Here is a 113,348-nt window from a genome sequence, read left to right on the forward strand (position 1 = left end):
CCAGGACGACCGTCGACCTGTCGGTGTCGTGATGGACCGCCAGCTCGTCGGCGCCGTACAGGAGCATCGCGTCGCGGTAGCCGCGGTACAGGTCGGCGACCGCGCGCCGGCCCTCGACCCGGCTCGGACAGCCGGGGACACAGACCACGTACTCGACCACGACGTCCTCGGCCAGGAGGTCGAAGAAGTGCTCCGCCTCGACCAGGCCGGTCAGGCCCTCCTGGATGATCCGGAAGAACGGCTCCAGGGCCGCGAAGTCCTGATGGTTCCGGGCGGAGTTGTCGTCGGACACGGTCACATCGCCGCCGTCGCGGTCCAGGCGTGGGCATGGCGCCGTGCGAACTCGTGGAAGGTGGTCGCCTTGCGTCCGGTGACCTTCTCGATGTCGTCGTTGGGCGTGGCCGTGGCCCGTGCGGATGGTCCAGGTCGGCCAGCGGAGCATCACCGCGTAGTCGGCGGGCGCCCCGGCGGCGACGGCGCCGCCGATCCACGCCTCAGCTGGGCCGGCCGCTGCGCACCACCGAGGGCCGCCTGAGACTGCGCTTCGCCCTGACCACCCGGCGCCTGGCAAGCGGCTGAGGCGACCGGCGCCGAGGGGTGCGGCGAGAACCGGGTGCACCTCGGGAGCAGGCCGGTGTGCCGAGCGAAGTCGCAGGATCCGCCGGTCCCGCGGTCAGGCGTGGCGGGCGTACGACGTGAGGCGATCGGCGAGTGCGAGGACGAGGTCGCGCAGTTCGGCGGGGCGCTCGATGACGAACGGCCGGTCGAGTGCGGCGAGTACCGGAGGCAGCCAGTCGAGCCGCTCGGCCCGCAGCTCCACGCGCAGCCACCGCTCGGCCGCCGGGTCCTGCCCGGCCTCGGGCTCGTGCTCGTGCAGGCTCGCGACGCTTGCGGGAAGACGGGCGCGGATCTGTTCGACCGTCCCGTGGATCCGCAAGGTCACCTCGTGCCGGTACTCGGCCGTGGCGAACCCTGACATCACGCGTTCTGCCGGAGCCGGACCCTCGGGCGCCTCGAACGAGCCGGGCAGGGTCCTCGCGTCCGCGATGCGGTCGAGCCGGAAGGTCCGGTCCTCGCCGACCTGGGCGTCCTTGCCCGTGACATACCAACGGCCCGCGTGGGCGACGATCCCGTACGCGTGCAGCGTGCGTTCACTGCGCCGTCCGCCACGGTCGGTGTAGCGGATCGAGACCGGCCTGCGGTGGCGCACGGCATCGGCGAGGGTGAGCAGGAGCCCGGCGTCCGGGTGCGCCGACTCGCCGGGCTGATCCGTGAAGGCGAGGGCCTCCAGGAGGGAGTCGAGGCGGTGGGCGAGGTGCCGGGGGAGCACGCGCCGGATCTTCGCCGACGCCGTCTCGTTCGCCGTGCGCTCCGTCGTCGTCAGCCCTGCCCGGCGGCCGGTGACCAGGCCGAGCAGCACGGCCAGCGCCTCGTCGTCGCTGAGCATGAGCGGCGGCAGGCGGTACCCGGGAGCCAGCCGGTACCCGCCGTAGCGGCCGCGCACCGACTCCACGGGAACGTCCAGGTCGACCAGCTGCTCCACGTACCGCCGCACGGTGCGTCCTTCGACACCGAGACGGTCGGCGAGCTCGGCCATGGTCCGGGTGCCGCCCGACTGCAGGAGCTCCAGGAGGGTCAGCACGCGGCCGGTGGGGCGAGGCATGTTCGCAGCCTAACGCCGATACAGGACCGATTCTGTCCAGTATCTCTCCTAGCCTGCGACGAGCACGCCCGCACGCCCTTCAGCACAGCCAAGGAGATCTCCCATGGACATGGACTTCGTCTCGATCCGCATCATCACCGGCGACGTCGCACGCCTCGTCGACTTCTACGAGCGAGCCACGGGCGTGCGGGCGGCGTGGGCCACCGAGGACTTCGCCGAACTCAGGACCGCGGGCGCGACCCTCGCGATCGCCGGCACCCGCACCGTCCCGCTGTTCGCCCCGGGCTCCGCCCGCCCCGCGGACAACCACAGCGTGATCACCGAGTTCCGCGTCGACGACGTGGACCGCGTCCACCAGAACCTGACCGGCCTCGTCACCGACTTCGTCGCCGGGCCCACCACGATGCCCTGGGGCAACCGTTCGCTGCTGTTCCGCGACCCCGACGGCAACCTCGTCAACTTCTTCACGCCCGTGACGGCGGCCGCCGTGGAGAAGTTCGCCCGCTGACGCGCATCAGTGAGGAACAGGCCACCATGGCCGCCGCCGTCGCACCCGGACGCCCGCGAAGGGGTGGGCGGAATCCGGGTGCTCGGTCGGAAGCCACCGCGGGCCACCGACCGGGCGGTCCTCGCCGAACAGGCGCCTACTTCTCCGCCGCCCGCAGCCGCTGGGCCGCCGTGTCGCCGCGTCGGCCGACCGGTACGACACCCGTCGCGGCGCCGAGGCCGTAGGCGGGCATGTCGACGTACACCGATTCGTAGGAGCCCGCCGGCACGATGAACGTCTCGTGCCAGATGCCCACATGGCCCTTTCCGGCCCGTGCTCGTCGGTTGAACGCCGACCAAGCCGGCCGGTGCTCCTTGTTCTGCTCGTGGGCGTAGGCGAGGAGCCGTTCCTTGTCGGTCCAGTACTCGACGACGTAGAAGTCCCGCAGGCCGCCGTAGAGCACCTTGTAGCCGAGCAGCCCGCTGCCCTTCTCCTGTGACAGCTCGCGCAGCATGCGGGGCATCGACATGAAGGCCGGGACCCAACTGGAGAACGCCCACAGTCGGTTGATCCGAAGCCCGATGTGGAAGACGACGACATCGCCCTCGGCCGCGGCGGTATTTCGACCCGGTACTACTTTCTCGGGCATGTTCCTCCTCTGCTCCCCGTGGTGTCGGGTGCGCGTCATGGCCGGACGAGCGAGCGGTGCTTCGAGCGAATCGCCCAGGCGTGGATCGCGAGCCCGATCCCCCAGCCGACAATCGACCACACGGGCCAGAAGAAGTGGTCGGGTGTGAGAATCGCCCACAGCACCACCTGGGCCGCATTGGCGACGACGTACCAGAGAAGGTGGATACGCAGGCCCCACCTCATGGCCTTTTCGGTCTTGTGCATGTTCCCTCCCACGGGTCAGCGGATCGGTGCGCCTACGGTGTCCGGCGGGGCTACTGGGGGAGCGTCCGCTCCTGTACGGCGGTCTCGACGAGGGCCACCGTCGCGCCCGGCCGGGAGACGAACACCATGTGCGAGGCGCCCTCGACCACCTGGGTCTTCGCGCCGGAGCGCTGGGCCATGAACTCCTGCGTCGCCGGCGGGATGATCCGGTCGGCGCCGCTGATCAGGTTGTAGCTCGGGATCGTGTGCCAGGCCTGCGGGCCGGCGGCGGGTTCGCCCAGGGCGGCGCCGGTGGCGGGGCGTTGGGTGATCGAGTAGAGGGCGGCCTCCTCCGCCGACACGTCGGCCGCGAAATGCGGATGAAAGACCTTCGGGTCGATGTACAGGTCCACCTGACCGTCGGGCAGCGGCACCGGTTTCAGGGACTCGCCCACGGTGCTGCCCGGGAACTTCTCCACCAGCGCTTGTGCGCTCTCGCCCGTCTCGGGCACGAACGCCGCCAGATAGACCAGTGCCTTGACGTTCGTGTTCCCCTGGGCGGCAGTCGAGATGACCGCACCGCCGTACGAGTGCCCGACCAACACGATCGGTCCCTCGATGCTCTCCAGCAATGCCCTGACCTGAGCCGCGTCAAAAGCGAGCCCGCGCAGTGGATTCGGCGCGGCGACCACTGAATGGCCGTCGGTGACAAGCCGCTTGGCGACGGCGTTGAAGCCGCTGCTGTCGGCAAAGGCTCCGTGTACGAGCACGATCGTCGGTTTCCCGCTCACCATGGACCAGCCTCTCCTTCGGATGACGACGTCTTCGCGATCGACGCAAAGCTATGGCGCCGTACTGGACAGGAATGGAACGAGACCGGGACGTCGATCCGGGTGGCCTTCCCTGGTCATTCAGTCGCCGTCAAGTCGGCCCGGCCAGGGTGAGCGCCTCGAAGGACAGCAGACCGGGCAATTACTGGTAATCGCTTTCCCTGTCACAGGACTTGAGCCACCATGGACGCCGGATGGCGGCGAAGGCCGGCCAGGGCTGGGAATGGGAAAAGGAATGGCTTCCTCCGCCGCGTCTCTGCGTCTGCAGGTTCTCGGTCCGATGCGGATCTGGCGGGACGGCGTCGAACTGGACCCCGGCCCTCGGCAGCAGTCGTACCTGCTCGCGCTCCTGCTCGCCCGCGCGGGCAAGCCGATCACCACGAGCGAACTGGTCGACCTGATCTGGGCCGAGGACGTCCCGGCGTCGGCTCTCAACATCCTCCAGAAGTACGTCGGCGCGTTGCGACGGCTGCTGGAGCCTTCGCTGCCCGTCCGTGAAGCCGGCTCGTTCCTCCATCGGCGCGGCAATTCCTACCTCTTCGTCGCGGGCTCCGCCGTTCTGGACCTCGTCGCCTTCCGGGAACTCGTCGAAGCCGCCAGGGCCGCGCTGGCCCGGCACGAGCACGAGACGGCTCTCGATCACTACGTCGAGGCCCTCGGGCTCTGGCACGGCTCGGCGGGTGACGGCATCGCCGACGGGACGCTCGCCGCGACGGTCTTCACCGCACTCGACAACGAGTTCTACGACGCGTGCACCGGGGCGGCGGCTCTTGCCGTGCCGACGGGCCACCCGGAGCGGGTGCTCGCGGCGCTGCAACTGGCCGCGTCGATGGCGCCGTTCAACGAGCCCGTGCTGGCCGCCCTCGTCGGCGTTCTCGGCGCCTGCGGCCGCCAGGCGGAGGCGCTGTCGGTGTTCCGCCAGGCCCGCGACAGGCTCGCCGAGGAGCTCGGCATCGACCCGGGTCAGGGGCTGGTGGACGCACAGCAGCGCATCCTCGCGCAGCCCACGGCGGCGCCGGCGGTGCGGGATCCGGACAGGGAGGTGGAGGCCGGACGGGCCACCTTGATCGGCCGGACGGAGGAACTCGCCACGCTGCGGCGCCTGGTGGAGCGCGCGCTCGCCGGCGACAGCGCGATCGGCGTCGTCGAGGGCGAACCGGGTGCGGGCAAGACGCGGCTGTTGGAGGAGGCCGCCGCCGTGGCGGGCCGGCTGGGTGCGCTCACCGTCTGGGGCTCCTGCCTGGAGGGCGAGGGGACCCCGGCGATGTGGCCGTGGGAGCAGGCACTCGGCCAGGTCGTGCACAGTCTGCCCACCGCGGCGAGCGAACAGTGGCTCACGGGCGGGCTGGGCGGCCTCCTCGGGGCGCGGGAGGACGCCGGCCGGGAACTCCCCGACGGCAACGCCCAGTTCCGGCTGTTCGAACAGGTCGTCGCCCTCGTCGGACAGGCCTCGGCGCGGCGGCCGACCCTCCTGATCCTCGACGACCTCCAATGGGCCGACGTCACCTCCCTCCAACTGTTGCAGCATCTGGCGGGGCGGCTGCCCCAGGGCACGGCGCTCATCGGCGCGTTGCGCGACCGCGCGCCCACCCTCAGCCCTGACCTCTCCCGGGTGCTGGCCGCCGCGAGCCGACGGCCCGGCCACCGCAGGTTCCGGCTCGGGCCGCTCGGTCCGGCCGACGTGGCCGAACTCATCCGCAACGAGGCGGGCCAGGATCCCGGCGACGCCGTCGCCCGCGCCATCCACGCCCGTACCTCCGGCAACCCGTTCTTCGTCCGCGAACTGTCCCGGCTCCTCGACGGGGTCGGCGCGCTCGGCGTCGGCGACGCGTCCGCGGCGGCCGGGGTCCCCTCCACCGTCCATGACGTCGTCCGCGACCGGATGGCCGGGCTCGACGACCGCGCCCGCGGCCTGCTGCGGGTGGCCGCGCTCATCGGCCGCGACGTCGACCTCAGGCTGCTGTCCCGCGCCACTGGTGTGGAGGTCGCGGACTGCCTCGTTCGCCTGGAACCGCTGCACACGCTCGGGCTGCTCGAACCCGGACCGCGGGACCCGTCCTCGCTCCGCTTCGCGCACGACCTGGTGCGCGAGTCGGTCTCCGAGACCGCGACGACACAGCAGGTCACCCAGTTGCATCTGCGTGTCGCGGACGCCCTCGAACAGATCCACGCCGACGACGAGGACGTCGCCGAACGCCTCGCCTACCACCTGTGGGCCGCCGGCCCCCTCGCCGACCCCGGCCGCACCGCGGAGGCACTGATCCGCGCCGGCCGCCGCGCGGCGGCCAGGCTCGCCTTCGAGTCCGCCAACCGGCAGCTGCGCTCCGCCGTCCAGGTCACCCGCGCCTCCGGATTGATGGAGCTGGAGTTCTCCGCCCTCACGCTGCTCGCCATCGTCGTCCGACGGCAGTCGGGCTACGACGCCTCGACCTTCGATCTGCTGGGACGGGCCGAGTACCTGGCCCGCACGCTCGGCCGGGAGGCGGAGGCCGCCGACTTCCTCTTCATCCGCCTGATGGGCGCCTACACCGCCATGGAGAAGGGCCGCGGGCAGCTGGCCCGCCGCATGCACGAGCTCGGTCAGGCGTCCTCCTCTCCCGCCGTCCGACGCTACGGCCGGCAGGCATGGGGCCTGCACCAGTGGGACATCGGCAACATCGGCGAGGCATACCGGTGCTTCAGCAAGGAGGAGGTCGCAATCGGCGGCACCGCCGCCCCGGACGAGGAGACACCGCTGCGGCGGGACGGCAGCATTCCCGGGGAAGGACCCGGCTGGCGGGCCGTCATGACCGCGCTGCACGGTGATGTCGACACGGCGTTGGCCTTCGTCGACACCTGGGACACCCCAAGGGACCCGTACGCGGCCTCGGTCTGGGTCTACTACACGACCATGATCGCTTCCATGGCCGGGGACGCGGAAACGGCACGGCGCGCCGGCGAGCGGTGGGTCGCCGCAGGCCTCGCCCGCCTCAGCGCCCATATCGACCACTACATCCGGCAGTTCTGGTGCTGGGCGCGCGCCCTCACCGGCGATGACCCGGCCGGCGCCGCGGCCGAGGCCGAGGAACTCCTGGCCGCCCACCTGCTCGATCCGCCGCAATGGGGCATCGCCTACCACTACGCGCTGATCGCCGAGATGTGGCTGGCCGCCGGATCGCCCGACCGGGCCGACGCCGCGCTCGGCCGAGCCGACCAGGCCATGTGGGACTACGGCCAGCGGTACGCCGAAGGGCTGCTCCTGCTGCTGAAGGCGCGCCTGCTTCAGGCCCGCGGCGCACCCTCTACCGCGGTCCGGGCCGCCGCCGAACACGCCCACACGCAATCCACCGCATACGAGGCACACTTGTTCGCTCGCCGCGCCGAACACCTCCTCTCCGCACCTGGAGGGGGCGCATGACCACGGGTCCGGAGGAACACAACGGGCTGACTGTCCTGGCCCGGGGGCTCTCCGCGCCGAAAGGCTTCGTCGACGCCAGCCTGGCCGCCCCCGCCCCGGCACGATCCGACTGCTGGGGGGCATCCCCGCCCCCGCGGCGCTGCCGGTCGAGGCGATCGGCCAGGCGTCCGCGCAGGTGTGGCAGGACCCCGACGCCGCCATCGCGAGCCTGCAGTACGGGCCGCCGCGCGGATCCGACGCGCTGTGCGCCTGGATCGCGCGACGGGAGGGCGTCGACCCGAGCCGGATCGTGGTGACCAACGGCGGCATGCACGGCCTCGCACTGACGGTGCTGACCGTCGTCGAACGCGACGCCACCGTCGCCGTGGACGATCCGGTCTTCCCGGGATTCCTGTGGGCCCTGGAGGTGTCGACGACCCGAACCCTTCCGGTACCGGTCGTGGCGGGCGGCTTCGACGTCGAACACCTCGCCCGGCGGCTCGCCAACGGCACCCGGATCGCCGCCGCCTACACCGTGCCCGACTTCCACAACCCCGCCCAGGTCAGTCTCTCGGCACCGAAACGCCGGGCACTGATCGAGCTCGCCGAACGGTACGGCTTCTATGTGATCGTCGACGATCCGTACCGCGAACTGCGCTTCCGCGGACAGGACCAGGGGGTCGCCGTCTTCCACGAGTCGGATCGGGCGATCCACGTCAACACCTTCACCAAGACCCTCGGCCCCGGCTGGCGTGTGGGCTGGCTGGTGCTGCCGGACCACCTCGTGGACCCGGTGACCCGGCTGCGCAACCGGCTCGACGTCCACACGTCCTCGGTGACCCAGGCGACGATCGAACGGCTGCTCACCGACGACGCCACCCGCTTCGACCGGATCGTGCACGGCGCCACCACCCTGTACCGAGAGCGCGCCGACGCGCTGATCGACGCTCTGCGGGAGCAACTACCGGGCGCCTTCCGCATCGTGGCCCCCGAAGGCGGCCTGTTCCTCTGGCCGCGACTCACCGACGACGCCGTGGATCCCACCGAGCTGTTCCGGCGGGCGGCCGCCCACGGCGTGCTCTACCAGCCGGGGGAGTACTTCGCGGCGGACCCCGGGCAGCGCTCCTCGGCCCGGCATCTGCGGTTGTCCTACAGCGACCGCACGCCGGAAGAACTGCGGGAGGCCGTACGCCGGCTGGCCCTGGCCTTCTGACGACGCAGACATTCCCATCGGGGATCTCCTGGAGGCGGTACATGACAGACGTTCGGCTTCCCCTGCGCGCACTCGTCCCGTTCGCCGCCGGTTCGGTCGGCATGGGCATCTGGGTCACCGTGCCGGGCATCTTCCTGCTGTACTTCCTGACCGACGTCCTGGGCGTGCCGCCGTACGCGGCCGGTCTCGCGCTGCTGCTGCCGAACGTCGCCGACATCGTGACGCACCCGTGGGTGGGCCGGCTCTCCGACACCGACCTGGCCGCCACCGGCCACCGGCGGCGACTGATGCTGGTCGGCTGCGTCGTGGTGCTCGCCTTCGTGGCCCTGTTCGCGGTGCCCTCGGGGCTGCACGGGACGGCCGCCGCGATATGGGTCGCGGCGGCACTGGTCGCCGGCAACCTGCTCTACTCGCTCTACCAGGTCTCCTACCTCGCCACCCCGGCCGACCTGCGCATCGGCTACCACGAGCGGACCCGTCTCATGGGCTACCGCAACGTGGTGATCACCGTGAGCGTCCTGCTCGCCGGCGTAGCCGCGCCGGTGGTCGCCGGTGACGATCCGGGCGTCGGCGACTACACGAGGATGGCCCTGTTGCTCGGCGCGGTCATGCTCGTGGCGATGCTGGTCGGCATCGCCGGCGTCGCCCGCCTCAACCGGGCGGCCCCGGGCATCCCGGCCGGGCCGGGAAGCAGAGGTGGGCTGCTGGTGGCGCTGCGCGACCGCCAGTTCCGTGCGCTGGCCGCGTCCTATCTGACCGTCGCGATCACGATGAACCTGGTACTGGCCGCCATGCCGTACTTCGCCGAGTACGAGTTGGGCCGCTCCTCGCTCACGACCGTGCTCATCGCGGCGTTCATGGCACCGGCGGTCCTGACCACGCCCCTGTGGGTCCTGGTGGCCCGGCGTCTCGGCAAGCAGCGCAGCCTGCTCTTCGCCCAGGCGGCGTTCGTGGCCGGCTCGCTGGTGCTGGCCCTGGGCGCGGGGGCCGGCCTGCCCCTGCTGATCGCCGCCGTGTCCGTGCTGGGCGTCGCGTTCGCCGCGATGCAGCTGATGCCGCTGTCGATGGTGCCCGACGTCATCGCCGCCGCCGGGCCGGCCGGCGCCGCAAGCGCGGGCAGCTACACCGGCGTGTGGACCGCCGCCGAGGCCACCGGTGGCGCGCTGGGACCGTACGTGTACTCGGCCTGCCTGGCTGTGGGCGGTTTCGTGGCCTCCAGTGCGGGCGAGCACGTCACGCAGTCTTCCGGTGCGCTGGCGGCCGTTCGCTACGGCTTCACCCTGGTCCCGGCCGTGCTCATGACGATCGCCGTCGTGCTGCAACGCCACTACACCTTGGACGAGCACGCCCACTGTCAGGCGCCCAGTGACGTCGTGGGAAGGCGCGCTTGACAACAACGGAATCGGCGCCCGGAATCCTGTTCAGTTCTCGTCAAGTAGCCGCTTCTACGCTGACCCGCGATCACCACTGAGAACAGCGGAAATCAAAGGGGACACAGCGATGACGACAACTCGCCGACGGCTGTTGGCCGGATCCGCCGCGGTCGTGATGGGCGCCGCACTCGACGCGCCCGCCGCGCACGCGCACACCGCGAGCGGCGGCGGCCGGAAGCCCACCGTGGTACTCGTGCACGGAGCGTTCGCCGACGCCTCCGGCTGGAACGGGGTCGCCTCCCGGCTCATCCGCGACGGCTATCCGGTCATCGCGCCGTCCAACCCCCTGCGTGGCGTGGCCGCCGACTCCGCCTATCTCGCAAGCGTCCTCGCGACCCTCAGCGGCCCGCTCGTCCTGGTCGCGCACTCCTACGGCGGGATCGTCGTCACGAACGCCGCGACCGGCAACCCGAACGTCAAGGCGCTGGTCTACGTGGCCGCGTTCGCGCCCGACCAGGGCGAGACGTTGCTGGGCCTGCAGACGAAGTACCCGGGAAGCAGGCTCAGCGAGGCGGCACTGGACTTCCGTCCCTACGGTGAGGGCCTCGTCGACGGCTACATCAAGAAGGAGTTCTTCCACGACGTGTTCGCCGGCGACCTGCCGAAGGCGACCACCGCGCTGATGTGGGCCGGCCAGCGGCCGGCCGACGTGCGCACCCTCGGGGAGCCGTCCGGCACCCCGGCCTGGAGGACCGTTCCGTCCTGGTACCTGGTGGGCCGCGACGACCAGGTCCTGCCCCCGGCGGCGCAGCGGTTCATGGCACACCGGGCCGGCGCGCACACCTTCGAGGCCGACACCTCACACGTCGCGATGATCGCGCGGCCCGCGGCGACCGCCGCCCTCATCAGGCGCGCCGCGCGCTGACACCTCCGGGCGGGCGACGACCACCCCCTCGCCCGTCCCCGTCCCATCGACCCTCCTGCCGAGGACGAGACGATGCATCAACGCGCGTACGACCGCCAGTGCACCGCCGAGGAAGGGCGGCACACCTCCGCGACGTCACCCATCAGGAATCCGAGACTGACCTTGTTCGCACTGGCGTTGGGTACCTTCGCCATCGGCGCCGGGGAGTTCGGCAGCAACGGCATCATCCAGCTGTTCGCGGACGACCTCGAGGTGTCCGTTCCGGTCGCGACCTACGCGATCACCGCCTACGCCTTCGGCGTGATGATCGGCTCACCGGCCATCACCCTGCTCGCCGCCCGGGTCAACCGGCGCACTCTGCTGCTCGGCCTGATCGGGCTGTTCGTGATCGGCAACGGTCTGTCCGCCCTGGCGCCGGACATCACGTTGTTCGTCGTCTTCCGGTTCGTCGCGGGCAGCGTGCAGGGCGCGTTCTTCGGCGCCGGGGCCGTCGTCGCCGCGTACGTGTACGGGCCGGGCAAGGGCGGCAAGGCGTTCGCCACCGTGATGGGAGGACTCACCGTCGCCACCATCGCCGGATCACCGCTCGGCACCTTCATCGGCCAGCACGCCGGCTGGCGCGCCCTGTACGGGACCGTCGTCGCCGTCGGACTGCTCGCCGGAGCCGCGCTGATGGCCTGGCTGCCGCGCACCGACGACCTGCGCGGCAGCTCTCTCACGGGCGAGCTGGGTGCCCTGCGGAGCCGGGGCGTCTGGCTGATGGTCACCGTCGCGGCACTCGGTATCTCCAGCATCTTCGCCGTCTACACGTTCATCGGCCCGTTCGTCACCGACGCGGCGCGGCGGGACGCCTCGCTCATCCCGATCGCGCTCGCCGTCTTCGGCCTCGGCATGGCGGTCGGCAACCACATCGGCGGACGGGTCGCCGACCGGTACGAGAACCGGGGCCTGATCCTCGGCTACGGCGGTGCGCTGGCGTTCCTGGTGCTGATCGGCGCGGCAGGCGACAACCTGGTGATTCTGCTGCCCTGTCTGTTCGGCGTCGGCGCGACCATGATGCTCGCCATCCCCACCATCCAGGTGCGGCTGACCGCCTTCGCACCCGACGCCCCGACCCTGATGGGAACGCTCAACCTGGCCGCCCTCAACCTGGCCAACTGCCTCGGCGCGATCGGCGGCGCGGTCGCCCTCGACGCCGGCTGGGGCACCCTGTCCACCGTCTGGTCGGGCTTCGTCCTCACCATCGCGGGTCTGCTCCTGTACGTCATGACCGTGGCCCGGGTGAAGCCGGCACCCGTTCCCGTCCGCGCCTGAGAACCCCGTGCTCCCCCCCCCGGCCCCGCAGGACATCTGAGGCCTGCCATGAGGACGATCGATCGCAGGTCGGCCGATTAGTGTCGAGGCATGACGACATCCCTCGCCGGCAGTGCCTTCGACCTCCTGCGCCTCGACGCCGTGTCCGACCAGGAGGCGCTGCGCCAGGTCTACGAACTCCCCAACGCCGCGGCCGTGCGCAAGCAGATGACCGAACTCACCGATCAGACCAGGCGGTTGATCGGCTGCTCCTCGCTGGTCCTGGTCGCCAGCGTGGACGCCGAGGGCAACTGTGACGTCTCCCCGCGCGGCGGCCCCGCCGGTTTCGTCGCCGTCCTGGACTCCCGGACGGTGGCGATACCGGACGCGACCGGCAACAAGCGTCTGGACACCCTGCAGAACGTCATCGCCACCGGACGGGCCGGGTTGCTGTTCGTCATCCCGGGACGCACGACGACGCTCAGAGTGAACGGTCGGGCCTGCGTCTCCACCCGCCCGGAACTGCTCTCGCAGCTGACCGCCGTGGGCAAGCCGCCCGCCAGCGCGCTGGTGGTCGGGATCGAGGAGGTCTACCCGCACTGCCCCAAGTCCCTGTTGCGCAGCGGGGCTTGGAAGCCGGAGCAGTGGCTGCCGGCCGATGCCCAGCCCACCTCGGCCGAGGTGACACTGGCCCAGCTGCGGATGCCGGAGCTGACGATCGCCGACATCGAGCAGACGGAGGCGGATTCGCTGAAGTACCGATACGAGTAAGGGGCCATCTCGATCGCCGGATCAAGAAGCCGGCCACTCGTCGACCCGGCGGAGTGAGCCCCTGGGTGCTGATGCGACGATGCGGGGATGCGCGAGATCAACGAGCTGATCGACGTCGACGATCCGGCCTGGCCGGTCCTTCTCGAGGAGTTGTCCGGCACCGACGTACCGGTCGAGGTGCTGCCCGGCGACGCCGAGTCGGGCCGCGCCTCGCTGCTGCAACTCCAGATCTCCGCCCGCTCGCATCTGGGCGGCCTGGTGCTGAACTGCGGTGGTCTCCTGGTGGACGGCGGATGGTTGCGGATCTTCGGAAGCCCGGGCGGTGCCGACGCCGCAGGGCTGCCCGGCCTGGCCGAGGTCAACGCGATGCCCACGACGTTCGATCCCGCATGGCCGTCGGGCGCGGGACTCGTGATCGCGCACGATGTGCTGGGCGGGGTCTTCACGCTCAACGGGGGCAGCCCGCGTGAGACCGGGCGCCCCGGCGAACCGGGCGAGATGCTCTATTTCGCCCCGGACGCCCTGCGCTGGGAGCCGCTGGGCGCCGGCCACTCGGCCTGGCTGTCCTGGATTGTCTCCGGAGGCCTCCATGAGTTCTACGAGAGCCTGCGATGGGACGGCTGGCGTGACGAGGTCGCCGCGCTGAACGGCCGTCAGGGGCTGTCGTTCTTCCCGCCGTTGTGGTCGGCCGAGGCCCGCCAGGACCTCTCGGCGACCAGCCGCCGAGCGGTGCCCATGGCCGAACTCCTGGGCCTGAGCCGCGACGCGTGCCGTCAGTTCGACGGCGCCGATCCGGGGTTTCTCGGAGCCGGTTGAGAAACCTCTGTCCCCTCGGTTCGCTACGCCGGGTACGCGTGCGTCTGAGCCGCCTTCACCGTCGCCCAGACCACGGCACCCGCGTGGAGGTCGAGTTCGGCCGCGGCGACCGTGGTGAGGTCGGCGGCCAGCGGGAGTTCGCCGCCGAGGGCGACGCGGATCTGGTCGCCGTGCGTCTCCAGACCTGCCACCTCGCAGCGCCAGAAGTTGCGGGCGCTGGACCCGGTCGGCCGGTCGCGGTGCAGGGTGACCGCGCTGGGCGGGAAGGCGACGAAGACCGGGCCGGTGAGGTGCTCCGTAGTGGTGACCGTGGAGCCGCTCTCCACGTGGACCGTGTGCCCGTCTGCCTGTCCCCGGTAGAGGTTGAGACCGACCAGGTGGGCGATGTAGTCGGTCCGCGGATGACGGGCGATGTCGGCCGGCGTGCCCTGCTGGACGACCCGGCCCTCTTCCACCACGACGAGATGGTCCGCCAGCACCATCGCGTCCAGCGGATCGTGAGTGACGAGGACGGCGACCGCCTCGAAGTCGGCCAGATGGCGGCGGAGTTGGGCCCGTACGTCGAGCCGGGTGCGCGCATCGAGTGCGGCGAGCGGCTCGTCGAGCAGGAGCAGGCGCGGGTGGGTGGCCAGGGCGCGGGCGAGCGCGACACGCTGCGCCTGGCCCCCGGAAAGCCGCCGGGGTTTCGCGGACGCGTGCGTTGTCAGGCCCATGCGGTCCAGCCATACGGCGGCCTGGGCGCGGGCCTCCGACTTGGAGGCGCCGTGACAGCGGGGTCCGAAGGCCACGTTGTCGAGCGCGGTGAGGTGCGGGAAGAGCAGGTAGTCCTGGAAGACGACCCCGACCGGGCGGGACTCGGGCGGCGTACGGTCCAACTCCGTGCCGTCCAGCCGCAGATGGCCGTCGGTGAGCGGGACGAGACCGGCGAGGGCACGCAGGGCGGTGGTCTTGCCGGCGCCGTTGGGGCCGAGGAGGGCGACGACGTCGCCGGGCTTCGCCGAGAGCGCCACATCGAGGCGGAAGGAGCCGCGCTCGACCACGAGACGGGCGTCGAGTCCGTCAGCGGACGGTGCCTGGACGTCGTAGCTGATCGTCTTCTTCTCGACGTCGCTCATGAGGCGGTCATCCATCGGTCGCGCAGGCCCGCGAGGACCGCGATCGACACGGCGAGCAGCACCAGGCTGAGGGCGATGGCCGCCTCCGGGTCGTTCTGCAGGGCGAGGTACACGGCGAGCGGCATGGTCTGGGTGCGGCCGGGGAAGTTGCCGGCGAACGTGATCGTCGCCCCGAACTCCCCGAGCGCCCGCGCCCAGGCCAGAACGGCGCCCGCCGCCACTCCGGGCGCGATGAGCGGCAGCGTGACCCGGCGGAAGGCGGTGAACCGGGAGGCGCCGAGCGTCTGGGCGGCCTCCTCGTAGCGCGGGTCGGCGGCACGCAGGGTGCCCTCGACGCTGATGACGAGGAACGGCATCGCGACGAACGCCTCCGCGATCACGACCCCGGTGGTGGTGAAGGGGAGGGTGATGCCGAACCACGCGTCGAGCCACTTACCGACGACGCCGTTGCGGCCGAGCGCCATCAGCAGTGCCACACCACCGACGACCGGCGGCAGGACGAGGGGGAGAGTGACCAGCGCCCGTACGAGACCGCGTCCCGGGAACTCCACCCGGGCCAGCAGCCAGGCCAGCGGCACCCCGATCACCAGGCTCACGGCCGTCGCCGCCGTCGCACAGACCAGGGACAGCTGGAGCGCCTGCCACACCTCGGTGCTGGTGAGCAGGTCGGGCATGCTGCTCCAGGGGGCCCGGATCAGCAGGGCGACGAGCGGCAGGACGAGGAACGCCAGGCCGATCAGCGCGGGCACGAGCAGGGGCAGCGGAGCGCCCCGGTACGCGTGGCGGCGCCGCGGGCCACCGGTGAGGGTGTCCGCGGCGCCGGCCTTGGTGGGAGACGTCACGGCTGGAGGAACCCTGCCGCGGTCAGCACCTTCTGGCCCTCGGCGGACTGCACCAGCGCGATGAACGCCTTCGCGGTGTCGGTGTTCCTCGACTCCTTGAGCAGGGTGATCGGGTAGTCGTTCATGGCGTCGGCGGACTCGGGGAACTCCACGCCCTCCACCTTGTCACCCGCGGCCTTCACATCGGTCTTGTAGACGACAGCGGCGTCGGCCTCCTTGAGGACGACCTTGTTGAGGGCGGACTTCACGTCCTCCTCGTAGGAGACCGGGGTGAGCTTCAGCTTGCTCGCCGTCAGGGCCTTCTCCGCGGCCGCACCGCACGGCACCGTCTTGTCGCACAGCACGACCTTCAGGTCCTTGTTCGTCAGGTCCTTGAGGGAGGCGACCTTGTCGGGGTTGCCCGGAAGGGTGGCGATCTCCAGCTGGTTGCGGACGAAGGTGGCCGGATCGGTGGCGTTGTCGCCCGCGTCCGTCACGATCTTCATCGTCTTGGGGCTGGCGGAGGCGAACACGTCCGCCGGGGCGCCGCCCGTGATGCTCGCGGCCAGCGCGTCACTGCCGCCGAAGCTGAAGGTGATCTTCGTGCCGGGATGGGCCTGCTCGAACTCCTTGCCCAGCGTCTCGAAGCTCTCCTTCAGCGAGGCCGCGGCGAACACGGTCACCTCGCCGGACAGCTTCGGCGAGGAGGACGCCGAGGCGTCGGAGCCCGACCCCTTGGAGGAGTCGTCGTCGGAGGACGAGCAGGCGCTCAGAGCCAGCAGAGCGGCGGCGCCGACGCCGGTCACCTGCATCATCCGACGGGTCCGACGCACGGAACGGGTCATCACGGGTGCAACTCCTTCTGGTCCTCACGGACACCACCGCACCGGCCCCTGACGGACCGGCCACGGGCTCTCGACCTTGCCTGCGCTGATGATAATGCCGCAAGTGCGAGGCGAAAGTCTCTTGTCACATCGCATGAGCTGGATCTTCCATCCGAACACATCGCATGTGCGTTTGTACGGGACCGGTCCTCGGGGTCTTCGTCCCCGCCCGCCGCAGGGACCGCCTCCGCTTCCTGCTCGCCGTCACCCGCGACCGCCGTGGTCAGACGCGGTCGATATGTACGTTCGTCGACTTCACTCGGGCGGTGGCCTCCATGCCGACCTCCAGGCCGAGTTCCTCCACCGCTTCCCGGGTGAGCAGGGAGACCAGTCGGTGCGGACCGGCCTGGATCTCCACCTGTGCCGCCACGTCACCGAGTTTGATCGCGGTGACGATGCCGGGGAACGCGTTGCGGACCGACGTGGTGGAGACCTCCTCCTCACCGGTGCCGCCCTTGGCGAGCTCCACGGAGAACGCGGCCAGGTCCGCGCCGTCGATGAGCCGCTTCCCGCCCTCGTCGCGGTGGGTGGCGACCCGGCCCGCGTCCGCCCATCTGCGCGCGGTGTCCGGACTCACGCCGAGGAGACGGGCTGCCTGGCCGATTGTGTATGACTGCATGGGCGCCAAGATAGGTCAGGGGCCGCGGTGCGCCGTCGTAGGGCTCGATGGTGAGCGGGAAACCTTCCGCCGGCCCTCGCGCTCTCCCGGCATCCTCATGAATCGGTCGGCCAGGCCGCTGCGGCTGCCGCGAGAGCCTCCGCCGTCGCCGCGTCGGCCGGCAGGAACGCCTCCAGTTTGAGCTCGGCAAGGGTCACGTCGACGGCGGTGGCGAACGTGGTCACTGTCGTCATCAGACGCAACTCGCCGTAGGAGGACCGCAGATGGAGCGGCACCGCGAAACCGAGCGGCCCCGCGGTCGGCTCAGGCTCGGGAACGTAACCGGTGAGCTCGGCGTGCAACTCCTCCAAGTGGCCGAGGCGCACCAGGATGTGGCGCGCCCACTCGGCGAGGTTGAGGATCCGGGGGGCCAGGCCGTCGGGATGCAGCGCGAGGCGGTACATGTTTCTGCCCGGGCCCACCAGCTCGGGGGCGGCGCCTTCGGTGATCAGATCGAAGGCGGAGTTCGCGGCGATCAGGCGTCCGCCGCGGTCCAGGACCAGCGCAGGGTACGGCAGATGCCCGCGGAGGATGTGGTCGATCGCCGTGCGTACGGGGGCCAGCGCCGGATCGTCCAGTGAGCTCTCCGGGTAGGCGGGCGCGTACCCGGCGGCCAGCAGCAGCTCGTTGCGCTCCCGCAGCGGCAGCTCCAGCGACTCGGCCAGGCGCACCACCATGTTCCGGCCCGGAACGGACCTGCCGGACTCGATGAAGCTGAGGTGGCGCTGGGTGGTGCCCGCGCGCAGGGCCAGGTCGAGCTGGCTGACATGACGGCGGGTACGGCGTTCACGAAGCGCACGAGGGAAGTCCACCAGCAAGTTGTAACGGTGCCGAAGGTGAACAGGCCATTCCCCGCAGGGAATTGTCGGCACTCCCACCGGTCGCGAGTCTTGCCGGCATGGACATCGGTGTACTGCTTCCGACCGCAACCGCCCAGTGGGGCGCCGACGACGACGCCCGTGAGCTGATCGCTTTCGGCCGGCATGCCGAACGCGCGGGCTTCTCCTCGCTGTTCGTCAACGATTCCCTCATCAGCCCGCGCATCGAGGCGCTCACGATGCTGGCCGCACTCGCCCCGGCCACCGACACCGTCACACTGGGCACCGCCGCCCTGATGCCGTTCCTGCGCCGGCCGGTCCAGGCCGCGCAGTCACTCGCGTCGATCGACCTGCTGTCCGGCGGCAGGCTCACCGTGACCGTCGGCGCCGGTTTCCCGGGCAGATTCGGGCGGCCCCTCTACACGCTGTCCGAGCTGCCCTGGGAAAGGCGCTTCGCCCGCCTGGACGAGACGGTCGCGCTGTGGCGGGCCCTGTGGGACGGCGCCGACGCCTTCCATGGGGAGATCCTCCGGTTCACTGACATCCCGACCACGACCAGGCCGTTCCGAGCCGGCGGCCCACCTCTGTGGCTCGGCGGCGCGACACCCGCGGCACTGGCCCGCGCCGGCCGGCTGTACGACGGATGGCTGCCCTACCCGCCCGACCCCGCCGACTACGCATCCGGCCTCCACACCATCCACAAGGCAGCGGCCGACGCCGGACGGACGACCGAGGCCATCACCCCCGCACTGTTCGTCTCGGTACGGATCGACGACGACGTCGACTCCGGCCGCCAGGCACTGGACGACTACGCACAAGCCACCTACGGCATGCCACTGCGCGAACTGGAGAAGATCCAGGCCGTCGTCACCGGCTCCGAGGACCAGGTGCTGGAGCACCTGGCAGCGTACGTCGCCGCCGGCGCCCGGCACCTCGTCGTCCGCCTCGGCTGTCTGGACCTGCACGCCCAGCGCGACCAACTCGAAAGGCTCGCCGCCCTCATTCCCGCCGTACGCAAGTCCCGTCAAACCGCGTCCACTTCGGGGGGCTTGGGTACTGTGACGTCGCATGACTGACACCGACACCGTCGCCCACACCGAGATCACCGCAGATCTGGTACGTGCCCTGCTGAAGGAGCAACATCCTGACCTCGCGGGGTTGCCCCTGCGTGAGGTGGCGGGCGGCTGGGGCAACCAAATGTGGCGCCTCGGCGACGAGTTGGCCGTACGCATGCAACGTATGGATCCCACCCCGGAGCTCCAGCTCAAGGAACGCCGGTGGCTCCCCGTGCTGGCTCCGCGCCTGCCGCTCCCGGTGCCGACGCCGGTGCGGTTCGGCGAACCGTCCGAGCGCTTCCCCAAGCACTGGACCGTGATGACGTGGGTTCCCGGCGAGCCACTGGACCACGGCTCGATCACCCGCGGCGCCCACGCGGCCGACACACTGGCGCACTTCCTCCGGGCGCTCCATGTGCCGGCGCCCGCCGAGGCGCCGACCGGCAGAGACCGCGGCGCCCATCCCAAGCACTGCACGGACGGCTTCGAGCACTTCCTCCGGTCCGTCGCCGTCGACGACATCGCCGCCGAGGTCCGGGCCGTCTGGGACGACGCGGTCGCGGCCCCCGAGTGGGAAGGCCCGCCGGTATGGGTGCACGGCGACCTCCACCCCGCGAACGTGGTCGTCTCCGAGGGAACCCTCTCGGGCATCGTCGACTTCGGCGACATGTTCGCCGGCGACCCGGCGTGGGACCTCGCCGCGGCGTGGGTGCTGCTCCCCGCGGGCACGGCCGCACGGTTCTTCGACACGTATGCGCATGCGGACGACGCGGCGATCCGGCGGGCCCGCGGCCTGGCCGCGACGAAGTGCCTCTTTTTGATCCTCATGGGGCATAACGGCGACCGGGGCCTTCCCGGCGGCAAGCCGCACTGGGGACCGGTGGGCCGGGCGGCGCTGGAACGTGTTCTGCGGGGCATTTGACGAGCGCCCCTTCGAACCCGTTCGAGTCCGTTACGATCCGGCTGTGTCAGGACGTTCGCGAACCACGGAAGCCGAAGGCCCCGTGAACCGTCCGACGGGCTTCTTCGAACAGCCCGTCTGGACCGCTCTCGGGCTCCTGTTCGTGTGCGCCGGTCCCTTGATCCTGTTGGCCGGTCTCAACGGGTACGTCCCCGACGACGACAGGCGCGGTGTCGTCGTGACCGGCCTCATCTGGACCCCGCTGACCGTGGCCGTCCTGCTCCTGGCCGTCGTCGGCACCCTGCGGGACCAGCGTGTGTGGCACGACCTGGACACGGCCGGCGTGCGCGCCATGGGCAAGGTCACGTCCGCCGAGCACGTGTGGTGCAGTGAGGACGACCGCTGCACCAGGATCCGGATGCTGGTCACCGTGCCAGGCAGACCACCGCTCACGACAAGCCACCTCATCGCCGGGGAGCAGACCATCGAAGTCGGGACGACCATCCCGGTCGACGTCCATCCGACGCGCGATGTCTTCCGCCTGGTCACCGACCCGGCCGTGGGTGAAGCGAGCCCAGACCCTGAGGGGGGTCACCGACGGTCGACGGCCACGCGCAGTCCGCGAAGCACATAGCCGCCTATCTCGTCCTGGAACGTGACGCGGGGCGGGGTGAGCATGCGGATGCCGTCGAGGGCGAAGAGGTGGCCGAGGAAGACGTTGGTTTCCATCAGCGCGATGTCGCCACCGGGGCAGCGGTGCGGTCCGTCGCCGAAGGACAGGGCGGCCGCGTAACGGCCGGTTGTCGCCGACCTGCCGGGGCAGGCGGTCGTGGGGTCGTCGCCCATGGCGTCCGGGTCGGTGTTCGCCTCGTCCACGAAGATCTCGACGAGCGCGTCGCCGGGCACGGTGACCGGCCCGTCGGCACCCGGTATCTCCACCGCACCGGTGGTCCGCCGCTTCAGGCGGGCGACCGCGGGCTCCAGGCGCAGGAGTTCGTGCACCACCGCCAGGCGTTCGCTCTCGCTCCCGGCCAGATAGCGCTCGCGCAGCGCCTCGTCGGTGAACAGATGCCATGCGGCGACGCTGATGAACTCACGCGTGGTGACCATGCCCGCGGCGGCGTAGGTGAGGCATTCACCGAGGATCTCGGCACGGGAACACCCCTCGGCGATCAGATGGGAGATCAGGTTGTCCGCGGGCTGTTCACGGTGCGCCCGGACGGCCGGGCGGACGTCGGCGAGATAGATCCGCAGCCACTGGCTGTTCTGCCGCAGCAGCCAGTAGATCCCGTGCCAACTGGTCAGCCCGGGCCTGCCGAACTTCTCGGGGAAGAAGCGCTCCAGACGGCGCTGGATCCCGGGCCTGCTGTGCGTCAGACCGATCACCTCGCACGCCACGTCGATCGAGACGCCGAAGGTGAGGTCCTCCAGCCATGCCTCGCCCTCACTCCGCAGGGTGTCCAGGTGCCGGCGGGCGACGCGGTCGGCCAGGCCCCGGTAGTGCTCGTCCACGCGGCGCGGCGTGAAGTAGCGGGCGGTCTGTCGCCGGTGCTCCCGGTGCTGGGGCCCGTCGCGGTACAGCACCGGCCGCCGGATCCGGGCCGGCAGCTTCTCCACGGTCTCGATCCCGAGGCCCGCCTGCACGGTCTCAGTGCTGCGCAGAACGGCCCGTGCCGCCTCATAGCCGCGTATCCGCCAAGTACCGTCCTCCCCGCGGGCGATCGGGCAGACGGGGGTGGCGTGATCCCTGCGAATCTTGCGTACGTCCTCGGCCCGATCCATCGACAACTGCCTCCGTCGTCATGCGGGCGCCCCGCTGGGAGGAGCCCACTGCCCGGCACATGCGGCCAGAATCCAGGAGGGCAGGGCCCGCCGCCAGTAGTACTTCCAGAACTTCGTCGGCGGCCGGTGACCTCGCCTAGCGAGGAGCGGTGGGCTGCTGCGGCGAGCGCAGGACGAGCAGGGTGATCTCGCTGGGGGCGAAGACGCGGAACGGCGGGCCCCAGAAGCCGGTGCCGCGGCTGGTGTAGAGGAGGGTGCGGGCGCCGTGGTGGGTGAGGCCGGCGAGGGCGGGCTGATCGATCCGGACCAGGTGGTGGAAGGGCCAGATCTGGCCGCCGTGCGTGTGGCCGGAGAGCTGGAGGTCGATGCCCGCGGCGGCGGCCCGGTCGATGAACTTGGGCTGATGGGCCAGGAGCAGAACGGGGAGATCGGGGTCGGCGCCGTCCAGGGCACCGGCGAGGTGGGCGCGGTGGCCGACGAGTCCGGAGGATTCGGCGGTGACGTCGTCCACGCCCGCGACCACGAGGGTGTCGCCGCCGCGTTCGAGCAGCAGATGGCGGTTGCGCAGCGGCTCCCAGCCCAGCTCGTCCATCAGGTCGACCCAGCCCTGGGCCTCGCTGTAGTACTCGTGGTTGCCGGTGACGTAGACCCGGGCCCGGCCGGCCTTCACGGTGCCGAGCGGGGCGGCCTGCGCGCGGCGGCGTTCCGCCGTGCCGTCCGCGATGTCGCCGGTGTGGCAGACCAGGTCCGCCTCCAGGGTGTTGACCACCTCGCAGACCCGCGCCGACCAGCGGGCGCGGTCGAGGGGTCCGTAGTGCGTGTCGGTGATGAGAGCGACGCGGGTGCCGTCGAGCCCCGCCCCCAAGCGCGGGAGCGTCACGTCCAGTTGACGTACCCGGGGCACGCGGCGGGCCTCGTAGTACCCCCAGCCGAGCAGCACGGCGCTCACGCCGAGGACGGTCCAGGCCACGATGCGGGCCCGATCCTGTCCGTCGCCGACACCGGCCACCGCGAGGGCCGGCCGGAGCAGGACGCCGAGCAGCACGGACCAGGTGAACAGGACCCAGCTGCCGCCCAGCAGGGAGTCGCCCAGGATCGCCGCCCGGTCCTGCTGGCGCCGGCCGTGGCCGCGCACCATCGCGAGCGGCATGGCGACCAGACCGACGCCGAACACGGCGGTGCCGGCGGTCAGGACCGGCAGCGGCCAGTCCTGACCGCCGTACAGCAGCACCCAGCAGGGCACGGCCCACAGCAGGACGGGGGCGATCAGGGGGAGGTAGCGCATCAGGCGGAGCAGCGGGCTCGGTCGAGCCGCTCGCGCGGAACCGTCTGCGGGTCGGGTGTCGCTGGTGTCGGTCACGCTGCTCCTCCTGCTGTCCTGTCCGCCACATGATGCCTCTTGCGGTGTCGCAGGTGGACGGCGGAGTGGGTCAGCGCCTCGCGCGGCGGCGGGAGGCGGTGATGAGTTCGCCGACGGTCGCGAGTTTGGTACGAGGCCTGCCGTCGCCGTCACCGAGGGCGCGTTCCGCCCGGTCGATGGCCGCCATGCCGCGGGCGTCCACGACATGCGGGGCCCGACGCCGGGCCAGACGCGCGAACGCCTTGGCCGGAGGCGTCGGCCGGGGCAGGGCGCCCTCGATCGCGTCGGCGATCAGTGTGCCCACCGTCTCGGCGGCGCAGGTGCGGTTGGCGCCGATGCCGCCCGACGAACCACGCTTGATCCACCCCACGACGTAGGTTCCGGGCAGGCCGGTCACCCGGCCCCCGTCGTGTGGGACGGTCCCGGTCGCTTCGTCGAACGGCAGCCCCGGCACCGGTGTTCCCCGGTAGCCGATGGCGCGCAGGACCGTCGAGGCGGGGAGTAGGACCTCGCCGCCGGTACCGCTGACCCGGACAGCGCTCACGGCCGAGGCGGGGCCCTCACCCTCGGCTCCGACGATCTCCCGCGGTTCGGAGTGGAAGCGCAGCACAATGCGCCTGCCCTCGCCGGGCGTTTTGGACCAGTCGACCTTCTCGCGCGGCACCTCCCGCAGCAGGGCCGCGAGTTCGCCCGGCGCGGCCGAGTCGATCGCCGCGCCCACGCGAGGATCGTGGTCGTCGACGACCAGTCGTACGCCCGGGAGTTGGGCGAGCGCGAGGAGTTCGGGCCGGGTGCAGGCCGCGTCCTCGGGTCCGCGGCGGCCCAGGAGCACGACCTCGCGGACGGCGGAGTCGCGCAGGGCACGCAGGGCGTGGTCGGCGATGTCGGTGGCGGCGAGCCGCTCGGGGTCGCCGGTGAGGATGCGGGCGACGTCGAGGGCGACGTTGCCGTTGCCGACCACGACGACACGCTCGGCGGACAGGTCGATCGCGTCGGGCGCCACGTCGGGATGGGCGTTGTACCAGGCGACGAAAGTCGTCGCGGACACACTGCCGGCGCGGTCCTCGCCGGGGATGCCGAGGCGCCGGTCGGTGGCGGCGCCGACCGCGTAGACCACCGCGTCGTGGTGGGCGGACAGCTCCTCGGCGGTCACCTGCTCCCCGACCCCGAGGCCCAGCAGCATCCGCACCCGGGGGTGGTCGTGGAAGCGGGCGAAGGTGTCGCCGATCTTCCTGGTCGTCGGATGGTCGGGAGCGACGCCGTACCGCACCAGTCCGCCGGCCACCGGCAGCCGGTCGATCAGCGTGACCTCCGCGTTGGTGTGCAGCAGCAGATCCTGGGCGGTGTACATACCGGCCGGTCCCGTGCCGACGACCGCCACCCGCAGCGGTCGGAAGTCGGCGGGCAGGGCGCGCTCGAACGAAGGTCGGTCCCACACATGGAAGTTGGGACTGCCCGCCGCCGGCGCGGGCGCCGGGGTGCCGTCGAAGTACGCGGCGTTGATCTCGGCGTACGCCTTCTGCGGACCGGTCAGCCGGTCCACGGGGAAGATCGCGTCCACCGGACAGGCGTCCGCGCAGGCACCGCAGTCGATACAGGCCCTGGGGTCCACATGGAGCATCTCGGTGCTGCCGAACTCCCGCTCCTGTGGCGTGGGGTGGATGCAGTTGACCGGGCAGACGGCGACGCAGGTCGCGTCGGCGCAGCAGGTCTGGGTGATCGCGTAGGTCATGGTGTCCGCTCTGCTCGGCAACGCTGCCGGGGGTCGGTCAGATCAGGTGAGCACGCTTGTAGAAGGCCAGGGCGGGCCTGGTCAGCAGGCCGGCCGAGGCGAGGAACTCCATCAGCCCGGCGCAGCTGGAACGCAGCATCGCCTTGTGGTGCTCGTTGCCGCGGGCCTCGGCGATGGCTCGCTTCGCGTCCAGTCCCGCGTTGGCGTACACGGCCTTGTTCACCATGCTCGTGACGATGACGTACGCCGCCACCGCGATCACGAACGCGTGGATCCGCCGACGCACGCGGCCCGCCTTCGCCAGATGGCGACGGGTCTCCTCACGCGCGAACTTCATGTGGCGGGACTCCTCGACCACATGGATGTTGTTGATGGTGCGAACGAACGGCACGACCCGCTCGTCCCGCATCCAGTCGCGCTGCATGACGTCCAGGACCTCCTCGGCGACGAGGATCGCGGCGTAGGCGGCCTCGCCGAACGCCAGGGTCTTGAACGCCCTGCCCAGTTCGACCGCCACCCGGTGCGGCCGGTAGGCCGGGGCCCGGAGCTTCTTGGCACCGCGGGCGAACATGATCGAGTGCCGGCACTCGTCCGCGATCTCGGTGAGGGCCCACTGGACCGTCTCGTCCGTCGGGTCCTTGGCGTAGACGTCCCGCAGGATGAGCTGCTGGAGGATCATCTCGAACCAGATGCCGGTGCTGGCGACCGAGGCGGCCTCCTGCCTGGTCAGCTCCTTGCGCTGCGCCTCGGTGAGCTCGGCCCAGTACGACGTCCCGTACAGGGTGCTCCACTCGGGGCTCGCGCCGTGGAAGTCCTCGTCCAGCGGCGTGTCCCAGTCCACCTCGCTCAAGGGGTCGTAGGACAACTGCTGGGCCGAGTCGAGCAGTCGGCCGGCGACTTCAGCGGCCTGGACATCTCGCTCGGCTCCCGACCGGACCGTGCTGCTTGCCATGCTCCCAACTCCTCGGTGTCGAGTGGCGTAAGGGCTCCGTCGTACGGGCGCGGGTGTCGCCGGCCCTTGTTAGACGGAACGTATAACAAGCACTCGCGCTGAGCCTACCCCCGGGTAAGTAAGAACCGTCGGGAGGTTCCGTGAGAGGGGTGTTGTCGGTGGCGCGTGCGACGCCGGGCTGCGCGGAACGGACGGATCGGACGGATCGGGCACAGGTCAGGCGCGGGCGGGACTGCGGCGCCGGCCGCGACGACGCCCGGCCCCGCGTGGACCAGGTCTACGGCGCACTGGTCGCGGACCCGGCGGAAAGGCGGCGCCTGGCCATCACCTGCGGACCCGAGCGTGAGCTGCGGGCGGTCGTGGAGCCGTGCACGGGGATACGGGCCACGGGCGAGACGGCCGGGTGCCGTATGCGAACTGGCGGGGGTCACTCCCCTGAGCGGGGTGGCGGGGGAGGTCGCGTGGAGTGCGGCCCGTACACCTTGGTGCGGGCCGCCGCGGTGGGCGCGGGGTGCAGGGAGCGGGTGCGGCTGCGCTCAGGCGCCCTTGGACTCCAGTTCACGCTTGAGGTTGCGCAGCGTCGTCTCGATGTTGCGGGCCTGGAACGCGGCGAACGTCCGGCCCGAAGTGGCCACCCGGTCGAAGGCGTTCGCCACGAACGTCGGCCACCAGCGCCGGTCGTCGGTCCAGATCTCCGTCACCCGGGTGCCCGCGTCGGCCGGCTCGAAGCGGTACTCCCAGGTGGCGATCGGCCCGCGCAGCCAGGGGGTGCGGACGCCGATCGCGTGGACGCGGAAGGCGAACCGGCGGGCGGGCTCGGCCGCGGTGACGGTGCAGCGGGTCACCCACCTGAACCGGCCGCGCTTGTTGCGTCCCGTGAAGACGCCGCCCACGGCTGCCGGGCCGCCTGCCGACGCCGCGGTCGTCCCCAGGTTCTCCGGGCTCCAACGGCCCATGTCCTCGGGGCGGCTCACCGCCTCGTAGGCGACCTCGGGGGTGACGTCGATGACCATGCTGCTGCTGACGGTGAACACTCGGGCCACTGCGCTGCCTCCCGCGGGGGATGAGGAAACCTGCACGGGCAGCCGCCCCACACGGAAGCTACCGTCCGGTAGTAAGCATGTCATGAACGCGCGGGAGGGTGCCTGGCCCACCCGATCGAGGGGACGGTCAACGGGCCATGCTCTTCACGACGGACAGCTCCTCTCCGGTCAACTCCGCGACACGGTGCGCCGGTACGCCCGCCGCCAGGGCCCGGGTGAGCAGCGCGTCGCGGCCGTCGACCCGGGAGCGGTAGGCGAGCAGTTCCTCCTCCAGCCGAGCGAGGTTCTCGGGTGCGAGGTGGTGGCGGACCCGGATCAGCTCCTCCTCGCCGAGGGGTACGGGGATCCGCTCGGCGTCCTCGGGGATGGCCGCCGTCTCCTCCGGCGGCACCAGGCGCAGATCCGGCGACGTCGCGGAAACACCCTGGGCCTGCAGCCACGCCCGTACGGCCGGGGTCTCCATACAGGCCGATTCACCGGCGGCCGCGGGCGGTACGCCGAGGTCGGGGGCCGTGTCGGTGATCAGGACGAGGTAGGCGTCGTCGGTCATCCTCGGGTTCCTCACGCGTGAAGGGGTGATGTTGACGGCGGCACAGATACCCGCGCACGGGCGTCTTACGTCTGCTCCGGCGGCGATGCTCGACGCCACGCGGGCCTTGGCCCGACCAGGGCTGGCCTGACCGGGGCTGGCCGGACCGGGGTCGGCCGGACCGGGACTGGCGCCCGGGGCTGGCCTGGCCAGAGCCGGGCCGATCAGAGCCGGGCTGGTGCTGGCGCAGGCCCGATCGGCGTCGGCCTGCTTGGCGCCGGCCCTGCCCCGGCCGGTCGGTGCCGGTCTGTAGGGCACCTGCCTGTCGCCGGCTCGGTCGGTGCCAGTTCGTCGGGACTACGTGCCCCCGACCCGTCCGGTGCCGGTCCGAGGGTGCCGTTCGTCTCCGTCCCGGCCCGCCAGGCGTTGGCGCGGCCCACCTCGGTCCGCTTGGCGTCGTCCCCGGCCCTCTACGCACCGGTGCGCCGACGAGTGACCGGCCGCCCCCCGCCCTGCACCACGCCTCCTCCACCCCGCAGCGCCCGCGCTCCACCCCACCCCACGCCCCACCGCGTCTCCACCCCGTCCGACGCCCCAATTGGCCACCCCGTCAGCCCTCCCGACGCCGAGGCTCATGCTTGCGCGCCGCGTGGGTAGGCGCCGTCGACGACATTCCGTAGCCGAGGAACGGAGACACCGTGCCGACGACACCCTCACCCGCCGGCCCAGCCCCGCACGCCGACCCCCAGCTCGCCGCAGGCTGGACGCACTGGTTCGGTGACCACACCGCCGCGCTGATCGAGATACCCCTGCGCATCGGGCTGATCATCGTGGTGCTGGCCGTGGTCCGCTGGGTGGCCGGGCGGGCCATCGCCCGGATCGTGCGCCATGTGCTGGAGCCCTCGTCGGGGGAGGACGAGCCCAGGACGCCGAGGCGCCGCGGGCGCGGGCTCGCCGTGCTGCATCGGGACCGCTCCCGGGCCCGGCAGCGCCGCGAGCAGCGGGCGCGCACCATCGGCACGGTCCTCGGCAGCGGCGTGACCATCATGCTGTCGCTGGTCGGCGTGGCCATGGTGCTCGACCAGGTCGGCATCGCGCTGGGACCGCTGCTGGCCAGCGCGGGCGTGGTCGGTCTGGCGATCGGCTTCGGCGCTCAGAGCCTGGTCGCCGACTACCTCTCCGGGCTGCTGATCATGATCGAGGACCAGTACGGCGTCGGCGACTCCGTGGACCTCGGTGAGGCCGTGGGTGAGGTCGAGCACGTAGGTCTGCGGCTGACGCATGTGCGCGACCTCGACGGCGGTCTGTGGCACATCCGCAACGGGGAGATCCTGCGGGTCCGCAACGACAGCCAGGACTGGGCACGGGCCGTCCTGGACATCCCCGTCTCCCACACGGCCGACCTGGACACGGTGCAGCGCGTGCTGGAGGAGACCGGCCAGGAACTGCGCCAGGACCCGGCGTTCACGGACCTGCTGCTGGAGGACCCGTCCGTGTGGGGGGTGCAGTCCCTGGACGCGGACGGCGTCGTCGTACGTCTCGCCGTCAAGACGGTTCCCCAGCAGCAGTGGGGCGTCACGCGGGAGTTGCGCCGCCGGGTCAAGGGCGCGCTCGACGAGGCCGGTATCGACATCCCGTTCCCGCAGCACACCGTCTGGCTGCGTACGGAGGACCGGGCCCGGGTCCCGGCGAACTGAACGCTTGGAGGCCCGGCCCGCTGGAGCACGGAGCGCGAAGGGGAAACAGGGCAACGATCCGGGCGGTTCGGTGGTCGTAGGAGGCGACAGGGACCCGTTCTTCCGTGCTTGCCGCCAACTGCCGTCGATCGAGCAGTGGTTGAGGGCACGGCGTATCTCCGTGGAGGACCGATGAGCCGATACGTCACGCCGAGAGGCGACAGACAGACCGGCGGGCAGATCTCCTCGCCCGCCCGCAGCACGGCAAGGCGTGGTGCGGTGGTGGGAGCTGTCGCCGTCGTGCTGGTGGGGGTGGGGGCTTCAGCCGATGCCGCGTCGGACACCTCGACCAGCGAGCCGGTGGTCAGCGGTGCGGTGGTCAACTCCGGGCATGACGTCATCGTGGGCATCACGCGCGACGTGACGTTCCCGGTCATGGTGACCGGCTCGGACGACTCCGGGTTGTCCTTCGTCGACGTGGACCTGAAGGGGCCTCACGGAGGCTTCTACACCACCGACGCGTACTGCGAGACTCCGACGGCCTGCACGACGGCGTTCACCGTCAACGCCCATCTGGCTCCCGGCAGCGACGATCCGGTGGACCTGGCCAACGCCAACGCGGGGACCTGGTCGGTGGACGCGTTGGCCGACGCGGTCGACGGCGGTTCCGTCTTCGCGCCCGGCGCAGGGTCGTTCGCCCTCAAGCGCGCCGCGCGGCTCACCGTCGACGCGGCCCCGGAACCGGTGGCGAAGGGCGCCCGTATCACCGTCACCGGCAAACTGGTGCGGGCCAACTGGGACACCTACCGGTACGCGGGGTACGCGGGCCGGGCGGTGAAGCTCCAGTTCCGCCCCAAGAACAGCAGCACCTACACCACGGTCGCGACGGTGAACACCAGCAGCACGGGCACGCTGCGCACCACGGTCAAGGCGGTCAAGGACGGCTACTGGCGTTGGAACTTCACCGGCTCCGCCACCACCGGTCCGGCCAAGGCCGCCGGCGACTTCGTAGACGTACGCTCCTGAACCGGCGTACGTCACGCACCACCCGTCATCCCTGCCCTCGTTTCGGCCGGCTCGCGTGACTAGCGATCATCGGTGGGCCGGGGGTGCCTCGGGGCAGCCTCGACCGTGTCGCGGATCCGGCCGAGCAGGGTGCGCAGGGTGGTGCGGTCCTCGGCGGTGAGGGCGCCGGTGGCCGTGCTGAGGGCCTCGCGGTCCAGGTCCTCCGCCTCCTGGTGGCGGGAGCGGCCCGCGTCGGTGAGGGCGAGGAGGTGGGCGCGGCGGTCGGTGGGGTGGGGCAGCCGTGCCACCAGACCGTCCCGCTCCAGGGCGTCGACCAGGCTGGTCGCGGTGCGGGCGGCGATGCCCAGCATGTCGCTGAGGTCGCGCATCCGCATCGGCTCGGCGGTGTGGGCGAGGAAGCGCAGGGCGCGCAGCCGTGCCACGGAGGTGCCCTTCTCGGCCAGCCGTCCGTCGACGTAGATGCGCAGCCGCTGGGTGGTGGCGAACATCTCGTCGATCAGTGGATCGCTGCTGCCCGGTACGTCCCTCACCGTGGCTCCTGTCCTCGTCGGCATGTCTTCACGGGCCACAACTGCTGTGCGCCGCGTGTCCGTTCCTATCGCATGCGGGCGGCGGACCGTCGGGCGACCGGCCGTCGCCGGTGCGGCGGGAGGCTCCAGAACCACTGCACGGAACACCGCAGGAAACACCGCAGGAAACACTGAGGTTACTCATACTGAGTATGCTCAGCATGTGTCCGTACGTCTCAACCAGCGCATCGTCGTCCCCATCGTCTGTGTGGTCACCGCGTTCATGTCCATCGTGGACGGAGCCGGGACCACTGTCGCCCTGCCCTCGATCGGACGGGACTTCGGGCTCGCCACCGCGGGCCTGGACGCCGTCGTCGTGGTCTACCCCGTCTGTGTCGGCCTGGCCGTCCCCGTCTCGGCGTGGCTCGGTGACCGCTTCGGCGGCCGGAGCACGGTACTCGTCTCGTTCGCCGTCTTCACCCTCGCCTCCGGGCTCTGTGGCGCGGCCGGCTCGCTCGGCGAACTCGTCGCCTGGCGCGCCCTCCAGGGCCTGGCGGCCGGCATTCTGCTGCCGGTCACCGCCGCCCTGCTCTACCGCACCTTCAGCCTGTCCGAGCAGGTCAAGGTCTCCCGCTACATGATCATCCCGCAGCAGGTGGCACCCGCCCTGGCTCCGATGGGGGCCGGCTGGCTCGTCGACCACCTGTCCTGGCGCTGGGTGTTCTACGCCAACCTCCCGATCGGCGCCGCGGTCCTGGTCTTCGGGCTGCTCTTCCTCGACCGGCACCGGGACCACGCCCCCGGGCGCCTCGACGTGCCGGGGCTGGTGCTCACCGCGTTCGGCACCGCGGGGCTGATGTTCGGTGTCAGCGAGGGCGCCGAGATGGGCTGGGGGAGTCCGCTGGTGCTGTCCGCGCTGATCGGCGGCGCGGTTCTGCTGGCGGCGGCCGTGGCGGTCGAGCTGCGGGTGTCCGAACCCGCCCTGCGGGTCCGCCTCTTCGCCGACCGGCTGTTCCGCGACACCAACATCACGGCCTTCATCGGCTTCATCGGGTTTATGGGGGCGATGTTCCTCGGCCCGCTCTTCCTCCAGGAGGGCCTGGGGCTGAGCGCCTGGGAGTCCGGTTCCGCCACCTTCGCCGAGGCCCTCGGCGTGCTGCTCACCGTCCAGCTCGTCGGCCCGCTCTACGCCAGGGTCGGCCCGCGCCGCATCGCCGGCTGCGGACTGCTCGGGGTGGCGCTGGTGCTGGTCGCCTTCTCCCGGCTGGACGCGGAGTCCTCGCTGTGGGCGTTCCGGGGGCTGATGTTCCTGCTCGGCGCGGCCATGGGAGGGGTGTTCATGCCCACCACCGTCGCCTCGTTCACCGCCATAGCGAAGGCCGACGTCTCGCACGCCTCGACCCTCAACACCGTCGTACGGCAGGCCGCCAATGCCGCCGCCCCCGCGGTGGTCACCGTCGTGCTGGCCTCGGCCACCGCGGTCGGCACGGGCGCCGAAGCCCATCCGCCCGTCTCCGCCTTCCAGCACGCCTATCTCGTGCTCGCGGCCGTTTCCGCCGTCGCCGCGCTGTTCGCCTTCACCATGCCGGACCGTGCGGCCCGCATCGCCGCGTCGGCCCAGCCGGCCACGCGGCGGGAGGCGGTCGACGCCTGACCGCCTCCGGCGCACCGCGAGCGCGCCCCCTTCTGCGGGGAAGGCGCGACTCGCGGTGCCCGCGGGCGGCTGTCCGAACGGGACGGGACAGCGACTCGTGGTGCCCGCGCGACCGGGACGGGATGCGCGCCGTGGGGCGGGCTAGGTCTCCTTGCCGTCGCCGCGCAGGGAACGCACCATGCCCTGGAGGATCCGGAACGCCTGTGCCTGCTCGGCATCGGTCAGCTCGGCCAGCATCCTGGCCTCGACGGACCGGACGGCCGCGCTCGCCTGCTCAAGGCTTCGTCGGCCGCGAGGTGTGAGCCGCGTGGGAAGTGCCTTCCCAACGGGCGCTTCCGCGGGCCTGCTCACGTAACCGTCGCGTTCCAGGGCCTGGAGCAGCACATTCATGGTCTGCCGTGTGACGAACGCGCCCCGCGCCAGCTCGGAGTTCGACAAGCCCGGCCGCTGCGCGAGCAGTTCGAGGCAGGAGTAGTGCGTCACGTTCATCCCGAGCGGCCGCAGCACGTCCTCCATGGCCGTGCGCAGGGCGCTCGACGCTTCCTTGAGCAGGTAGCCCAGTGACGTCTCCAGGTCGACGCCGACACCTTCTTGACTCATGTCAGTATTCTGACATAGCTTGCGGCGTGTCAGAAAACTGACACGACCGTAAGGAGTCTCATCATGCCCGTCACCGGCCCCGACTTCATCTCGCTCCAAGTACGCGACCTCGACGCGTCGCAGGCGTTCTACGAGCAGTACCTCGGCGTCGTCCGTTCACCGGCCGGCCCGCCGCACGCCGTCGTCTTCGAGACGAAGCCGATCGCGTTCGCGCTGCGCGACATCGTCCCCGGCACCGACCTCGCATCCGTCGCCCAGCCCGGCATCGGTGCCGCGATCTGGCTCCACGCCACCGACGTCCAGGCCATCCACGACGCACTCGCCGCCGACGACCACACCATCGTCGGCGCACCGATCGACGGCCCCTTCGGCCGGACCTTCACCTTCGCCGACCCGGACGGATACCGGATCACCCTTCACGACCGCGCCTGACACTTTCGGTGCCCGCCGGCCTGCTGCCCCTTCCCGTAGCGGTTCGGCACCAGTCCCGCCCGATGGCGTGGGCATACGACGAAACTCAACTCGGGACTATCGGTACCGTGTTGGTATGGCTGAGTCTCCGGTGGTCTTCGTCTCGCACACGGTCCGGGATCACCGGGATCACGATCTCGCGCACCGCCTGGCCGAGGGGCTCGCACAGCGGGGCGTCAGGGCATGGATCGCGCCGGACGATGTGCCGATCGGCGCGGACTGGCAGGAACAGCTGGTCTCGGCCCTGCTCCAGCAGTGCACGCACTTCCTGGTCATCCTCTCCGCGGCGAGCGCTGACGCGGAGTGGGTCCGGGCCGAGATCGACCTGGCCAGACGGCGACGCGAGAGCGATCCCTCTTTCGCAATCCTGCCTCTGGTGGTCGGCGACCAGCGGCACGAGTTCCTCGACCGTTTCCAGCGGATCCCCTATCAGCACGATGTGCCCGAGCAGCTGGCGCTCGTCCTCGACGCCCTGGACCTTCCGGCGGAGCCGCCGGCGAGGGTGGCGGAGCTGACCGAACACTTCGTCGGCCGGGAGAACGTGTTCGCCGCCTTCGACGCGTTCCGGGCCCGCCAGGACCGGGGGCTGTTCACTGTCGTGGGCGACCCGGGGGAGGGCAAGAGCGCGATCTGCGCGGAGTTCAGCCGACGCACTGGCTGTGTTGCCCACTTCAACCTCCGGGCCGAGGGTGATCATCGCGCCCTGGGCTGCGCGGTCAACGTCCGCGCGCAACTGGCCGAGCGGCTCGATGTGACGCTGCCCAGGCCGCCGGCCGGCGTCGCCGAACTCCCCGCGTACTGGACGCGGTTGCTGGAGGCCGCGGCTCGGGCGGGCGAACCGCTCATCATCGCTGTGGACGCGTTGGACGAGGTGGACCTGTCCGACCACCCGGACGGCACGAACGTGCTGTTCCTGCCCGAATCGTTGCCGCGCGGCGTGTACCTCCTGCTGACGCGTCGGCGCACCACGGTGCCGTTGGTCAACCGGGCGCCACAGCAGACCTACGACCTGGGAACGCACCGGGACGAGAGCCGGGCCGACGTCGTGGAGTACCTGCGGCGCGCGGTGACACGGCTGGACCTCACACCATGGATCGACGAGCAGCAGGGTCTCGACGAGGAGGGGTTCGTCGAGACCCTTGCGGACAAGAGCCAGTGCAACTTCATGTACCTGCACTACGTCCTTCCGCAGATCGAAGGCGGCACGTACCGCGCGGTGGACGTCACGGAGTTGCCCGAGGGCCTACAGGGCTACTACCAGGACCACTGGCGGCGGATGGGCATGCAACAGCAGCCTCTGCCCCGCAGGAAGATCCACATCGTGTACGTCATGTCGGAGCTGTCGCGGCCCGTGTCGCGGACGTTCCTCGCCGATCTCCTGCGCGAGGACCCCACGGACGTCCAGGCGGTCATCGAGGAGTGGCAACAGTTCCTGCACGTGGGCCATGCCCACGGTGGGCCCGTCTACAGCATCTATCACGCGAGCTTCCTGGACTTCCTGCACGACAGGGAGATCGTGCGGGCCGCCGGGGAGTCGATCACCCGGATCAACGAGGAGATCGCCGACCGGCTCTACGCCGACCTGTTCGGGGTCGACGATGCGTGAAAACCGGCCACGTCTGGATCTGATGTCCCCGGAGAAACGGGCCTTCATCTGTGCGGAATTGTGCAACTACCTTGCCGCCGCAGGCCGGTTCGAGCGACTGGACTCCCTGCTCACGGATATCGACTTCCTCGCCCAGCGTTGCCGGTACGACGGGGTGGACGGAGTACTGCGCGACCTGGAGAACGCCCGTACGGCCTCGCCGCGACCCTGGCAGGACCACGCGCCACCGGCCCAGTTCACCCGCTTCCTGGCACGCTCGTCGCATTTGCTGCGCCGACAGCCGGCACTCATCTGGCAAGAGGCCCTCAACTGCGCGGAACCCGCGGTGACGGACGCCGCCGAGGCACACCGTGCGCTCATGCCCACCGAACCCAGGCTGCGCCGCAAGAGCCCACCGGTGGCGGACCACCACACCGGGCAGATCGTGTCCCTCGCCTTCTGGGGACCCGACCTCCTCGTGTCCACCACCGGACTGGAAGTCTGGGCATGGGACGTCGCCCACGCACGGGTGCGTGCCCGCTTCGACACCCCACCGGCACCGGCGAAGTCACTCTCGGTCTCACCCGACCGACGCCACCTGGCCGCAGGCTACGGTTCCCCCGACCCCTCGCCGCACCTGTCCGGGGTCCGTGTCTGGACGCGTGACGGCGCGGTACGAGCCACGCACGAACTGCGGGACTGGGTCTACACCGTTCGGTGGCGCTCCGCCCACCTGCTGGTCGCGGGCGGCGGGATGCCACAGGGCTCCGAGGCGAACGGGACCATCTGGCGCATCGACCTCACCCAGCAAAGCAGCGAGCAGGTCGACCACTGGCTCGCGGACCGTCCGGTCGTCCTGACCTGGGACCCCGTACCGGGCGACGCCGGACAGATGATGGCTCTGACCATGGACGGCTTCGTCCTGCACCTGACTCCCGACTACCGCCCCATCACACATCAGGAGGCCGTCGACCTCTCTTTCCGCCTGATGGAGGACGGCGACTACGCCGCCCACGACGAGCGGATGCTGGCCCGCCGACCCGTGGTCCTGCACCTGGCCGCGCCCGTCACCGACACCGCCGGCTTCGTGCGCGCCGCCGATGCCTTCCACCACGCGAACCGGATCTGCCTGCTGGGACACCGACCCGTGCCGCCCGAAATGGCGGCCTGGCACAGTGCCGTGGCCGACGGCGTGTACCTCCTGGACCTGGCCGACGGGGAGCACCTGCACTCCGGGTTCCACCGGCAACTGCTGGACGCCGGGTTCCGCGCCCTGTGCCTCGCGGTGTCGCCGGTGGACGAGCAGTTCGCCTACGGCGCCGGACACGGCCGGGCGTACGTGGGCACGATGAACGAGACGCGCATGATCCACCAGGGAGACGCCCCCGTGACCGCCGTCTGTTTCGACGATGCCGCTCACCTCGTGGCGGTCGGGGACGCGTCGTCGGGCGTCACGGTCTACGACGTCCGGTCCGGCGAGGCCCGGATGCGGACCCGGCGCCCCGCTCACGTGGTCGCCGCCGATGCCGACGTCGACCTGGTGCTCTTCGCGGACCGTGTCGAGGTCGGCGCCACGACGGTGCCCCTGCCCGAGGGGATGACCGGCATCGCCATGGCGTGCCGCGCCCGACTCGCCGTAGTCCTTTGCCATGCCGCAGAAGCACCTGCGGCCGATGCCGACTGGCTCGTGATCGTCGACCTGCGCACCCCGGCCGTGCTGGTGGCCGTTCCGGTAACCGTGCCGCACCGCGACCGGGCAGCCGACGCCACGGCGCCGGGGTTCCGCCAGGTGGAGGTGACCCTCGAGTCCGACGGATGCCGCGTGTACCTCGCTTCGCCCGACGGCGTGACCTCCTGCCTGCTGCTGGCACCCGAGACGCACACGGGCTTCGTCTTGCCCGAGGAGGTACGAGACCGTGAACGGTCCATGACGGCGATCCGCGTGGGACAGCAGGAACCCGACCTCGCCTGCACTCTGCTCGCCGTACTGCCTGAAGGAGTTCTGGCCGCATACGTCGACAACAGGGCATTCCCGATCGTCACCGGGGAGCTGCACCTGTGGACGCCCGAACACAGCGAAGTCATACGGTGCGACAGCGCCGTCACCGCACTGCGGGCGTCGTCGGACTTCATGGTCGTGGGCACAGAACACGGTGAAGCCATCGCGCTGCGCCGCTCCGACCGTACCTGGCACCGACTCTTCACCGTCCGCCATCCGGTCAACGTCACCTCGGTGGCCCTGGCCGAGAACCTGGCCTGCTCGGCATCTCGGGACGGCCTGATCCAGGTCTGGCCAACACGGGACGGCGTGAGCGTTCTCACCACCTCGCTCGATGCCGAACCCCTTTCCATCTGCCTGAACGGTCCGTCGCTGTCCGTCGTGGACACCGTCGGCCGCACCCACCGCTGGGACATCGAGAACCTCACCCTCGCGCAACCCGCACCACCACAGCCGTCGACCGTCGAGGAACTTCATCTCCAAGCGGCCGGCTGCATCGCTCGGGCGGTCGCCATGGCCTCAACGGGCAGGACCCGTAAGGCCGTTCGGCTTCTCGATGACCTGCCGGAGATTCCTCAACGCCCTGCCGTCAAGAAGTACTGGACAAGCCTGCTGCGGCAGAACCGGTTGTGACGCGCCCTCGATTTCAACGGCGTCTGGAAGGGTGTGCTCGTGCATGGTGACGACGAGACGGCGGCAGCGGGCGGGAACGGACCGGAGTGGACGGGGGTGGTCAGTCAGCGTCTCCGTTGCTGCGTCTGTGGTGGGTCGACTGATGGTGCCGAGGACTACGTGCTTGTTGAACTGACGGCGAAGGTCTCTGACGCGCGCCAATGGCTGGGCGCGCATGCGGAGCACCTGAACTCGGTCCTTGCGGAGGGGTTCTCCGTGGAGGTGCACGACACGTAGGGCCGCCGTGGTGGCCGCCGGAACCGGGGTTCCGGCCTCCGGTGTGCGTGACTCAGGCGTCCACGGTCTCGGTCTGCTCCTTCGTCGTCCGCGCGGCTTCCTGCGCCCCGTGCTCGCGGCCGGGCAGGACGGCGATGACGATCAGGGTGCCGACGGCCATGATGATGCCGCCGACGAGACTGGTGTGGGCGATGGCGTGGGCGAAGGACTCGTGCACCGCGCCGAGCAGGGTCTGGGCCTGTTCGGCGCCGCCCTGGGGGTTCTTGGCGACCTGCTCGGCGACCGCGATGCCGCCGCCCACCGAGTCCTTGGCGGTGTCCAGCGCGCCGGCCGGGAGGTGGCCGCCGACCAGGTCGGTCAGCTTGTCCTTGTAGGACGTGGCGAGCAGCGAGCCCAGGATGGCGATGCCGAGGGCACAACCCAGTTCCAGGGCGGTGTCGTTGGCGCCGCCTCCGACACCGAGTTCCGACTCGGGGAAGGAGCCCATGATGGTGTCGGTGGCGGGGGACAGGCTCAGGCCGATGGCGAAGCCGAGCAGCAGCAGGGGAGCCAGGAAGTCGGTGTAGGTGGAGCCCGACTCGATCTGGGTGAGCAGGAAGACGCCGACCGTGCCGATGACCATGCCGGCGCCGACCACCAGCTTCACGCCCAGCTTCGGGGCGATGCGTCCGGTGACCGCGGCACCGACGAACACGGCACCGGCCAGCGGCAGCAGGCGGATGCCGGTCTCCAGGGCGTTGTAGCCGAGGACGAACTGCAGGAACTGGGTGGAGTAGTAGATCGAGCCGAAGGTACCGAAGAAGAAGAACAGCACGGCGAGCATCGAGCCGCTGAAGGGACGCTCGGTGAACTTGCGGACGTTCAGCATCGGGTTCGGGTGCCTCAACTCCCAGGCCACGAAGGCCAGCAGACCCACTCCGGCGACGACGGCCGCGGAGATCGGACCGACGCCCCAGCCGAAGTGCGGGCCCTCGATGGTCGCGTAGACCAGGGAACCCACCGAGACGATCGACAGCAGACCGCCGACGTAGTCGATCCGCCCCATGCCCTCCGCCTTCGACGGCGGCACCAGGAGCAGTGCGCCCACGACGCCGAGGACGGCGAGGGGGACGTTCATCAGGAAGGTGGAGCCCCAGGCGTGGTTCTCCAGCAGCCAGCCGGCGGCCAGCGGGCCGGCGGCGATCGCGAGGCCGGAGGTCGCGGACCAGGCGGTGATGGCCTTGGCGCGCTCGGCCCGCGGGAAGATCGCGACGAGCAGCGAGAGCGTGGCCGGCATGACGACCGCGGCGCCGACGCCCATGATCGCGCGGGCGACGATCACCAGGCTCGTCTCGTCGACCAGGCCGCCCATGACCGAGCCGCCGACGAAGATCAGCAGGCCCAGGACGAGTGCGCCGCGGCGGCTGTACTTGTCGCCGATGGCGCCGAGCATGAGCATCAGCGCGGCGTAGGGGACGGTGTAGCCGTCGATGACCCACTGCAGGTCGCTGCTGCTCAGCCCCAGGTCCCTGGTCATGTCGGGGGCGGCCACGATCAGTGAGGTGTTCGCCATGACGACGATCAGCAGGCTCAGGCAGAGCACCAGCAGCGCCCACCAGCGCCGGGGGTAGGGCTCGGTCATCTTCTCGACGGGTGTCTTCGCAAAGAGCGGCATCGTGGGGCTCCTCGACAGGAGGGGAAGCGGGGCTTCGGGGGTGCGGATCGACGGGATCGGTGCGAGCGCGGCCAAGAGGGGCGCGGCGCCTCGGGCAGTTAATTGCCCACTGATGTGCAGACTAGTTTATTGCTCAGTGATGTGCAACTATCGAGCCGCCCTCCCCGTCGAACCGGAGGTCCGACATGACCCACGCACCCCTTCCAGCCGCTCTGGAACGCGGCCGGACCCTGCTCACCCGGGCCCGCATTCTCGAAGCGGCTCGGCAGGAACTCGGCCGCGACCCGGACAGCAGCCTCGGTGACATCGCCGAGGCGGCAGGCGTGGTGCGCCGCACGGTCTACGGCCACTTCAACGGCCGGGCCGCACTCGTCGAGGGACTGGTGGAGGAGGCCGCGCAGGCGCTGCGGCAGGCAGTCGCCGCTCCGCGGGAGCGGGTGGCGGACGCCGTCACGGAGCTGGCGCTGTTCGTCCTCGCCGTGTGGCCGGTCGGTGACCGCTACCGCATCCTGCTCCGCCTCGCCCCGCAGGACCTGGGGCCCGAGCGGGTCGTCGAAGTCCTCGCCCCCGCGCGCGACATGGCGGAGACGATCATCGCCCAAGGGCAGCGGCAGGGAGCCTTCCAGGCCGGCATTCCACCGGTCGTGCTGGCCCGGGCACTGGAGGGGCACCTGCTGGGGCTCCTGGACTGCGTGAACAGCGGTCTGTGGAGCGACGACGGCACGGGCACCGCGACCGCCGCCCTGATCGCGATGGGCGTGGACGGGCAGCGCGCCGCGACCTGTGTCCACGGGCTCGTCCGCCCCGGAGGCGATGCCGCCTGAGCCGCTCGCCCAGGCGCCACCGAGCACTTCCCAGGCACCCGAAGAGGAGAAGCATGTACCAGTCCCAGCACGACGAGGAGTACGTCGGTGAGCCCTACTACGGCGACGGATCCGTGTACGTCAGCCGCCCGACCCGGACCAGGCGGCGTCTGATCGTCGTCGCCGTGTCCCTGGCGGCCCTGCTCGTCGGCGCCGTCGCGGTCGACCGGGTCGCCGCGGGGCGCGCGGAGAGCCGTACGGCGCAGGCGTTCCAGGACGGAATGGGAACCGCCGATCGGCCATCGGTGCACGTCAGCGGCTTTCCCGTGCTGACACAGCTGGCCCGCGGCAGCCTCGACCACGTCGATCTCACCGCCCTCGACATCCCCGCGAAGGGCACGAGCCGGCCCCTGCCGGTGACGAGGCTGACGGTCGGGATGGACGGGCTGAAGGCTTCGGGGAGTGCCGACGAGGCGCACGCCCGCAGCGTTCGGGCGACCGCCCATCTGTCGTACGCGGACATGTCGAGCGCGCTCGGTGTGGAGGTTTCGCGGGGTGACGGGGCGGGCCGGGTCGACGCGACCGTGAGTCTGCCCCTCGCCGGTGACGTGACCGTGAGCGCGGCCGTCTCGGCGGTGAGCGGCAACCGCATCGCGTTCACCGACCTGCGCGCGGAGCGTGGTGACCTGCTGCCGCCGCTGAAATCACTGCTCGACAAAGCCCTGGACGAGCCCATTCCGCTGCGGAACGTTCCCCAGGGGCTGCGTCTGCGTTCGGTCACCACCACCGAGGACGGGATCGACGCCCGCTTCACCGGCCGCTCGGTCACCTTCCGTCCCGAGTCCGGTTGAGGTCGTTCGAGGTCAGTCCAGGTCGGGCAAGGGACGCCGGGCGACCTCGTGGGCGTCGTCCGCCGGCAGACCCAGCATGCGCAGCACCATTTCGGCGAGGTTCACCGCCGCCTCGTCGCCGTCGACCTCGGGGCGGGCGAACCGCAGCTCCACCAGGGCCAGCAGGGTGCCGCCCAGGGCTGTGAGGGCGACGACCGGGTCGAGGGTGGTGAAGCGGCCGGAGGCGATGCCGACCTCGAGATCGCGCAGGGCGCGTCGGGCGAGCCCGTTGTCCGCGTGGATGTGTCCGAGGCCGCGGCGGCGCAGGACCTGCATCAGCTCCGGATGGGAGTCGGCCATGCGGGCGCTGAGCCGGAAGCCGGCGGCGACCAGCTCCGCCGGGTCGTCGATCCCGGCCAGACGCTCGTCGAAGGCCTGGCCGAACTCCTCCATGGCGTCCACCACGGCCGTCTCGAAGAGCTCCGTCTTGGAGTCGAAGTGGTTGTAGAAGGAGCCGAAGCCGACGTCCGCGCGCTCGGCGATCGCCTGGATGCTCGCGCTGGTGTCCCCGGTCTCGGCGAGTATCTGCCGGGCCGCTCGTACGAGAGCCCCACGGGTCTCCGCGCGACGCCGCTCGAACCGGTTGCTGGGCAGGGCTGACGTAGACATGCGCAGAGTCTAGCCGTCGGGGCGATGGCGATCGCAGTCCTGATGAATTCATCATTTCCTGTCGCGAACACCTTGACGAAGAAACTGTCACAGTTGATGATTTCCTCATTACGGCAATGTTGCTCGGAGGGCACCATGTCTGAAATCCGCGTCAACGGGGCCGATGTCGTCACGGCCCACCAGGACCTCCACAGCGAGCAGGGCGCCCTGCGCGGCGAACGCCCCGGCCGCTCCCGGAACCCCGTCATCAAGGTGGCCGACCTGGCCTGGCTGGAGTTCGAGAAACCCGACCTCGACCGCGCCGAGGTCTTCGCCCGCGACTTCGGGTTCGGCGTCGCGGCGCGCACCGAACGGGAGCTGTGGCTGCGCGGCACCTTCGCCGGCTCGCCCTGCATGGTGATCCGCAAGGGCCGCACCTCCCGCTTCATCGGCCCGGCGTTCAGGGCCGCCGAGCGGGGCGACCTGGACCGGCTGGCCCGGGCCACCGGAGCCTCGGTACGGGAAGCCGACGTTCCCGGCGGTGGGAAGGCGGTCGATCTGCTCGACCCCTCGGGCTTCCCGGTACGGGTCGTGTACTGCGGCGAACAGCTCCCGGCGCTGCCGGAACAGCGGCCGCTGCCCCTGAACTTCGGTACGGATCACCGTCGTACCAACACCACCCAGCGCCCCCCGCGTGAGCCCTCCCGCATCCAGCGGCTCGGCCATGTGGTGCTGGAGACACGCGTGTTCGGCCGGGCCCTGGACTGGTATCTGGACACCCTCGGGATGATCGTCTCCGACTTCCTCTTCCTGGACGGACAGCGCGACCGGGGCCCCACGATGGCGTTCATCCGCTGCGACCTGGGCGTCGTACCGGCCGACCATCACACCCTGGCCATGCATCTGGGGCCGGGCACGGGCTACGTCCACTCCGCCTACCAGGTCACCGACCTGGACTCCATCGCCGCCGGTGGCGAGTACCTCAAGGAACGCGGCTACCGGCGCAGTTGGGGCATCGGACGGCACATCCAGGGCAGCCAGCTCTTCGACTACTGGCGTGACCCCGACCGCTTCATGCTGGAGCACTTCGCCGACGGCGACCTGTTCTCCTGCGACGTGGAACCCGGGTGGGCGCCCATGTCGACCAGCGGCCTGGCCCAGTGGGGCCCACCGGCCACGCGGGACTTTCTCGGCGCCGGCCCCTCCCCGCAGCGGGTCCGCGATGTCATCGAGGCGCTGCGCGGCGACAACGAGATGGACCCCGCCCGGTTCTTCGGCCTGCTCAAGGCCGCCAACTCCTGACCCGCACCTCTGAAGAAGGCACTGACATGAGCACCAATGTCCTGCGCACCACCGACGGCTGGTGGGCCGTCCGCGGCGACCGGGCCGTCCCGGTCGGGACCAAGGCCGTGACAACCGCCGATCTGCTGGCCGACCGCGCCGCCGTCCGCGAGGCCGCCGCCTCCGGCGAGCCGGGCACCCCGCTCGCCGATCTGGTCGCACTGTCGCCGGTCACCACGCCCTGCCGGGTCGTCGCCCAGATGGTCAACTACCGCAGCCACGCCCGCGATTCGGGCTTCAAAGGGGAGATCCCGGCCGCCTTCTTCCGCAAGGCGTCCGGCTCGGTCAGCGGCCCCGCCGAGGCCGTCGTCCGCCCCGCACACGTGACATTCCTCGACTACGAGATAGAACTCGGGCTCGTCATGGGCGCGCCCCTGCCCGTCGGCACCGTGGTCGAGGAGGGGGACCTGCCGTCGTACGTCGCCGGACTGGTCATCACCAACGACATCAGCGCCCGCGAGGTGCAGCTGACCAAGACCCAGTTCTACGAGAGCAAGTCCTACCCCACCTTCACGCCGACCGGCCCGTACCTGTCGCTCCTTGAGCCCGACGACTTCGCTCATCTCCTCGATCTGCGCCTGAAGTTGAGCGTCAACGACGAGCTGCGCCAGGACCGCACCCTGGCCGACATGATCGTCCGCCCGGCGCAGGCGCTCACCCTCCTCGCCCGGTTCCAGACCCTGGCCGCCGGCGACCTGCTGCTCACCGGCACCCCCGGCGGCACCGCGCTCAAGGCCCCGCCCAAGGCCGTCGAGAAGATCGGCGCGCTGCTCCCGCCCGCCGTGAAATGGAAGGCGTTCTTCAAGAGCCAGGCCAAGAACCCCCACTACCTCCGTGCCGGAGACATGATCACGGCGACGATCGCGACCCCGGACGGCCGCATCGACCTCGGCGAGCAGCGCACGCCCGTCGCGGACGCGAACTGACACCCGAGGTGAGCCGCACATGAACGTCGACGAATCCACACGTGTGCCCGTCGTGATCGTCGGAGCCGGGCCGGTGGGGGTGACTGCCGCCCTTCTCCTGGCCCGGCGCGGAGTCCGCAGCGTCGTCCTCGAACGCCACCGGGACGTCTACCCCCTCCCGCGCGCCGTCGCGGCCGACGACGAGATCCACCGGATCCTCCAGGCCGCCGGGGTCGGGGAGGAGTTCACCGCGATCTCCCGTCCGGCGGGCGGGCTGCGGCTGCTGGACGCCGGGCACCGGGTGATGGCCGAGTTCCGGCGCTCCCCGCACGGCCGCCACGGCTATCCGCAGTCCAGCATGTTCGACCAGCCCGAACTGGAGCGCGTGTTCCGCGACGCCCTGGCCCGGCATCCGGAATGCGAGCTGCGGGGCGGGGTCGAGGTCACCGGCGTCGGCCCGGACAGCACGGGCCCCGTACGCGTGACCTACCGCGCCGACGACGGCGAGCACGAGCTGTGGGCCGACGCGGTCCTCGGCTGCGACGGAGCGGGCAGCCTCACCCGCGAGGCGATCGGCGGCGTCTGGGAGGATCTGCGCTTCGAGGAACGCTGGACCGTCATCGACGCCGAGACGACGGGCCCCGTCCGTTGTTGGGAGGGCGTGGACCAGGTCTGCGACCCGCAGCGCCCGGGCACCTTCATGCGGGTCAACGACACCCGCTACCGCTGGGAGTTCAGGATCGGGGAAGGCCGGGAGACGGTCCGCGAACTGATCGCCCCCTGGCTTTCGCCCTCGTACGACGGGGACTTCGAGGTCGTCCGCGAGACGCAGTACACCTTCCGGGCCCGCGTCGCCGACCGCTGGCGCAGCGGACGGGTCTTCCTGCTCGGCGACGCCGCCCACCTCACCCCGCCGTTCATCGGACAGGGTCTGTGCTCGGGGCTGCGGGATGCCTACAACCTCACCTGGAAACTCGCCCGGGTACTCCAACAGGGCGGCGACGAACGGCTGTTGGACACCTATGAGAGCGAACGCAGGCCGCACGCCCGGCATGTGGTCCGCCTCGCGGTCGCCATGGGCTGGGCCATGACCGGCGGCCAGGACGGGGCCGCCGCGCTGCGCCGCCGGGCACTGGCCGCCGCCTGCCGCATACCCGGCCTGACCGAACTCGCCGGCCGCGATCTGAGCCCACCCCTGACCGCCGGACCGCTGGTGCGGCGTGGTGTGCGCCGGGGCCTGGCCGGCACCCACTGCCCCCAGCCGTGGGTGAGTATCGACGGCCGGCGCACCCGGCTCGACGAGGTGCTCGGCGATTCCTTCGCCCTGCTGACCGCCACCGAACCCGGCCCCTCCCTGACCGCGCTCGCCCACGGTCTCGGTGTGGACGCGGTTGCGGTGACCGACCTCGGCGACGACGGCACACTCGCCGCCTGGCTGCGCTCCGGACGCGCCGACGCGGTCCTGCTGCGGCCCGACCGCGTCGTCATGGACGTCATCCCGACAGGCGGCCGGGACTTCACGGCCACCACCGCCTGGGCGTCCCTCCTGCACACCACACGAAGCCCCGTTCCCTCCGAACGGAAGGCCCCGCAGAGCCTCTTGAGGAGCACGACGCGATGAGCACGCCCTTCTTCACCCCCGATCCGGAGACGGCGGCCGGCAGTCGCATCGCGGACTTCGCCCACTACGTCGGCGTGGACGACACCGACTACGCCGCCCTGCACCGCTGGTCCGTCACCCACCTGGAAGGCTTCTGGGGCGCGGTGTGGGACTACTTCGCCGTCGACGCCGACACTCCCTACGAACAGGTCCTGGCCGAGGAACGGATGCCCGGCGCCCGCTGGTTCCCCGGCGCCACCCTCAACTACGCCCACCACGCCCTGCGCAAGGTCAGGGACGACGACGCGGCGATCGTCGCCCTCGACGAAACCGGTTCCGGATACGAGGTGACCGGTGGGCGGCTGCGGGAACTGGTGGCCTCCGTCGCCGCCACCCTGCGCGGCCTCGGCGTCGGCAAGGGCGACCGGGTCGTCGGCTACCTGCCCAACACCCCGCACGCCGTCGTCGCGTTCCTCGCCGCCGCGAGCCTGGGCGCGGTGTGGTCGGTGTGCGGGCAGGACTACGCACCCCAGGCCGCCGCCGACCGCTTCGCCCAGCTCGAACCCACCGTGCTGATCGCCGCCGACGGCTACCTCTTCAACGGCACCACCCACGACCGGCGCGACGCCGTCCTCGAACTGGCCGGTGCGCTGCCGACGTTGAAGGCGACCCTGCTGGTCGATCACGTCGGTCTGCCCTGGCCGACCCGGGCCTACCCGACGCTGGTCGTGCCCTGGGAGGACGCCTCGACCCGCACCGAGCAACTCAGCTGCGTACCGGTGCCGTTCGACCACCCCCTGTGGGTCGTCTTCTCCTCCGGCACCACGGGCCTGCCCAAGGGCATCGTCCACGGCCACGGCGGTGTGCTCCTGGAACACCTCAAAACCCTCGGCCTGCACTCCGACCTGGGCCCGGACGACCGACTCCTCTGGTACACCACCACCCACTGGATGATGTGGAACCTGGTGGTCTCCACCCTCCTGACCGGCGCCACGACCTGCACCTACGACGGCAGCCCGGCACCCTTCGCCCAGCCCGACGTCCTGTGGGAGCTGGCCGCCCGCCACCGCGTCACCGTCTTCGGCACCAGCCCCCAGTACCTGCTGGGCATGTCCAAGTTCGGCATCGACCCCTCGGTGCACGACCTGTCGTCGATCCGTGTGGTCGGCTGCACCGGCTCCGCCCTGCCCGCCTCCGCCTACCCCTGGGTCCGCGACCACGTGGGGGAGAGGGTGCTGCTGGCCTCCATCAGCGGCGGCACCGACATCGTCTCCGGCTTCGCGGGCAGCGCACCCAACACCCCCGTCTGGGCAGGGGAGTTGTCCGCACCGCACCTGGGCGTGGCGCTGGCCGCGTACGACGCCGAGGGCCTGCCGGTCACCGGCCGGGTCGGCGAGCTGGTCGTCACCCGCCCCATGCCCTCCATGCCGCTGTACTTCTGGAACGATCCCGACGGCATCCGTTACCGGGACGCCTACTTCTCCTCGTACCCCGGCATCTGGCGGCACGGCGACTGGATCACCCTCACCGGTCATGGCTCGGTGATCGTGCACGGCCGCTCGGACAGCACGCTCAACCGCAACGGGGTCCGCCTCGGCAGCGCCGACATCCATGACGTCGTCGAGCGCCTCCCCGAGGTCACCGAGGCGCTGGTCATCGGCGCGGAGGAGCCGGACGGCGGCTACTGGATGCCGCTGTTCGTGGTCCCGGCGCCCGGCGTGACACTGGACGACGCCCTGCGCGACAGGATCCGTGACGCCGTCCGTACGGGCGCCTCACCGCGCCACGTCCCCGACGAGGTGATCGAAGTGCCGGGCATCCCGCACACCCGTACCGGCAAGAAGCTGGAGGTCCCGGTCAAGCGGCTGCTCCAGGGTGCGCCGGCCGAGCAGGTCGTCAACCCCGCCACCGTGGACAACCCCGATCTCATCGACCACTACGCGCGACTGGGTGCCGAGCGTCGCGCGGGGAGGACCAGCGCGTGACCACCGTGTCGGCCATCGCCCTGTCCCTGGTCTTCCTGCCGCTCGGCCTGGCCAAGATCGCCGCCGTGCCGGTCATGCGGCAGGCGGCGGCCCATCTCGGCATGTCTACCCGCCTCTACCGTGTCGTCGGCGCGCTGGAGATGGCCGGCGTCGCCGGTCTGCTGGCGGGGCTGTCCTGGACGCCGCTGGGCGGCGCCGCGGCGACCGGCCTCGCCCTGCTGATGGCCGCGGCGGCGGTGGTCCACCTGCGCCACGGCGACCCACCGCTGCGGGCGGCTCCGGCCGCCGTACTGGCCCTCATCGCGGTGACGCACGCGGCGGCGACCGTCAGCTGACGCGTGTCCTGTACGGGCCGGGCACCGGCAGCCCCCTGTGAGGGCGGGGGCTCTGGGCTCGATGGCCCCGGACGTCGGCCCCTGCTCGCGACGTCACGCCTCAGGGGCGACCCGGCCGGGCGCGGTCTGTGGCTGCCTCTGCGTCGCGGCCCAGGTCGCCAGCAGGGTGAGACCGTCCGCGCTGGGCGTTCCGGGAACCGCGGTGTAGGTGGTGATGGAGACGTGCGGGTCGCCGGGCAGGGCGAAGTCGTCGTACGCCAGGTCCATCCTGCCGATGGCCGGGTGGTGCACGACCTTGCGTCCGCGCGAGTGGCGGCGCACGTCGTGCCGGGCCCACCGGGTGCTGAAATCGGTGCTGCGCGTGGAGAGCTCCCCGATGAGTTCGGTCACCTGCCGGTCCAGCGGGTCGCGCCCGGCGGTCGCGCGGAGTATCGCGACCACCTGGTCCTTCGCCTCGTCGAGGTCGGTGTAGTAGGCCTGCGCACGTGGGTCGACGAACACGTATCTGGCGAGGTTCGGTGGCGGCCCGCCCGTGGTGAACAGGTCGGCGTACAGGGCGCGGCCCAGTTCGTTGGCCGCGAGGAGATCGAGACGGCCGTTCTGGATGACGGCGGGCACGCTCATGGAGTCGAGTACCTGCTGCACGGACGCGGTGATGGGGGAGGTGCGCTGAGGGCGCTTGCGGCGTGCGCCCGGTGCGACGTTGCGGGCCAGGTCGTACAGATGGGCGCGCTCGTCGTCGTCCAGTTGCAACGCACCGGCGACCGCGTCGAGGACACTCTCGGACGCGCCACCGATCCGCCCGCGCTCCATACGGGTGTAGTACTCGACGCTGAGGCCCGCGAGCATCGCCACCTCCTCGCGCCGCAGCCCCTGGACGCGGCGGTGGCCTGCGACGTAGGGGAGCCCGGCCTGCTCAGGTGTGATCCTCGCCCGGCGGCTCATGAGAAAGCCTCTGATCTCCTGCTGGAACTCCATGGCTTCCAGGCTAGGACGCCTGTTCCGGGTGTGGGGGGCCCTGACAGTGCCTGGCACGCGTGCGCGATGCGCGGGACGGTGGCTCGGTACCTCAGAAAAGCCGTGCGAAAAGGAACGTCAGCACATGCGTGGAACAGTCATTCATGCCCCGGGCGACATCCGGGTCGAAGAGCGAGAGAATCCCGCGATCGTCGCGCCGACGGACGCGATCGTCCGTGTGTCCGCCAGCTGTGTGTGCGGCTCGGACCTGTGGGACTACCGAGGCATCAACGAGGTGGCCCGGCCGACCCCGATGGGGCACGAATACGTCGGCGTCGTCACCGAGATCGGCGCCGAGGTCAAGGACATCGAGGTGGGCGACTTCGTCATCGGTTCGTTCATGGCCTCGGACAACACCTGCGAGATCTGTGAGGCCGGCTATCAGTCACGGTGTGCGCACGGCGAGTTCGTCGGCGCCGGTGGGGCGCAGGCGGAGTACCTGCGGGTGCCGCTGGCCGACGGCACCCTCGTCGCGACTCCCGCCGTGCCGGACGACGACCTGATCCCCTCGCTGCTGGCCGCCTCCGACGTGCTCGGGACGGGCTGGTTCGGCGCGGTGGCCGCCGAGGCCGGGCCGGGCAGGACCGTGGCCGTGGTCGGCGACGGAGCCGTGGGCCTGCTCGCGGTCCTGGCCGCGAAGCAGCTGGGCGCCGAACGCATCATCGCGATGTCCCGGCACGCGTCGAGGCAGCAGCTCGCCCGTGAGTTCGGCGCGACCGACATCGTGGCGGAGCGCGGCGACGAGGGCGTCGCCCGGATCAAGGAGCTCACCGGCGGATACGGCGCCCACAGCGTGATCGAGGCCGTCGGCACCCAGGAATCGATGATGCAGGCCATCCGCGCCACCCGCCCCGGTGGGCACGTGGGATACGTGGGTGTGGCCCACGGGGTCGAGCTTCCCGGCGAGGAACTGTTCTTCTCCGAGGTGCATCTGCACGGCGGGCCCGCTCCGGTGCGCCGGTTCCTGCCCGAGCTGATCCAGCTCATCTGGGACCGCGAGATCGACCCGGGCAAGGTCTTCGACCTCACGCTCCCGCTCGATCAGGCCGCTGAGGGCTACCGGGCGATGGACGAGCGCCGCGCCATCAAGACCCTGCTCAAGCCCTGACCCCTCACCCCCTCCTACCAGCCGCTCTCGCCCGGCCTCTCGACATCCCCGGGCCGGTCGCGAGACCCGACCTCGAACTCGACGGGAGAACCCCATGAACCCCTTGAGCCCCACGAATCCCACCTACGACTTCTCCGGGCAGGTGGCCCTGGTCACCGGCGCGGCCTCCGGCATGGGCCTGGCGGCCGCCCGCGCCTTCGCCGACTCCGGCGCCGCCGTGGTGCTGGCCGACCGCGACCACGACGCCGCCCACAAGGCCGCCGAGGAGATCACCGGCCGCGGCGGCCGGGCGATCGGCGTGGCCTGCGACGTCACCGACGAACAGCAGGTGGAAGCGGCGGTGCGGCGCGCGGTCACCGAGTACGGCCGTCTGGACATGGCCTTCAACAACGCCGGCGTCCAGGCTCCCCCGACCGACGCCGCCGAAGAGAGCGCCGATGTCTTCGACCGGGTCAACGCCGTCAACCTGCGCGGCGTCTGGGCGGCGATGAAGCACGAACTGCGACAGATGCGGGAGCAGGGCAGCGGCACCATCGTCAACTGCTCCTCCCTGGGCGGACTCGTCGGGCTGCCCGAGCGCGCCGCCTACCACGCCTCCAAGCACGGCGTCATCGGCCTGACCCGCAGCGCGGCCGTCGAGTACGCACCCCGAGGCGTCCGCATCAACGCCGTGTGTCCCGGCGTCATCGACACTCCGATGGTCGCCGACATGCTCGAGAACCAGGCTGACGCCATGGCCGCGATCATGAAGGAACAGCCCATCGGGCGGCTGGGACGGGCCGACGAGGTCGCGGCCGCCGTCCTGTGGCTGTGCAGCCCCGGCGCGAGCTTCGTCACGGGAACCGCTCTCCCGGTCGACGGCGGTTTCACCGTCCACTAGGTGGCCCCACCGGTCAGCGCACCTGGCGCGCCGGGACCAGGCCCTGGTCCGCGAGATCGCCGAGGACCAGCCCGGCGAACGGCGTCGCCCCATGGACCGACGTGTGCGTGTTGTCGCCGTTGATGTCGGTCAGGTAGAGATCCTTGGACGCCTCGACACCCAGGCCCTCGACGAGGTCCTTGCTCAGCTGCGTGAGATCCACCAGCGGGACGCCCAACTCGTGGGCGAGGGAGCGCATTTCGTTCGGCAGGTCCGCTGCCATCACATGCAGGGCCACGGAGTTGAGCATGCCGTCCGAGTTGAAACGCCGGCGGACGATGGGGGTCACGAAGACGGGTTGGCCGCCGTGTGCCCGGACCCGTTCGGCCATGGCCGTCAGGTTGGCGCGGTAGACGTCGGCGGTGGTCGTCTTGTCGTTGTGGGCGAGCTGGACGAGGACCAGGTCACCCGCGCGGATCTCCGTCTCCAGTTGGTCGAACAGGAGCGGGTTCGCCAGGAAGGAGACTGTGCTCTCGCCCGAGTCGGCGTGGTTGGCGACCGAGATGCCACGGCGCAGCAGCCGGGGGATCTCCTGGCCCCAGCCGGTGTACGGCTCCAGAGGCTGGTCGCAGACGGTGGAGTCACCGGCGAGCAGGATCTGACGGGCATGCGGGGCAGGGGTGACGTGGAGGCCCGCGAGCAGCGGGGCGGAGCCTTCGAAGCGCAGGTCGAGGCCGGGGCTGCCGACCTCGCCGGTCGGTTCGCCCTCCACGGCACGGACATCGACCGTGAAGCTGCGGTAGGCCCGGTCGCCGGCCGCGGTGGTGGTCTCGCCGAGTACCGCGCGGCGCTGCTCCGCGCTGATGGAGGTGCTGCCCGCCGTGTCGCCGCCGAGCAGCGCGGAGACGTCGTAGGTGCCCGGCGGGACGTCGAAGTGGCAGACGATGGGCGCGGTGCCCGTGCAGTGGGACGCCAGGGACGATCGGTGGAGTCCGTGGGCGGAGGCGGGCTGGGCCGTGACGGTGGTGAGTGCGGTGAGGGCGGTCAGCAGCGCGAGGCCGCCGGCGGTCTTGCGGGCAGGGCGGAGCGAACCCATGGTGAGTGTCCTTCCGGAGGGGGTGTGGGTCTGGTGCCGTGTCGGGTCAGCGGGCCTCGAAGGCGCCCAGGTCCGGCGCCGCGCCGCGGTAGGGCAGGCCGACGTCGGTGCCCTGGTCGACGAGGGTGCTGGACCCCGAGAGACGGAAGGCGGGCAGGACGGGCAGGCTGCCGTCGGCGTCGCGGGGGGCGTCCCAGCCGGACGTGGACACGCTCTTGAACTGGCTGTCGGACACCGTGACGTTCAGCTCCCAGGTGTTGTGGGAGGAGTCCGTCCCCGCTGTGTTCGCGGTGAGCGTGCCCCCGTAGGCGATGTTGTTGCGCAGGACGCCCAGGCCGGTGCTCGTGCCGTCGGGGGCGACGCCGAGCATGTTGAAGTCGGGGTGATTGGCGTAACTGGTGTTGTTGAAGTAGTCGTTGGCGACGGTGTGGTGGTTGGCGTAGATGCCGGACGCCCGGTTGGCGAAGGCGACCGCGTTGCGGACGGTGTGCTTGGCGCCGCCTTCGACGTAACCGCCGCCGTAGCCACCGGCTTTGAAGCCGACGCCGTTTCCCGCGGCTGTGCTGGTCTCCGGTAGGTAACCGTTGCGCCAGGACCAGGAGTTGTCGATGGTGACGGACGAGAACGCGCGGATCAGGTCGAAGCCGTCGTCGGAGTTCCACCAGGCCCGGCAGCCCCGGAACACGTTGCCGGCGTTGCCCGCCGGGATGTGGGCGCCGAAGCCGTCGGCGTTCTCGCCCGCGCCGCCGGAGCTGTGGGCGTCGTAGTTGTCGTGGGAGTCGGAGTTCAGGACGAGGTTGCCGCCGCCGTTCTGGATGAACAGGCCCGGCCCCATGTTGTCGTACAGATCGAGCAGTTCGAAGGTGTTGTGGCTGCCGGAGATCCAGAGGCCCCAGGACTCGTGGTTGAGTTCGTTGTTCTGTGGGACGCCCTTCACCTCCAGTCCTTTGAGGTGCAGGTGGTCGCCCGTGACGTCGAAGCCCTTGATACGGCAGTCGTCGCGCATGCCGGTGAAGTCGAAGACGGGGGTCTCGCCCGGGTAGGCCCAGTAGCGGATGGGGGCCGCCGCCGTGCCGCTCCTGCTCAGGGTGATCGCGTCGACCCGCGCTGTCCGGCTCGCGCAGGCGCTGTTGGCCCGGGTGTAGGCGTAGGTGCCGCCGCGGAAGTACACCGTGTCGCCCGGCTGCACGACACTCTGTGCGTGGGCCATGCTCGCCCAGGGGGCCGACTTCGACCCGGAGGCGCTGTCACTGCCGGTAGGAGAGACGTAGTAGACCTGAGCCGTCGCGCCGCGCGCCGAGGGTGGGACGACGACGCAGGCGGCAGCGGACACGACGGCGGCGGCTGCGAAGGTGCGGGGCGGGGTGATCCATGTGCTTCTCATGCGCCTGTGTGTCACATCTACTCCTTTGTAGACGGGTGGGGGTGGGGGGAACGGGGCAGGTCAGGGCCGCACGGATTCAGGTGGTCGGGCGGGCGCCGCAGGAGGCTCGGATCACGAGTGACGGCTGGAGATGGACCTGCCGCACGGGTGGCGGGGTGGTCCCGTGCGCGGCGTGTTCCAGACGGTCCAGCAGCAGGCCTGCCGCCTGGCTGCCGACCGCGTGCTTGGGTGGCGCGACCGCGGTGAGGGGTACGTCCGCGAGTGCGGCGATCTCGTCGTCGTAGGCGATCAGGGCGAGGTCGTCCGGAGCGCGCAGACCGCGGGACGCCATACGGCTCAGCAGTTCGATGGCGTCGTGGTCGGAGTGCACCAGCGCGGCCCGGACACCCGTGTCGCGGCAGGCGTCGAGGAAACTGTCGTAGTGCGGCGCCGACTCGGCCGCACCCTGTGCCGGCCGTCCGCTGTCCACCACCGGCACCCCGGGGGTGAGCCCGAGGTGCCGCACCGCGGCGGAGTGTCCCTGGCGCAACAGGGCCGCGGTGGGGCTGCCGTTGGTGAACAGGGCCACCCGGTCGTGGCCCAGCTCGGCGAGGTGCCGGATCGCCGCGTAGACGCCCTGGCGGTGATCGGTGACAGCGAACTCGCAGGGCAGGAACGGGTTGGGCGGTCTGCGTTCGATCAGGGTGAACGGCAGGCCCGTGGCCGCGAGGCGGGCATACGTGTCGGAGGCGAGCCCGTGGCCGTGCGGGGAGGCGATCAGCAGCCCCGAAGCGCCCGAGCGGTGCAGTTCGTCGATGCGCTGGGCGTCGTGTTCGTGGGCGTAGCCGCTGAGGCCGATGACGACCCGGGCGCCGCGTCGGGCGGCCTCCGCCTGCACGCCGTCGATCACCCGGGGGTAGTAGTAGGTGGCCGACGGCACGATCAGGCCGAGGACATGGGTCTGCGCGTGCAGTGTCGCAGGGGGCCGGGACGAGGGGCGCGGGCCGCCGACGGTGGTGTCGGCCGGCAGGGCGCCTCCTCGGACGCGGACGACGAGCCCTTGGCGCTCCAGGTCGATGAGGTCCCGACGCACCGTCGCCCGGGACACGCGCAGCAGCGCGGCGAGATCGGTCACCTTGCGTGCGCCGCACGTCTCGAGCGCGGTGACGAGCTGCTTGCGCCGGGAGGCGACGAGTACGTCGGGCATGGCTCCTCCGTCCGTGGCCGGGACCGTGGGTGCGGGGGTGTGGCTAGCCGATCGCGTCACCCACCAGGGCCAGGCACTGGATCGCCGCCAGGCCGTACTGCGCGCTGGCGTTGGTGGACAGCGGGGCCTCGTCGACGGGGTTGAGCACGTCGGGCCCCTCGTAGTGCTTGGTGGCGAAGGAGAGGCTGTCGGGGTAGCCGGCCGCGCCCTTGCGCAGCTCGGTCACGGCCCGCGCGGCGAGAGCGCTGTCGTCGAGCTGCTTCGCCGCGTAGGCGGTGGCGCGCGAGTAGGCCTGGCCGAGGTTGAGGCTGCCCCAGCTGGAGCCGGTGGTGGCGATCTGGTCGGCCTTGGTGCCGTTGTAGAGGCGGCAGAACTCGACCCACTTGGCCTTGACCTCCGGAAGGTCCACCAGGTCGATCAGTTCGGTCATCACCTCGACGAGGCCGAACACACTGCTCAGCGCGCCGACGGAGACGGACTTCTCGGTGGGTCCTGTGTACGTGCCGTCGGCGAGGTTGTAGCGGATGTCGCCGCCCTGCGCCCAGCCGTTGGGCAGGGCCGCGATGGTGGTGGCGCTGTTGATCAGTTTGGTCTTCGCGATCGGGTCGCCGCCTCGCTCCCACTCCGCGAGCCACGCCATCGCCAGCGCCCCCCAGTCGGTGGTGGTGCTGATGCCCAGCGCCGCCGGGTCGGGTTCGTAGGCTCCCTCGCGGATCTTGCGGCCGGGGTCCAGGACCAGGAAGGTCCGATCGGAGTCGACGAGGTCGTGCAGGATGTCGCCGATGCGTTCGTCGGCGGTGAGGAAGTAGTGGAAGCGCCGATACGCGGCGTTGCTGATGCGGACCTGCTTGGCGCTGTCGCCCCAGTGCATGACGCCGTGCCGGGTGCCGAGTCCGGCGTACTTGCCGAGGTGGTAGACGTCGACCTCGCTGGTGTGCCTACTCATCGCCTCGACGAAGCGGAACGCGGTGGCGTCGCCGGTGCGCAGGTAGTGGTACCACAGCCACGTGTCCGTGGACAGCTCGGAGTTGTCCCAGGCGTAGCCGCCGATGTCGTAGCACCAGGTGTGCCGGGTGCCGTCGTAGGTGTGCATGATGTCGCCGAAGTCCCAGAAGCCGTACCAGGAGCGCTGGTCGACCTGCTCGCGGTGATACGTGTGCATCTGCTGGAGGCGGTCCTCGATGGTCTTCCTGGCGGTCGTCGAGCGGTCGACCGGGCTCCAGGAGCCGAACACGCCCGCGGAGTGGAGGTGTTGGGGGCTGCTGACGATCAGGGGCGGGGTGGCGTTGGCGGCGGCGAGCTCGGAGAACCGCTCCGCGGTGGGTGTGGCGTCCAGGGCCCAGAACGTCAGCTCCGTGGTGCGGGCGACGCCGTAGGGGCTGCCGAAGCCGGGCTCGTAGTCCTCGTAGGTGATCTCCAGGGCGTCCAGCTGCTTGTCGTAGGTGTCCTCGCCCATGCCGTCGTGGTAGAAGCGCAGGTCCATCGCCCCGGCGCGGGGCGACCACATCCAGACCGTGGCGGTGGCGGTGTCGCTCGCCGCGCCGGTGATCTCCAGCTCGGTGGGGTGCAGTTGCCAGAAGTTGCGCATGCCGAAAGCGAGTCCGCCGGTGGGGGAGCCGACGTAGGCCAGGCCCGCGGCGCGCTTGCCGCCGTCGGACCGGATCCAGGAGTGGCCCGCCTTGGTCCGCTTGCGGATCTCGAAGCCGTGCGCGTTGAGCTGGGAGAGGCGGTAGTCGCCCCAGGCGGGGATCCACTGGAGCCGGCTGGTGACCCGGGTGTCCCAGGTCGAGGCGTCCGGGGTTGCCTTGCCCTGGTACTGGGCGGTGCGTACGGCCGCGCCGGGGTCGCGGCGCAGGCCGGTGATGCCCTGGACCGCCTCGGCGAGGACGCCCTTTCCGTCACCGGCGAAGCGGACGTGCCGGTTGTGGAGCTCGCCGCGCATCGGGACGGAGAAGCGCACCGCGAGCCCGTCGATGAAGTCCTTGTGCTCGTTGCCGTCGAAGACGAAGGTGTGCACGACGCGGATGGCGTCCGACCCGGCGTAGAGGTAGAAGCGGACGGTGAACGGCAGCCAGGAGCGCAGGCCCTTGCGATGCTTGCCCTCGACCCGGACGACGGCGCGGACGGGACCCTCCTGCTCGACGTGCACGGCCTTCACGGTGCTGGTGAACGTCTCGGATCTGACGGTGCTGGACTCGCCGGGCGCGCTGTCCTGCCGGGAGGCGATGAGCCGGCCGGAGGTGGCGATCTCGGTGCCTGCGCGCTTGATGGACTTGATCAGGTCGTTGCCGGATTTTCCGAAGGTGACCTGGACGACGCCGGTGTCGACGACGACCGTGCCGCTGTCGCTGGTGACGCGTACCGGCTTCTCGGGGGCCTCGGGGCTGCCCGCCTCCAGCCGGTAGGTCTCCCCGCGGGGCGCCGAGTCGGCGACGGCGTGGGCCGTCCACTTCACCGAACCGTCCGGCCACCAGCCGGTCGGCCATGTCTGCACGGGCACTTGGGTGCCGGAGCCGCTGGTCAGGGAGAAGGGCTGGTCCGTGGCGAAGGCTCCGCGCGGCCAGGGCACGCCCCAGGTGGTGCCGGCGGCGAGCTCCGCGGGGGTGCCGCCCTCCAGCCAGCGCAGGGTCACCGGGTCATGGCCGGTGAGGACGGCGGTCTGGGCCCCGTCGCCGGCCGTCGCGGGTGCGGCGTGTGCCGTTCCCGACTGCGAGGCCAGCAGGACGGTGGCACCGCTCGCCGCGGCCGAGGCGAGGAGGGTGCGTCGACTGAGGTGAACCACGGTGTGCGACTCCTTGAGGGCAGGGGTGAGAGGGCGTGCCAGGACCGTGTCGCTTAAAACGTTTTCAGTGCATACACGCGGGGGTGGCGAAGCTACGAGAGGTAATACGGGGGAAGGCCTTGCGGGCCATGGGTGGAATCGTTTGCGGCTCGATCCGACTCCGGCCGGCTGACGGTGGACATGCTTACACCAGTTGGATCGGATGAACCAGACCTGACGCCGAGGTTCACAGCCGGTGCGCGGCGAACCGGGGCGAACGGCGTACTGGGAGGGGTCGGTTGCAGCAAAGTGAAGCAAGAGGAACGAATGCTGGCCCTTTCCCCATGTCGCCTGTTCAATCTGTGCAGGGCCCGCAGGTTCCGTTTCTCCATGTGCCCTCTCCCCGCAACCTCCTGTCAGGGAAGACCCATGCCATTCGACGTTTCCCCGTCCGCCCGGCTGTTGTTCCAGGGCGACAGCATCACCGCCGCCGGCCGCGATCCCGCCGACGGTCTGAGCCTGGGGCACGGCTATGTCGCCGCCGTGGCACGGCACTTCGCCGCCTCGGGCGCGACGCCGGACATCCTCAACCGCGGCATCAGCGGCCATCGCACCGCGGACCTGCGCATTCGTTGGGAACGCGACGCCGTCGACCTCAAACCGGACGTGCTGTCCGTGATGATCGGCATCAACGACACCTGGCGGCGCTACGACGCCCAGGACCCCACATCGACGGCCGACTACGCCCGTGACTACCGCGAACTGCTGCTCCCGTTCCAGGGAACCGGCACCCGGCTGGTGCTGATGGAGCCGTTCCTGATTCCCGTACAGCGCGAGCAGTGGGCCTGGCGTCAGGATCTCGATCCGCGCATCCACGTGGTCCGGCGCCTCGCCGCCGAGTTCGACGCGGCCCTGCTGGCGGCGGACGGGCTGCTGAACCAGGCGGCGCGGGAGGCCGGGGACCCCACGCTGATCAGCGAGGACGGGGTGCATCTCAACTCGCGCGGGCACGAGGTGCTGGCCGCTGCCTGGACCGGTCTGGTCCGCGTTGGCTAGCGCCGCGCGCCCGCCGGCCGCGACTTCCGGCGCCCCGCGTCCGCGCGCCGCGGTGGTGCTCTCGCGGACTCTGCGGGACGAGGTCTTCGGCCCGGCCGCATGGGCGGAACTGACCGACCTCGTCGACCTGGTGGCCGACTGCTCCCACGGCGCCGACCTGGCCGTACACCCGCGGCGCGGCGATGTCGAAGTCCTCGTCACCTCCTGGGGCGCTCCTCCGCTGACCGCCAAGTTCCTCACCGAACTGCCGGGGCTGCGCACCATGTTGCACGCGGCCGGGTCCGTGCGCCGCATCGTCACTGACGCGGTCTGGGAGCGTGGGATCACCGTGGTGTCGGCGGCCGACGCCAACAACGAGCCGGTCGCCGAGTACGTGTACGCCCAGACCGTCCTCGCGCTGAAGGACGTGCACCGACGTTCCCGGCGGATCGTCGCCGACCGGGCACTGCCCCCGCTGGAGGGCGTGCCCGGCATCCGTGAACAGACCGTCGGGCTGGTCTCGTTCGGCTCCGTGGCCCGCAAGACCGCGCAACGGCTGCACCGGCTCGACGCCCGGATCCTGGCCTGGGACCCGTACCTGGACGACGACACGTTCCGGGCACAGGGCGTGACCAGGGTGGCCGAGCTGTCCGAACTGGCCGCGAGATCACGGGTGTTGAGCGTCCATACGCCGCTCATCGCGGGCCGCACGGAGAACCTCGTCGGGGGAGACCTGCTGCGGCTGCTGCCCCCGTGGGCGACCCTCATCAACACCGCGCGCGGAGCCGTGATCGACGAGGCGGCCCTGCTCCGGGTCCTCGCCGAACGGCCCGACCTGTTCGCCGTGTTGGACGTCACCCGAGACGAGCCCCCGGATTCGGACTCGGCCCTCTACGCCCTGCCGAACGTCCTGCTCACTGGGCATGTCGCCGGGACGGTGGGCACCGAACGACGGGCCATGGGGCGCCTCGTCGTCGACGAACTCCGGCGCCTGGCCGCGGGGTTGGCGCCGCTGCACGCCGTGCCGGCGGCCTCCGCCCATCTGCGGGCCTAGCTTCGGGCGCGGGCCCGGCTTCAGATCGACGCATCTCGTCCCAAGCATTGACCCGTCTCTGAAAACGTTTTAACTTCCCTTCACTCCCTACCTCCCCGAAGGAGGCTCCGTGGCAGCGTTGCTGCGTGAGCGCCCTGCCAAACCGACGGATAAACGCTCATTCCGTCGCCCGGCAGGCGCCAAGACCGAGCGAATACGTTTTCGCGACCGCCGGAACGTGGCACTGTTCTGGCTGATGGTGCCCGGCCTGGCCTACTTCCTGCTCTTCCACTACGGCGCGCTGGTCGGCAACGTCATCGCGTTCAAGGAGTACATCCCCTTCGAGGGGCTGTGGGGCAGCCCCTGGACGGGCGTCGGCAACTTCCAGCGCATGCTGGAGGACAAGGCGTTCTGGGACGCGGTGTTCAACACCGTCTGGATCGCCCTGCTCCAGCTCGTGTTCTACTTCCCCGTGCCGCTGGCCCTGGCGCTGCTGCTGCACAGCCTGACCTGGAGCAGCGTCCGCCGCTTCGTGCAGTCCGTCGCCTATCTGCCCCACTTCATCTCGTGGGTCATCGTCGTCGCCCTGTTCCAGCAGGTCCTCGGCGACACCGGGATGCTCAACAGCTATCTCGGCGCCGCTGGGCTGCACAGCGCGGACATCATCGGCAACCCGGACGCGTTCAAGCCGCTCGTCGTCGCCCAGGTCATCTGGAAGGACGCCGGCTGGGGCACGATCATCTTCCTCGCCGCGCTCTCCCAGGTCGACGAGCAGCAGTACGAGGCCGCCGCGATCGACGGGGCGGGCCCCTGGCGCCGCTTCTGGCACGTCACCCTGCCCGCCATCCGCCCGGTCGTCATCCTGCTGCTGATCATGCGGCTCGGAGACATACTCTCGGTGGGCTTCGAGCAGATGCTGCTGCAACGTGACGCCGTCGGCCCGCAGGCCGCGGAGATCATCGACACCTTCGTCTACTACCAAGGCATCGTCGGCGGCGACTACGGATACGCCGCCGCGGCAGGCCTGTTCAAGGGCGTCATCGGCGCCGTTCTCGTCTACGCGGCGAACAAGGTCGCGCACCGCCTCGGCGAGCAGGGGGTCTACAAGTGAGTGCCACTGTCCGGCCCGGCTGGATGGAGAAGCCGAAGCCGCTGACCCAGGCCGCGAAGGTGCTGGCGCTGCTCACCGTCGTGCTCCTGGTGTGCGTGCCCTTCCTCGTCATCGTCTCCACCTCCCTCGCCTCGCAGAGGGAGGTCGTCGCAGGCGGCGGCTGGGTGCTGTGGCCGACGGAGCCCACCCTGCAGGCCTACCGGGACATCCTCGACGGCGGCATCGTCACCCACGCCCTCGGCGTCAGCGCCGGCGTCACCCTCGTCGGCACCCTGCTCAGCCTCGCCTGCACCGTCACCCTCGCCTACGCGCTCGCCCGCCCCGGCGTGTTCGGCGGCCGGCCCGCGCTGCTGCTGATCCTGTTCACGTTCCTCTTCCCGCCCGGCATGATCCCCAACTTCCTGCTGGTCAAGGAGCTGGGGCTGCTGGACAGTTACGCCTCGCTGATCTTCCCGGTGCTGATCAACGTCTTCAACCTGGTGGTCCTGCGCGGCTTCTTCCAGGGCATCCCCGAGGAGCTGTACGAGGCCGCCCGCCTCGACGGGGCCGGGGACCTGCGGGTGCTGTGGACCGTCGTGCTGCCCCTGTCGAAGGCGGCCCTCGCCGTCGTGGGACTCTTCTACGCGGTGGCGTACTGGAACTCCTGGTTCTACGCCTCCCTGTACCTGGAGAGCGACCACTGGCCCCTCCAGCAGGTGCTGCGCACCTACGTCATCTCCGGCGTCAGCATGACCGACACCACCCTCGGCGACGGGGCGGTCAACGCCCCCCAGACCATCCAGATGGCCGTCCTGGTGATCGCCACCGTACCGATCCTGCTGGTCTACCCCTTCCTCCAGAAGTACTTCACCAAGGGCGTGCTCACGGGCGCCATCAAGAGCTGAGCCCCTTTCACGAGCCGCACAACGAAAGGCACTTCGCCATGTCCCATGTCTCCCGGCGCACCGTCCTGCGCTCCGCCGCCATGGCCGGCGCCGCCCTGTCCGTGCCCGGTCTGCTCACCGCCTGCTCCACCGACTCCGGCGGCGAGGGCGTGTCCAACACCGGCAAGGAGCTCGCCCCGTGGCCCACGTACAAGCCCGCCGCCGCGGCCAAGCCGGACCTCGCCGCCACCGCCGAGGGCGTGCAGCCCGGCTACACCTCCTACCCGGCCTCCCTCACCAGCTCCGTCGCCCGCACCCCCGGCGACGGCTCCACCATCAAGGTCATGTCGGTCAGCTTCGGCACCCCGCCCAAGGCGGAGTCGCAGAACCAGTACTGGAAGGCGGTCGAGAAGGCCCTCGGCGTCAAGATCGAGTACACGGTCGTCCCGCAGACCGACTACCAGAAGAAGATGGCCACCGTGATGGCCGGAGACCCCGACTCACTGCCCGACATCATCAACATGTTCGCCGGCTACACCCTGCCCCGCGAAGCCCAGTTCGTGCAGAAGCTCGGCGAGGACCTCACCGTGCACCTGTCCGGCGACGCGGTCGCCGACTACCCCAACCTCGCCAACCTCCCCACCCACGCCTGGCACGACATGGGCCGCATCGGCGGCCGCATCTACGGCATCCCCCTGGAACGCCCCGTCCCCGGCTCCACCCTGTACCTGAACCGGGCCATGTTCGCCGGCGCCGGCATGAGGGAGGGCTGGACCTCCGAGGACTTCGCCGCCGTGGCGAAGAAGGCCACCTCGGGCAAGAAGTACGCGCTGGGCGCGGCGACCGGCTCCATGTTCGGCAACGCCGTGCACAACGCCGCCCACAACGCCCCCAACGGCTGGTCCGTCGACTCCCAGGGCACCTTCCGTGCCGCGTGCACCGACGAACGCTGGAAGGCGGCCGTCGCCTTCCAGGCCCAGCTGCGCAAGAACGGCTCCTACCACCCCGACGCCACCTCCCTGTCCACCCCCGACCTCCAGACCCTGTTCCTCAACGGCACGGTCGGCTCCCTCCAGAACGGCTTCGGCGCCTACACCACCCTGTTCTCCGACGCCGAAGGTCTGATCACGCCGGCGCTCGCGCTGCCGTACAGCGTCGACGGCACCCCCGGCGGCGTCGTCGGGGCCCGACGCTCCTTCGGCTACACCATCCTCAAGAAGGCCAAGAAGGAACGCGTCCAGCTCCTGCTGCGCGTCCTCGACTACCTCGCGGCCCCCTTCGGCACCAAGGAGTACGAACTCCTCCACTACGGCGTGGAGGGCGTCCACTTCACCCGCGGCAAGGACGGCTCCCCGCAGGCCACCAAGCTGGGCGAGGTGGAGAACATCACCAACCTGCCCTTCCGCTACCTCGCCGAAGGCCCCCAGGTGCTGTTCGTGCCCGGCATGCCCGACGTGGTGCGATCCCTTCACGCCTGGCAGCGGAAGGTCGTGCCGGCCGCCATCCGCAACCCCGCCTTCGGCCTCCAGTCACCGACCAACACCGCCCAGGGCGCCACGCTCGACGCGCTGCTCAACGACACGGTCACGGCGGTCGTCGCCGGCCGCTCCCCGCTGTCCGAACTCGACTCCGTGGTCAAGAACTGGCGCTCGCGCGGAGGCGACAAGATGGCGGAGGAATACGCCGCGGAGTACGCCCAGAACGTCTGACCGGCGCGGGCGCACTGCACCGACGTATCGCTCTCGTGCGAAGAAAGGCGGACCTGATGGGACGCGTCACGATCCGGGAGGTGGCCGAGCGGGCCGGCGTGTCCGTGGCCACGGTCTCGCGGGTGCTCACCGGCAACTACCCGGTACCGCACACCACCCGGGCCAAAGTCCTGCGGGCCGCCCGCGCGCTCGACTACGTCGCCAACCCGCACGCCCGCGCCCTGGTCGGGGCCGGCCGCAAGACGGTCGCCGTCGTCCTGCGGGGAGTGACCAGCCCGTTCTACGCCCATGTCGCCGAGGGCGTCGAGGCGGAGGCGTCGGCCAACGGCTGGCTCTGCATGGTCGGCACCACCGGCGGCGACCCCCAGCGGGAACTGGACTTCGTGCAACTCATGCGGGAGGAGGGCACCCGGGTGGTGATCCTGGTGGGCGGCGTCGTGGAGGACGACGCCTACCGGCAGCGCATCGCCCGCTACGCCCACGCCCTCGACTCGGCCGGGGCCCGCCTCGTACTGTGCGGGCGCCCCTCCCCGGACCCCGAACTCCCGGTGCAGGTCGTGATGTTCGACAACGAGGCCGGAGCCCATGCCATCACCGGCCATCTGCTGTCCGCCGGGCACCGGCGCATCGTCTTCCTCGGCGGCCTGCCCGGCAACACCGCCCTGGACGCCCGGGTCCGCGGCTACCGCGCCGCTCTCGCCGAACACGGACTGCCCCCCGAGGCGGGTCATGTCGTCGACTGCGGACTGGGCCGCGCCGCCGGGCGGCGCGCGATGGCCGAACTCCTCGGACAGCGACGGGACTTCACCGCCGTCTTCGCCGGCGACGACATGGTCGCCGCCGGAGCGCTGCGCGCCGTCGCCGAGGCCGGGCTGCGCGTGCCCAACGACATCTCCGTCGTCGGACACGACGACATCCCCCTCGCCGAGGACTTCAACCCGCCCCTGACCACTGTCCGTACCCCCGCCGAGGAACTCGGGCGCGCCAGCATGCGCCTGGCGCTGCGCGACCCCGAGGACACCGACGGCGCCCCGCTCGTCCTGGGCTCCCACATCGTCGTACGCGACAGCGTGGCCGCACCGCCACGCCATGCCGACGACCGGCCGTCCGTGGGCGCCCGCTGAATCAAGGAACAGCCCTCGCCCGCACCAAGGCGCCGACGTAGGCCACCACCCCACCTCGCCGGGCCCGCACCGGCTTGCTGACGCACCCACCGACCAACGGAGGAAACACCCCCGTATGACCGCGCCTTCGGTCACCACGCCCGGCCCGCTGCCCGCGGACCACCGCCTCTCGCCGCTCACCGGCTACACCCGGGCCCACTGGGAAGCAGCCGCCGACCGACTCCTCGACGCACTTCGTCCCTACGCCACGCCCGGCCTGGCCCAGTACCGGCTGCCCGGCCGCACCGGCTACTCCGGGGAACAGGCCGACGGCCTGGAGGGCTACGCCCGTTCCTTCCTGTTGGCCGCGTTCCGCATCGCCGGAGCGACCCGGCCGGGGGAGCGGGAGAGACTGGCCCCGCTCATCGATCGGTACGCGGCCGGACTCACCGCGGGCACCGACCCGGGCCACCCCGAGCACTGGCCCCCTATCAAGGACCGCTCGCAGCCCATGGTGGAGGCCGCGTCCGTGGCCATCGCCCTGCACGAAACCCGGCCCTGGCTCTGGGACCTGCTCGACGACCAGGTCCGCGGGCGCGTCGTCGACTGGCTCGCGGACTTCGTGGGCGCCACCGCCAACGACTCCAACTGGCGCCTGTTCCAAGTGGTCGTGGAGGAGTTCCTCGCCTCTGTCGGCGCGCCCCACCGCCGCTCCGAGATCGAGGCGGGACTCGCCCGCCTCGACGACTGGTACCGCGGCGACGGCTGGTACACGGACGGCGACGGCCAGAAGTTCGACTACTACAACGCCTGGGCCCTGCACCTGTATCCCGTCCTGTGGGCCCGGATCGCCGGCGAGCGAGCGGACCCGTCCCTGACGGCCGGTCACCGTGAGCGCCTGCGCGCCTTCCTGGAGACACACCAGTACTTCTTCGGCGCCGACGGCGCCCCCCTGCACCAGGGCCGCTCGCTGACCTACCGGTACGGCACTGCCGCCGCCCTGTGGGCCGGGGCGCTGGTCGGGGCGACCCCGCTGCCCCCGGGCCGCACCCGCCGACTGGCCTCGGGTGCGCTGAAGCACTTCACCGACCGAGGGGTTCCCGGTCCCGACGGTCTGCTCAGCCTCGGCTGGTACCACCCCTACCTGCCCGTCACCCAGCCCTATTCGGGTCCGGCCTCGCCGTACTGGGCGGCCAAGGCGTTCCTCGGTCTGCTGCTGCCCGACACGCATCCGGTGTGGACGGCGACCGAGGAGCCGGGACCGGTCGAGACGCGGGACACGGTACTGGCCCTGGCCGGCCCCGGGTGGCTGCTGCACAGCACGGCCGCGGACGGGATCGTGCGCCTGGTCAACCACGGCAGCGACCGCCGGTCGCCCACCCCCGACGAACAGCCCGACAGTCCGCACTACTCCAGGCTCGCCTACTCCACCGCGACCGCGCCGCAGACCCCGCCCGACGGCCACCCCACCACCATCGACCACCACATCGCCGTCCTCGACGCCTCCGCGGTGTCGCGCCGGCGGCGGATACACCGGCTGGGCGCCGCCGACGGTGCTCTCGCCGCCTCCTGGTACACCGACGACGGCACCGCGCCCGGGGCGCCGGCATCGGTCGCCACGGTCAGCGCGGTCCATCGCGCCTGGGAGATCCGCGTCCATCTGGTGCACGCCGGGGCGGGAGCCGCGGTGCGCGAGACGGGGTGGTCGCTCGCCTACGACGACACCCCCTGCACCGTGGAGGCCGGCCCCGGCTGGGTCGTGGCCCGCCGCGCCGACGGCCTGACCTCGGCGCTGGCCGGCCTGCACGGCTGGGACGGCCCGGGCGAGCCGCGCGACGGCCTCGTCGTCCAGACGACGGGACTGAACGCCTACGGACAGCACTCCGCCACACCTGCCCTCGTCCTTCCGCACCACCCCGGCGGCACCCTGCTCCTGGCCACCCTGGTCGTCCTCACCCGGGACCCCCGACTCGCCCATGACCCGCACGCGCTGTGTCACGGCGCCCGTGTGCGGACCACGCAGGACGGCGGCCTGGACCTTCGCTTCCCCGACGGCCACCGGGAGCGACTGGACCCGGCTCTGACGGCGACGGCACGGGAACGCGTGGGCGGTGCGCCCGCGTACTGAGGGAGCCGTTGTGAAGATGACCGTCGCTTCTCGGGGAGCGGCGGTCATCTCGTATGCGTGCGCCCGCCCGGCACGGGGCCGTCCGGTCGAGCAGCGTGTACCCGGCTTCGGCCGCTTCATGGCCGTGGGCGGGCCGAGACCTTTGCCACACCGCTATGCCGCGCCGGAGGGGGTACCCGGTCGTCATGCCAAGACAGAACACCGACCGATACTTGCCATTTGACAACTATGGCCGGGAGGCAACAAAGTAGCGATGACGGACGCGCATGGGGAAGGATCTTGGATGTTCCGGTGGGCGGGGGCTGCTCCGTGCGCTGATCCCCGGGACCTGGCCGCAGTGCCGGGCCGGATCCCGCAGCGGATCGCTCAGGCAGTTCTGCTGTCGGACGCCTCGGCGTCGTCGTGCAGTTGCAGGGCCGCCGCCGCGCAGAAGGCGTCCAGCCCCTCCGTCAACGCGGTTCGCTTCGCTGCGGGCATCTGGTCGAGGACCGCTCGCAAGGCCTGCTCCCGGCGGGCGCGCAGGTCGACGAGGAAGGCACGGCCCCGGCCGCTGAGGTGCAGCCGCACCTCGCGCCGATTGGCCGGACTCACCACACGCTCCACGAACCCCGCAGCCTGCAACCGGTCGCACAGGCGACTGGTGGAGGGCGGAGTGGAGGCGAGATGGTCGGCGAGGGTGCGCAGGTTGATGCCGTCGTGGTGTTCGAGGACGAACAGCACGCGCAGCTGGGACGCGGAAGCGGGGGCGGTCGAGGCGCGGCCCCACAGCACTTCCAGCAGCTCCGCAGCCGTGGAGGTCATACGAGCGACCTCGTCGGGCTCCGGGCGGGGGCGGAAGGCAGTCACGGTCACACTTTCGCAGGCACTGGGGTGCCCGTCAGCGTACTAGGTGCGCGGGCGGGCCAATGAGGCATTGAGCGACGGTCGCGGCCGGGGCGGGCGGGTTCGCCGCCCCGCGGAGCCGGCGGCCTCCGGCAAGAGATAGGTGTGTTGTCCATCGTGAACAGATTCATGGCCGCTGAGCGCGCGATGCGCACAGCGGCGCCCCATGCGTTGCTCGACGCCCTCCGCGCCGCACTGATCGAGCAGTACGGTGCGGAGGACGTCGAGCTGTTCATGGCCGACTACGGTCTGACGGTGCTCCAGCCGGTGTCGGTCCGGCCGCACGTCCTGGAGCCGCTGTCGATCTACAACAGCCCGGCCGGGCGGGCCTTCGGTTCGCAGCGGCCGTACCGGGAGGACTCCCCGGAGGGACGGACGCGGCTGCATCTGCCGGTCAGTGTCCGCGGTGACCGCGTCGGCGTGCTGTCGGTGACGCTCGGCGGGGGCGAGGTCTCGCGGCAGTGCGAGTCCGAACTCCTGGAGATCGCCGATGTGCTGGGGCGTGAGGTGCTCGTGGCCGAACGGGACACCGACCTGTACCTGGAGGCGCGTCGCAAGGACCGGCTGACCCTGGCGGCGGAGATGCAGTGGCAGCTGCTGCCCGGCTGCGGCTGCACCCGCCCGGAGTACGAGCTGGGGGCTCAACTGGAGCCCGCCTACGCCATCTTCGGCGACAACTTCGACTGGGCCGCCACGGCCGACCGGCTGTCGCTGTACGTCACCAACGGCATGGGCGAGGGCATAGAGGCGGCCCTGCTGACCAACCTGGCGATCAACGCCCTGCGCAACGCCCGGCGGGCCGGCCTCCCCATCGCCGACCAGGCCGCCCTCGCGGACCAGGCCGTGTACGCCCACTACCAGGGGCGCTGTTACCTCTCGGTCCTGATGTTCGACTTCGACCTGGCCACCGGGCGGGCCAGCGTCGTGGACGCCGGCTCCCCTCAACTGCTGCGGCTGCGCGGCGGTGCCGTGGAGCGCATCGCCTTCGACGCCCAGCTGCCCCTCGGCATGTTCGAGGAGACCGACTACGTGGTGCAGGACTTCCACGTCGAGCCCGGTGACCGGCTGGTCTTCGTCAGCGACGGCGTGCACGCCGTGGCCTCGCCCAAGGGGGAGGCGTACGGGGAGGCGGCCCTCGCCCGGGCCATCCACTCCACCCGGCTGCTGCCGGCCGCCGAGGTGCCGCGCGCGATTCTGCGGGAGCTGACCGGCCACCGTGGAGAGGCGGCGGCCGACGACGACGCCCTCATCGTGTGCCTGGACTGGCGGGGGAGGCCGTCGGAGCAAGGAGGCGCCGAACTGCCCTTGTGATGATCGCGTGTTGTTCGCCCCGCGCCCCCGCGATAACGTTTGCCATGCGGCAATAATCAGGTGATGGCCTGCCGCACGGTCGGCCGCAGGAGCGCTCGACAGGAAGAAGATGTACGTGGTGGAGCATGACACCGCCCCCGAGGTGACACAGGAACTCGCCGCATTCCTCGAACGGCGCCGCGAGCAGATCGCCCACCGATGGGCGGACGCCGCGCTGTTCCGCGCCGTCTTCACGGTCTCCCGGGACGAGGCGGTCGAGGGGAGCAAGGCGGTGGTGGACGCCCTCGCCGAGGTGGCCCGCGCCGGCCGGCTGGAGGACATCGACGCCCCCGGCTTCGACCCCGTCAGGGACCAACTGGGCCGCATGGCCCTTGCCCGCACCCAGGCCGGGTACAACCCGCCGCAGATCGCCCGGGAGGTGGCCGGACTGCGAGCCCCGGTCACCGCGCTCCTGCGGGCCGAGTTCGAGGATTCCGCCGACGAGATCATGCATGCCTGTCTGCTGGAACTGACGGTCCTGATGGGCACGTTGCGCCTGGTGGTCATGGACACCACGATCAACTCCGGCGAGGAACTGATCGCCCGACAGCGCCAACAGCTGATGGAGGTGGCCACCCCCGTCATCGAGCTGTGGGACGGCGTCGTCGCCGTGCCGCTGATCGGCACCCTGGACAGCTCCCGCAGCCAGATCGTCATGGAGAGCCTGCTGGAGGCGATCGTGGAACGGCGGGCCCGCTACGCCATCCTCGACATCACCGGTGTGCCCACCGTCGACTCGCTCGTGGCCCAGCACCTGATGAAGACGGTCGCCGCGGCCCGGCTGATGGGCGCCGAGTGCATCGTCTCCGGAATCCGTCCCGCCATCGCGCAGACCATCGTCCACCTCGGCATCGATCTCGGATCGATCCTCACCCGGGCCGGGCTCTCCGACGCCCTGGCCTACGCGCTCGCCCAGCAGGGCATCGCCGTCTCCACCCGCCCTGGCGCAGGAGCGGGCCCGCGGTGACCGACCATTCCGCCCTCCACCCGGAGCCGGTGCCGGTCCTGGCACTGGGAGACATCCTGCTGGTCACCCTGCGGGGAGACCTGTACGACGGGGTCGCGGAGCAGCTCCAGCACGACATCACCCACCGCATCGCGAACAGCGCGGTGCCGGTGAACGGTGTCGTGATCGACCTCTCCGGCGTGGAGATCGTCGACTCCTTCCTCGGCCGCATCCTGGCCGAGATCGCCGCGAGCGCGAGCCTGCTGGCGACCCGGACCGTACTGGCCGGCATGCGCCCGGCTGTGGCCATCACCCTGGTCGAGCTGGGCCTGACCCTGCCCGGCCTGGTCACGGCACTGGACGTCGACCGGGCCCTGGCCCTGCTGGGCAGCGCCTTCACGACAACCCGGCCGGAAGCGGGTGCGTGATGCATGCTCCCCTCACCCCGACCACGCGACTGCCCATCGCCGGGGACGCCGATCTGGCGTGGCTGCGCCAGCATGTGCGGCAGTGCGCCGCCGACCTCGGTTTCGGCCTGGTGCAGCAGACGAAGCTGGTGACGGCCGCCAGCGAACTGGCCCGCAACACCCTCGTCCACGGCGGCGGCGGACACGCGGAGATCACGACACTGGGCGACGGGGCACGCCGCGGGCTGCGGCTCTCCTTCGTCGACACCGGCCCCGGCATCCGCGACGTCGACCTGGCCCTGACCGACGGCTACACCACCGGCGGCGGACTGGGCATGGGCCTGAGCGGAGCCAAGCGGCTCGTCCAGGAGTTCGTCCTGGACACCCGGCCCGGCCTCGGCACCACCGTCACCATCACCGAATGGGTCTCGGGCCTGCCCACGCCCCGCCCGGGAGTGCTGTGAGCAGGGTCTGGGACGTCCCCGTCCCCGAAACCACCAGAGTCCGGGACGTCCGGGTCGCGGCCGAGAGCGCCTGCGCCACGGCCGGACTGGACGCACGCTCCACGGCCGCCGCGGCGCTCGTGGCCACCGAACTGGCGACCAACCTCGTCAAGCACGCCAACGGCGGCCGCATCGTGATCAACCTGACCGGACCCGCCGACACCCTCGCCCCTGCCGCGACCCGGGTGCAGATCACCTCGCTCGACCACGGCCCGGGCATCGCCGACGTGGCCGCGGCCCTGCGCGACGGCTACACCACCGCCACCTCCTCCCTGGGCGCGGGCCTGGGCACCTGCCGCCGGCTGTCGGACGACTTCGACCTGCACAGCCGCAAGGGCACGGGCACCGTCGCCGTGGCGCGCCTCGGCCCGGCCGGATCCGCACAGCCGTCCCGCTCGGCTCCGGCCCTCGCCGCCCAGGGCACCCGCGCCGGCGGCATCAACGCCCCCCTCGCCCACGCCGACTACTCGGGGGACGCCTTCAGCTGGGTGCGCTCCGGCCCACTGGTCACCCTGATGCTCGCCGACGGGCTCGGTCACGGCGCGAAGGCGTCCGAGGCGTCCGCCGCCGCCGTCGAGGAGCTGCAACGACGGCCCGATCTGCCCCCGGCCGACATCCTGCGGCGACTGCACACCGCGCTGCGCACCACGCGCGGCGCGGCCGTCGGGGTCGCCCAGCTCGACGAGGACACCCAGCGGCTGTCGTTCGCCGGGGTCGGCAACATCGGCGCCAGGCTCCGCTCCGACGGGGCGTGGCGGCCCCTCATCTCGCACCCCGGCATCGTCGGAGCGCACTTCCCCGCCACCGTGCCCCGGCACGCATCGGCCTGGCGCCCGGACAGCCTGCTCATCCTGCACAGCGACGGACTCCCCAGCCGCTGGACACCCCCGGACGACGCCCGTCTGCCTGCCCACGACCCGGCCCTGACGGCCGCCGTCGTCCTGCGGGACGGGAGCAGCGCCGCGCGCCCGCTGCGCGACGACACCACCGTGGCCGTACTCGCCCCCGACCTGGACGGACGTCCATGACCGCGACTCCGGACGCCTGGAAGATCACGTCGGTCACCGACGTGGCCGAGGCCAGAGCCGCCCTTGACCGTGTCGTCACCGCCGCCGCGGTCCCGCCGCTGGAGCGCGCCCGCTTCCTCACCGCGCTGACGGCCCGGCTGCGCGGCTGCCTCGACCGGGACGGCGACTGGGAACTCGTGCCGTCCGTCCGGCAGGCGGCCGACGGAAGCGCCGGACGCCTCGACGTCACCCTGCGACCGGTCGCCATGGCCCGACCCGACATCGCTGAGGAACCCGATCTCACCTGCCCGCTGCCGGAGCCCGCCGACATCCCCGACAAGGACATGCCGCTGCCGCCGGCCCTGCTGCACGCCGACGACAACACGGCGGCCGTGCTGCGCCTGTTCGACGAGCAGGAACGCCTTCTGCGACTGCACCGCGAGGAGCTGCACCAGACCAATCAGGGCGTCCTGGCCCTGCACACCGACCTGGAAGCCGCCTCCCGGGCCCAGCGCGAGCTCCTGGAGGCGGAGCGGGCCGCCCGCGCCGAGGCGGAGCGGGCCCGCCGTCTGCTGACCTTCCTGACGGACGCCAGCGCCGCCATCACGGCCTCCCTCAACCCCGCGGCCATCCTGCGCAGCCTCGCCGACCTGCTCGTACCGGAGTACGCGGAACACCTCGACGTATGGCTCTTCGACGAGGAACAGGAACAGAACGGCGAGGAGCGCCCCCAGCGGGTACGGCAGCACGCGGCGGCCGCGGTGACCGCGGCCCGCACCGGCCGACCGCAGCACGCCGCCGCCCACCCAGGCGGGCTGCCCGGGGTGGACGACCTGCCGCCCTCCGTCCTGTTCCCGGACCGGGTGCTGCTGGCCATCCCGCTCGCGGCCCGGCGCCTGCTCGGCGTCCTCACCCTCACCGCCCCCGGCCCCCGGTTCGACCCGGACACCAGCGTGATGCTGGTCGAACTCGCCCGCCGCGTCGGCGTAGCCCTGGACAACGCCCGCCGTTACGAGCAGTACCGGGACACCGCCGAGGCCCTCCAGCGCGCCCAGCTCACCCAACTGCCCACGCCGTCCGGTCTGCTGCTGGCCGCGCGCTACCTGCCCGCCACCCGGGGCCTGAACATCGGCGGTGACTGGTACGACGCCTTCCTCCAGCCCGACGGCAGCCTGCTCGCCGTCATCGGCGACGTCACGGGCCACGGTCTGCACGCCGCCGTCGTCATGGGGCAGCTGCGCACCGCGCTGCGCGCCTACGCGGTGGAGAACGACAGCCCCGGAGAGATCCTCACCCGGCTGCACCGCATGCTGAGCCATCTCCAACCGGAGCTGTACGCCACCGCGATGATCGCCAGGTTCAGGCCGGGTGAACCGGAGGTCGTCTGGTCCTCGGCCGGCCACCCGCCCGCCGTGGTGCGCGGCGCGGACGGCTCGATCCGCGTTCTGGAGACCAGACCCGGCGTCATGCTGGGCATCCCCATGCCGTTCGAGTACACCGACCACCGCGTCGACCTGCCCGCCGGATCCTCCCTGGTGCTGTACACCGACGGCCTGGTCGAGCGCCGGGCCCGAGGCATCGACGCGGGCATCGAGCGCCTCGGCCAGGCCCTCGGCGCCCTGAGCACTCCGGAACTGGAGCAGAACCCGGAGGCCGCGGCGGACGCCCTGCTCAAGCCGCTTCTGCACGACTCCGAACGCGACGACGACATCTGCCTGCTGCTGTGCCACACCGTGCCCCCAGGCGAGGGGTGACGGCACCGCCCGATGTGCACCTGCTGAGCACCGGCTGGCTCGGGTAGCGTGAAGGGCATCGGGCGAGAGGGCTGATGCCGTGGATGCCGCTGAACCACTTCCCTCGGTGGAGGCCCGGCTGCGCGATGCGGCCCCCCACCGGCTGGTCGCCACCGCTCGCCGTGTCCTCGCCGAGCGGGTGGGGGCGGGGGAGGTGACCCTCTTCCTCGTCGATTACGCGCTCTCCGTGCTGCGCCCGGTGTCCCATCTGCCGGACACCGGTACGCCGGTCTCCGCTCACGACGGACCGCAGGGCAAGGCGTTCCGCGAGCAGAGTCCGGTGATCGAGGTCGTCCGCAGCCCGGCCGGCCACCTCGTGCATCTGCCCGTCACGGTGCGCGGCGACCGCCTGGGCGTCCTGACGGTCCGGCTCCCCGTGGAGGCCGCCGTCCCCGACCTCGTGCTCCAGCTCGGCGACTTCGCCACGGCGCTCGGCCACGAGGTCGCCACCGCCGGACGTGACACCGACCTCTTCCTGCTGGCCCGCCGAACCCGCCGTCTCACGCTGGCCGCGGAGATGCAGTGGCAGCTCCTGCCCGCACGCGGCTGTGCCCGCGACGAGTTCACGGTGGGCGCCCACCTGGAGCCCGCCTACGCCATCGGCGGCGACAACTTCGACTGGTCCGCGGGCGCCGACCGTCTCGTCCTCACTGTCACGGACGGCATGGGACACGGCATCGAGGCGTCCCTGCTCACCAGCCTCACGGTCGCCGCCCTGCGCAACGCCCGCCGCGCCGGGGTGCCCCTGGCCGACCAGGCCAGCCTCGCCGACCAGGCCGTCTACTCCGAGTACGGCGGGGCGAAGTACGCCTCCACGCTGCTGCTGGAGTTCGACCTGGCCACCGGCACGGTCCACGCGGTGGACGCGGGTTCTCCCCAGCTGTTCCGCCAGCGGGAGGGGCGCACCGAGCAGATCGAGCTGGAGGCGCAGCTGCCGTTGGGGATGTTCGAGGAGAGCGTCTACGACGAGCAGACGTTTCAGGTCGAGCCCGGTGACCGTCTCATCGTGGTCAGCACCGGTGTGCACGCCACCCGCTCCGCCTCGGGCATCGTCTTCGGTGAGGAGGTCCTGCGGCAGATTCTGAGCGCGACCCGTGACGCCGCGGCGCACGAGACCGCCCGCGCGGTCGTCGCCGGGCTGATCGAGCACCACGGCAGCAGTGAGCTGGCGTCGGACGCGGCTGTCGTGTGCCTCGACTGGAACGGTCGGCCGCACTGACCGGCCCCGATCAGTGATGGGGGTCCCGGGGCCCGGTGGTGCCGTGGTGGCCGCCTTCCTGAGCGGTCAGGAAGGCGCGCAGGCTCCGGCTCAGCGCCTCACGCTCGGCCGGGTCCATCGTCGCGAGAACGACGGCGAGCGCGTGCGTTCTGCGCGAGGCCACCTCGACCAGCACCTGCCGGCCGCGTCCGGTGAGGTGGAGCTGTACCTCACGTCTTCTGTGCGGGTGCAGCTCACGCTCCAGCAGGCCCGCCGCCTCCAGCCGGTCGCACAGCCGGCTCGCCGTAGGAAGCCCTATGTCCATGCCCTCCGCCAGGGCGGTGAGGTTGAGTCCCGGCCCCGACTCCAGAATCCGCAGGGCCCGCAACTGGTGCGGCGACAGCCGCAGGTTCGCTCTCTGTCCGGCCACCGACCACAGGTGCGCCAGCCCGTCCACGGCATCGGACATCTCCCGCGCGAGGGACAGCGCACCCTCGCCCGGACCGCCCGCGCCGTCCGGCATGTCGTGCCCGAAGCCGCTGAGCCGACTCACGAACCCATTGCTTTCAGCAGTCGCCTGCGCATACGAATACCACCCTCACTCCCTCGCGGTACCCGAAGCGTCGCCGAGCAAGCACCGCCACCCAGCCATCGTAGGGACCTCTGCCGGGCGGACCGGTGGTTCCACCCCGTGCCCAGATCGTGGAGAAACTGCGCACGTCAGCTCCGTGTACCCGGCGGCTCCGCGCCCCCCGACGGCTCGGCGCCCCCGACGCGAGGCAGGACGGCGTGGGCGTCAGCCGTCCAGACCCGGCAGCGGACTGTCCGACAGCGCGAGCCGCGCGGTGATCCGTTTGCCGACGGGCTCCCGGTGCGCCTCGAATCCCTCGACCACGGCCATGACGATCTCCAGGCCGTGCTGCCCCACGCGGTCGGCGTCGGTGGCCCGAGCCCTCGGAAGGGTCGGATCGGTGTCCCACACCGTGATCTCCACCGCGCCCGCGGCGACCCGCAGCTCCAGCAGGACCGGCCCGGGCGCGTACTTGAGCGCGTTGGTGACCAGCTCGCTGACCACCAGCTGCGCCAGGTCCATGGCACGCGCCGACACGGGCAGCCCGTGGTCGGTCTGCGCCCGGGTCAGGAAATCCGCTGCGCAGGCCCGCGCGTCGGCGATGCAGCCGACCGCCCCGTCCAGGGCCACGATCAGCTCGGCCAGTGCTTCGTCCGGCATCCGGGAACACTCCTCGCGCGCGACGGGCTCCCTGACGCCGGCCTGCAATACCCCGTTCATGAGCGCGCGCGTACCCGCGTATCGCCGAAATACTCCTGTGAGGCTCCCGAACTGTGCCGCGCCCGCGGCGGAAGCAACCCCTCCGCGTACCCTGAAAGGGCTTCACCATGCCGCTTCGGGACCCCGGATTCTGTGTGGCCGAGCGGTTCCCGCCAGACTTTGGTTGTCGCCTGACAACTGAGTTAACCTTCACCGGATTTCCTCATCGCGCGGGTCCGTGAGGAGCGGAAACGCAGGCGGTGGGCAGGGCCGTTCACGGCCCGGCGCGGTTCCGAGTCCTCGCTGTGAGGGCTCCCGGGGAGCGGAACGAGGATGCGCATGACCGGCAAGACGATCGAGGCCGTGGAGCGGGCTCCGGGCGAGCAGGAGCTACGGCAACTGCTGGCCGGCCTGACCGCCGTCCGCGACGGTGACTTCGGCACCCGGCTGCCGTCCGACGGCGAGGGCCTGCTCGGTGACATCGCCACGGTGTTCAACGGCATGGTGGACCAGTTGTCGCTGTTCACCTCCGAAGTCACGCGCGTGGCACGCGAGGTGGGCACCGAGGGCACCCTGGGCGGCCAGGCCGAGGTACCGGGTGTGTCGGGTACCTGGGCCGACCTGACGGACTCGGTCAACGCCATGGCGGGCAACCTCACCACACAGGTGCGTGACATCGCCCAGGTGGCGACCGCGGTGGCCAAGGGCGACCTCTCGCAGAAGATCGACGTGCCCGCACGCGGCGAGATCCTCCAGCTGAAGGAGACCGTCAACACGATGGTCGACCAGCTGTCCGCGTTCGCCGACGAGGTCACCCGGGTCGCCCGTGAGGTGGGCAGCGAGGGCAGGCTCGGCGGCCAGGCCCAGGTGCCCGGTGTCGGGGGTGTCTGGCGGGACCTGACCGACTCCGTGAACTTCATGGCGGGCAATCTCACCGCGCAGGTCCGCAATGTCGCCCAGGTGACGACCGCGGTGGCGCAGGGTGATCTCTCGCAGAAGATCACGGTGGATGCGCGGGGCGAGATCCTGGAGTTGAAGAACACCATCAACACGATGGTGGACCAGTTGTCCGCGTTCGCCGACGAGGTCACCCGCGTGGCCCGCGAGGTCGGCACCGAGGGGCGGCTCGGCGGTCAGGCGGACGTCAAGGGCGTCAAGGGCACCTGGCGGGACCTGACCGACTCCGTGAACTTCATGGGGGGCAATCTCACCGCGCAGGTCCGCAACGTGGCCCAGGTGGCCACGGCGGTGGCGCAGGGTGATCTCTCGCAGAAGATCACGGTGGATGCGCGGGGCGAGATCCTGGAGTTGAAGAACACCATCAACACGATGGTGGACCAGTTGTCCGCGTTCGCCGACGAGGTCACCCGCGTGGCCCGCGAGGTCGGCACCGAGGGCAACCTGGGCGGGCAGGCCATCGTGCGGGGCGTGTCGGGGACCTGGAAGGACCTCACCGACAACGTCAACGTGATGGCGTCGAACCTGACCGGGCAGGTCCGCTCGATCGCCCAGGTCGCCACCGCCGTGGCCCGCGGCGACCTCTCGCAGAAGATCACCGTCGAGGCCAAGGGCGAGGTCGCCGCCCTGGCGGACGTCATCAACACCATGGTCGACACGCTCTCCGCGTTCGCCGACGAGGTCACCCGCGTGGCCCGCGAGGTCGGCACCGAGGGCCGGCTCGGCGGTCAGGCGCACGTGCCCAACGTGGCCGGCACCTGGAAGGACCTCACCGACAACGTCAACTCCATGGCCAACAACCTCACCGGGCAGGTCCGCAACATCGCCCTGGTGACCACCGCGGTCGCCAACGGCGACCTGTCGAAGAAGATCGACGTCGACGCCCGGGGCGAGATCCTGGAGCTGAAGACCACCATCAACACGATGGTCGACCAGCTGTCGTCGTTCGCCGCCGAGGTCACCCGCGTCGCCCGTGAGGTGGGCAGCGAGGGCAGGCTCGGCGGCCAGGCCGAGGTCGAGGGCGTCGAGGGCACCTGGAAGCGACTCACGGAGAACGTCAACGAACTGGCCGGGAACCTCACCCGGCAGGTCCGCGCCATCGCCGAGGTCACCAGCGCGGTGGCCGAGGGCGACCTGACCCGCTCCATCACCGTGGAGGCCTCCGGCGAGGTCGCCGACCTCAAGGACAACATCAACTCCATGGTGGAGTCCCTGCGCGAGACCACCCGGGCCAACCAGGAGCAGGACTGGCTCAAGACCAACCTCGCCCGTATCTCGGGCCTGATGCAGGGCCACCGGGAGCTGCCGGTCGTCGCCGAGCTGATCATGGACGAGCTCGCACCGCTCGTCACCGCCCAGTACGGCGCCTTCTACCTCGCGGAGGACAGCGAACGCGGACACGAGCTGCGGCTCGTGGGATCGTACGGCTGGCCCGACGACGCCGAGCGGCCCGTCCGCATCCCCGTCGGGCGCTCGCTGGTCGGGCAGGCCGCCCGCAACCACCGGGCCATCACCGTGGAGGAACTGCCGCCGGGCTACGTCACCATCTCCTCCGGCCTCGGCCAGGCCGTGCCCAGCGCCCTGGTGGTGCTGCCGATCGTGGTGGAGGACCAGGTCCTCGGCGTCATCGAGCTGGCCTCCGTCTCCTCCTTCACCCAGATCCACCAGGACTTCCTGACCCAGCTGATGCCCACCATCGGCGTCAACCTCAACACCATCGTCGCCAACGCCCGCACCGACGAGCTGCTGGACGAGTCCCAGCGACTGACCGCCGAACTCCAGTCGCGGTCCGAGGAGTTGCAGATCCAGCAGGACGAACTCCAGCGCTCCAACGCCGAACTGGAGGAGAAGGCGTCCCTGCTGGCCACACAGAACCGGGACATCGAGGCGAAGAACCTGGAGATCGAGCAGGCCCGCCAGGAACTGGAGACCCGCGCCCAGGAGCTGGCGCTGGCCTCCAAGTACAAGTCGGAGTTCCTGGCCAACATGAGCCACGAACTGCGCACCCCGCTCAACAGCCTGCTGATCCTGGCCCAGTTGCTCGCCCAGAACCCCTCCCGCAACCTCACCCAGAAGCAGGTCGAGTACGCGGGCATCATCCACTCGGCCGGCTCGGACCTCCTCCAGCTGATCAACGACATCCTCGATCTGTCGAAGGTCGAGGCCGGCAAGATGGACGTCACCCCCGAACGGGTCCCGCTGCGCAAGCTTCTGGAGTACGTCGAGGCGACCTTCCGGCCCATGACGACACAGAAGAGCCTCGACTTCACGGTGGCCACCGGGCCAGGCACCCCCGCCGACCTGCTCACCGACGACTCCCGACTGCGCCAGATCCTGCGCAACCTGCTGTCGAACGCGGTGAAGTTCACCGAGCAGGGGGGAGTGGAACTGCGGATCGAGCCCGCCGCCGACCGGGAGGTGCCCACAGGAGTCCTGCGCGGGGGCCCGGTCGTGGCCTTCCGGGTCAAGGACACGGGCATCGGCATCCCGCAGCAGCAACTGGAGACGATCTTCGGCGCGTTCCAGCAGGCCGACGGCACCACCAGCCGCAAATACGGCGGCACCGGCCTGGGACTGTCCATCACCCGGGAGATCGCGCATCTCCTCGGCGGGGCCGTCACCGTCGACAGCACACCCGGCCAGGGCAGCACCTTCACGCTGTATCTGCCCGTGGCCCGCGCCGACTTCGAGGACGTGCTCAGCAGCGGCCGGCCGCGGGAACACGCGGACGACACGGCCGGATCGCCGACACCGATCGGTTCCGCCGCGGCGCCCGAGCGCCGCAGGCGCCGACTGCTGGTGGTGGAGGAGCGGCTGCGCGGTCTGCTCACGCTGGTCGCCGAGCGCGCGGCCGCCGACATCGCGCACAACCCCGACGACCCCCGCGGGACCATCGACATCATCACCGCCGTCGGTGCCCAAGAGGCGGCCGCCGCGCTCGCCGCCGAACCCTGCCACTGCGTCGTCCTGGAACTCGGCCTGCCGGACGGCGAGGGCGCCCAGCTCCTGGAAGCCATGCGGGGCGACTCGGCGCTGAACAGCGTGCCCGTGCTCGTCCACACCAGTCAGCGCGTCGACCTGACGCGGGAGAAGTCCCTGCGGGCCCGGGCGGCGGGCCGGCCACTGGCCTTCCTGTCCAGCCTGGACGAGCTGCGCGAACAGATCACCCTCCAGCTGTCCGCCGAGGAACCCGGCGACGTCCTGCCGCTCGTCCGCTCCGACGAACCCCAGCAGCCCCTCGAACCGGTGCTGGACGACACCTTCCTCGGCCGTACGGTCCTCGTGGTCGACGACGACGCGCGCAACCTCTTCGCACTCAGCGGGGTGCTGGAGATGCACGGCTTCCAGGTCCTGCACGCCGACAACGGCCGCAAGGGCATCGAGATGCTGCTCGCCCACCCGGAGATCTCACTGGTCCTGATGGACGTGATGATGCCGGAACTGGACGGCTACGCCGCCACCGCGGAGATCCGCCAGATGCCCCGGTACGCGGACCTGCCCATCATCGCCGTCACCGCGAAGGCCATGCCGGGCGATCAGGAGAAGAGCCTCGCCTCGGGCGCGAACGACTACGTCACCAAGCCGGTCGACTCCGACGATCTCATCGGCCGTGTCCGGCGCTGGCTGCCCGCATGAGCCCGTCGTGAGCCGCCGCCCCTGTGCCGTCCCCGGACGTTCGAAGCGAGGAACACCGCCATCGTGAGCCGACCGACCCAGCCCCCCGACCCCCCGGGCGCCGGCCCCGGCGAGCAACCCTCCGACGCCCGAGCGATCGCCGGTGCCACCCTGCCCGCCGCCCGCAGCGGCGAGGACACGCCGACGGACGCCGCCGACGGCGCGGACGCCCGGGTCTCTCCCGTCGGACGCCTCGCCACGACCGTGGAGCGGTTGCGGCGCGAGGTCCGCGACGCACAGGCGGAAGCGGACGGGCGGGCCCTGATCGAACTGGCCAAGGGCATCCTCGTCGAGCGCCTGCGGTGCGGCCCGGCGCAGGCCGCACGCCAGTTGGCCGAGCTGACCGAGCAAGCGGGCGTGACACCACTGGAGTTCGCCGTCGAGGTGATCAACCAGGCCTCCCGCGACCGGCTCTCCGAAGTGACGACCGCCTTCCTCGCGGCCACCGCCGGAGGGACCCAGACCGCCGCCACGCCCGGCCCGGGCTCGTCCGCGGTCGAACTGCGCTCCGCGGAGAGCGCCGCACTGGCCGCCCGGGACGCGCAGACCGTTGCCGACTCCCTGCTCGCCCACGCGCTGGCCCCGCTGGGCGCGGTGGCCGTGGCCATCTGGGCCCTGGGCGCGGACGGCTCCCTCAGCCTCGCCGGCAGTGCGGGATTCTCGCCCGCGGAGGCGGGGCGCTGGCGGCACGTACCGCCGGGCGTGGCCACCGTGGCCCGCCGCGGTCTGGCCGTGCGCACGGGCCACTGGATCGGTTCCCTGGCCCACACCGGGCTGCCCTCCGTGGGACAGCACCAGTTCCCGCACGGCGGCCGGGTCGCCATGCCGGCCGCCGCCGCAGGCCGTATCCACGGGGTCCTGGAGATCGTCTGGCCGGACCCGCTGGAACCCCAGCCCCCGCAGATCGCCCGGCAGATCGAGGCTCTGGCGGAGCTGTGCGCCCACACCCTGGAGACGTACGCCCTGTGCCGCCCGGACGGCAGCCCCCGTGTGCTGCCCGACGCCGCCGAGCTGGTGGACCTGGCCGACGGACTCCACGATCCCGCCCTGGTCCTCGTGCCGCACGTCGACGCGGGCGGGGAACTCGTCGACTTCCGCATCCACCACGTCAACGCCCGTTTCCTGGACCCCGCGGGCCGGCCGCGAGGCGTCGTCAACGGCGCGCTGCTCCTGGAGGCGTACCCGATGGCCGCCGGCGACGGCGGACTGTTCGAGCAGGTCGAACGGGTGCAGGCCACCGGGGAACCGTTCCGCGCCCAGCGGATGCGGCTCACCGCGCTGGTCGGCGATGTGCCGCTGGCCGCGGTCGCCGACGTGAACATCAGCCGGCACGGCGGCAGCGTCCTCCTGCTCTGGCGCATAGAGGACGAGACGGCACGCCTGGCGAACCTGCTCCAGCACGCCCAGCGCCTCGGCCGCATCGGCGGCTTCGAGGAGAACCTGCTGACCGCCGAGATCACCTGGAACGGCCAGCTCTACCACCTGTACGGCCAGCCGGTGTCACTCGGCCCCGTCCCGCTCGCGGAGCTGCCGGCCCACGCCCACCCGGACGACGCGGTCGCCATCGGCCGCTTCCTGCGCACTCTGCTGCACCACCACCGGCCGGCCGCCACGGCCTTCCGTCTGCAACGACCCGACGGGGTCACCCGGCATCTGCGGGTGGCCGCCGAACCGGTCCTCGACTCCGACGGCAGGCTGCACGTCGTACGCGGCGCCTACCAGGACATCTCGGCCCACCACTGGACCGAGGTGGCGCTCGCCGCGACCCGTGACCAGCTCGCCCACACCGAGCAGCAGGCCAGCGAACGCCACCGGCTGACCCTTCAGCTGCAGCACGCCATCATGCCGCCGGCGCAGGCCCCGCTGGAGGCACCCCGACTGCGCGTCGCGGTGCGCTACCGACCGGCCGAGACCGAGCAGCTGGTGGGCGGCGACTGGTACGACGCCGTGGTCCTGCCCTCCGGGCTGATCCTGCTGTGCGTGGGGGACGTCGCCGGACACGGCATCGAGGCCGCCACCAGCATGGTCGTGCTGCGCAACGCGCTGCGCGGCCTCGCCGTCACCGGCGCCGGGCCGGGGCAGCTGCTGTCCTGGCTCAACATGGTCGCCCACCATCTGACCGGGGCCGTCACCGCCACCGCGGTCTGCGGTCTCTACGACCCCGAGCGCCGCAGCCTGCGCTGGGCCCGGGCGGGCCATCTGCCGCCGGTCCTGGTACGCGGCGGCGAGGCGACCGCGCTGCCCCTGGTCAAGGGGCTGCTGCTCGGCGCAGTACCGGAGGCGGTCTACGAGGAACGTGAGATGCAACTGGCCGTGGACGACACCCTGCTGATGTACACGGACGGTCTGATCGAACGGCGTGACCGTTCTGTGGAGGAATCCCTCACCCATCTGCTGACCACCGCCCGGACCCTCCAGCCCGCGCTCGAACAGCAGTTGGACCATCTGCTCACCCACAGCAGGTCCGACACCGACGACGACACCTGCGTCGTGGGCATCCAAGTGACCTAGCGGGTCGGGTCCGATCGATTTTCGTGCGCGTAGTCTCGTCGTCCTCGGGAAAACAGACAACCGCAGGGACAAGCGAGCCGGGCCGGAAGGGGCGCGGCTTCTGGTGGGAAGGCGAGATGACGACCGAGCACCGCTGGCAGGAGAGTGCGGCGTCGGGGAGCACCCCGGAACAGGCCACGCGTTACCGGGGTGAGCTGCATGATGTGACGACCGCCCGGCTCGACACCGAGCGCTTTCTCGACGACCTCACGGGGGTGGCGCCGCCGACCGCACCGGAACACTGGGACGACATCCTCCTGGTCGTCAACGAACTGGCCGCGAACGCGGTCCAGTACGCGCCGGGGCCTTTCGAGGTCCGGCTGCGCAAGACCTTCGACGGCGTTCATGTCGTGGTCCACGACACGAGCAGCACACCCCCGGCTCCACGCCCCTTCCGCCGTGACGGGGGCGGCGGGGTCGGCTGGTATCTGGTCCAGTCCCTGGGCAGCCAGGTCAGTGTCGTCACACAGCCGGACGGGAAGGACGTGCATGTCTTTCTGCCCTGGTGAGGCGGCTAGGACCGGCTGCGCAGCGGGACCAGCACGCTGATCGTCTTGCCGCCGCCGGGCCGGTGCCGCACGACGATGTCACGCGCCAGGCGGATGATGATCGGCCAGCCGTAGCCCTGTCCGTGCCCCGCCAGGGGGAAGGTGCCGGAACCGTGGACTACGTCGGGGACGACATCGCTGTGGTCGTGGACCGCCAGCCGGACGCCGTCCGGGGTGGCGGCGGCCTCGAACCCGGCCAGCCCCTCACCGTGCCGCAGGGCGTTGCTGACGAGTTCGGAGACGACCAGCAGCAGATCGACGACGTCCTCTTCCCGCGCCGTGCGGGCTGCGGTGTTCCACTCCTCCCGTACGACCGAACGCGCGTGTTCGCGTGCCGCCGCCGCGGTCGTCACCGTGGCCGTGCGGTCCGGCCGGCTCACCGTACGACCACGGCCCAGGGCCCCTCCACGGCCGGTCGGCGGTCCTGGCCGAGGGCGAGGATCGTTGCGTTTTCTTTCATGTCGGGCGGCCTTTCGATGCCTTCGTGAACGGGTCTGCCACCGTCAGGGCTGTGTCGGTGGGGCGCGGCACCATCCGCAGCCTGTGCGGCATGGCGGAGCCGGCCGGCGTGACGGTGGAGAGACCGATGAGCGCGCCCCAGGGGTTGTGCCCCGGCGCCGGACGCCCTGTCACGCGGTGTTTCCCAGCGAACGGATGGCGGGCCGTTGCTGTGTGCCCTTCGCTGCAGATACCCGGTCGGCCCCTGTGCATGCGGGGTGACTTTCCTCCGGGGACGCCATACGGACCCGGCCGCGACAGGGCGTCAGTTCGGGCCGGGAGAGCCCAGGTACTCCTTCCAGTTGGCCTCGGGCCGTACGTCGGCCGCCAGGGCGAGCAGGCGGCGCGGCTGCCGGTGCAGGCCGACGATCCTGAGCAGACCGCCGCGCCGGGTGACGCAACCGTCGACGGTGAGGAGGAGATGCAGGAGTGCCGAGTCCACGAAGTCGACGCGGGCGAGGTCGAGGGTGAGCCGGCGCACGGAGAGCGGCAGCGCGGTGGCCGCGCCTTCGATGGCGGGCCTGGCACGGTCGTCGATGGCGTCGTCCACGGTCAGCGTGGCGGCGTAACCGCCGGGACTCAAAGTGATGCGGGTGCCCATCTTTCGGGCCCCCTTCCCTGGGGGTTGGTGGCCTGGGGAGGCCACTGGGCTCCTCCCACCGTGTCACGTACCGCCGCGCACGTCGAACGGCCTTTTGCTCAGGGGTGCATGACGTGCGCGTTCACGGGTAAGCGCGCATCCGCGGCGCACGCCGCGACCCGCAGGTGAGAGCCGCCAGACCTGGCCGTAGTAGACGTTGTTGGAGGCATACGTGTCCGTTGCCCAGAATCCCTTGTCCGTCGAGGTCACTCTGTTGCGTGACGACGTGGCCCTGTTCACGGTGCAGGGCTATTTGGACGTCGACACCGCGACGGAGTTCCGTCACCATCTGGCGAACCAACTGCACCACGGCCGACGCCATTTCCTGCTCGACCTCACTCAGGTTCCGTTCATGGACTCGTCCGGTATGAACATCATTCTTCGCGTCTATCAGGAAGCCCGGAACCTGCCCGGCAGCGTCCACATCATTTCGCCGCAGCCCGCCGTACGCCGGATACTCGATCTCACCGGTGTGAGTCTGACGGTCCCGGTGTCGGAGAGCGTTGAGCAGGCACTTGACCTGGTGGACCACCCGCAGCCGCAGTCACAGTCCTGACGGCCGTCGATATTGCATCCGGACCCCACCGGGGGAGGGCCATCCACCGTGCCACCGCCATCGCCGTCGCAGGTCGGGCCGGCGGTGGCACGGTGTACGAGGCCCAGCGCCGGATCCCGCTCGCTCAGACCCTCCTGATCCGGTCGGCGATCTCCGGCACGGCCGTGAACCCGGCCGCCCTGTACGTGGCGACGGCGCCGACATTGGCACTCGGCGTGCACACCCGCGCACTCGACGAGCCCATCTCCCGCAGTGCGGCCGCCCCCGCGACGGTGATCGCCCGGCCGTAGCCGCGGCCCCGGTGGTCGGCGTGGACGCCCATCGGCTCGACCAGTCCAGGCTTCCCGGGTCCGGCCGACCAGACCGTCACCACCGCCGCGGGGTTGCCCCGGTCGTCGTAGGCGCCCAGACAGCGCGCCTCGGCGTAGCACGGTGCCGCGGTCATCTTGTGCCGGTACTCGCGCGTGGGCCGCGTGGTGTTGAACGCGGACCGCAGGACGTCCGCGAAGTCCTGTGCCTGCTCCAGGCCGATCGCCCTGATCGGCACGCCGGGGTCCTCCACCGGTTCGGCCAGGTCGCGGAAGAGCGGCGTCCACGGCTCGTCGACACCCCAGCCCTCCTCGTCCAGCAGGTCGTGCAGCAGCAGGCCCCGCGGCGCCTCGACGGACACGGCTCCCTCCGGCAGCACGCCGCGCTCCGGCTGGGACAGATCCTTGACGAGCCGCCGGGCCAGGGCCTCGTCCCGGACAGCGTCGGGAGCGACCGTCATCCGCACCAGCGTGGGCGAATCCAGCATCCCGACGGCGAGGATCCGTCCGTCCCGGCTCCAGGTCCGGACCACCGCCGCCGTCTCGGCCGCGCCGAACCGGTAGTTCCAGCCGAGGTCCCCGGGATGCAACTGCATCGGCGCGCCGTCGTGCTGCCACTCCCGCAACGCCGCAAGGGCGTCGCCCACTTGGCCGGCGGTCGGCGTACTCAACACCATCGTCATGACCGGGATCAGACCCAACGCCCAGCCGACGTGCAACCGATTAACCGGCATGCGGCGAGGGCGGCGGATGCGAGGAAGTCATCCGCCGCCCCGGCCGTGGAACGCAGCAGGGCGTGAGGCGTCCCGTATCGCCGTGCGGTGGCTCAGGACTGCACGGCGAGCTGGAAGGCCTGCGCGGTCGAGCCGTCGCAGGTCCGCTGGGTGAGCTGGACACTGTTCGTCGCCGCCGAGGCGGCCGTCAGGCACTTGCCGCTGTGCCGGGCGACGAAGTGATAGCGCCCGCTCGTCTCACGTACCGGCTGCCACTGCTGATTCGTGCCGCCGGAATAGGCCCACAGCTGCAATGGGGCGTTGTCCGCCGTGGAGCGGTCGGTCACGTCGATCACCTGGGCGGGGTTGGTGCGTGCGGTGACCTGGAGATAGCCGCTGTCGGTGCTCCGGAAGCGGTACTGCTGCGCCGCCGTGCCGTTGCAGGCGTACTGCTGGATCACCGTCCCGTTCGCCGTGGCCGCCGAACGGGCGTCCACGCACGTGCCGTTGCCGCCGTTCTGCAGCGAGTACCAGGCGGTCTCGGAGATCTGGTCGTCCGTCGGCGGGGTCGTGGTGCCGCCCCCGCCCAGCCACTTGAGCCCGTCGAGCAGGAACCGGTTCTGGGTCGCGCTCGCGAACGTGGACGACAGTCGCGTGTTGGTCGTGTAGTTCATGGCGTTGTGGCCGAAGTTCGCGTACAGCATCTTGTACTTCGTGTTGGTCCACAGGATCGGGTAATAGCCGCTGTACCAGGACTGGTTGGGGTCCGTGCCGACCGGGAAGCTGCTCGGGTCGATCGACGCCAGGATCTTGATGTCCGGGTTCTGCCGCAGATCCCTGGACCAGCTGTACCACTCGCTCACCGACGAGGTGAAGGTGGCCGGGAGGTTCACGGTGGCCGGGCTCGTGCGGTCCTCCACCTTCAGGGTCACCGCGGTCGGACCCCAGGTGTTGGACGCGAAGTTGCCCGAGCCGAGGAACGTGTCGTGGTACCAGGACCAGCCGGCCGCGTCGGTCGTGAACGCCGAGACGTGGAAGCCCAGGAAGCCGCCTCCACCCCTCATGTACGCCTCGAATCCGGAGCGTTGGGCGGAAGTCTGGGGCAAGTCATCCAGGAACAGGACGACTTGGTAGGCGTTGACCCCGCCGTTGGCGAGCAGGTCCCAGTTGGTGCTGGCCGTGTAGGTGAAGCCGCCCGCGGCCGCCTGCTGCGGGAACCAGACGTTGGCCTCCTTGTCGAAGTCGATGTGTGCCGCGTCGTAGGTGCCGCTGTACAGGGCGAGGACCTTGAACGGGGTCGCGGCGGTGCCGGCCTGTGCGACGGGCGGTACGGCCGCGAGGCCCATGAGGGTGGCCAGCAGGAGCAGGACCCGCAGGAGCGCGCGGGTGGAGCCGGATCTGACGGTGTTCATGTGTCTGGTCGATCCTTTCCGTGTAGTCCGCGGAGTGCGGGCGTCAGCCGGTGTACCGGGCGAAGATGCTGGTGAACTGCCAGTTGCTCTGGCTCACGCCGGAGCAGGTGTCGTCGTTGGGGTAGGCGCCCGGGCAGGGGCGGTCACGGTTCGCGGACCAGAACGTCAGGCGTGCCAGGTGATGGGTCTGCGCGTAGCCGAGGATGGTCTGGAAGTCGGCGGTGGTGACGGTCTCGTTGTCGTCGGTGATGCCGTTCATCGACGAGATGCCCATGTCCCGGTAGGCCGCGTCGTCGCTGTAGCCGTACGCGTTCTTCAGCGCGGTCTTGAGTCCCTCGGCCGCCCGCTGGGTCAGCGTGCCCATGTTCTGGCCCGCGCCGCCGAAGTCGAACGGCATGATCGTCCAGGCGTCCACGGTCAGCCCGGACGACGCGGCCCGGTTGATCAGGCTCGTGTCGGGGCCGCTCTGTCCGGTGCCGATCGTGACGTACACCTTGATGCCGGGGTTGTTGGCCTTCACGGTCTTGAGCGCGTCCACGGTCCGCTGCTGCACGGTCCCGTTGCTGTACGCGTCCGCTTCGAGGTCGATGTCGATCGCCTTCAGCGAGTAGGCGTTGATGACCTTCTGGTACGCCGCCGCCAGCTCGCCGGCGCTGGAGCAGGAGCTCTCCAGCTTGTTGCCGCTGTAGCCGCCGAAGGACGGGACGATGTCGCCGCCGGCTGCGCGTACGGTGTTGATGGTCTGCTGGTCGACCCCGCCGGTCAGCGCCCGGCCACCGTCCCACTGCGGATTGCAGTAGCCGTTGCTGAGGACGAACGCCAGGGTGAACCACTTCACGCCGGTCGCGTTCATGACAGTCGTGGGGCTGGGTGGATTGCCCCAGCCGTTGTAGAGGTACGGCGCCACGGCCATCGGTGCGGCGCCGGGCGGGGGCGTGCCGCCACCGGCGGCGGGCGCGTTCCACTTCTGGTTGGCGGCGCCGGTGCAGGTCCAGAGCTGGGTGCGGGTGCCGTTGGCGGAGGAGTTGCCTGTGACGTCCAGGCACTTGTCGGCGGCCGGGTTGACGATGTCGCGCGCGGCGCTGACGGTCCATTTCTGGTTGGCGCCGCCACCGCAGGTCCAGAGCTGGAGCTGGGCCCCGTTGGCCGTCGAACTGCCGGTGACGTCAAGGCATTTGCCGAGGGCCCGGATGGTGCCGTCGGAGCCGACCGTCCACTGCTGGGCGGCGGTGCCGTTGCAGTCGTAGAGCTGTACGGCCGTGCCGTCGGCCGAACTCGCGCCGGCCACGTCGAGGCACTTGCCGGCCAGGCCGGTGATGGTGCCGGTGGCGGCCGAGGCGGAGGCGGCTGCGAGGGTGCCCACGGAGGTGAGGCCGAGCGTGAGGGCAAGAGCGCAGCGCAGGGCGAGGCGTTGCATGGCGAGGGGCCTTTCGTCCTGGGGTGGGGGGTGGACGCCGCCGGCGTGGGGCGGTGAGAGGTGAACAGGGGTGTTCACATACGTGTGCAGAGGTCGCATGCATGGAATGTCTGCTGGCTGGTGAACCTAAAGGTCTACACCAAAGCCGTCAAGAGGTGCGGCCGAAGAAGTACCGCACGGCTTCCCTGAGTTGAGAAGTTGTAGCCGGGATCGCGAGAAGCGCCATGAGCAGGGGGCGCCGGCCGTGCAACCCTCCGGGGCCGGCGGGAGTCTAGGGAGCCGACGGATCGTTCGCCTGGAGGACACCGTCGGTTTACCTGGCTCCGACAGAGGATCTCTCCATGCCCGTGTCGTCACGCAACCGTCGCGTCCGCCGTGTCGGTGTCGCCGCCCTCGGCGCTGCCGCCCTGATCGCGCTGGCCGCGGCTCCCGCCGCCTTCGGCGATGAGCCCGAGCCCGAACTGGTCGTCGGAGGGCTCACCGCGGTCGACGGGGTGAAGCCGGGGGACGGCTTCGACGTACCGGTGACCGTGGCGAACAAGAGCGTCGGGACCGCCCCCGAGAAGGTCTGGATCACCTACGACATCACCCGAGGGCTGGAGTTCGAGGAGGTCCCCTCCAACTGTCTGATCCAGCATGTCCGGCCTTACGACGAGATGCCCGAGCGGTGGACGGCGTCCTGCGAGTTCGACCAGGCGCTGGAGTCAGGAGTCGTCTACACCCCCGAGACCGCCATGGGCGTCAAGGTGCTGGGCCGCGCGCTCAACGAGCAACTCCGGGCGCGCGTCGCGGACGGCGGACCGGCCTACGAGGACAACGGCACCGATCCGGTGGCGGGACCCGCGCCCGCGGTGAAGCTGGTCGAGGCGCAGAACGGTGCTGCGGGATCCGCGCAGGTGGTCACTGTGCCCGTCACCGCCGTCAACACGGCCGACTACCAGGTGACCGGCGACGCGTTGCGAGGCAGTGTCGGTGACACGGTGACGATGAAGGCGACGTTCACCAACGCCGGCCCCGCGTGGGTCTGGCCCAGGGAGGGCGACCCCGCCGTCAGCGTCGTCATCACACCTCCCGCCGGTACGTCGGTGGTCAAGCGCGGCCAGTTCTGCCGGGCCGAGGCGGACACGTATGTCTGCGGCATGCGGTCGCTCAACGAGGGCAGCCAGGAGACCTACACCTTCGAGTTGAAGATCGACAAGCGGGTGGCGGGCGCCAAGGGCTCGGTGGCCCTGAGCAGCGAAGCGCGCCCCTTCGACCCCGACAAGACCAACGACAAGGCCGCCATCACGCTGGACGTCACCGGCGGGGGGAGCGACTCGACCGGCGGCACGACGGGCGGCACGACGGGCAGCACGACCGGCGGCGCGGACACCTCGGGCGGCGGTTCCTCGTCGACCGGCGGCGGGACAGCGAGCGGCGGCAACGGGTCGACCACGGGCGGCAGCGGGACGACGACCGGCGGCAGCGGGACGACGACCGGGGGCAACCTGGCGGACACGGGCTCCTCGACACTGCCCCTCGCGGGCGCGGCTGCCGCGGCCGTGGCCCTCGGTGCCGGCACATTCCTCATCGTGCGCCGCCGCCGTACCCAGAACCTGAACTGACGACCAAGGATTTCCTCACTGTTGCAACGAGTGCAGAAAGGGCCTCCCGGAAGGGGGCCCTTTCTGCGCAACAGGCGGCAGGTGCCCCGGAATTCGCTCCACAAACAACACACGTCGTGAGCATGCATACCGAAAGGCCGGGAACACGCTGGGCCAGGAGGTTGATAAACATGGTTCCCCTGCTGATTGTTCTTCTTCTCGCGCTCATCCTTTTCGGCGCCGGTTTCGCCGTGAAGCTCCTGTGGTGGGTCGCGCTGATCGTGCTCGCGGTGTGGCTGCTCGGTTTCCTCATGCGTTCGACCAACGCGAGCGGCGGACGCGGTCGCTGGTATCGATGGTGACCTGAAGCCGATATCCGGGCCAGAGCAAGCGGTGAAGTCGAGCACCAGGGCGACCTGGTGCTCGACTTCATTTGTGTCCTCAATTGCCTCCTGGACAAGGGGTGTTGGGGTGTAACCGTTCATCTGAGGCCTCGATCCTCCTCACACGCGGCGTGGTCGCGCGGCGGAAGGCAGCCGCGGAGGCAGCGGCAACCAGGAGGCGTCATGGGTCAGGGCCATCACCACCACAGACACGACCACGAACACGACCACGGTCATGCGCATGAGGCGGCTCCCGCCCTGCCCGCCGCCTTCGACACCTCCGTGCCCGACGAGGCGCTCACCCCCGAGCAGCAGTCCCGCCGCGCTCTGCTGCGCCGGGCCGGACTCCTCGGCGCGGGCCTGGCCGCCGGAGGCGTCCTCGCCGACGCCACGCAGGCCGCCGCTGCCACCACCGCGTCCGGCGGCCGACGTCCCGAAGGCTTCCTGTGGCTGGCCGGCGACCACCACATCCACACCCGGTACAGCAGCGACGGCAAGTACCGCGTCGTCGACCAGGTCCGCCAGGGCGCCCGGCACGGCCTGGACTGGATGGTCATCACCGACCACGGCAGCACCACCCACGCCAGGATCGGCGTGGACAAGGTGAACCCGGACATCAGGGAGGCGCGCGCCGCGTACGAGGACACGCTCGTCTTCCAGGGCTTGGAGTGGAACATCCCGGCCGCCGAGCACGGCACGGTCTTCGTGCACCCCGGCAAGAACGAGGTCGCCGTCCTCAAGCAGTTCGAGACCGACTACGACGGCAGCGTGCGGGGCGCGAGCGACTCCACGCCCGCCAACGAGGCGCTGGCCGTGGCGGGCCTGAACTTCCTGGCCGAGCAGGTGTGGCGGCGCAAGGTGAAGGACGCGCTCATGCTCGCCAACCACCCGGCGCGGCGCGGCGTCGACTCGCCGCACGAGATACGCGGCTGGCGGGACGCCACCGGCGCGGGCCGCCAGATAGCCGTCGGCTTCGAGGGCGCCCCCGGACACCAGGCCGCGGGACTGCCCGCGCCCCTGGGCATGGCCCGCGCCCGCGGCATCTACGACAACAGCCCCGGCGCCGGCTCGTTCGCCGGCTACCCGCTGGAGAGCTACCGCACCTGGGGCGGCTTCGACTGGATGACCGCCACGGTCGGCGGACTGTGGGACAGCCTCCTCGCCGAGGGCAAGCCGTGGTGGATCACCGCCAACAGCGACAGCCACCAGGTCTACGGCGACACCGCCGTGCGCGGCCCCGGCGGGGACTTCAACGCCAACGGCCGCTACGAGGACCCGGTCTACGGCGGAAAGATCGACATCACCCAGGGCGACTACTGGCCCGGCCAGTACAGCCGGACCCACGTCGGAGCCGACGGCTTCTCCTACGCCGCGGTCATGGACGGCATCCGCGCGGGCCGGGTCTGGGTCGACCACGGACAGCTCCTCAGCGGCCTGGACGCCAGGCTCGCGGGCGGCGGTCGCTGGGCCACGCTGGGCGGCGCCCTGCACGTGAAGAAGGGCACGAGCGTCACCCTGACCATCGACGTGACCCTCGCGGGCGGCCCCAACTGGGCCGGGTACGTGCCCCGGCTGGCGCGCATGGACGTCATCCAGGGCGAGGTCACGGGGCCGGTCGCGGACCAGGACACGTTCACCGCGCCGACGGCCAAGGTGGTCCGCTCCTACGAGGTCGACCAGTCCTCGGGCGTCGTCCGGCGCACGTACCAGCTCGGCCGGGTGGACCGTCCGCTCTACGTCCGCCTGCGCGGCAGCGACGGCAACCGTACCGCTGTCGGCGCGATGGGCGCTGAGGTCGACCCGGTGGGGCCGGCGATCGACGTCGTGGGCGACGCCGACCCGTGGCTCGACCTGTGGTTCTACTCCAACCCGATCTGGGTCCTGCCGTCGTGACGCCGTACGCCCTCACGGTGGACCCCGGACTCCGCGAGCTGCGTGCGGCCGATCACCTGCTCCAGGAGCTGGCTGCCCGACTCGCCCTTCCTGAGGGCGCGTTCGGCTGTACGCATCTCGTTCGGGGAGACCGTCCGCGTGTCGTTCTCTCCCTGACCGTGCCGTCCGAGCCGCTCCTGAGCACCGTCCGGGAGCGGCTCACGGCACGGGGCCACGACGTGCGGGACGGCCTTCCCGACTCGGAGGGCCGTGCGGTGCTCTACCCCGGAGCCGCCGCTCTCACCGGCACGCTGACGGTGGCGGAACTGCTGATGCGCTCCGCGATCGACCGCGTGACGGTACTGGGCGTTTCCGGCCCGCCCGCTCCCGGCACGACGCTGATGACACGCGAGCACGTTCGCCCGCAGTGGCGGGACGGCGAACTCGTCCTGACGGCCATGCCGGCGGCTGGGGGAGCCCTCGTCCCGTTCGAAGTACCGGAGCCGACCCCGTGCTGCTCGGACCACTGACATCGCCGCCCGGACCATGGGTACTTGAGCCGGCATGACGCTGCCGAAACCGGTGAAGAACGCTCTTCTCGTGGTGCTGGCCTATGCCTGTGTCGTCTTGATCATGCGCTATCGCAGAGACGGCATGGACTGGACACCGGCACTGCTGATCGGTCTGCTCGCCACGCCATTGGTCTTCCTGATGTCGTGGGGCAGGGACCGGCTCATGGGCAAGGCGGAGCGCGCGGGCCGACGGGCGCGGGCGAGGCGCCGAGGGGAGTCGCCTCAGTGACACCCCTGCGCACGCCTCAGCCTGGAGCCGTCGTCGACAGCGCCCGCATCCGCGCCCGCGTCAGGGGGTGAAGACCTCTTCGAGGCTGTCGATGGCTCCGTCGGCGCCGAGGTGGTACTGGAAAACGAGGCCGCTGTCGGGGTGTGCTTCCAGCCAGTCGAGGAATTCCTGGACGCCGATGTGCTGGTTCTCGGTGCTGGCCACGATGGGGTTGGTGACGGTGATGTACGCGGCCTGGTCCAGGGGCAGATAGGTTTCCTTGCCGACGGTCTCGAACGGGGCGCCGTCGGAATCCGGGGTGCCGCAGCCCCAGTTGCCGTGGCGGAAGATCAGGCTGAGGGAGCCGCCCTCGGGTGTGTAGCGGTAGACGGCGATCTCGTCCGGTGAGATCGGCATCTTGTGGTCACAGCCGTCGTCCTCGCCACCGCCGGCGGCGGCCGGTGAGCCCTCGGCCGGTGAGGTGGCTGATGCCGGGGGAGTGGCCACCTTGGCGTCGGGTGACGTGGAGACCTTTCCGGCGGGCGCGGCCGTGGCGGGCGCGGTCGCCACGGTGCCCTTGCCGGCCTTGGTCGGCGAGGCGGTGGCGGCCGTCGCCGTAGGTGCCGCGTCCGGGGAGTGAGAGGAACAGGCGGTGAGCGCCAGGACACCAGCTGCGTAAGTGCTCAGAGCGAGTGTCCGGAGCGCGACCTGTCTGCGGCGATGCGTGACCTTCATGATGTCCCCCGAGGGTGGTGGCAGCGGCTACCTGTGCAACCGCGTGAGCTGGAGAGACCATATTCAGCCACGCCGCGGCGCATTTGATCACCCTGGCGCCGTCCGTTGCGAACCAGTGACCAGACCCGCGCAATATCGGGAGACTGGCCGACCGGGGGAGCGGACGCCGGCCAACTGGACGTTGTCAGGACTGAGGCGGAGCTTCCTGGGCGCGGCGGATGCGTCGAACACCGAAACCGGCTCCCAGGACCCCGCCCACCACGCCGGCCACGCCCGCCATGACATCGCTCCCTGAGAACCCGGCCACGATCAGGGCGGCCGCCAGGGCGCCGAGCAGCAGATACATCAGGACGATGAATCCCGCGGCCAGGTGACGGTCCCGCAGCGGCGGTATGCCGCCGTTCATCCGCGCCCTCCGGGAACCAGGCCCGCGAGGAATGAGGCACGGGCGCAAGGCTGTTCAGCGGCGCTGCCTCCTGGGTCGCGCAACTGCGTGAAGCCTGCCATGGATTGGCATCGGTACATGAGGCTCTCGATCCGTCGGAGGCGTTTTGTCTCCTCACGAATGCCCCTGAACGGCTTCGCCATCCGGGCGTCGTACCGGCCGTGGGGTCGATACACGGAAGTGGTGGGTTTGCCATGGGCGTGTGCGGCAACGCGAACTGCATGAGTCAATCGAACAGCGGCACGAATCGAGATTCCAAGGCCAGGCAGAGCACTTCCGCGAAAGCCCGGCAGGCCACAGCGAAGGCCACTGCTCCCGCGTCGAAGGCGGCGGACAAGGCAGCCGAGACGTCGGGTGACGTGGCATCAGCGACTGTGGATGTGGCAGAGCGTACGGCCAACAAGGGCACCGCGATCGTGAACGGCGCGGCCGCGGGCGTCCAAGCCGGCCGCCAGGCCGTCATCGACGCCTCGGGGCAGGCGGTGACCTTCGCCAAGACCACGTGGACGTTGATCGCCCATCGCAAGGCCCTCGTCGTCGCCGGCGTGGGTGCGGGCCTGTCCATGCTGGGTGCTTCGTCCTACCTGGCGGGTCGTCGTGCGGGGCGCCGTACGCACGGTCCGATCACCCGTCTGACCGGCGGGCGGATCTGAGGCGAGAGCCGAGCGGTGGGGTGAACCGTCGGGTTCACCCCACCGCGACGGCTCGGACCCGGCTGTCACTCGCCGCCGTACTCTGCGGCGGCTCACATCACCCAGATACAGGCCAGGACCACGCCGATGGTGACGGCGAGCAGTGCCATGCACAACCGTGCCCTGCTCCACGCGGAGTCCGGGGGCCGCCTGTGCCGTGTGGGGCTCGTGGGCATGTGGTCTTCCCTCTCCGGTTCCATACGGGGATCAACGAGCCGCACCCACAAGAAGAAACGGTTCTTCCGCTGACCGTGCTTTACCCTCGGGGGCGCTTCTGTGCGTGAGTGCCTTTGCGGGAGCGGTGTTTGGAAGGGACCTGGCCGATGAGTTCCCAGAAGCACACCAGCGCGGTGATCGGTGGAATGCCGAGTGTCACGAACGCCAGCACGGAGTGGGCGGAGTGGCTGACGCACAGGGCTACCGCGATGGCGGAGGTCACCAGCAGGACGCCCCAGGAACGGCGTGCGGGCTGATGCTGAACGGCGGCGCGGAGGATGGACAGGGCCGCGACCAGCCAAGGGCCGTACACGGTCAGCGGCCACCATTGGGCGAGCCGCTCCGGCAGGATGAGTTCGGCGACGGTGCGCAGTTGGCTGTAGGTGTAGGTGATGGACCAGGCCAGCAGGCACGCGGCACACACCGCGATGGCGGCGAAGAGGATCGTGACCTGTGTGATGCGATGACCTGCCACGAGGAACTGCCGTCTGGGGCGCATGCGCCGGCGCGCGCTGCGGGACAGGTGCGGTGCCGCGGGCTCGTCCGTAGTTGAGGGGGCCGACACCGAGGCGAGCATCTCGGCCAGTTCTTGCTCGATGTCGTGGCCGCCGAGCGTGCCGTCCGGGCCGGTTCTGTCCCAGGCCTCCTGGGCGGGGATCCGGTTGATGCCGTGCTGATCCCATGTCTGGGGATCGGAGTTGTAGGGGTACTGCGGGACGTAAGGCCTGTCCCTGTCGTGCCAGTTCATCGGGATTCTTTCGGTCCGTTCATGGGGGTGTGCTGCCGGAGCGGGGAACCCATGTCCATCTGGCAAGCCGGCCCCATTTCCTCCCGCTCACCATCGGGTGACGCGTTCGGTGGAGGAAACCTTTCTCCGTATGTATCCGACTCGTTTTACATCCGCCTAACGAACGTAAATGAAAGGAAGATGCGTGGCGTTCGAGTGAACGGTTCACACGAACGCACCCTGGTGCGCAGCACACTGGCTTATTGGCTGACTAATACGGCAGGTGTGCATCGGGTGGGGTTACGGACCAGCCCGGACCCGGATGCGCACTGGCTCGGCAGCGTCGCCGGAACCTAGTGGCCGGGTGTGAGGATCATGGCGACGGCGATGGTGAAGAGCAGGGTGCCAATCGCGGCGAACACGGTCCGGGTCTGCAACCGGGTGCGCTCCTCGCTGCTGGTGCGAACGGATCGGGCGTGGGGCACGGTCGCGATCGACACGGCGTCGGTGAGGGCGTGCAGCCGTTGCCGCACCGCGCTGGGGTCGTCCGGACCGGGTAGCCGCTGGGCGATGTGGGTGCGCGCGTTGAGGAGGCGGCTTGTCGCGGCCGGTGTGCTGGACTGCATCTCGCGCGCCGCGTGATCGAGGCTGAAGCCCAGGCCGTCGCAGAGGAGGAGGGCGCGTCGGTGCGGTGGCGCCAGGTCGAGCAGGGCCTGGTGGGTGGCGTCGGTGACGGGGAGGTCGGGGTTCTTGCGTGATGGCCGCAGGCGGTGCCAGGGGGAGAGTGCGTAGTCGTAGGCGGCGGTGCGCAGCCACACGACCGGATCGGGGTCGGCGGCGACCTCGGGCCAGTGTTCCCAGGCGTGATGGAAGGCCCATTCGACGGACTCGAAAGCGAGGCGGCGCTGCCCGGTCAGCAGATAGGTCTGATGGACCAGGCCGCGGGCGATATCGGCGTAGAGAGCGTCGAAGCCGTCCTCGGCGCTCGACGCGCCCCGCGAGGGTGTCGACCCGTCACTCGCGGGGGCGGTGCGCCTCTTGTCGTCCGTGCTCATCCCGGTACTGCATGTGCGTGCGTCCACTGGTCCCCTGTGTGCTCACGAAAATCGGTCGGTGCGGCGCGCGTGCAGATGGTGACTGACGGCCTTGCAGAACCGTTCCCTCGAACACGCGTCACATGCCCCAACGTTCGGCGATCACTTCGGTCGCGACCCTCGCGGACGGATCACACGCACCGCTGATTGCTCGACTGCCAGTTCGTGTCGGCTCGGGGAGTGTCCGAGCGATCGCGTGTGACCTGGTGTGATCTGTCCGGCGTACGGAGGGAGACCGAGCCGGCGCGGACTCAACGGTGGGGATGGGCGAGCTGTGCGTGGGCGCGAGGCGTTCTCGCCCGGGTTGGTGGCCCGCCTGGCGCCCTCGATCTCGACTTCAGGCGGGCTTCGTGTCGGTGCTGGCGATGATCTGCTGGGTGAGCTTGAGCATTTGTTCGGCGTGGTGGAGCTCGGTGATCTTGCCGTCGACCACGCGCATGATGTCCTGGCCCTGGAAGTCGACCGCATTGCCGCCGGCGGCGAAACGGAAGGCAACTCGCGCGGCCACCCGCAACGCGGTGCTCGTGGCCGAGCGCACCATCTCGCGCGCGGTGCTGGCCGTAGTGATCGCGGACCCGCTGACCGACTTCCGGAGTGCTGCGTCGCCCGGTTCATCACCCTGCTCGACGGGCCGTGGGCCACCCTGATCGTGCGCGAGCTTCTGCGCGGACCCCACCGCTTCACAGAGTTGCGCGACGCACTGCCCGGCATCAGCCCGCCGACCCTGACCAGCCGGCTGCGCCAGTTCGAGCGACACGGCATCGTCCTGCGCACCGCCTACGCCGAGATTCCCCCAAGGGTCGAGTATCAGCTCACCCCACTCGGCGAAGGGCTGCGCGAGGTCCTCGACGCCATGGCGGCCCGGGCCCTGACGGTCCCCGACGGCGAAGCCGCCGTCACCACGTGAGCCAGTCGGTTCGACGTTGAGTGGGCGCTTGGCGCATCGCGTCCGCAGCGTGATGTGTGCCGTAAGGCGGCCGGCCCCCTGGGCCTACTTCGCCCACGCGCGCTCCAGCTCGGTGCGGAACGTGGAGGGTTCCCGGCCGATCAGCGTGGCCAGAGTCGGGTTGACGGCGGCGAACTCGCCGTTGCGTGCCGCGGCGAAGATGCTCACCACCAGGTCCGCGATCGGGGCCGGGGCGCCGTGGGCGAGGGATTGTTCGCGGAAGGCGTCGTCGGGGACGACGGTGCGGGTGAACGGGCGTCCGGTGACTTGGGACGCGATCTCAGTGATGGCGGCGAAGTCGAGTGCCGCCGGTCCGGTGAGGGGCGGGGTGGGCCCTTCGAAGTGGCCCGGGTCGGCGAGGATCGCGGCCGTGGCCTCGGCGAGGTCGTCGTGGCCGGTCCAGGCGACAGGCCCGTCCGCGGGGAGGGCGATGTCGCCGCTGTGGCGGGCGTACTCCAGGAAGTGCAGGGCGCTGGAGGAGTAGAAGCCGTTGCGCAGCCCGGTCCACGGCAGGCCGGTGGCCTCCAGCAGGTCCTCGGTCTGGGCGTGGTCGCGGCAGGCCTGGAATCGGGAGTCGTGGGCGGCCCCCATCTGGCTGGTGTAAAGGATGCGGCCGACGCCCGCTTTCGCGGCGGCGTCGATGGCGGCGCGGTGGCCCGCGACGCATTCCTCGCCGGTGCGGTCGAGGGAGACGAGGAGCAGCTGCTCGGCGCCCTCGAAGGAGTGCACGAGTGAGGCGGGGTCGTCGAAACTGCCCTGGCGGACGCGGACACCCCGGTCGGCGAGGTCCTGCGCCTTGCGCGGGTCGCGGACGCTGACGCCGAGGCGGTCGGCGGGGACGCGGTCCAGGAGGCGTTCGACTATGCGGCTGCCGAGTTTTCCGGTGGCTCCGGTCACGACGATCACGGGATTCTCCCCAGTGTTGTTTCCAGTGGAATCATTCCAACGGTATCACTGGCACTAACGCTGGAAGCAGGACTTCGTTATCATTGATTCATGTCTTCCCGTGACACCACTGACAGCGCTCGGCGTCGCATCGTCATGGCGGCCGTCGAGCTGCTGGAGAAGGGCGGGCCGGACGCGGTGAGCACCCGTGCGGTCGCCGCCGCGGCCGGGATGCAGGCGCCGGCGATCTACCGCCTCTTCGGGGACAAGGAGGGGCTGCTGGAAGCGGTCGCCGAGCACGGTTACGCGCAGTTCCTGGAGAGCAAGCGCGCTCAGCTCGACCCCGCCCCACAGGACCCGGTGGAGGAGCTGCGCCGCGGGTGGGACCTGGTGGTGGAGTTCGGTGTCTCGCGCCCGGAGCTGTTCGCGGTCATGAACCGGGCCACCGGACGGGGGCCGCAGGCGGCGCACCGCGCGGGTCTGGAGATCCTGCACGGCCGAGTGCGCCGACTGGCAGCCGCGGGATGGCTGCGCGTGGATGAGGAACTGGCCGCCCAGATCATCCAGGCCACCGGGCAAGGGGCGGTCATCACCTGGCACTCCACCCCGGAAGAACGCCGCAACCCGGCGCTGCTGAGCGTCCTGCGCGAATCCATGGTGGCGGCCGTCACTCGCGCCGAGCCGACGGTCCCCGCCGCCGAGGCCGGCCCCGCCCCGGCGGCCCGCGCGCTGCGCGCCGCCCTCCCCGAGAACTCCGACATCCTGAGCGACGCCGAGCAGCGCCTGCTGCATGAGTGGCTCACCCGCCTGGCCGCGGACGGAGGCACACCCCACGTCTGATCGCGCCGCTCAGGTGCCCCAAGGAGCTGTGTCAGGACACGCGCAGAGCCAGGAGCGTGACGGCCGTGAAGCGCACGATGCCGATGAGCAGGGACCAGCGTGCGCCTGCTGCGGAGCTGCCCGGTGAGGTGGGGCGCGTGCGTGTGTCGGACGGTATGAAGCACGGGCAACTGCCGTTGTCCCGAGGGGGATCGGGCAGCCAGTAGGCACCCCAGAGGCGGGTCGTCGATGAGGGGTGCGAGGTGTCGTCGGCCGGGCTCATGCACCTCGTTCTGGCGTATGACCCAAGGACCGCTCTGTGAGGGATGCATCGCCCGCCCCATAAGTCGTACCCCTTCGAACGGCTGGCCGGGAAGGGGAAGCTGACGTGTCGAGTGGGTGCGGGGCCGTCCGGACAGTAGCGTCGTCGGCCGCGTACGGAGCCCGGCAGAGGGCACGTCACGTCAGAGAAACGAGAGCAACGCCTTGTCTACGCCGCGCCGTCCCTTCACATCGCTGCCCACTGCCGTGAAACACGCAGTCGGTCATCTCACCGGCACCGTTCATTCGGCCCGCAGTGTGAGAGGCGGATGCAACGCGGGAGTCGCGGCCTGGCTCGAGACGGACAGCGGCGACGTGTTCCTCAAGGGTGTGCACGCCGCTCACCCCACGGCGGAGACCTTGCAGGCCGAGGCCCGCATCAACACGTATCTGCCCCGCGCCAGCCCGCGCCTGCGCTGGCAACTGGAGGTGGGCCGATGGGTCCTGCTGGGGTATCAGGCCATTCGCGGCCGCCATGCCGACTACCGGCGCGGCTCGACCGACCTGCGCCTGGTGCGGGACGCCCTGCACGAGGTGCAGTGCCTCCGGGCTCCCCTGGACGTGGAGATGGGCCGAGCGGAGGAGAGATGGGCCGAACATGCCCCGGAGGGAACCGCCGGGCTCTTCGCGGGCGACACACTGCTGCACACCGACCTCACACCGGAGAACGTGCTGATCTCCGACCGCGCCCATCTCGTCGACTGGTCGTCACCGACCCGCGGCGCCGCATGGATCGACCCCGCGCTGCTCGTGGTCGGCCTGGTCGACGCCGGCCACACCGTCGACGATGCCGACGCCCTGGCCGGAGGATTCGCCTCGTGGGCCACTGCCTGTCCACGGGCGAAGGCGGCCTTCGCGATGGCCAACGCCCGGCATTGGGAGAGCGCCGCCACCGAGGAGCGAACGGCCTGGAGGCACCGTATGGCCCGCAACGCGGCGGCCATCGCCCACCACTTCAGTTTCCGGTGACACTCCACCGGGGGGCTCGCATAGGCAAAACGATTTATCGACCCAGACACTGCTCCGGCCGTCCTATTGCGCCCCCGGCCGGCCAGGCGCCACCACGGGAACAGGCGTCGGGTTGGTCGAAACGCGGGTGCAGATCCTGTGCGGATACCCGGGCAGGCCGGGCGGATCGCGGCAGAAACGTTCAAGCTGAGCGGGTCCGTCCTGAGCCGCAAGGAACCGTTTGCCGCGCCGAGCAGGCACGATTGCCGCGGAGGATCCGCCAGAGATGAAGAGTGCCGGGAATCCGCCGGAGACCGCCCCAGACAGCAGAAGCGATCTAGCGCGGAAGACGGCGAAGGTTCTGCAAGCATCCACGGTGACCACTGGCGCGGAGAGGGCGCTGGCGGTCGAGCACTGGCTCCTGATCTCGGCCTCCGACGTCTCCGACGCGTACTGGGCCTGGAAAGAGGGAGACGTCACGTTCCTGCGCTGCGGGGCGCGCTTCACCGCCGTACGACTGCCCGCCGACGTCGTCAATCGCGCGGCCGGCACCCGTCGGGCCCGTGCGGTGGATGCCTTCCTCGCCGAGGCGCTCGCCGGCGGTCCGGTCATCGTCAGCAACGGACACCACACCTACTACGCGCTGGTGTCCCGGGCCGCGGGCCTCGCATGGGCCTCCCGTGGTGCCGCCGTCCTGGCGCCGGGGACATGGATCGAGGTACCGCCGCCCAGCCGCACCGAAGGCAGGGGCAAGGAAGCGTACTGGGCTGTGTCGATGCGCGAGCCGGGTGCGTTGTGCCGAGCGGATCTCGTTGCGGCGATGGTCGAGTCGGTCGTTTCCTCCGGCGACGAGAGTTGCACCGACCGGGTCTGAGACCGTCAGGTCGTCGGCGGATCTGCGCGGGTGTCGTACGCGGCGCGGGCGTCGTCGATCCGGGAGAGGTGCGCGATGCTCCATTCCAGCAGGGGCGCGGTGGCCTCGCGCAGGGTGAAGCCCATCTCGGTGAGCTCATAGCTGACATGAGGCGGCATCACTTGGTGGACGGTGCGGGTCAGGATTCCGTCGCGCTCCAGGCTGCGCAGCGTCACGGTGAGCATGCGCTGGCTGATTCCGTCGATCGCCTTCTTGAGCTCGGTGAAACGCCGCGGTCCGTCCCGGAGATTGCGCACGACCAGCAGCGACCACTTGTCTCCGACGATGTCGAGCACCACCCGGGTCCGGCACGCGTCGCTGGGCCGCGCCGACGATCGTGCATCGCCCTGTGTCGCGTCCATGGTTACCTCCAGAGAACCGGGTCACCGAAAAGTGCCTTATTGCCTGCCGAGCGTCAGGTGCACAAGCATGATCTCGGTACTCGAACAGTACCGAGGCACGAAAGGTAACCGCGAGAGCCGCGAGCCGCGGCATACGCGTGATCGTGCACCCCTGCACCCCTGCACCTCTGCTTCTGCGAAGGAAGATCGATGTCCACATTCCTGCTGGTTCACGGTGCTTGGCACAACGGACGGTGCTGGGAGCGGGTGGTACCGCTCCTGGAGGCCGCCCAGCACCGGGTGTTCGCGCCGTCGCTGACCGGCTTCGGCGACAAGGCACACCTGCTCGGTCCCGAGGTGGGTCTCGATACGCACGTCGACGACGTGGTCGGGCTGATCACCGAGGAGGACCTCGGTGACGTCGTACTCGTCGGCCACAGCTACGCGGGGCTGGTGATCTCCGCCGTCGCCCACCGGATTCCGGAACGCGTCGCGCACCTCGTCTATCTCGACGCGATGGTCCCGGAGGACGGCGAGTCCGCAGCCGACGTCCAACCCGTGACACGGCAACTGATCGAGCTCGCCGAGATGTCCGAGAGCGGCTGGCGGGTGCCGCCGCTGCCCGAGCAGCCGGCGCCGTTCGGTCTGTTCGGCGTCACCGACCCGGCCGACGTCGCGTGGCTGCGCGGGATGCTCTCGGACCAGCCGGTGCGTTGTCTGCAGCAGCCTGTGCGACTGGGCAACCCAGCCGTTGACGCGATCCCGCGCACGCACATTCACAATGTCGCCGCCATGCCGGCGGGCGTCACCCGTCGCCCCGTCCCCTCGACCCAGCCCAACGGCACCGCCTCCCAGGTCTGGGAGCTGCCGACCGGCCACGACAGCATGATCACCATGCCGGGCGAACTCAGCGAACTGCTTCTCAAACTGCCCTAGCCAGGGTGGGGTCAGCAGGGGAAGGTTCCGCTGTAGAGGGCGTGGCCGTAGGAGGAACTCCCGGAGCCGAAGCCGTAGATGCCGTCGTCGCTCCAGACCGCCTCGCGCAGGCCATTGACGCATGTCGAGGTCGGGGCGAGCGCGAAGCCCTCCAGGTTGTCGGTCGGCATGACCGCCGGGTTCGTGTAGGTCACGTCCGGGACGATGGCGCCACTGGTGTTGATCTTCATGAAGGTGTGCGTCTCGCCGCAGGTGTTGTCGCAGGTCGCGACGAGGCGCTGGGTTCCGGCGTCGAACGACACGTCCATCACCGATGCCTTGCCGGTGGCGACGGCGCCGAACGTGGTGAACGTACCGTCCGAGTTCAGGCCGTAGACGTGCAGCGTGCCGTCCCACTCCAGACCCGCGAAGAACAGGCCCGACCCGTGCGACGGGTAGTTCGCCGGGTTGTAGGCGGCGCCGGTGAGCGGATCGGTCCAGCCGTTCGCGGTCAGCCAGCTGTCCGGGACGTAACCGACGCCTTCGAAGCCCAGGTTGGCGTCGTCCTTGCTGCCGGTGTCGAGCTGGGGGAAGTGCGAGGTCATGTCCCACTGGTGGATCGGCGTCAGCGTCGAACCGGTCGCGGCCGGGTCGAATTCCATGATCGTGTCCTTGGGGGCCGTGTTGTCGGTGTTGTCCCGCTCGGAGGTCACGTAGAGGTGGCCGTTGCCGCCGACCGTCAGGCCCTCGGAGTCCGGCTCGCCGGAGCCGTTCGCGAAGCGGATCTGCTTGCCGCTCGCGCTCCAGGACGCGTCCGGGATCCACCGGCCGTTGCTCTTGACCAGTTTGTACAGCCAGTTCTTGTTCTTGGCCGCCCACAGCACCGACGGGTCGGCCGGGTCGAAGGCCAGGCCGCTGACGTCGCGGCCTTCGGGGCCGGTGGAGGTGGTGAACGCGCAGACCTGGTCGGCGATGGTGACGTCCAGCCCGCCCGGCCACGCCAGGGTGCCGGTGGGGGTGGAGCCCGTACCGGAGGGCGCCTCGGGGGTGCAGCCGCTGCTGAGCGAGCCACCGCCGCCCAGCAGTTGGCCTGTCCCGCCGCCGCCACCACCGCCGCCGCTCGCGGAGCAGGAGTTCGTGCTGCCGAGTGTCGCGGTCACGGCGGTCTGGAACGGTCCGGTGCCGTTGGCGCAGCGCTCGGTCGACGGCTTGGCGCCTTCGGTCGCCCAGGTCACCGAGTCGACGCTGTTGCCGTTGCTGTCGAGGACGAACACCGAGTCGTTGTCGCCGAGACCGAGGGTGGAGTTGAACGTGAGGTAGCCGGCCGCGGGGATGCTGGTCGCGCTCGGCGAGGAGGCCGAGATCGCGACCGGGGAGTGGCTGGTGTCGCTGTCGACGTACTTCCACGACCCGACGCTGACCGCGCTCGTGCCGCCGTTGTACAGCTCCACGGTGTCCGAGCCGTTCGAGGTGACCTCGTTCAGCTGGACCCTGCCGGCCGTCGGCAGGGATGACGGGCAGCCCGAGGCGTTCGCCCCGGCGAACGTGGTCGCCGTGGTGGTGGTCACCCACGCCCCCGTGCCGTCGCCGCCGCAGCGCGCCATGGCCGGCTTCGCCCCGCCGGTGGCCCACTGGACGCGGTCGACCACGGTACCGTCGGACGTGTAGATCACCACCTTGTCCGAGTCACCGAGTCCCTTGGGCGAGTTGAAGATGACGAAGCCGCCGGCCGGGATCGTGGTGGAGGACGCGCTGAACGTCTGCGGCGAGAAGCTGTCGTCGGACATCTTCCAGCCGCTGATGCTCACCGCGGTCGCGCTGGTGTTGTACAGCTCGACCGTGTCGTTGTTCGACGACGTGACCTCGTTGATCCGGACGTTCTGGTAGCCGACCGGGGCCGCGGCGGCCGCCGGCTGCGCGGCAAATCCTCCGGTGACGACCAGCGTCGAGAACATCAGAGCCGCGGCGCTCACGGAGGCGACGCGGGCACGTGAGTGTGAGATAGGCACGAGGTCGAACTCTGATCACACAACCTTGAGACCGCGTGTACTCCGGCTGAATGCAACCTGCTGCCCATCCGAACGCCAGGCACGAACCTCTGGATCCGGCGCGTGAGCCGTGTGTGATCCGGTCGGCTACTCAGGCCGAGCTGAGTAGGTGCGCCGATGCCCGGCGGTTCCTCTCCCGGCGAGTATCTGTGCTGCGGCGCAAGGCAGTTGCGCCGGTTGGTTCCAGTGCTGATGACTCTTATGGAGAATCCCATGTCCCGTCGTATCGCTCTGTCCGTGGCCGCAGGTGTCGTCGTCCTCGCCGGTGCGGGCGCCGGTGCGTTCGCTCTCGCCTACGCCGGGGAGCAGCCCCCGGCCCTGGCCGACAGCACCGCCCGTTACACCGCTCCCGACGGCGGCCGGGACGGCTCGCTCGCCTTCGCCACCGAGGTCACCGCGTCGTCCGGCACCAAGAGCGTGAAGGTGCTGGCCTGGCCGGAGAAGTCGTCCCTGGGCGAGAAGGGGCTGACCGAGAAGGACATGGCCGCCGCGGAGCCGGCCGTCTGCGCTCCTGCCGGGGGAGACACCGTGCGCTGCACCTACACCGTCACGGTCACCGCCGCCGACGCCGCGTCGTCCCCGCGCGGCGTCTGGCAGGTCGCCGTCCTGGCCACGGCCAAGGACGGCACCACCACCTTGGACACCACCGCGGCCGACTTCACCGTGCGCTAGACGAACAACCGCACGACCCGCCCTGCTTGGTCACGAAGGACACTGCCGCACCGCGAGACTCCGCCCGCAACCGTTTCGGGGTCGCATCACGACGGAGCCGGTCATACCGCGCCGAACGACTCTAGGCTGACCGCCCACGGTGGGCGTGCCACGGTGGGGCGCCTCCACAGGTCACAGGGGGAACGATGACGGCTTTTGCCTTACCGGCCGGTCTACGAGCGGAGCTTGAGGCCGCGTTCGGGACCGGGTTCGCGGACGTGAGGGTGCATCTGCACGCGACGGCGCCCAGGGGCGGTCCCGTGGCGTGGACCGTGGGGGACGACATTCATCTGACGCCGGGCGCCTGGCAGCCCGGCTCCGCCTGGAGCCGACGGGTGCTGGGGCACGAGGTGGCACACGTGGTGCAGCAACGAGCCGGCCGGGTCGGGCCGGGATGCGACCGCGCGGCACTGGAGGCGGAGGCACACACCGCCGGCCGGCGCTACGCCCGGGGGCTGCCGGTGCGGCTGCCCGACGGCCCCGGCGGTGCGCGAGCGGTGCCGACGCCCGCGGTCCAGGGGTGGAACCAGGTGACGCCTGCTCAGCGGGCGGGGGCGGGCGTGGTCGTGGGCGCCTCCGTCTGGTCGTCCCCGACCGCCGCGCAGGACGCCTTCATCGGCCAGAACAACGTCAACCACGTCGCGGTCCCCGCCCCGGCCGATCCGCTGGTGTCGTTCCTCAACCCCACCGGGCAGCTCCGCCTCGTCTCGGCCGACCCGGCCGGCGTCACCCTGCGGGTGTCGGCGAACGGCCGGCTGGCGATCGAGGACTGTCAGCTCACCGCCCGCCAACCGAAGGTCTTCTACGCCACCCAGGCCCTCATCGACGAGAGCAACGCCTGGCGGCGCGCACTGGGCGAGGCCGTCGAGCTGGTGCCTGACTCCGCGCTCGAGAACCAGACGATCACGGTGAACGGACAGGTCCTGCGCAGGGTGACCGTCCGTCACAACCCCTGGGGCGGGCGTGGAATCGCCGCCGTGGGACCCCAGAACTGCAACGACATCGTCGGCAGCGCCCTGGGCGCGGGCGATCTGGAGACCGTCGCGCCCGACGGTATCGGCGCGCTGCCCCCGCAACTGGCGGAATTCGAGATCGCGCGCTTCCTCGTCAACCCGGCTCCACCCGCGGTCGCCGGAGCCCCGCAGAGCACCCAGCAGGCCGACTCCGCCCGGGCCATCGCCACGGCGTACGGCACCGCACTGCGCACCGACACCTGGCGGAAGATCGCCGGCGTACCGGCGAACCGCCACTTCGGAGTGAACCAGTACGTACGACCCGACGTCGGCGAGGCGTTCATGACCATGTCGTTGCAGGCCGTACCGGCCGGCGGCGATCTGGCACACGCCACACTCAGCACCGACCACAGCCGGCCCGGAGCCCCCGTACTGGACCTCACCTCCTTCTGGAGCGCCCACTACGCCAGCGTGGTGGTACGGGACGGCAACGACGTGATCACGCTGGAGAACTACGCCCGGAACCGGGAGGGCGCGCCGAGCGACGACGCTCGGGCCCGGGTCGGTCACTACTTCCAGATGTACGACACCGACGCGGCGGCCCCGCTCGGCCACACCTTCCACGGCTCCTGGACCTCGGCCGCGGTCCGCCCTGTCAACGCCGCACTTGCGGGCGACGCGGAGAAGCCGGCGGGCACCACGCACCGGCCGGTGCCCAACGGCGTGAAGTCCTTCACCAACCCGCTGACCGTACGGACGAACCTGACCGGCATGGGTTACTACGTCCAACTGCCAGGCGTGTTCGCGGCCGAGACCGACGACGCACTGCGCACCGCGTACACGGCCGCATCCGGCGGCGTGGTCAGCCCGCTTACCCAGCTCAGGACCGTGGGCAGGGGCCGGCTCTACGCCCGCCGGCTGGAAGCACAGAACAAGCGGGTGCCGGTAGGTGACATCGACCCCTGGATGAAGCTGCTGAGCATGATGAACGACCCGAACTCCGCCACGGACCGCCGCCTGCGCGGTTTCGTCCGCCACACCCTGACGGCGTTCACGGCCCTGCCCACGAAGTGACCAGAGTGCCAGGCTGTCCCTCTGGGCGGGCGAAGGCCCCGACCAGTGGTCGGGGCCTTCGCTGTCGTGCCGTTGCGGGTGCGGTGCCCCGCGCGTCGAGGGGCTTCAGCGGTCCGAGCGCTGGATCGCCGACGACGGCCCTTGGACCGGATCGACGACGGTGACCGCGATACGGAAACGGGGGTCAAGCGCCTGCCAGATCTCGTCCAACAGGCCTTGCTCGTCCTTGGCTTCGACCGTGGTCTCGGTGAAGGGGGATGCGACCGAGACCCGCTCCCCGTCGGAGTCGTAGGTCGTGAGCAGCACCGCCTCGCCGGGCTCCAGATTGCTCACGGTCAGGGTCATCACATTGCTCGTCAGCCGTGCGGCCCGGCTGGGACGCGCGGCGCCGAGCACGCTCGTACGGCCCGCGTCACGGCTGATCAGCGCCGTGATGCGGGAGGTGCGGATGGGGGGATCCGGCTCGTAGTCGAGGTCACCGAGCGCCACGGGCGCCGGCTGCCCGGAGGCCAGCCGGTCGACGACCTGCGAGACTTGCTCGCCATTGCCGAGCACCAACCAGTCGTCGGTGGTCGCTGCGGCGGTGTAGTGGCGCAGCGGGTCGTGTTCGGCCGCGTCGAGGGGGCCGACGACCAGCTCGCCGTCGATCAGCCGCAGCGCACGGTCGCGGGAGGCCGCGCTGCGTCCGGTGAGGAAATAGCCCCCCACCACGGTGCCGGAGAGGGTTCGGGCACACAGCACACCTCGGCCGGGGTAGGCGTTGGTGGACAGCAGGTCCTGCAGGTTGCGCATGAGCTGTGCTTTCTGGGTCAGCCCGAGGCCGTCGACCTCAGGTCGTCAAGGGTCAGCAGGCAACGCAGGGGCACGCCCAACGCCTCAAGCCGCTCGCCGGCTCCGTCGCCTCGGTCGACGACGACCCAGGCGCCCAGCACCTGGTGACCGAGCGCGCGCAGGCGCTGCACGGCGGGTGTGTTCAGCACGCCCGTGACACCGTACTTCTTGGGCTCGGGGCGCAACATCCGCACGGCCGGCAATCGCCCCTGTCCGAAGGCGGATTGGCACACGGCGGCCGCCAGCGCGGCGCCGGCGGCGACCTCACCGGCCACGTGATCGACGTCCGCGGGCAGGGTGCGCACGATGTCGGACGCGATGCGCGCCAGCGCGGGCGGATCGCCGAGGATGCGGTGTCCGTCGAGGTAGTCGGGCAGCGCCGTGCCGTCTCGCCGCTGTGCCTGGGTGAAGGGGCGCGTGCCGACGACGACGGCCACCAGGTCGTCCGCGGACGCCGTCACCGCGCGGTCTTCGCTGTGCGCGTCCGGTGGATCCAGCGCAGTGCGGTCTCGGCGGTCTCCTGCGGCGCCGTCACCGTCCTGGTGTCGCACCGGTTCTCCACCGTGCACATGACGGACCACATTGCCGTGGTCGACAACGGCCGCCTTGTCGAACACTGGAGCCATCAGGAACTGCTCGCGGCCAACGGCCTCTACGCCGAGCTGTACCGGGCACAGGCCCAGGCATACGCCTGACGCCGGCTACGTCCTGACTGCGGTGGGTCGCCGGCAGTGTGGGGGCCGTGGTGGTCCTCAGTCGGCCAGCGTGGCGGCGAGTGCCCTGGTCGCGTCCACGAGTTCGTGGTCGTGCTCGGCCAGAAGTCGTGGGATGGCGCCGCGTTGGGCGCGTACCGCGCGGCGGGCGGCCGACTCCCATTCGACGTGGTGTCCGTGGCGGCGGAGCTTCGGGTAGGCGGCGGCCATGAGCTCCCACTGCCGGGCGTCGGCGATGCTCCGCAGCAGGCGCAGGATCTGTGCCCGGCACCTGGTCTGCGGGCGCCGGGCCAGGTCCCACAGGAAGGGGACCGTGACGGCTGTCGCCTGTCCGACGACGAAGCCGTGCCGGCAGATGCGGTGCCGCAGCCGGTCCAGCGCGTCGTGCGCGGCGGCTTCGTCGCCCGAGGCGATGGCGGCGAGCAGATAGGGGATGGCGGCGGCGGACCCTGTCGAGTCCTCGATGTCACCCCAGGGCACGAGGCCGACGTCGCGGAGCGTGGTGGCCTGATCGGACCGCCGCGCGCTTGCCTCACCGCTGGAGAGCTCGGTGAGTGGCTGCATCTCAGGCGCCCCCTGTGGGCAGCATGGCCCAGACGGTCTTGCGCGAGGGCGTGTGGCGGGTCCAGCCCCAGTGCTGCGACAGGGCCTCGACGATCAACAGGCCGCGGCCGTGTTCGCTGAACGTGTCCGGCGCGTGGGCCGCACGGGGAAGTCCGGCGCCCTGGTCCGTCACGGCACACACCAGATGAGCCGCGCGGCGCGTCAGCCGCAGCCATACGTCGGGATCGGCGTCGTCGGGTGTGTCGCTCTTCCGGCCGTGCAGCACGGCGTTCGCGGCGAGTTCGGAGACGACGGTCAGCGCGTCGTCCCGGCACTCGTCCAACTGCCACTCGCCCAGGATGCGGTCGGTGAACTCGCGCGCCAGTGCGCATCCTTCGTTGCTGCCCGGCAGGCGCAGGGTGGCGGTTCGGGGTGCGGCGGAATGCGGTGCGGCCGGGATCAGCGCGGGGCCAGGCCAGGGTGCTGGGCGCGCGGGCTGCGACACGGCATCTCCTGAGGTGGCGTCAGGGCGTCAGGACTGGGCGTCCGTACGGGTGTTGGCGACGAGGGCTATTATCCACCTCGAAAGCCAGTCCGTGCAATTTCACGAGAAATTGCGGGCATGGATCGAGCCAGTCGTACCCGATCTACCCGAGGAGGCTGCGGTGCCATCAGTTCCGAACGGGGTGCAAGCCAGTTCACTGGGCGTCCGCTGGACCAAGAGCCGGCACAGCAACGCCGAGGGCAACTGCGTCGAGGTGGCGCCGTTGGCCGAGGGAGGTGTGGCGATCCGCAACTCCCGTGATCCGCACGGCCCCGCGCTGGTCTACACGTCCGCCGAGGTCGCGGCCTTCCTGGCCGGGGTGAAGGACGGGGAGTTCGACCAGCTGCTGTGAGCGGTGACCGGCGCCGCCCGCGCCGGGATCGGCCCCGGATCATGCGCGCCGGGGCTAACTGGTGCGATAATGCGGGCTGTTGCCTTCTGTCCACCGGGAGTCAGGATGCCCTCGGAATCACCGCGCGTCTCCCGGCTCGAGCCGTACCTGCAGCGGAGCGAGCCCGCGCCGACCCTGCTGAAGATGCTGGTCGGTGTGCAGTTGGCGGGCCTGCGCGAGGATGCGGGCATGGCGCAGGAACAGGCGGCGCGGGCCGTGGGGTTCAGCCCGGCGAAGCTGTCCCGCATCGAGGCGGGCAAGGGCCGCCGGCCTCCCACCGAGGCCGATGTCCGCGCACTGCTGGACCTGTACAAGACGGACGAGTACGAGGCGTCCGTCCTGCTGCAGTTGCTGCGGCGGGCCGGTGAGCCCGGGTGGTGGCAGCGCTTCGACAAGCGGCTGATGCCGGAGTGGTTCGACCGGCTCGTCGGTCTGCAGGAAGCGGCCGATTTCATCCGTACGTTCGAGATCCAGTACGTCCCCGGACTGCTGCAGACACCGGCCTACACCCGCGCCATCGTGGAGCGCGGCCTGCCCTCGGCCCCGAGCCGCGAGGTGAACCGCCGCGTGGAACTGCGCATGAAGCGCTCGGAGTTGCTGGGGCGGCCGGACGCCCCGCAGATGTGGGCGATCATCGACGAGTCGGTGCTGCTGCGGGTGCTGGGCAGCCGCGACATCATGCGTGAACAGCTGGAGCATCTCGTCGCGATGGCCGAGCGGTCGCATGTCGTCATCCAGGTCGTACCCCTGGATGTGACCAACGCGTCCGCACCGGCCATCCCGGTCACCTACCTGCGCTTCGGCGGATTCGACCTTCCGGACATCGTCTATCTGGAGCACATCAAGAGCGCCACGTTCCTGGAGGACCGCGACGAGACCGAGCAGTACCGCGTGGCGCTGGACCAACTGGCCGACGACGCGCTCAGCCCCCGCGACTCCCTCGAGCGTCTGCGCGAGACCGTCAAGCAGCGTTACGGGGGCAAGTGAGCCCGTGCCGCTCCCTCACAGGATGCGGCCGGCCCCGCCGAACTCGATCCATTCCTGGGTCAGCTGACGCGGCGCCACTTCGTTGTCGGGACGCCAGGTGGACACCTCCACCAGGCCGGGTTCGAGGATCTCCAGCCCCTCGAACCACTGCGCGACGTCCTTCTCCTCGCGCACCCGGCCCCAGTGCCCCTGCGTGGCCTTGTCCATGAAGTCGGTGACGTGCTCCCGCACCTGCGGGTCCTCGCTGACCAGTTGGCACATCACCAGGCAACTCCCGGGCGCGAGCCGCTCGGTCACCCGCTGCACCACGGCGAGGGGGCCGTCCGCTTCGCTGTCCGGAATGCAGTGGAACACCGAGTTGAAGAGCACGCCCACCGGCTGCGAGAAGTCGATGAGCCGCTGGGTGTCGGGGTCGGAGAAGATCACGTCGGTGTCGCGCAGATCGGCCTGGATCACGGCCGTGCGGTCGTTCTGGTCCAGCAGGGCACGGCCGTGCACCAGGACCATCGGGTCGTTGTCCACGTACACGACGCGCGAGTTCGGATCGACGCGCTGGGCCACCTGGTGCACGTTGTTCTGCGTGGGCAGACCGGACCCGTGGTCCAGGAACTGCCGGATGCCGTGCTCCTGCGCCAGCGTCCTGACCACCCGCTGAAGGAAATGGCGGTTGTTCACTGCCAGCGCCCGGGTGCTGGGCACCACCTTGTCCAGTTCCTCGCAGGCGGCGCGGTCGACCGCGTAGTTGTCCTTGCCGCCCAGGTAGTGGTCGTACATGCGCGCGGCCGTCGGAACCGTGGCGTCGATCTTGGTGGACAACCGCTTCCCGGACTCCATCGTCTCCCCAGTCACGTACCGCACCGAGTTGACCGGTGCGTGAGGCAATCCATCCTAGGGACAAGGCAGTTGGCGCAGCCACCGTATGCGTGAAGTTCCCGTCGCCGTCAGGCCCGGTGCCGCCGTGCGCGGCGCAGGAAGGGCCGTTCCACGAGGTAGTACGACAGCAGCGCCATCGCCAGGGTCAGTACCACTGTGCCCGTCAGCAGCCCGTCCTTGACGTCGAGGGAGGCCAACAGCCGTACGACGGGGTAGTGCCACAGATAGATGCCGTAGCTGAG

General features: G+C 70.8%; 108 protein-coding genes (1 of these 108 only partly in view). 61 read left to right on the plus strand and 47 right to left on the minus strand.

The window, feature by feature from the left end; genetic code table 11:
• Window positions 1–31 precede the first annotated feature (31 nt).
• Window positions 32–535, plus strand: coding sequence for a hypothetical protein (locus OG885_RS42710; protein ID WP_405742020.1), 504 nt, complete (start codon window positions 32–34; stop codon window positions 533–535).
• A gap of 138 nt (window positions 536–673) precedes the next feature.
• Here OG885_RS42710 and OG885_RS42715 read toward each other — a convergent pair whose 3' ends face one another.
• A complete protein-coding gene (locus tag OG885_RS42715) occupies window positions 674–1,663 on the minus strand; it encodes a helix-turn-helix transcriptional regulator (RefSeq protein WP_405742022.1) in 990 nt (329 codons plus the stop codon).
• A 109-nt stretch (window positions 1,664–1,772) separates the two neighbouring features.
• Here OG885_RS42715 and OG885_RS42720 point away from each other — a divergent pair, with 109 nt between their 5' ends.
• On the plus strand, window positions 1,773–2,171 hold the full coding sequence (locus tag OG885_RS42720; RefSeq protein WP_405743146.1) for a VOC family protein: 399 nt from the start codon (window positions 1,773–1,775) through the stop codon (window positions 2,169–2,171).
• A 136-nt stretch (window positions 2,172–2,307) separates the two neighbouring features.
• Here OG885_RS42720 and OG885_RS42725 read toward each other — a convergent pair whose 3' ends face one another.
• Genes OG885_RS42725 through OG885_RS42735 form a run of 3 tightly spaced genes read right to left on the minus strand, consistent with a single transcriptional unit; the run spans window position 2,308 to window position 3,817 of the window.
• Complete coding sequence (locus OG885_RS42725; RefSeq protein ID WP_405742024.1) at window positions 2,308–2,799, minus strand: DUF4188 domain-containing protein; 492 nt, start codon at window positions 2,797–2,799, stop codon at window positions 2,308–2,310.
• Between the two features lie 35 nt (window positions 2,800–2,834).
• On the minus strand, window positions 2,835–3,044 hold the full coding sequence (locus tag OG885_RS42730; RefSeq protein ID WP_405742026.1) for a 2TM domain-containing protein: 210 nt from the start codon (window positions 3,042–3,044) through the stop codon (window positions 2,835–2,837).
• Window positions 3,045–3,094: 50 nt separating this feature from the next.
• Window positions 3,095–3,817: an alpha/beta fold hydrolase gene (locus OG885_RS42735; protein WP_405742028.1), complete on the minus strand. Its 723-nt coding sequence runs from the start codon at window positions 3,815–3,817 to the stop codon at window positions 3,095–3,097.
• 271 nt (window positions 3,818–4,088) lie between these two features.
• On the opposite strand from OG885_RS42735, the gene OG885_RS42740 reads away from it, so the two are divergent.
• The 7 genes from OG885_RS42740 to OG885_RS42770 all read left to right on the plus strand — a co-directional run bounded on the left by OG885_RS42740 (window position 4,089) and on the right by OG885_RS42770 (window position 13,620).
• A complete protein-coding gene (locus tag OG885_RS42740) occupies window positions 4,089–7,250 on the plus strand; it encodes an ATP-binding protein (protein WP_405742030.1) in 3,162 nt (1,053 codons plus the stop codon).
• 175 nt (window positions 7,251–7,425) lie between these two features.
• Complete coding sequence (locus tag OG885_RS42745) at window positions 7,426–8,442, plus strand: PLP-dependent aminotransferase family protein (protein ID WP_405742032.1); 1,017 nt, start codon at window positions 7,426–7,428, stop codon at window positions 8,440–8,442.
• Window positions 8,443–8,483: 41 nt separating this feature from the next.
• Complete coding sequence (locus OG885_RS42750; RefSeq protein ID WP_405742034.1) at window positions 8,484–9,833, plus strand: MFS transporter; 1,350 nt, start codon at window positions 8,484–8,486, stop codon at window positions 9,831–9,833.
• 109 nt (window positions 9,834–9,942) lie between these two features.
• Window positions 9,943–10,740: an alpha/beta fold hydrolase gene (locus OG885_RS42755; RefSeq protein ID WP_405742036.1), complete on the plus strand. Its 798-nt coding sequence runs from the start codon at window positions 9,943–9,945 to the stop codon at window positions 10,738–10,740.
• 72 nt (window positions 10,741–10,812) lie between these two features.
• The gene (locus OG885_RS42760) at window positions 10,813–12,054 is read left to right on the plus strand and encodes an MFS transporter (protein WP_405742037.1); all 1,242 of its coding nucleotides are present in this window, start codon (window positions 10,813–10,815) and stop codon (window positions 12,052–12,054) included.
• A gap of 90 nt (window positions 12,055–12,144) precedes the next feature.
• Window positions 12,145–12,804: an MSMEG_1061 family FMN-dependent PPOX-type flavoprotein gene (locus OG885_RS42765; protein ID WP_405742039.1), complete on the plus strand. Its 660-nt coding sequence runs from the start codon at window positions 12,145–12,147 to the stop codon at window positions 12,802–12,804.
• Window positions 12,805–12,891: 87 nt separating this feature from the next.
• Window positions 12,892–13,620 (plus strand): DUF2625 domain-containing protein, encoded by a 729-nt coding sequence (locus OG885_RS42770; protein WP_405742041.1) that lies wholly within the window; start codon window positions 12,892–12,894, stop codon window positions 13,618–13,620.
• Between the two features lie 23 nt (window positions 13,621–13,643).
• On the opposite strand, the gene OG885_RS42775 is transcribed toward OG885_RS42770, so the two are convergent.
• From OG885_RS42775 to OG885_RS42795, 5 genes are all read right to left on the minus strand, one after another.
• Window positions 13,644–14,735: an ABC transporter ATP-binding protein gene (locus tag OG885_RS42775; protein WP_405742042.1), complete on the minus strand. Its 1,092-nt coding sequence runs from the start codon at window positions 14,733–14,735 to the stop codon at window positions 13,644–13,646.
• A complete protein-coding gene (locus tag OG885_RS42780; RefSeq protein ID WP_405742044.1) occupies window positions 14,732–15,577 on the minus strand; it encodes an ABC transporter permease in 846 nt (281 codons plus the stop codon). The genes OG885_RS42775 and OG885_RS42780 overlap by 4 nt, the downstream gene beginning before the upstream one ends.
• On the minus strand, window positions 15,574–16,401 hold the full coding sequence (gene modA / locus OG885_RS42785; protein WP_405742046.1) for a molybdate ABC transporter substrate-binding protein: 828 nt from the start codon (window positions 16,399–16,401) through the stop codon (window positions 15,574–15,576). The genes OG885_RS42780 and modA overlap by 4 nt, the downstream gene beginning before the upstream one ends.
• Before the next feature lie 262 nt (window positions 16,402–16,663).
• Entirely contained in the window at window positions 16,664–17,059 is a 396-nt protein-coding gene (locus OG885_RS42790; RefSeq protein WP_399965216.1) for a molybdopterin-binding protein, read from the minus strand.
• A 95-nt stretch (window positions 17,060–17,154) separates the two neighbouring features.
• Window positions 17,155–17,910, minus strand: a complete 756-nt coding sequence (locus OG885_RS42795) for a helix-turn-helix domain-containing protein (protein ID WP_405742048.1) — start codon at window positions 17,908–17,910, stop codon at window positions 17,155–17,157.
• An 86-nt stretch (window positions 17,911–17,996) separates the two neighbouring features.
• Here OG885_RS42795 and OG885_RS42800 point away from each other — a divergent pair, with 86 nt between their 5' ends.
• From OG885_RS42800 to OG885_RS42810, 3 genes are all read left to right on the plus strand, one after another.
• On the plus strand, window positions 17,997–18,992 hold the full coding sequence (locus tag OG885_RS42800; RefSeq protein WP_405742050.1) for an LLM class flavin-dependent oxidoreductase: 996 nt from the start codon (window positions 17,997–17,999) through the stop codon (window positions 18,990–18,992).
• Window positions 18,985–19,893 (plus strand): aminoglycoside phosphotransferase family protein, encoded by a 909-nt coding sequence (locus OG885_RS42805; RefSeq protein ID WP_405742052.1) that lies wholly within the window; start codon window positions 18,985–18,987, stop codon window positions 19,891–19,893. Before OG885_RS42800 ends, OG885_RS42805 begins: the two co-directional genes overlap by 8 nt.
• Window positions 19,894–19,975: 82 nt before the next feature.
• Window positions 19,976–20,506, plus strand: coding sequence for a hypothetical protein (locus OG885_RS42810; RefSeq protein WP_405742054.1), 531 nt, complete (start codon window positions 19,976–19,978; stop codon window positions 20,504–20,506).
• Here OG885_RS42810 and OG885_RS42815 read toward each other — a convergent pair.
• From OG885_RS42815 to OG885_RS42840, 6 genes are all read right to left on the minus strand, one after another.
• Window positions 20,464–21,654, minus strand: coding sequence for a cytochrome P450 (locus OG885_RS42815; RefSeq protein WP_405742056.1), 1,191 nt, complete (start codon window positions 21,652–21,654; stop codon window positions 20,464–20,466). The genes OG885_RS42810 and OG885_RS42815 overlap by 43 nt on opposite strands.
• A 136-nt stretch (window positions 21,655–21,790) precedes the next feature.
• Window positions 21,791–23,014, minus strand: coding sequence for a metallophosphoesterase (locus OG885_RS42820; protein ID WP_405742057.1), 1,224 nt, complete (start codon window positions 23,012–23,014; stop codon window positions 21,791–21,793).
• A gap of 70 nt (window positions 23,015–23,084) precedes the next feature.
• The gene (locus tag OG885_RS42825) at window positions 23,085–24,746 is read right to left on the minus strand and encodes an FAD-dependent oxidoreductase (protein ID WP_405742059.1); all 1,662 of its coding nucleotides are present in this window, start codon (window positions 24,744–24,746) and stop codon (window positions 23,085–23,087) included.
• A 37-nt stretch (window positions 24,747–24,783) separates the two neighbouring features.
• Complete coding sequence (locus OG885_RS42830) at window positions 24,784–25,698, minus strand: diiron oxygenase (protein WP_405742061.1); 915 nt, start codon at window positions 25,696–25,698, stop codon at window positions 24,784–24,786.
• A 536-nt stretch (window positions 25,699–26,234) separates the two neighbouring features.
• The gene (locus tag OG885_RS42835) at window positions 26,235–26,741 is read right to left on the minus strand and encodes an SRPBCC family protein (protein WP_405742062.1); all 507 of its coding nucleotides are present in this window, start codon (window positions 26,739–26,741) and stop codon (window positions 26,235–26,237) included.
• 127 nt (window positions 26,742–26,868) lie between these two features.
• A complete protein-coding gene (locus tag OG885_RS42840; protein ID WP_405742064.1) occupies window positions 26,869–27,291 on the minus strand; it encodes a DUF6003 family protein in 423 nt (140 codons plus the stop codon).
• A 677-nt stretch (window positions 27,292–27,968) separates the two neighbouring features.
• Here OG885_RS42840 and OG885_RS42845 point away from each other — a divergent pair.
• The gene (locus tag OG885_RS42845; RefSeq protein WP_405742066.1) at window positions 27,969–28,967 is read left to right on the plus strand and encodes a mechanosensitive ion channel family protein; all 999 of its coding nucleotides are present in this window, start codon (window positions 27,969–27,971) and stop codon (window positions 28,965–28,967) included.
• Between the two features lie 171 nt (window positions 28,968–29,138).
• The gene (locus tag OG885_RS42850; protein WP_405742068.1) at window positions 29,139–29,972 is read left to right on the plus strand and encodes a calcium-binding protein; all 834 of its coding nucleotides are present in this window, start codon (window positions 29,139–29,141) and stop codon (window positions 29,970–29,972) included.
• Between the two features lie 59 nt (window positions 29,973–30,031).
• On the opposite strand, the gene OG885_RS42855 is transcribed toward OG885_RS42850, so the two are convergent.
• The gene (locus tag OG885_RS42855; protein WP_405742070.1) at window positions 30,032–30,502 is read right to left on the minus strand and encodes a MarR family winged helix-turn-helix transcriptional regulator; all 471 of its coding nucleotides are present in this window, start codon (window positions 30,500–30,502) and stop codon (window positions 30,032–30,034) included.
• Between the two features lie 202 nt (window positions 30,503–30,704).
• On the opposite strand from OG885_RS42855, the gene OG885_RS42860 reads away from it, so the two are divergent.
• Window positions 30,705–32,135 carry a DHA2 family efflux MFS transporter permease subunit gene (locus OG885_RS42860; protein WP_405742072.1) on the plus strand — a complete coding sequence of 477 codons (1,431 nt, stop codon included), beginning with the start codon at window positions 30,705–30,707 and terminating at the stop codon, window positions 32,133–32,135.
• Between the two features lie 141 nt (window positions 32,136–32,276).
• Here OG885_RS42860 and OG885_RS42865 read toward each other — a convergent pair whose 3' ends face one another.
• Entirely contained in the window at window positions 32,277–32,735 is a 459-nt protein-coding gene (locus tag OG885_RS42865; protein ID WP_405742074.1) for a MarR family winged helix-turn-helix transcriptional regulator, read from the minus strand.
• A gap of 63 nt (window positions 32,736–32,798) precedes the next feature.
• Here OG885_RS42865 and OG885_RS42870 point away from each other — a divergent pair, with 63 nt between their 5' ends.
• The 3 genes from OG885_RS42870 (at window position 32,799) to OG885_RS42880 (ending at window position 37,423) form a co-directional block, all read left to right on the plus strand.
• On the plus strand, window positions 32,799–33,167 hold the full coding sequence (locus OG885_RS42870) for a VOC family protein (RefSeq protein ID WP_405742076.1): 369 nt from the start codon (window positions 32,799–32,801) through the stop codon (window positions 33,165–33,167).
• A 115-nt stretch (window positions 33,168–33,282) separates the two neighbouring features.
• Entirely contained in the window at window positions 33,283–34,812 is a 1,530-nt protein-coding gene (locus OG885_RS42875; protein WP_405742078.1) for a toll/interleukin-1 receptor domain-containing protein, read from the plus strand.
• A gap of 22 nt (window positions 34,813–34,834) precedes the next feature.
• On the plus strand, window positions 34,835–37,423 hold the full coding sequence (locus OG885_RS42880; RefSeq protein ID WP_405742079.1) for a hypothetical protein: 2,589 nt from the start codon (window positions 34,835–34,837) through the stop codon (window positions 37,421–37,423).
• A 328-nt stretch (window positions 37,424–37,751) separates the two neighbouring features.
• Here the strand turns inward: OG885_RS42880 and OG885_RS42885 are convergent, their stop codons facing one another.
• Window positions 37,752–39,353: an MFS transporter gene (locus tag OG885_RS42885; protein ID WP_405742081.1), complete on the minus strand. Its 1,602-nt coding sequence runs from the start codon at window positions 39,351–39,353 to the stop codon at window positions 37,752–37,754.
• A gap of 185 nt (window positions 39,354–39,538) precedes the next feature.
• Between OG885_RS42885 and OG885_RS42890 the strand changes: the two genes are divergently transcribed.
• Both OG885_RS42890 and OG885_RS42895 read left to right on the plus strand, forming a co-directional pair.
• Window positions 39,539–40,177 carry a TetR/AcrR family transcriptional regulator gene (locus OG885_RS42890; RefSeq protein WP_405742083.1) on the plus strand — a complete coding sequence of 213 codons (639 nt, stop codon included), beginning with the start codon at window positions 39,539–39,541 and terminating at the stop codon, window positions 40,175–40,177.
• A 53-nt stretch (window positions 40,178–40,230) separates the two neighbouring features.
• Entirely contained in the window at window positions 40,231–41,007 is a 777-nt protein-coding gene (locus OG885_RS42895; protein ID WP_405742085.1) for a DUF2993 domain-containing protein, read from the plus strand.
• A gap of 12 nt (window positions 41,008–41,019) precedes the next feature.
• Here the strand turns inward: OG885_RS42895 and OG885_RS42900 are convergent, their stop codons facing one another.
• A complete protein-coding gene (locus tag OG885_RS42900; RefSeq protein ID WP_405742087.1) occupies window positions 41,020–41,655 on the minus strand; it encodes a TetR/AcrR family transcriptional regulator in 636 nt (211 codons plus the stop codon).
• A 135-nt stretch (window positions 41,656–41,790) separates the two neighbouring features.
• On the opposite strand from OG885_RS42900, the gene OG885_RS42905 reads away from it, so the two are divergent.
• The 5 genes from OG885_RS42905 to OG885_RS42925 are packed head-to-tail and all read left to right on the plus strand — an operon-like array spanning window position 41,791 to window position 47,800.
• Complete coding sequence (locus OG885_RS42905; RefSeq protein ID WP_405742089.1) at window positions 41,791–42,936, plus strand: VOC family protein; 1,146 nt, start codon at window positions 41,791–41,793, stop codon at window positions 42,934–42,936.
• A gap of 26 nt (window positions 42,937–42,962) precedes the next feature.
• Window positions 42,963–43,901 (plus strand): fumarylacetoacetate hydrolase family protein, encoded by a 939-nt coding sequence (locus OG885_RS42910; protein ID WP_405742091.1) that lies wholly within the window; start codon window positions 42,963–42,965, stop codon window positions 43,899–43,901.
• A 19-nt stretch (window positions 43,902–43,920) separates the two neighbouring features.
• The gene (locus OG885_RS42915) at window positions 43,921–45,501 is read left to right on the plus strand and encodes a bifunctional 3-(3-hydroxy-phenyl)propionate/3-hydroxycinnamic acid hydroxylase (RefSeq protein ID WP_405742093.1); all 1,581 of its coding nucleotides are present in this window, start codon (window positions 43,921–43,923) and stop codon (window positions 45,499–45,501) included.
• Window positions 45,498–47,465: an acetoacetate--CoA ligase gene (locus OG885_RS42920; RefSeq protein ID WP_405742095.1), complete on the plus strand. Its 1,968-nt coding sequence runs from the start codon at window positions 45,498–45,500 to the stop codon at window positions 47,463–47,465. The genes OG885_RS42915 and OG885_RS42920 overlap by 4 nt, the downstream gene beginning before the upstream one ends.
• Window positions 47,462–47,800, plus strand: a complete 339-nt coding sequence (locus tag OG885_RS42925) for a DoxX family protein (protein WP_405742097.1) — start codon at window positions 47,462–47,464, stop codon at window positions 47,798–47,800. Before OG885_RS42920 ends, OG885_RS42925 begins: the two co-directional genes overlap by 4 nt.
• A gap of 93 nt (window positions 47,801–47,893) precedes the next feature.
• Here OG885_RS42925 and OG885_RS42930 read toward each other — a convergent pair whose 3' ends face one another.
• Window positions 47,894–48,778 (minus strand): helix-turn-helix transcriptional regulator, encoded by an 885-nt coding sequence (locus OG885_RS42930; RefSeq protein WP_405742099.1) that lies wholly within the window; start codon window positions 48,776–48,778, stop codon window positions 47,894–47,896.
• A 124-nt stretch (window positions 48,779–48,902) separates the two neighbouring features.
• Between OG885_RS42930 and OG885_RS42935 the strand changes: the two genes are divergently transcribed.
• Entirely contained in the window at window positions 48,903–49,925 is a 1,023-nt protein-coding gene (locus OG885_RS42935; RefSeq protein ID WP_405742101.1) for a zinc-dependent alcohol dehydrogenase family protein, read from the plus strand.
• A gap of 94 nt (window positions 49,926–50,019) precedes the next feature.
• Entirely contained in the window at window positions 50,020–50,805 is a 786-nt protein-coding gene (locus OG885_RS42940) for an SDR family NAD(P)-dependent oxidoreductase (protein ID WP_405742103.1), read from the plus strand.
• A 13-nt stretch (window positions 50,806–50,818) separates the two neighbouring features.
• Here OG885_RS42940 and OG885_RS42945 read toward each other — a convergent pair whose 3' ends face one another.
• The 4 genes from OG885_RS42945 to OG885_RS42960 all read right to left on the minus strand — a co-directional run bounded on the left by OG885_RS42945 (window position 50,819) and on the right by OG885_RS42960 (window position 57,232).
• Window positions 50,819–51,880, minus strand: a complete 1,062-nt coding sequence (locus OG885_RS42945) for a rhamnogalacturonan acetylesterase (protein ID WP_405742105.1) — start codon at window positions 51,878–51,880, stop codon at window positions 50,819–50,821.
• A 46-nt stretch (window positions 51,881–51,926) separates the two neighbouring features.
• Entirely contained in the window at window positions 51,927–53,264 is a 1,338-nt protein-coding gene (locus tag OG885_RS42950) for a right-handed parallel beta-helix repeat-containing protein (RefSeq protein ID WP_405742107.1), read from the minus strand.
• A 76-nt stretch (window positions 53,265–53,340) separates the two neighbouring features.
• On the minus strand, window positions 53,341–54,450 hold the full coding sequence (locus OG885_RS42955; protein WP_405742109.1) for a LacI family DNA-binding transcriptional regulator: 1,110 nt from the start codon (window positions 54,448–54,450) through the stop codon (window positions 53,341–53,343).
• A gap of 43 nt (window positions 54,451–54,493) precedes the next feature.
• Window positions 54,494–57,232 (minus strand): Tat pathway signal sequence domain protein, encoded by a 2,739-nt coding sequence (locus OG885_RS42960; protein WP_405742111.1) that lies wholly within the window; start codon window positions 57,230–57,232, stop codon window positions 54,494–54,496.
• Between the two features lie 408 nt (window positions 57,233–57,640).
• Between OG885_RS42960 and OG885_RS42965 the strand changes: the two genes are divergently transcribed.
• The 7 genes from OG885_RS42965 to OG885_RS42995 all read left to right on the plus strand — a co-directional run bounded on the left by OG885_RS42965 (window position 57,641) and on the right by OG885_RS42995 (window position 66,193).
• Entirely contained in the window at window positions 57,641–58,267 is a 627-nt protein-coding gene (locus OG885_RS42965) for an SGNH/GDSL hydrolase family protein (RefSeq protein ID WP_405742113.1), read from the plus strand.
• 55 nt (window positions 58,268–58,322) lie between these two features.
• A complete protein-coding gene (locus tag OG885_RS42970; RefSeq protein ID WP_405742114.1) occupies window positions 58,323–59,300 on the plus strand; it encodes a hydroxyacid dehydrogenase in 978 nt (325 codons plus the stop codon).
• Between the two features lie 235 nt (window positions 59,301–59,535).
• The gene (locus tag OG885_RS42975; RefSeq protein WP_405743147.1) at window positions 59,536–60,390 is read left to right on the plus strand and encodes an ABC transporter permease; all 855 of its coding nucleotides are present in this window, start codon (window positions 59,536–59,538) and stop codon (window positions 60,388–60,390) included.
• The gene (locus tag OG885_RS42980) at window positions 60,387–61,274 is read left to right on the plus strand and encodes a carbohydrate ABC transporter permease (protein WP_405742116.1); all 888 of its coding nucleotides are present in this window, start codon (window positions 60,387–60,389) and stop codon (window positions 61,272–61,274) included. Before OG885_RS42975 ends, OG885_RS42980 begins: the two co-directional genes overlap by 4 nt.
• Window positions 61,275–61,312: 38 nt before the next feature.
• Window positions 61,313–62,962, plus strand: a complete 1,650-nt coding sequence (locus OG885_RS42985; RefSeq protein WP_405742118.1) for an extracellular solute-binding protein — start codon at window positions 61,313–61,315, stop codon at window positions 62,960–62,962.
• A gap of 56 nt (window positions 62,963–63,018) precedes the next feature.
• Window positions 63,019–64,086, plus strand: coding sequence for a LacI family DNA-binding transcriptional regulator (locus OG885_RS42990; protein WP_405742120.1), 1,068 nt, complete (start codon window positions 63,019–63,021; stop codon window positions 64,084–64,086).
• A gap of 115 nt (window positions 64,087–64,201) precedes the next feature.
• The gene (locus OG885_RS42995) at window positions 64,202–66,193 is read left to right on the plus strand and encodes a DUF2264 domain-containing protein (RefSeq protein WP_405742122.1); all 1,992 of its coding nucleotides are present in this window, start codon (window positions 64,202–64,204) and stop codon (window positions 66,191–66,193) included.
• Window positions 66,194–66,559: 366 nt separating this feature from the next.
• Here the strand turns inward: OG885_RS42995 and OG885_RS43000 are convergent, their stop codons facing one another.
• Window positions 66,560–66,994, minus strand: a complete 435-nt coding sequence (locus OG885_RS43000; protein WP_405743149.1) for a MarR family transcriptional regulator — start codon at window positions 66,992–66,994, stop codon at window positions 66,560–66,562.
• A gap of 210 nt (window positions 66,995–67,204) precedes the next feature.
• On the opposite strand from OG885_RS43000, the gene OG885_RS43005 reads away from it, so the two are divergent.
• From OG885_RS43005 to OG885_RS43035, 7 genes are all read left to right on the plus strand, one after another.
• On the plus strand, window positions 67,205–68,386 hold the full coding sequence (locus OG885_RS43005; RefSeq protein WP_405742124.1) for a PP2C family protein-serine/threonine phosphatase: 1,182 nt from the start codon (window positions 67,205–67,207) through the stop codon (window positions 68,384–68,386).
• A gap of 109 nt (window positions 68,387–68,495) precedes the next feature.
• Window positions 68,496–69,392 (plus strand): STAS domain-containing protein, encoded by an 897-nt coding sequence (locus tag OG885_RS43010; RefSeq protein WP_405742126.1) that lies wholly within the window; start codon window positions 68,496–68,498, stop codon window positions 69,390–69,392.
• On the plus strand, window positions 69,389–69,799 hold the full coding sequence (locus OG885_RS43015) for an STAS domain-containing protein (protein WP_405742128.1): 411 nt from the start codon (window positions 69,389–69,391) through the stop codon (window positions 69,797–69,799). Before OG885_RS43010 ends, OG885_RS43015 begins: the two co-directional genes overlap by 4 nt.
• The gene (locus OG885_RS43020; protein WP_405743151.1) at window positions 69,799–70,242 is read left to right on the plus strand and encodes an ATP-binding protein; all 444 of its coding nucleotides are present in this window, start codon (window positions 69,799–69,801) and stop codon (window positions 70,240–70,242) included. The genes OG885_RS43015 and OG885_RS43020 overlap by 1 nt, the downstream gene beginning before the upstream one ends.
• Window positions 70,239–71,309: an ATP-binding protein gene (locus OG885_RS43025; protein WP_405742130.1), complete on the plus strand. Its 1,071-nt coding sequence runs from the start codon at window positions 70,239–70,241 to the stop codon at window positions 71,307–71,309. Before OG885_RS43020 ends, OG885_RS43025 begins: the two co-directional genes overlap by 4 nt.
• The gene (locus tag OG885_RS43030) at window positions 71,306–73,042 is read left to right on the plus strand and encodes a PP2C family protein-serine/threonine phosphatase (protein ID WP_405742131.1); all 1,737 of its coding nucleotides are present in this window, start codon (window positions 71,306–71,308) and stop codon (window positions 73,040–73,042) included. Before OG885_RS43025 ends, OG885_RS43030 begins: the two co-directional genes overlap by 4 nt.
• A 79-nt stretch (window positions 73,043–73,121) precedes the next feature.
• On the plus strand, window positions 73,122–74,300 hold the full coding sequence (locus tag OG885_RS43035) for a PP2C family protein-serine/threonine phosphatase (RefSeq protein ID WP_405742133.1): 1,179 nt from the start codon (window positions 73,122–73,124) through the stop codon (window positions 74,298–74,300).
• Between the two features lie 10 nt (window positions 74,301–74,310).
• Here the strand turns inward: OG885_RS43035 and OG885_RS43040 are convergent, their stop codons facing one another.
• Window positions 74,311–74,832 (minus strand): MarR family winged helix-turn-helix transcriptional regulator, encoded by a 522-nt coding sequence (locus tag OG885_RS43040; RefSeq protein ID WP_405742135.1) that lies wholly within the window; start codon window positions 74,830–74,832, stop codon window positions 74,311–74,313.
• A 243-nt stretch (window positions 74,833–75,075) separates the two neighbouring features.
• Window positions 75,076–75,510, minus strand: a complete 435-nt coding sequence (locus OG885_RS43045) for an ATP-binding protein (RefSeq protein ID WP_405742137.1) — start codon at window positions 75,508–75,510, stop codon at window positions 75,076–75,078.
• A 378-nt stretch (window positions 75,511–75,888) separates the two neighbouring features.
• Between OG885_RS43045 and OG885_RS43050 the strand changes: the two genes are divergently transcribed.
• The 3 genes from OG885_RS43050 (at window position 75,889) to OG885_RS43060 (ending at window position 83,240) form a co-directional block, all read left to right on the plus strand.
• A complete protein-coding gene (locus OG885_RS43050) occupies window positions 75,889–80,142 on the plus strand; it encodes a HAMP domain-containing protein (protein ID WP_405742139.1) in 4,254 nt (1,417 codons plus the stop codon).
• Window positions 80,143–80,205: 63 nt separating this feature from the next.
• On the plus strand, window positions 80,206–82,692 hold the full coding sequence (locus tag OG885_RS43055; protein ID WP_405742141.1) for a SpoIIE family protein phosphatase: 2,487 nt from the start codon (window positions 80,206–80,208) through the stop codon (window positions 82,690–82,692).
• Between the two features lie 116 nt (window positions 82,693–82,808).
• Window positions 82,809–83,240: an ATP-binding protein gene (locus OG885_RS43060; protein ID WP_405742143.1), complete on the plus strand. Its 432-nt coding sequence runs from the start codon at window positions 82,809–82,811 to the stop codon at window positions 83,238–83,240.
• Between the two features lie 5 nt (window positions 83,241–83,245).
• On the opposite strand, the gene OG885_RS43065 is transcribed toward OG885_RS43060, so the two are convergent.
• Together OG885_RS43065 and OG885_RS43070 are read right to left on the minus strand one after the other, a co-directional pair.
• Complete coding sequence (locus OG885_RS43065; protein WP_405742145.1) at window positions 83,246–83,659, minus strand: ATP-binding protein; 414 nt, start codon at window positions 83,657–83,659, stop codon at window positions 83,246–83,248.
• A gap of 383 nt (window positions 83,660–84,042) precedes the next feature.
• Window positions 84,043–84,378, minus strand: coding sequence for an STAS domain-containing protein (locus OG885_RS43070; protein WP_405742147.1), 336 nt, complete (start codon window positions 84,376–84,378; stop codon window positions 84,043–84,045).
• A gap of 211 nt (window positions 84,379–84,589) precedes the next feature.
• Between OG885_RS43070 and OG885_RS43075 the strand changes: the two genes are divergently transcribed.
• On the plus strand, window positions 84,590–84,973 hold the full coding sequence (locus OG885_RS43075; RefSeq protein WP_405742149.1) for an STAS domain-containing protein: 384 nt from the start codon (window positions 84,590–84,592) through the stop codon (window positions 84,971–84,973).
• A 124-nt stretch (window positions 84,974–85,097) separates the two neighbouring features.
• Here OG885_RS43075 and OG885_RS43080 read toward each other — a convergent pair whose 3' ends face one another.
• From OG885_RS43080 to OG885_RS43090, 3 genes are all read right to left on the minus strand, one after another.
• The gene (locus OG885_RS43080; protein ID WP_405742151.1) at window positions 85,098–85,964 is read right to left on the minus strand and encodes a GNAT family N-acetyltransferase; all 867 of its coding nucleotides are present in this window, start codon (window positions 85,962–85,964) and stop codon (window positions 85,098–85,100) included.
• Window positions 85,965–86,107: 143 nt separating this feature from the next.
• Window positions 86,108–87,406 (minus strand): ThuA domain-containing protein, encoded by a 1,299-nt coding sequence (locus tag OG885_RS43085; RefSeq protein WP_405742153.1) that lies wholly within the window; start codon window positions 87,404–87,406, stop codon window positions 86,108–86,110.
• A gap of 43 nt (window positions 87,407–87,449) precedes the next feature.
• Window positions 87,450–88,823, minus strand: a complete 1,374-nt coding sequence (locus tag OG885_RS43090; RefSeq protein ID WP_405743152.1) for a ricin-type beta-trefoil lectin domain protein — start codon at window positions 88,821–88,823, stop codon at window positions 87,450–87,452.
• A gap of 341 nt (window positions 88,824–89,164) precedes the next feature.
• On the opposite strand from OG885_RS43090, the gene OG885_RS43095 reads away from it, so the two are divergent.
• From OG885_RS43095 to OG885_RS43115, 5 genes are all read left to right on the plus strand, one after another.
• Window positions 89,165–90,427, plus strand: coding sequence for a hypothetical protein (locus tag OG885_RS43095; protein ID WP_405742154.1), 1,263 nt, complete (start codon window positions 89,165–89,167; stop codon window positions 90,425–90,427).
• A gap of 170 nt (window positions 90,428–90,597) precedes the next feature.
• Entirely contained in the window at window positions 90,598–90,768 is a 171-nt protein-coding gene (locus OG885_RS43100; protein WP_329343060.1) for a hydrophobic protein, read from the plus strand.
• A gap of 204 nt (window positions 90,769–90,972) precedes the next feature.
• Window positions 90,973–92,682, plus strand: coding sequence for a PHP domain-containing protein (locus tag OG885_RS43105; protein WP_405742156.1), 1,710 nt, complete (start codon window positions 90,973–90,975; stop codon window positions 92,680–92,682).
• Window positions 92,679–93,191, plus strand: coding sequence for a hypothetical protein (locus tag OG885_RS43110; RefSeq protein WP_405742158.1), 513 nt, complete (start codon window positions 92,679–92,681; stop codon window positions 93,189–93,191). The genes OG885_RS43105 and OG885_RS43110 overlap by 4 nt, the downstream gene beginning before the upstream one ends.
• Window positions 93,192–93,225: 34 nt before the next feature.
• Window positions 93,226–93,462 carry a hypothetical protein gene (locus OG885_RS43115; RefSeq protein ID WP_405742160.1) on the plus strand — a complete coding sequence of 79 codons (237 nt, stop codon included), beginning with the start codon at window positions 93,226–93,228 and terminating at the stop codon, window positions 93,460–93,462.
• A 60-nt stretch (window positions 93,463–93,522) separates the two neighbouring features.
• Here the strand turns inward: OG885_RS43115 and OG885_RS43120 are convergent, their stop codons facing one another.
• Together OG885_RS43120 and OG885_RS43125 are read right to left on the minus strand one after the other, a co-directional pair.
• Window positions 93,523–94,176: a hypothetical protein gene (locus OG885_RS43120; protein ID WP_405742161.1), complete on the minus strand. Its 654-nt coding sequence runs from the start codon at window positions 94,174–94,176 to the stop codon at window positions 93,523–93,525.
• Between the two features lie 184 nt (window positions 94,177–94,360).
• Complete coding sequence (locus OG885_RS43125) at window positions 94,361–94,582, minus strand: hypothetical protein (RefSeq protein ID WP_405742163.1); 222 nt, start codon at window positions 94,580–94,582, stop codon at window positions 94,361–94,363.
• Window positions 94,583–95,001: 419 nt separating this feature from the next.
• Here OG885_RS43125 and OG885_RS43130 point away from each other — a divergent pair, with 419 nt between their 5' ends.
• A complete protein-coding gene (locus OG885_RS43130) occupies window positions 95,002–95,274 on the plus strand; it encodes a hypothetical protein (protein ID WP_405742165.1) in 273 nt (90 codons plus the stop codon).
• 92 nt (window positions 95,275–95,366) lie between these two features.
• On the opposite strand, the gene OG885_RS43135 is transcribed toward OG885_RS43130, so the two are convergent.
• From OG885_RS43135 to OG885_RS43150, 4 genes are all read right to left on the minus strand, one after another.
• Window positions 95,367–95,489 carry a hypothetical protein gene (locus OG885_RS43135; RefSeq protein WP_405742166.1) on the minus strand — a complete coding sequence of 41 codons (123 nt, stop codon included), beginning with the start codon at window positions 95,487–95,489 and terminating at the stop codon, window positions 95,367–95,369.
• An 80-nt stretch (window positions 95,490–95,569) separates the two neighbouring features.
• Complete coding sequence (locus OG885_RS43140) at window positions 95,570–96,277, minus strand: DUF2637 domain-containing protein (RefSeq protein WP_405742168.1); 708 nt, start codon at window positions 96,275–96,277, stop codon at window positions 95,570–95,572.
• 332 nt (window positions 96,278–96,609) lie between these two features.
• Entirely contained in the window at window positions 96,610–97,311 is a 702-nt protein-coding gene (locus OG885_RS43145; protein WP_405742169.1) for a hypothetical protein, read from the minus strand.
• A 376-nt stretch (window positions 97,312–97,687) separates the two neighbouring features.
• Complete coding sequence (locus tag OG885_RS43150) at window positions 97,688–98,026, minus strand: hypothetical protein (RefSeq protein WP_405743206.1); 339 nt, start codon at window positions 98,024–98,026, stop codon at window positions 97,688–97,690.
• Here OG885_RS43150 and OG885_RS43155 point away from each other — a divergent pair.
• Complete coding sequence (locus OG885_RS43155) at window positions 98,000–98,257, plus strand: winged helix-turn-helix transcriptional regulator (RefSeq protein WP_405742171.1); 258 nt, start codon at window positions 98,000–98,002, stop codon at window positions 98,255–98,257. The two genes, OG885_RS43150 and OG885_RS43155, sit on opposite strands and share 27 nt — an antisense overlap.
• A gap of 84 nt (window positions 98,258–98,341) precedes the next feature.
• On the opposite strand, the gene OG885_RS43160 is transcribed toward OG885_RS43155, so the two are convergent.
• The gene (locus OG885_RS43160; RefSeq protein WP_405742173.1) at window positions 98,342–99,202 is read right to left on the minus strand and encodes an SDR family oxidoreductase; all 861 of its coding nucleotides are present in this window, start codon (window positions 99,200–99,202) and stop codon (window positions 98,342–98,344) included.
• A gap of 90 nt (window positions 99,203–99,292) precedes the next feature.
• On the opposite strand from OG885_RS43160, the gene OG885_RS43165 reads away from it, so the two are divergent.
• The 3 genes from OG885_RS43165 to OG885_RS43175 all read left to right on the plus strand — a co-directional run bounded on the left by OG885_RS43165 (window position 99,293) and on the right by OG885_RS43175 (window position 102,143).
• Window positions 99,293–100,021 carry a TetR/AcrR family transcriptional regulator gene (locus tag OG885_RS43165; RefSeq protein WP_405742174.1) on the plus strand — a complete coding sequence of 243 codons (729 nt, stop codon included), beginning with the start codon at window positions 99,293–99,295 and terminating at the stop codon, window positions 100,019–100,021.
• Window positions 100,022–100,579: 558 nt separating this feature from the next.
• The gene (locus tag OG885_RS43170; RefSeq protein ID WP_405742175.1) at window positions 100,580–101,290 is read left to right on the plus strand and encodes an aminoglycoside phosphotransferase; all 711 of its coding nucleotides are present in this window, start codon (window positions 100,580–100,582) and stop codon (window positions 101,288–101,290) included.
• Between the two features lie 355 nt (window positions 101,291–101,645).
• Window positions 101,646–102,143, plus strand: a complete 498-nt coding sequence (locus OG885_RS43175; RefSeq protein ID WP_405742176.1) for a hypothetical protein — start codon at window positions 101,646–101,648, stop codon at window positions 102,141–102,143.
• A gap of 5 nt (window positions 102,144–102,148) precedes the next feature.
• Here OG885_RS43175 and OG885_RS43180 read toward each other — a convergent pair whose 3' ends face one another.
• A complete protein-coding gene (locus tag OG885_RS43180; RefSeq protein WP_405742178.1) occupies window positions 102,149–102,544 on the minus strand; it encodes a winged helix-turn-helix transcriptional regulator in 396 nt (131 codons plus the stop codon).
• A gap of 189 nt (window positions 102,545–102,733) precedes the next feature.
• Between OG885_RS43180 and OG885_RS43185 the strand changes: the two genes are divergently transcribed.
• Window positions 102,734–103,459, plus strand: a complete 726-nt coding sequence (locus OG885_RS43185; protein ID WP_405742180.1) for an alpha/beta hydrolase — start codon at window positions 102,734–102,736, stop codon at window positions 103,457–103,459.
• An 11-nt stretch (window positions 103,460–103,470) separates the two neighbouring features.
• Here the strand turns inward: OG885_RS43185 and OG885_RS43190 are convergent, their stop codons facing one another.
• Window positions 103,471–105,411: a lamin tail domain-containing protein gene (locus OG885_RS43190; protein WP_405742182.1), complete on the minus strand. Its 1,941-nt coding sequence runs from the start codon at window positions 105,409–105,411 to the stop codon at window positions 103,471–103,473.
• A 288-nt stretch (window positions 105,412–105,699) separates the two neighbouring features.
• Between OG885_RS43190 and OG885_RS43195 the strand changes: the two genes are divergently transcribed.
• Together OG885_RS43195 and OG885_RS43200 are read left to right on the plus strand one after the other, a co-directional pair.
• Window positions 105,700–106,158: a DUF5707 domain-containing protein gene (locus tag OG885_RS43195; RefSeq protein WP_405742184.1), complete on the plus strand. Its 459-nt coding sequence runs from the start codon at window positions 105,700–105,702 to the stop codon at window positions 106,156–106,158.
• Window positions 106,159–106,343: 185 nt separating this feature from the next.
• Window positions 106,344–108,224, plus strand: a complete 1,881-nt coding sequence (locus OG885_RS43200; RefSeq protein WP_405742186.1) for a DUF4157 domain-containing protein — start codon at window positions 106,344–106,346, stop codon at window positions 108,222–108,224.
• A gap of 105 nt (window positions 108,225–108,329) precedes the next feature.
• On the opposite strand, the gene OG885_RS43205 is transcribed toward OG885_RS43200, so the two are convergent.
• Window positions 108,330–109,016: an IMP cyclohydrolase gene (locus OG885_RS43205; RefSeq protein ID WP_405742188.1), complete on the minus strand. Its 687-nt coding sequence runs from the start codon at window positions 109,014–109,016 to the stop codon at window positions 108,330–108,332.
• Between the two features lie 17 nt (window positions 109,017–109,033).
• Window positions 109,034–109,516, minus strand: a complete 483-nt coding sequence (locus tag OG885_RS43210; protein WP_405742190.1) for a hypothetical protein — start codon at window positions 109,514–109,516, stop codon at window positions 109,034–109,036.
• A gap of 15 nt (window positions 109,517–109,531) precedes the next feature.
• On the opposite strand from OG885_RS43210, the gene OG885_RS43215 reads away from it, so the two are divergent.
• Window positions 109,532–109,750, plus strand: a complete 219-nt coding sequence (locus tag OG885_RS43215) for a hypothetical protein (RefSeq protein ID WP_405742192.1) — start codon at window positions 109,532–109,534, stop codon at window positions 109,748–109,750.
• A gap of 57 nt (window positions 109,751–109,807) precedes the next feature.
• Here the strand turns inward: OG885_RS43215 and OG885_RS43220 are convergent, their stop codons facing one another.
• Window positions 109,808–110,332 carry a hypothetical protein gene (locus OG885_RS43220; protein ID WP_405742194.1) on the minus strand — a complete coding sequence of 175 codons (525 nt, stop codon included), beginning with the start codon at window positions 110,330–110,332 and terminating at the stop codon, window positions 109,808–109,810.
• A 1-nt stretch (window position 110,333) separates the two neighbouring features.
• Complete coding sequence (locus tag OG885_RS43225) at window positions 110,334–110,816, minus strand: ATP-binding protein (RefSeq protein ID WP_405742196.1); 483 nt, start codon at window positions 110,814–110,816, stop codon at window positions 110,334–110,336.
• A 160-nt stretch (window positions 110,817–110,976) separates the two neighbouring features.
• Between OG885_RS43225 and OG885_RS43230 the strand changes: the two genes are divergently transcribed.
• Complete coding sequence (locus tag OG885_RS43230; RefSeq protein WP_399965373.1) at window positions 110,977–111,207, plus strand: DUF397 domain-containing protein; 231 nt, start codon at window positions 110,977–110,979, stop codon at window positions 111,205–111,207.
• Between the two features lie 105 nt (window positions 111,208–111,312).
• Entirely contained in the window at window positions 111,313–112,233 is a 921-nt protein-coding gene (locus OG885_RS43235) for a helix-turn-helix domain-containing protein (protein WP_405742198.1), read from the plus strand.
• Between the two features lie 15 nt (window positions 112,234–112,248).
• On the opposite strand, the gene OG885_RS43240 is transcribed toward OG885_RS43235, so the two are convergent.
• Window positions 112,249–113,067, minus strand: a complete 819-nt coding sequence (locus OG885_RS43240; RefSeq protein WP_405743154.1) for an SAM-dependent methyltransferase — start codon at window positions 113,065–113,067, stop codon at window positions 112,249–112,251.
• 107 nt (window positions 113,068–113,174) lie between these two features.
• Window positions 113,175–113,348 carry the end of an acyltransferase family protein gene (locus OG885_RS43245; RefSeq protein WP_405742200.1) on the minus strand. It continues 1,014 nt past the right edge of the window, so only the last 174 of its 1,188 coding nucleotides appear in the window; the start codon falls outside the window, past its right edge; the stop codon is at window positions 113,175–113,177.

This window comes from Streptomyces sp. NBC_00028 (assembly GCF_045041065.1).
GTDB lineage: Bacteria > Actinomycetota > Actinomycetes > Streptomycetales > Streptomycetaceae > Streptomyces.

Coding starts and splice junctions, on each gene's coding strand:
- OG885_RS42750 (WP_405742034.1), top strand. CDS start 8,484: ATGACAGACGTTCGGCTTCCCCTGCGCGCACTCGTCCCGTTCGCCGCC.
- OG885_RS43240 (WP_405743154.1), bottom strand. CDS start 113,067: ATGGAGTCCGGGAAGCGGTTGTCCACCAAGATCGACGCCACGGTTCCG.
- OG885_RS42850 (WP_405742068.1), top strand. CDS start 29,139: ATGAGCCGATACGTCACGCCGAGAGGCGACAGACAGACCGGCGGGCAG.
- modA (WP_405742046.1), bottom strand. CDS start 16,401: ATGACCCGTTCCGTGCGTCGGACCCGTCGGATGATGCAGGTGACCGGC.
- OG885_RS43000 (WP_405743149.1), bottom strand. CDS start 66,994: ATGACCTCCACGGCTGCGGAGCTGCTGGAAGTGCTGTGGGGCCGCGCC.
- OG885_RS42725 (WP_405742024.1), bottom strand. CDS start 2,799: ATGCCCGAGAAAGTAGTACCGGGTCGAAATACCGCCGCGGCCGAGGGC.
- OG885_RS42710 (WP_405742020.1), top strand. CDS start 32: ATGGACCGCCAGCTCGTCGGCGCCGTACAGGAGCATCGCGTCGCGGTA.
- OG885_RS43090 (WP_405743152.1), bottom strand. CDS start 88,823: ATGCAACGCCTCGCCCTGCGCTGCGCTCTTGCCCTCACGCTCGGCCTC.
- OG885_RS42915 (WP_405742093.1), top strand. CDS start 43,921: ATGAACGTCGACGAATCCACACGTGTGCCCGTCGTGATCGTCGGAGCC.
- OG885_RS42840 (WP_405742064.1), bottom strand. CDS start 27,291: ATGACCGACGACGCCTACCTCGTCCTGATCACCGACACGGCCCCCGAC.
- OG885_RS42805 (WP_405742052.1), top strand. CDS start 18,985: ATGACTGACACCGACACCGTCGCCCACACCGAGATCACCGCAGATCTG.
- OG885_RS43140 (WP_405742168.1), bottom strand. CDS start 96,277: ATGAACTGGCACGACAGGGACAGGCCTTACGTCCCGCAGTACCCCTAC.
- OG885_RS43100 (WP_329343060.1), top strand. CDS start 90,598: ATGGTTCCCCTGCTGATTGTTCTTCTTCTCGCGCTCATCCTTTTCGGC.
- OG885_RS42865 (WP_405742074.1), bottom strand. CDS start 32,735: ATGAGTCAAGAAGGTGTCGGCGTCGACCTGGAGACGTCACTGGGCTAC.
- OG885_RS43070 (WP_405742147.1), bottom strand. CDS start 84,378: ATGGGCACCCGCATCACTTTGAGTCCCGGCGGTTACGCCGCCACGCTG.
- OG885_RS42950 (WP_405742107.1), bottom strand. CDS start 53,264: ATGAGAAGCACATGGATCACCCCGCCCCGCACCTTCGCAGCCGCCGCC.
- OG885_RS43095 (WP_405742154.1), top strand. CDS start 89,165: ATGCCCGTGTCGTCACGCAACCGTCGCGTCCGCCGTGTCGGTGTCGCC.
- OG885_RS42945 (WP_405742105.1), bottom strand. CDS start 51,880: ATGGGTTCGCTCCGCCCTGCCCGCAAGACCGCCGGCGGCCTCGCGCTG.
- OG885_RS43145 (WP_405742169.1), bottom strand. CDS start 97,311: ATGAGCACGGACGACAAGAGGCGCACCGCCCCCGCGAGTGACGGGTCG.
- OG885_RS43060 (WP_405742143.1), top strand. CDS start 82,809: ATGACGACCGAGCACCGCTGGCAGGAGAGTGCGGCGTCGGGGAGCACC.
- OG885_RS42760 (WP_405742037.1), top strand. CDS start 10,813: ATGCATCAACGCGCGTACGACCGCCAGTGCACCGCCGAGGAAGGGCGG.
- OG885_RS43115 (WP_405742160.1), top strand. CDS start 93,226: ATGACGCTGCCGAAACCGGTGAAGAACGCTCTTCTCGTGGTGCTGGCC.
- OG885_RS43180 (WP_405742178.1), bottom strand. CDS start 102,544: ATGGACGCGACACAGGGCGATGCACGATCGTCGGCGCGGCCCAGCGAC.
- OG885_RS42800 (WP_405742050.1), top strand. CDS start 17,997: ATGGACATCGGTGTACTGCTTCCGACCGCAACCGCCCAGTGGGGCGCC.
- OG885_RS43010 (WP_405742126.1), top strand. CDS start 68,496: ATGTACGTGGTGGAGCATGACACCGCCCCCGAGGTGACACAGGAACTC.
- OG885_RS42775 (WP_405742042.1), bottom strand. CDS start 14,735: ATGAGCGACGTCGAGAAGAAGACGATCAGCTACGACGTCCAGGCACCG.
- OG885_RS42735 (WP_405742028.1), bottom strand. CDS start 3,817: ATGGTGAGCGGGAAACCGACGATCGTGCTCGTACACGGAGCCTTTGCC.
- OG885_RS42985 (WP_405742118.1), top strand. CDS start 61,313: ATGTCCCATGTCTCCCGGCGCACCGTCCTGCGCTCCGCCGCCATGGCC.
- OG885_RS42910 (WP_405742091.1), top strand. CDS start 42,963: ATGAGCACCAATGTCCTGCGCACCACCGACGGCTGGTGGGCCGTCCGC.
- OG885_RS43120 (WP_405742161.1), bottom strand. CDS start 94,176: ATGAAGGTCACGCATCGCCGCAGACAGGTCGCGCTCCGGACACTCGCT.
- OG885_RS43020 (WP_405743151.1), top strand. CDS start 69,799: ATGCATGCTCCCCTCACCCCGACCACGCGACTGCCCATCGCCGGGGAC.
- OG885_RS43220 (WP_405742194.1), bottom strand. CDS start 110,332: ATGCAGCCACTCACCGAGCTCTCCAGCGGTGAGGCAAGCGCGCGGCGG.
- OG885_RS42900 (WP_405742087.1), bottom strand. CDS start 41,655: ATGTCTACGTCAGCCCTGCCCAGCAACCGGTTCGAGCGGCGTCGCGCG.
- OG885_RS42730 (WP_405742026.1), bottom strand. CDS start 3,044: ATGCACAAGACCGAAAAGGCCATGAGGTGGGGCCTGCGTATCCACCTT.
- OG885_RS43235 (WP_405742198.1), top strand. CDS start 111,313: ATGCCCTCGGAATCACCGCGCGTCTCCCGGCTCGAGCCGTACCTGCAG.
- OG885_RS42920 (WP_405742095.1), top strand. CDS start 45,498: ATGAGCACGCCCTTCTTCACCCCCGATCCGGAGACGGCGGCCGGCAGT.
- OG885_RS42740 (WP_405742030.1), top strand. CDS start 4,089: ATGGCTTCCTCCGCCGCGTCTCTGCGTCTGCAGGTTCTCGGTCCGATG.
- OG885_RS42905 (WP_405742089.1), top strand. CDS start 41,791: ATGTCTGAAATCCGCGTCAACGGGGCCGATGTCGTCACGGCCCACCAG.
- OG885_RS42965 (WP_405742113.1), top strand. CDS start 57,641: ATGCCATTCGACGTTTCCCCGTCCGCCCGGCTGTTGTTCCAGGGCGAC.
- OG885_RS43195 (WP_405742184.1), top strand. CDS start 105,700: ATGTCCCGTCGTATCGCTCTGTCCGTGGCCGCAGGTGTCGTCGTCCTC.
- OG885_RS42765 (WP_405742039.1), top strand. CDS start 12,145: ATGACGACATCCCTCGCCGGCAGTGCCTTCGACCTCCTGCGCCTCGAC.
- OG885_RS42930 (WP_405742099.1), bottom strand. CDS start 48,778: ATGGAGTTCCAGCAGGAGATCAGAGGCTTTCTCATGAGCCGCCGGGCG.
- OG885_RS43200 (WP_405742186.1), top strand. CDS start 106,344: ATGACGGCTTTTGCCTTACCGGCCGGTCTACGAGCGGAGCTTGAGGCC.
- OG885_RS42895 (WP_405742085.1), top strand. CDS start 40,231: ATGTACCAGTCCCAGCACGACGAGGAGTACGTCGGTGAGCCCTACTAC.
- OG885_RS42990 (WP_405742120.1), top strand. CDS start 63,019: ATGGGACGCGTCACGATCCGGGAGGTGGCCGAGCGGGCCGGCGTGTCC.
- OG885_RS42770 (WP_405742041.1), top strand. CDS start 12,892: ATGCGCGAGATCAACGAGCTGATCGACGTCGACGATCCGGCCTGGCCG.
- OG885_RS43135 (WP_405742166.1), bottom strand. CDS start 95,489: ATGCCCACGAGCCCCACACGGCACAGGCGGCCCCCGGACTCCGCGTGG.
- OG885_RS43050 (WP_405742139.1), top strand. CDS start 75,889: ATGACCGGCAAGACGATCGAGGCCGTGGAGCGGGCTCCGGGCGAGCAG.
- OG885_RS43105 (WP_405742156.1), top strand. CDS start 90,973: ATGGGTCAGGGCCATCACCACCACAGACACGACCACGAACACGACCAC.
- OG885_RS42830 (WP_405742061.1), bottom strand. CDS start 25,698: ATGGCAAGCAGCACGGTCCGGTCGGGAGCCGAGCGAGATGTCCAGGCC.
- OG885_RS43125 (WP_405742163.1), bottom strand. CDS start 94,582: ATGAACGGCGGCATACCGCCGCTGCGGGACCGTCACCTGGCCGCGGGA.
- OG885_RS43205 (WP_405742188.1), bottom strand. CDS start 109,016: ATGCGCAACCTGCAGGACCTGCTGTCCACCAACGCCTACCCCGGCCGA.
- OG885_RS42940 (WP_405742103.1), top strand. CDS start 50,020: ATGAACCCCTTGAGCCCCACGAATCCCACCTACGACTTCTCCGGGCAG.
- OG885_RS43080 (WP_405742151.1), bottom strand. CDS start 85,964: ATGACGATGGTGTTGAGTACGCCGACCGCCGGCCAAGTGGGCGACGCC.
- OG885_RS43030 (WP_405742131.1), top strand. CDS start 71,306: ATGACCGCGACTCCGGACGCCTGGAAGATCACGTCGGTCACCGACGTG.
- OG885_RS42975 (WP_405743147.1), top strand. CDS start 59,536: ATGGTGCCCGGCCTGGCCTACTTCCTGCTCTTCCACTACGGCGCGCTG.
- OG885_RS42815 (WP_405742056.1), bottom strand. CDS start 21,654: ATGGATCGGGCCGAGGACGTACGCAAGATTCGCAGGGATCACGCCACC.
- OG885_RS43165 (WP_405742174.1), top strand. CDS start 99,293: ATGTCTTCCCGTGACACCACTGACAGCGCTCGGCGTCGCATCGTCATG.
- OG885_RS42955 (WP_405742109.1), bottom strand. CDS start 54,450: ATGCCCGACGTACTCGTCGCCTCCCGGCGCAAGCAGCTCGTCACCGCG.
- OG885_RS42755 (WP_405742036.1), top strand. CDS start 9,943: ATGACGACAACTCGCCGACGGCTGTTGGCCGGATCCGCCGCGGTCGTG.
- OG885_RS42890 (WP_405742083.1), top strand. CDS start 39,539: ATGACCCACGCACCCCTTCCAGCCGCTCTGGAACGCGGCCGGACCCTG.
- OG885_RS42715 (WP_405742022.1), bottom strand. CDS start 1,663: ATGCCTCGCCCCACCGGCCGCGTGCTGACCCTCCTGGAGCTCCTGCAG.
- OG885_RS42885 (WP_405742081.1), bottom strand. CDS start 39,353: ATGCCGCTCTTTGCGAAGACACCCGTCGAGAAGATGACCGAGCCCTAC.
- OG885_RS42825 (WP_405742059.1), bottom strand. CDS start 24,746: ATGACCTACGCGATCACCCAGACCTGCTGCGCCGACGCGACCTGCGTC.
- OG885_RS42875 (WP_405742078.1), top strand. CDS start 33,283: ATGGCTGAGTCTCCGGTGGTCTTCGTCTCGCACACGGTCCGGGATCAC.
- OG885_RS43185 (WP_405742180.1), top strand. CDS start 102,734: ATGTCCACATTCCTGCTGGTTCACGGTGCTTGGCACAACGGACGGTGC.
- OG885_RS42935 (WP_405742101.1), top strand. CDS start 48,903: ATGCGTGGAACAGTCATTCATGCCCCGGGCGACATCCGGGTCGAAGAG.
- OG885_RS42880 (WP_405742079.1), top strand. CDS start 34,835: ATGTCCCCGGAGAAACGGGCCTTCATCTGTGCGGAATTGTGCAACTAC.
- OG885_RS42995 (WP_405742122.1), top strand. CDS start 64,202: ATGACCGCGCCTTCGGTCACCACGCCCGGCCCGCTGCCCGCGGACCAC.
- OG885_RS42870 (WP_405742076.1), top strand. CDS start 32,799: ATGCCCGTCACCGGCCCCGACTTCATCTCGCTCCAAGTACGCGACCTC.
- OG885_RS43045 (WP_405742137.1), bottom strand. CDS start 75,510: ATGCCGGACGAAGCACTGGCCGAGCTGATCGTGGCCCTGGACGGGGCG.
- OG885_RS43085 (WP_405742153.1), bottom strand. CDS start 87,406: ATGAACACCGTCAGATCCGGCTCCACCCGCGCGCTCCTGCGGGTCCTG.
- OG885_RS43005 (WP_405742124.1), top strand. CDS start 67,205: ATGGCCGCTGAGCGCGCGATGCGCACAGCGGCGCCCCATGCGTTGCTC.
- OG885_RS42720 (WP_405743146.1), top strand. CDS start 1,773: ATGGACTTCGTCTCGATCCGCATCATCACCGGCGACGTCGCACGCCTC.
- OG885_RS42790 (WP_399965216.1), bottom strand. CDS start 17,059: ATGCAGTCATACACAATCGGCCAGGCAGCCCGTCTCCTCGGCGTGAGT.